The 112,366-nt window shown below is 74.1% G+C and carries 112 protein-coding genes and 1 pseudogene (2 of these 113 running past the window's edge); 26 read left to right on the top strand and 87 right to left on the bottom strand.

The genetic code is table 11. The features are described 5' to 3' along the window. From WIS52_RS09270 to WIS52_RS09255, 4 genes are all read right to left on the bottom strand, one after another. Nucleotides 1-2,508, bottom strand: partial view of a bifunctional FO biosynthesis protein CofGH gene (locus WIS52_RS09270; protein ID WP_349297719.1) — the 5' portion only. 93 nt of this gene lie to the left of the window's left edge; the window shows 2,508 of its 2,601 coding nt (coding positions 1-2,508); the start codon lies at nucleotides 2,506-2,508; its stop codon lies beyond the left edge, outside the window. Nucleotides 2,509-2,647: 139 nt separating this feature from the next. Further along, the gene (locus tag WIS52_RS09265; protein ID WP_349297718.1) at nucleotides 2,648-3,496 is read right to left on the bottom strand and encodes a protein kinase domain-containing protein; all 849 of its coding nucleotides are present in this window, start codon (nucleotides 3,494-3,496) and stop codon (nucleotides 2,648-2,650) included. Then, nucleotides 3,493-4,308, bottom strand: coding sequence for an exodeoxyribonuclease III (locus tag WIS52_RS09260; RefSeq protein ID WP_349297717.1), 816 nt, complete (start codon nucleotides 4,306-4,308; stop codon nucleotides 3,493-3,495). Before WIS52_RS09260 ends, WIS52_RS09265 begins: the two co-directional genes overlap by 4 nt. Nucleotides 4,309-4,366: 58 nt before the next feature. Next, entirely contained in the window at nucleotides 4,367-4,702 is a 336-nt protein-coding gene (locus tag WIS52_RS09255) for a hypothetical protein (protein WP_349297716.1), read from the bottom strand. A 259-nt stretch (nucleotides 4,703-4,961) separates the two neighbouring features. Here WIS52_RS09255 and WIS52_RS09250 point away from each other — a divergent pair, with 259 nt between their 5' ends. Further along, complete coding sequence (locus tag WIS52_RS09250) at nucleotides 4,962-7,193, top strand: NADP-dependent isocitrate dehydrogenase (protein ID WP_349297715.1); 2,232 nt, start codon at nucleotides 4,962-4,964, stop codon at nucleotides 7,191-7,193. Nucleotides 7,194-7,613: 420 nt separating this feature from the next. On the opposite strand, the gene WIS52_RS09245 is transcribed toward WIS52_RS09250, so the two are convergent. Then, nucleotides 7,614-7,913, bottom strand: a complete 300-nt coding sequence (locus WIS52_RS09245) for a DUF3017 domain-containing protein (protein WP_349297714.1) — start codon at nucleotides 7,911-7,913, stop codon at nucleotides 7,614-7,616. Between the two features lie 28 nt (nucleotides 7,914-7,941). Continuing rightward, a complete protein-coding gene (locus WIS52_RS09240; protein WP_349297713.1) occupies nucleotides 7,942-8,796 on the bottom strand; it encodes a bifunctional methylenetetrahydrofolate dehydrogenase/methenyltetrahydrofolate cyclohydrolase in 855 nt (284 codons plus the stop codon). A 133-nt stretch (nucleotides 8,797-8,929) separates the two neighbouring features. On the opposite strand from WIS52_RS09240, the gene WIS52_RS09235 reads away from it, so the two are divergent. Together WIS52_RS09235 and WIS52_RS09230 are read left to right on the top strand one after the other, a co-directional pair. Further along, nucleotides 8,930-9,928 carry a PdxA family dehydrogenase gene (locus WIS52_RS09235; protein ID WP_349297712.1) on the top strand — a complete coding sequence of 333 codons (999 nt, stop codon included), beginning with the start codon at nucleotides 8,930-8,932 and terminating at the stop codon, nucleotides 9,926-9,928. A 268-nt stretch (nucleotides 9,929-10,196) separates the two neighbouring features. Then, the gene (locus WIS52_RS09230) at nucleotides 10,197-10,859 is read left to right on the top strand and encodes a GPR1/FUN34/YaaH family transporter (protein ID WP_349297711.1); all 663 of its coding nucleotides are present in this window, start codon (nucleotides 10,197-10,199) and stop codon (nucleotides 10,857-10,859) included. Nucleotides 10,860-11,016: 157 nt separating this feature from the next. On the opposite strand, the gene WIS52_RS09225 is transcribed toward WIS52_RS09230, so the two are convergent. After that, the gene (locus WIS52_RS09225) at nucleotides 11,017-14,355 is read right to left on the bottom strand and encodes an error-prone DNA polymerase (RefSeq protein WP_349297710.1); all 3,339 of its coding nucleotides are present in this window, start codon (nucleotides 14,353-14,355) and stop codon (nucleotides 11,017-11,019) included. A 525-nt stretch (nucleotides 14,356-14,880) separates the two neighbouring features. On the opposite strand from WIS52_RS09225, the gene WIS52_RS09220 reads away from it, so the two are divergent. Next, nucleotides 14,881-16,398 (top strand): M28 family peptidase, encoded by a 1,518-nt coding sequence (locus WIS52_RS09220; RefSeq protein ID WP_349297709.1) that lies wholly within the window; start codon nucleotides 14,881-14,883, stop codon nucleotides 16,396-16,398. 79 nt (nucleotides 16,399-16,477) lie between these two features. Here WIS52_RS09220 and WIS52_RS09215 read toward each other — a convergent pair whose 3' ends face one another. The 8 genes from WIS52_RS09215 to sucC form a co-directional block, all read right to left on the bottom strand. Further along, nucleotides 16,478-18,109, bottom strand: a complete 1,632-nt coding sequence (locus WIS52_RS09215; protein ID WP_459077133.1) for a DNA polymerase Y family protein — start codon at nucleotides 18,107-18,109, stop codon at nucleotides 16,478-16,480. A 35-nt stretch (nucleotides 18,110-18,144) separates the two neighbouring features. Further along, nucleotides 18,145-19,302: a hypothetical protein gene (locus tag WIS52_RS09210; RefSeq protein ID WP_349297708.1), complete on the bottom strand. Its 1,158-nt coding sequence runs from the start codon at nucleotides 19,300-19,302 to the stop codon at nucleotides 18,145-18,147. 338 nt (nucleotides 19,303-19,640) lie between these two features. Further along, nucleotides 19,641-21,200, bottom strand: a complete 1,560-nt coding sequence (purH, locus tag WIS52_RS09205) for a bifunctional phosphoribosylaminoimidazolecarboxamide formyltransferase/IMP cyclohydrolase (protein ID WP_349297707.1) — start codon at nucleotides 21,198-21,200, stop codon at nucleotides 19,641-19,643. 3 nt (nucleotides 21,201-21,203) lie between these two features. Then, on the bottom strand, nucleotides 21,204-21,818 hold the full coding sequence (gene purN / locus WIS52_RS09200; RefSeq protein ID WP_349297706.1) for a phosphoribosylglycinamide formyltransferase: 615 nt from the start codon (nucleotides 21,816-21,818) through the stop codon (nucleotides 21,204-21,206). A 230-nt stretch (nucleotides 21,819-22,048) separates the two neighbouring features. Then, nucleotides 22,049-23,767, bottom strand: a complete 1,719-nt coding sequence (locus tag WIS52_RS09195; RefSeq protein WP_349297705.1) for a cell division protein PerM — start codon at nucleotides 23,765-23,767, stop codon at nucleotides 22,049-22,051. Between the two features lie 82 nt (nucleotides 23,768-23,849). Continuing rightward, nucleotides 23,850-25,244, bottom strand: a complete 1,395-nt coding sequence (locus WIS52_RS09190; RefSeq protein WP_349297704.1) for a DUF5336 domain-containing protein — start codon at nucleotides 25,242-25,244, stop codon at nucleotides 23,850-23,852. A gap of 164 nt (nucleotides 25,245-25,408) precedes the next feature. After that, nucleotides 25,409-26,293 (bottom strand): succinate--CoA ligase subunit alpha, encoded by an 885-nt coding sequence (gene sucD, locus WIS52_RS09185; RefSeq protein ID WP_349297703.1) that lies wholly within the window; start codon nucleotides 26,291-26,293, stop codon nucleotides 25,409-25,411. A gap of 5 nt (nucleotides 26,294-26,298) precedes the next feature. Continuing rightward, nucleotides 26,299-27,492 (bottom strand): ADP-forming succinate--CoA ligase subunit beta, encoded by a 1,194-nt coding sequence (gene sucC, locus WIS52_RS09180; protein ID WP_349297702.1) that lies wholly within the window; start codon nucleotides 27,490-27,492, stop codon nucleotides 26,299-26,301. A gap of 255 nt (nucleotides 27,493-27,747) precedes the next feature. On the opposite strand from sucC, the gene WIS52_RS09175 reads away from it, so the two are divergent. The 3 genes from WIS52_RS09175 to WIS52_RS09165 all read left to right on the top strand — a co-directional run bounded on the left by WIS52_RS09175 (nucleotide 27,748) and on the right by WIS52_RS09165 (nucleotide 30,646). Continuing rightward, nucleotides 27,748-28,755, top strand: a complete 1,008-nt coding sequence (locus WIS52_RS09175) for an esterase/lipase family protein (protein WP_349297701.1) — start codon at nucleotides 27,748-27,750, stop codon at nucleotides 28,753-28,755. 421 nt (nucleotides 28,756-29,176) lie between these two features. Beyond that, nucleotides 29,177-29,962, top strand: a complete 786-nt coding sequence (locus WIS52_RS09170; RefSeq protein ID WP_349297700.1) for a M23 family metallopeptidase — start codon at nucleotides 29,177-29,179, stop codon at nucleotides 29,960-29,962. Nucleotides 29,963-30,004: 42 nt separating this feature from the next. After that, nucleotides 30,005-30,646: a DUF1707 SHOCT-like domain-containing protein gene (locus WIS52_RS09165; protein WP_349297699.1), complete on the top strand. Its 642-nt coding sequence runs from the start codon at nucleotides 30,005-30,007 to the stop codon at nucleotides 30,644-30,646. A gap of 3 nt (nucleotides 30,647-30,649) precedes the next feature. Here WIS52_RS09165 and WIS52_RS09160 read toward each other — a convergent pair whose 3' ends face one another. After that, entirely contained in the window at nucleotides 30,650-33,082 is a 2,433-nt protein-coding gene (locus tag WIS52_RS09160) for a UvrD-helicase domain-containing protein (protein WP_349297698.1), read from the bottom strand. 310 nt (nucleotides 33,083-33,392) lie between these two features. On the opposite strand from WIS52_RS09160, the gene WIS52_RS09155 reads away from it, so the two are divergent. Then, nucleotides 33,393-33,740, top strand: coding sequence for a chorismate mutase (locus tag WIS52_RS09155; protein WP_349297697.1), 348 nt, complete (start codon nucleotides 33,393-33,395; stop codon nucleotides 33,738-33,740). 380 nt (nucleotides 33,741-34,120) lie between these two features. Continuing rightward, nucleotides 34,121-35,704, top strand: a complete 1,584-nt coding sequence (locus tag WIS52_RS09150; protein ID WP_349297696.1) for a hypothetical protein — start codon at nucleotides 34,121-34,123, stop codon at nucleotides 35,702-35,704. A 162-nt stretch (nucleotides 35,705-35,866) separates the two neighbouring features. Here the strand turns inward: WIS52_RS09150 and WIS52_RS09145 are convergent, their stop codons facing one another. Further along, nucleotides 35,867-36,556, bottom strand: a complete 690-nt coding sequence (locus WIS52_RS09145; protein ID WP_349297695.1) for a response regulator transcription factor — start codon at nucleotides 36,554-36,556, stop codon at nucleotides 35,867-35,869. After that, nucleotides 36,553-38,067 carry an ATP-binding protein gene (locus WIS52_RS09140; protein ID WP_379611046.1) on the bottom strand — a complete coding sequence of 505 codons (1,515 nt, stop codon included), beginning with the start codon at nucleotides 38,065-38,067 and terminating at the stop codon, nucleotides 36,553-36,555. The genes WIS52_RS09145 and WIS52_RS09140 overlap by 4 nt, the downstream gene beginning before the upstream one ends. 110 nt (nucleotides 38,068-38,177) lie before the next feature. On the opposite strand from WIS52_RS09140, the gene WIS52_RS09135 reads away from it, so the two are divergent. Together WIS52_RS09135 and WIS52_RS09130 are read left to right on the top strand one after the other, a co-directional pair. Further along, nucleotides 38,178-39,422, top strand: coding sequence for a PspC domain-containing protein (locus tag WIS52_RS09135; protein ID WP_349297694.1), 1,245 nt, complete (start codon nucleotides 38,178-38,180; stop codon nucleotides 39,420-39,422). Continuing rightward, the gene (locus WIS52_RS09130; RefSeq protein WP_349297693.1) at nucleotides 39,415-39,612 is read left to right on the top strand and encodes a hypothetical protein; all 198 of its coding nucleotides are present in this window, start codon (nucleotides 39,415-39,417) and stop codon (nucleotides 39,610-39,612) included. The genes WIS52_RS09135 and WIS52_RS09130 overlap by 8 nt, the downstream gene beginning before the upstream one ends. Nucleotides 39,613-39,730: 118 nt before the next feature. Here the strand turns inward: WIS52_RS09130 and guaA are convergent, their stop codons facing one another. Together guaA and WIS52_RS09120 are read right to left on the bottom strand one after the other, a co-directional pair. Next, entirely contained in the window at nucleotides 39,731-41,281 is a 1,551-nt protein-coding gene (gene guaA, locus WIS52_RS09125) for a glutamine-hydrolyzing GMP synthase (protein WP_349297692.1), read from the bottom strand. Nucleotides 41,282-41,353: 72 nt separating this feature from the next. Continuing rightward, nucleotides 41,354-42,103: a TetR/AcrR family transcriptional regulator gene (locus WIS52_RS09120; protein WP_349297691.1), complete on the bottom strand. Its 750-nt coding sequence runs from the start codon at nucleotides 42,101-42,103 to the stop codon at nucleotides 41,354-41,356. Between the two features lie 81 nt (nucleotides 42,104-42,184). Between WIS52_RS09120 and WIS52_RS09115 the strand changes: the two genes are divergently transcribed. Both WIS52_RS09115 and WIS52_RS09110 read left to right on the top strand, forming a co-directional pair. Further along, nucleotides 42,185-43,225, top strand: a complete 1,041-nt coding sequence (locus WIS52_RS09115; RefSeq protein ID WP_349297690.1) for an ABC transporter ATP-binding protein — start codon at nucleotides 42,185-42,187, stop codon at nucleotides 43,223-43,225. Continuing rightward, the gene (locus tag WIS52_RS09110; protein ID WP_349297689.1) at nucleotides 43,225-44,034 is read left to right on the top strand and encodes an ABC transporter permease; all 810 of its coding nucleotides are present in this window, start codon (nucleotides 43,225-43,227) and stop codon (nucleotides 44,032-44,034) included. Before WIS52_RS09115 ends, WIS52_RS09110 begins: the two co-directional genes overlap by 1 nt. Nucleotides 44,035-44,107: 73 nt before the next feature. On the opposite strand, the gene WIS52_RS09105 is transcribed toward WIS52_RS09110, so the two are convergent. Then, nucleotides 44,108-44,542 carry a TroA family protein gene (locus WIS52_RS09105; RefSeq protein WP_349297688.1) on the bottom strand — a complete coding sequence of 145 codons (435 nt, stop codon included), beginning with the start codon at nucleotides 44,540-44,542 and terminating at the stop codon, nucleotides 44,108-44,110. A 91-nt stretch (nucleotides 44,543-44,633) separates the two neighbouring features. On the opposite strand from WIS52_RS09105, the gene WIS52_RS09100 reads away from it, so the two are divergent. Beyond that, nucleotides 44,634-45,137 carry an FBP domain-containing protein gene (locus WIS52_RS09100; RefSeq protein ID WP_349297687.1) on the top strand — a complete coding sequence of 168 codons (504 nt, stop codon included), beginning with the start codon at nucleotides 44,634-44,636 and terminating at the stop codon, nucleotides 45,135-45,137. Nucleotides 45,138-45,170: 33 nt separating this feature from the next. Here WIS52_RS09100 and WIS52_RS09095 read toward each other — a convergent pair whose 3' ends face one another. The 5 genes from WIS52_RS09095 to guaB form a co-directional block, all read right to left on the bottom strand. After that, entirely contained in the window at nucleotides 45,171-46,490 is a 1,320-nt protein-coding gene (locus tag WIS52_RS09095; protein ID WP_349297686.1) for an ATP-binding protein, read from the bottom strand. 134 nt (nucleotides 46,491-46,624) lie between these two features. Then, nucleotides 46,625-47,749, bottom strand: coding sequence for a GuaB3 family IMP dehydrogenase-related protein (locus WIS52_RS09090; protein WP_349297685.1), 1,125 nt, complete (start codon nucleotides 47,747-47,749; stop codon nucleotides 46,625-46,627). Between the two features lie 97 nt (nucleotides 47,750-47,846). Continuing rightward, on the bottom strand, nucleotides 47,847-48,236 hold the full coding sequence (locus tag WIS52_RS09085; protein ID WP_349297684.1) for a type II toxin-antitoxin system death-on-curing family toxin: 390 nt from the start codon (nucleotides 48,234-48,236) through the stop codon (nucleotides 47,847-47,849). Then, the gene (locus tag WIS52_RS09080; protein ID WP_349297683.1) at nucleotides 48,233-48,439 is read right to left on the bottom strand and encodes a ribbon-helix-helix protein, CopG family; all 207 of its coding nucleotides are present in this window, start codon (nucleotides 48,437-48,439) and stop codon (nucleotides 48,233-48,235) included. The genes WIS52_RS09085 and WIS52_RS09080 overlap by 4 nt, the downstream gene beginning before the upstream one ends. Before the next feature lie 27 nt (nucleotides 48,440-48,466). Beyond that, the gene (guaB, locus tag WIS52_RS09075; RefSeq protein WP_349297682.1) at nucleotides 48,467-49,981 is read right to left on the bottom strand and encodes an IMP dehydrogenase; all 1,515 of its coding nucleotides are present in this window, start codon (nucleotides 49,979-49,981) and stop codon (nucleotides 48,467-48,469) included. A 126-nt stretch (nucleotides 49,982-50,107) separates the two neighbouring features. Here guaB and WIS52_RS09070 point away from each other — a divergent pair, with 126 nt between their 5' ends. After that, nucleotides 50,108-50,518, top strand: coding sequence for a DUF5319 domain-containing protein (locus WIS52_RS09070; RefSeq protein WP_349297681.1), 411 nt, complete (start codon nucleotides 50,108-50,110; stop codon nucleotides 50,516-50,518). Between the two features lie 67 nt (nucleotides 50,519-50,585). On the opposite strand, the gene WIS52_RS09065 is transcribed toward WIS52_RS09070, so the two are convergent. The 3 genes from WIS52_RS09065 to WIS52_RS09055 all read right to left on the bottom strand — a co-directional run bounded on the left by WIS52_RS09065 (nucleotide 50,586) and on the right by WIS52_RS09055 (nucleotide 53,584). Continuing rightward, complete coding sequence (locus WIS52_RS09065) at nucleotides 50,586-51,797, bottom strand: anti-sigma-D factor RsdA (RefSeq protein ID WP_349297680.1); 1,212 nt, start codon at nucleotides 51,795-51,797, stop codon at nucleotides 50,586-50,588. Next, on the bottom strand, nucleotides 51,790-52,365 hold the full coding sequence (locus WIS52_RS09060; protein WP_349297679.1) for a sigma-70 family RNA polymerase sigma factor: 576 nt from the start codon (nucleotides 52,363-52,365) through the stop codon (nucleotides 51,790-51,792). The genes WIS52_RS09065 and WIS52_RS09060 overlap by 8 nt, the downstream gene beginning before the upstream one ends. Before the next feature lie 622 nt (nucleotides 52,366-52,987). Continuing rightward, nucleotides 52,988-53,584 carry a response regulator transcription factor gene (locus tag WIS52_RS09055; protein ID WP_010225624.1) on the bottom strand — a complete coding sequence of 199 codons (597 nt, stop codon included), beginning with the start codon at nucleotides 53,582-53,584 and terminating at the stop codon, nucleotides 52,988-52,990. Nucleotides 53,585-54,177: 593 nt separating this feature from the next. Here WIS52_RS09055 and WIS52_RS09050 point away from each other — a divergent pair. After that, on the top strand, nucleotides 54,178-54,516 hold the full coding sequence (locus tag WIS52_RS09050) for a WhiB family transcriptional regulator (RefSeq protein WP_349297678.1): 339 nt from the start codon (nucleotides 54,178-54,180) through the stop codon (nucleotides 54,514-54,516). A 122-nt stretch (nucleotides 54,517-54,638) separates the two neighbouring features. Here WIS52_RS09050 and groL read toward each other — a convergent pair whose 3' ends face one another. The 3 genes from groL to WIS52_RS09035 form a co-directional block, all read right to left on the bottom strand. Next, nucleotides 54,639-56,255: a chaperonin GroEL gene (gene groL / locus WIS52_RS09045; protein ID WP_349297677.1), complete on the bottom strand. Its 1,617-nt coding sequence runs from the start codon at nucleotides 56,253-56,255 to the stop codon at nucleotides 54,639-54,641. Between the two features lie 104 nt (nucleotides 56,256-56,359). Next, on the bottom strand, nucleotides 56,360-56,650 hold the full coding sequence (gene groES / locus WIS52_RS09040; protein WP_010225616.1) for a co-chaperone GroES: 291 nt from the start codon (nucleotides 56,648-56,650) through the stop codon (nucleotides 56,360-56,362). Between the two features lie 135 nt (nucleotides 56,651-56,785). Beyond that, entirely contained in the window at nucleotides 56,786-57,238 is a 453-nt protein-coding gene (locus WIS52_RS09035; RefSeq protein ID WP_349297676.1) for a hypothetical protein, read from the bottom strand. Between WIS52_RS09035 and WIS52_RS09030 the strand changes: the two genes are divergently transcribed. Beyond that, a complete protein-coding gene (locus WIS52_RS09030; RefSeq protein WP_349297675.1) occupies nucleotides 57,237-58,148 on the top strand; it encodes an aldo/keto reductase in 912 nt (303 codons plus the stop codon). The genes WIS52_RS09035 and WIS52_RS09030 overlap by 2 nt on opposite strands. A gap of 4 nt (nucleotides 58,149-58,152) precedes the next feature. Here WIS52_RS09030 and rimI read toward each other — a convergent pair whose 3' ends face one another. The 7 genes from rimI to glmS form a co-directional block, all read right to left on the bottom strand. Beyond that, nucleotides 58,153-58,617 (bottom strand): ribosomal protein S18-alanine N-acetyltransferase, encoded by a 465-nt coding sequence (gene rimI / locus WIS52_RS09025; protein WP_349297674.1) that lies wholly within the window; start codon nucleotides 58,615-58,617, stop codon nucleotides 58,153-58,155. Nucleotides 58,618-58,619: 2 nt separating this feature from the next. After that, nucleotides 58,620-59,366, bottom strand: a complete 747-nt coding sequence (gene tsaB / locus WIS52_RS09020; protein WP_349297673.1) for a tRNA (adenosine(37)-N6)-threonylcarbamoyltransferase complex dimerization subunit type 1 TsaB — start codon at nucleotides 59,364-59,366, stop codon at nucleotides 58,620-58,622. A gap of 11 nt (nucleotides 59,367-59,377) precedes the next feature. Next, on the bottom strand, nucleotides 59,378-59,869 hold the full coding sequence (tsaE, locus tag WIS52_RS09015; RefSeq protein WP_349297672.1) for a tRNA (adenosine(37)-N6)-threonylcarbamoyltransferase complex ATPase subunit type 1 TsaE: 492 nt from the start codon (nucleotides 59,867-59,869) through the stop codon (nucleotides 59,378-59,380). Next, nucleotides 59,866-61,284, bottom strand: a complete 1,419-nt coding sequence (locus tag WIS52_RS09010) for an alpha/beta fold hydrolase (protein WP_349297671.1) — start codon at nucleotides 61,282-61,284, stop codon at nucleotides 59,866-59,868. The genes tsaE and WIS52_RS09010 overlap by 4 nt, the downstream gene beginning before the upstream one ends. Next, nucleotides 61,281-62,411, bottom strand: coding sequence for an alanine racemase (gene alr, locus WIS52_RS09005; RefSeq protein ID WP_349297947.1), 1,131 nt, complete (start codon nucleotides 62,409-62,411; stop codon nucleotides 61,281-61,283). The genes WIS52_RS09010 and alr overlap by 4 nt, the downstream gene beginning before the upstream one ends. A gap of 405 nt (nucleotides 62,412-62,816) precedes the next feature. Beyond that, entirely contained in the window at nucleotides 62,817-64,469 is a 1,653-nt protein-coding gene (locus WIS52_RS09000; protein ID WP_432422471.1) for an NAD(P)H-hydrate dehydratase, read from the bottom strand. Nucleotides 64,470-64,679: 210 nt separating this feature from the next. Beyond that, the gene (gene glmS, locus WIS52_RS08995) at nucleotides 64,680-66,554 is read right to left on the bottom strand and encodes a glutamine--fructose-6-phosphate transaminase (isomerizing) (protein ID WP_349297669.1); all 1,875 of its coding nucleotides are present in this window, start codon (nucleotides 66,552-66,554) and stop codon (nucleotides 64,680-64,682) included. Nucleotides 66,555-66,671: 117 nt separating this feature from the next. On the opposite strand from glmS, the gene WIS52_RS08990 reads away from it, so the two are divergent. Next, the gene (locus WIS52_RS08990) at nucleotides 66,672-67,568 is read left to right on the top strand and encodes a dienelactone hydrolase family protein (protein ID WP_349297668.1); all 897 of its coding nucleotides are present in this window, start codon (nucleotides 66,672-66,674) and stop codon (nucleotides 67,566-67,568) included. Nucleotides 67,569-67,686: 118 nt separating this feature from the next. Here WIS52_RS08990 and WIS52_RS08985 read toward each other — a convergent pair whose 3' ends face one another. From WIS52_RS08985 to eccCa, 9 genes are all read right to left on the bottom strand, one after another. After that, the gene (locus WIS52_RS08985) at nucleotides 67,687-68,127 is read right to left on the bottom strand and encodes a hypothetical protein (protein WP_349297667.1); all 441 of its coding nucleotides are present in this window, start codon (nucleotides 68,125-68,127) and stop codon (nucleotides 67,687-67,689) included. Beyond that, the gene (locus WIS52_RS08980) at nucleotides 68,124-68,363 is read right to left on the bottom strand and encodes a hypothetical protein (RefSeq protein WP_349297666.1); all 240 of its coding nucleotides are present in this window, start codon (nucleotides 68,361-68,363) and stop codon (nucleotides 68,124-68,126) included. The genes WIS52_RS08985 and WIS52_RS08980 overlap by 4 nt, the downstream gene beginning before the upstream one ends. 114 nt (nucleotides 68,364-68,477) lie before the next feature. Further along, nucleotides 68,478-69,815, bottom strand: a complete 1,338-nt coding sequence (gene glmM, locus WIS52_RS08975) for a phosphoglucosamine mutase (RefSeq protein ID WP_349297665.1) — start codon at nucleotides 69,813-69,815, stop codon at nucleotides 68,478-68,480. A 12-nt stretch (nucleotides 69,816-69,827) separates the two neighbouring features. Then, the gene (rpsI, locus tag WIS52_RS08970; RefSeq protein WP_349297664.1) at nucleotides 69,828-70,403 is read right to left on the bottom strand and encodes a 30S ribosomal protein S9; all 576 of its coding nucleotides are present in this window, start codon (nucleotides 70,401-70,403) and stop codon (nucleotides 69,828-69,830) included. A 29-nt stretch (nucleotides 70,404-70,432) separates the two neighbouring features. Further along, the gene (gene rplM / locus WIS52_RS08965; RefSeq protein ID WP_349297663.1) at nucleotides 70,433-70,876 is read right to left on the bottom strand and encodes a 50S ribosomal protein L13; all 444 of its coding nucleotides are present in this window, start codon (nucleotides 70,874-70,876) and stop codon (nucleotides 70,433-70,435) included. Between the two features lie 222 nt (nucleotides 70,877-71,098). After that, a complete protein-coding gene (locus WIS52_RS08960) occupies nucleotides 71,099-71,395 on the bottom strand; it encodes a WXG100 family type VII secretion target (RefSeq protein ID WP_349297662.1) in 297 nt (98 codons plus the stop codon). 17 nt (nucleotides 71,396-71,412) lie between these two features. Continuing rightward, nucleotides 71,413-71,724 (bottom strand): WXG100 family type VII secretion target, encoded by a 312-nt coding sequence (locus WIS52_RS08955; RefSeq protein WP_349297661.1) that lies wholly within the window; start codon nucleotides 71,722-71,724, stop codon nucleotides 71,413-71,415. 422 nt (nucleotides 71,725-72,146) lie between these two features. Continuing rightward, nucleotides 72,147-73,469 carry a type VII secretion-associated protein gene (locus WIS52_RS08950; RefSeq protein WP_349297660.1) on the bottom strand — a complete coding sequence of 441 codons (1,323 nt, stop codon included), beginning with the start codon at nucleotides 73,467-73,469 and terminating at the stop codon, nucleotides 72,147-72,149. Next, nucleotides 73,466-77,461 (bottom strand): type VII secretion protein EccCa, encoded by a 3,996-nt coding sequence (eccCa, locus tag WIS52_RS08945; RefSeq protein WP_349297659.1) that lies wholly within the window; start codon nucleotides 77,459-77,461, stop codon nucleotides 73,466-73,468. Before eccCa ends, WIS52_RS08950 begins: the two co-directional genes overlap by 4 nt. Before the next feature lie 182 nt (nucleotides 77,462-77,643). On the opposite strand from eccCa, the gene eccD reads away from it, so the two are divergent. Both eccD and mycP read left to right on the top strand, forming a co-directional pair. Then, nucleotides 77,644-78,996 (top strand): type VII secretion integral membrane protein EccD, encoded by a 1,353-nt coding sequence (gene eccD / locus WIS52_RS08940; RefSeq protein WP_349297658.1) that lies wholly within the window; start codon nucleotides 77,644-77,646, stop codon nucleotides 78,994-78,996. Continuing rightward, on the top strand, nucleotides 78,993-80,381 hold the full coding sequence (gene mycP / locus WIS52_RS08935) for a type VII secretion-associated serine protease mycosin (protein ID WP_349297657.1): 1,389 nt from the start codon (nucleotides 78,993-78,995) through the stop codon (nucleotides 80,379-80,381). The genes eccD and mycP overlap by 4 nt, the downstream gene beginning before the upstream one ends. An 89-nt stretch (nucleotides 80,382-80,470) precedes the next feature. Here the strand turns inward: mycP and eccB are convergent, their stop codons facing one another. Then, nucleotides 80,471-81,898, bottom strand: a complete 1,428-nt coding sequence (gene eccB / locus WIS52_RS08930; RefSeq protein ID WP_349297656.1) for a type VII secretion protein EccB — start codon at nucleotides 81,896-81,898, stop codon at nucleotides 80,471-80,473. Nucleotides 81,899-82,025: 127 nt separating this feature from the next. On the opposite strand from eccB, the gene WIS52_RS08925 reads away from it, so the two are divergent. Genes WIS52_RS08925 through WIS52_RS08905 form a run of 5 tightly spaced genes read left to right on the top strand, consistent with a single transcriptional unit; the run spans nucleotide 82,026 to nucleotide 87,297 of the window. Next, complete coding sequence (locus WIS52_RS08925) at nucleotides 82,026-83,621, top strand: ABC transporter substrate-binding protein (protein WP_349297655.1); 1,596 nt, start codon at nucleotides 82,026-82,028, stop codon at nucleotides 83,619-83,621. After that, nucleotides 83,618-84,622, top strand: a complete 1,005-nt coding sequence (locus WIS52_RS08920; protein WP_349297654.1) for an ABC transporter permease — start codon at nucleotides 83,618-83,620, stop codon at nucleotides 84,620-84,622. Before WIS52_RS08925 ends, WIS52_RS08920 begins: the two co-directional genes overlap by 4 nt. Beyond that, a complete protein-coding gene (locus tag WIS52_RS08915) occupies nucleotides 84,615-85,538 on the top strand; it encodes an ABC transporter permease (RefSeq protein ID WP_349297653.1) in 924 nt (307 codons plus the stop codon). Before WIS52_RS08920 ends, WIS52_RS08915 begins: the two co-directional genes overlap by 8 nt. Beyond that, nucleotides 85,535-86,647, top strand: coding sequence for an ABC transporter ATP-binding protein (locus tag WIS52_RS08910; RefSeq protein WP_349297652.1), 1,113 nt, complete (start codon nucleotides 85,535-85,537; stop codon nucleotides 86,645-86,647). The genes WIS52_RS08915 and WIS52_RS08910 overlap by 4 nt, the downstream gene beginning before the upstream one ends. Further along, nucleotides 86,644-87,297 carry an ABC transporter ATP-binding protein gene (locus tag WIS52_RS08905; RefSeq protein ID WP_349297651.1) on the top strand — a complete coding sequence of 218 codons (654 nt, stop codon included), beginning with the start codon at nucleotides 86,644-86,646 and terminating at the stop codon, nucleotides 87,295-87,297. The genes WIS52_RS08910 and WIS52_RS08905 overlap by 4 nt, the downstream gene beginning before the upstream one ends. Before the next feature lie 30 nt (nucleotides 87,298-87,327). Here WIS52_RS08905 and WIS52_RS08900 read toward each other — a convergent pair whose 3' ends face one another. Continuing rightward, the gene (locus WIS52_RS08900; RefSeq protein ID WP_349297650.1) at nucleotides 87,328-87,771 is read right to left on the bottom strand and encodes a nucleoside deaminase; all 444 of its coding nucleotides are present in this window, start codon (nucleotides 87,769-87,771) and stop codon (nucleotides 87,328-87,330) included. Nucleotides 87,772-87,911: 140 nt separating this feature from the next. Between WIS52_RS08900 and WIS52_RS08895 the strand changes: the two genes are divergently transcribed. Next, on the top strand, nucleotides 87,912-88,382 hold the full coding sequence (locus tag WIS52_RS08895) for a hypothetical protein (protein WP_349297649.1): 471 nt from the start codon (nucleotides 87,912-87,914) through the stop codon (nucleotides 88,380-88,382). A 94-nt stretch (nucleotides 88,383-88,476) separates the two neighbouring features. On the opposite strand, the gene truA is transcribed toward WIS52_RS08895, so the two are convergent. From truA to fusA, 37 genes and pseudogenes are all read right to left on the bottom strand, one after another. Next, a complete protein-coding gene (gene truA, locus WIS52_RS08890; RefSeq protein ID WP_349297946.1) occupies nucleotides 88,477-89,358 on the bottom strand; it encodes a tRNA pseudouridine(38-40) synthase TruA in 882 nt (293 codons plus the stop codon). Nucleotides 89,359-89,519: 161 nt separating this feature from the next. Then, nucleotides 89,520-90,077 (bottom strand): annotated as a pseudogene (gene rplQ, locus WIS52_RS08885) (50S ribosomal protein L17); the annotation flags it as partial. 2 nt (nucleotides 90,078-90,079) lie between these two features. Then, nucleotides 90,080-91,132 (bottom strand): DNA-directed RNA polymerase subunit alpha, encoded by a 1,053-nt coding sequence (locus WIS52_RS08880; RefSeq protein ID WP_349297648.1) that lies wholly within the window; start codon nucleotides 91,130-91,132, stop codon nucleotides 90,080-90,082. 93 nt (nucleotides 91,133-91,225) lie between these two features. Beyond that, on the bottom strand, nucleotides 91,226-91,831 hold the full coding sequence (gene rpsD / locus WIS52_RS08875) for a 30S ribosomal protein S4 (RefSeq protein ID WP_349297647.1): 606 nt from the start codon (nucleotides 91,829-91,831) through the stop codon (nucleotides 91,226-91,228). An 18-nt stretch (nucleotides 91,832-91,849) separates the two neighbouring features. Continuing rightward, the gene (gene rpsK, locus WIS52_RS08870; protein ID WP_020622915.1) at nucleotides 91,850-92,257 is read right to left on the bottom strand and encodes a 30S ribosomal protein S11; all 408 of its coding nucleotides are present in this window, start codon (nucleotides 92,255-92,257) and stop codon (nucleotides 91,850-91,852) included. Then, nucleotides 92,257-92,637: a 30S ribosomal protein S13 gene (gene rpsM / locus WIS52_RS08865; protein ID WP_349297646.1), complete on the bottom strand. Its 381-nt coding sequence runs from the start codon at nucleotides 92,635-92,637 to the stop codon at nucleotides 92,257-92,259. Before rpsM ends, rpsK begins: the two co-directional genes overlap by 1 nt. 174 nt (nucleotides 92,638-92,811) lie before the next feature. Next, nucleotides 92,812-92,925: a 50S ribosomal protein L36 gene (gene rpmJ, locus WIS52_RS08860; RefSeq protein WP_130292373.1), complete on the bottom strand. Its 114-nt coding sequence runs from the start codon at nucleotides 92,923-92,925 to the stop codon at nucleotides 92,812-92,814. Between the two features lie 46 nt (nucleotides 92,926-92,971). Next, nucleotides 92,972-93,193: a translation initiation factor IF-1 gene (gene infA / locus WIS52_RS08855; RefSeq protein ID WP_010228514.1), complete on the bottom strand. Its 222-nt coding sequence runs from the start codon at nucleotides 93,191-93,193 to the stop codon at nucleotides 92,972-92,974. 213 nt (nucleotides 93,194-93,406) lie between these two features. Continuing rightward, the gene (locus tag WIS52_RS08850; protein WP_349297945.1) at nucleotides 93,407-94,804 is read right to left on the bottom strand and encodes an NAD(P)(+) transhydrogenase (Re/Si-specific) subunit beta; all 1,398 of its coding nucleotides are present in this window, start codon (nucleotides 94,802-94,804) and stop codon (nucleotides 93,407-93,409) included. 20 nt (nucleotides 94,805-94,824) lie between these two features. After that, on the bottom strand, nucleotides 94,825-95,160 hold the full coding sequence (locus tag WIS52_RS08845) for an NAD(P) transhydrogenase subunit alpha part 2 (protein WP_349297645.1): 336 nt from the start codon (nucleotides 95,158-95,160) through the stop codon (nucleotides 94,825-94,827). Then, entirely contained in the window at nucleotides 95,157-96,311 is a 1,155-nt protein-coding gene (locus WIS52_RS08840; RefSeq protein ID WP_349297644.1) for a Re/Si-specific NAD(P)(+) transhydrogenase subunit alpha, read from the bottom strand. Before WIS52_RS08840 ends, WIS52_RS08845 begins: the two co-directional genes overlap by 4 nt. A 77-nt stretch (nucleotides 96,312-96,388) precedes the next feature. Further along, on the bottom strand, nucleotides 96,389-97,234 hold the full coding sequence (gene map / locus WIS52_RS08835; RefSeq protein ID WP_349297643.1) for a type I methionyl aminopeptidase: 846 nt from the start codon (nucleotides 97,232-97,234) through the stop codon (nucleotides 96,389-96,391). A 37-nt stretch (nucleotides 97,235-97,271) separates the two neighbouring features. Then, complete coding sequence (locus WIS52_RS08830; RefSeq protein ID WP_349297642.1) at nucleotides 97,272-97,826, bottom strand: adenylate kinase; 555 nt, start codon at nucleotides 97,824-97,826, stop codon at nucleotides 97,272-97,274. A 126-nt stretch (nucleotides 97,827-97,952) separates the two neighbouring features. After that, on the bottom strand, nucleotides 97,953-99,263 hold the full coding sequence (gene secY / locus WIS52_RS08825; protein WP_349297641.1) for a preprotein translocase subunit SecY: 1,311 nt from the start codon (nucleotides 99,261-99,263) through the stop codon (nucleotides 97,953-97,955). A gap of 272 nt (nucleotides 99,264-99,535) precedes the next feature. After that, entirely contained in the window at nucleotides 99,536-99,976 is a 441-nt protein-coding gene (gene rplO, locus WIS52_RS08820) for a 50S ribosomal protein L15 (RefSeq protein WP_349297944.1), read from the bottom strand. Between the two features lie 23 nt (nucleotides 99,977-99,999). After that, nucleotides 100,000-100,185, bottom strand: a complete 186-nt coding sequence (gene rpmD / locus WIS52_RS08815; protein ID WP_349297640.1) for a 50S ribosomal protein L30 — start codon at nucleotides 100,183-100,185, stop codon at nucleotides 100,000-100,002. A 5-nt stretch (nucleotides 100,186-100,190) separates the two neighbouring features. Further along, entirely contained in the window at nucleotides 100,191-100,820 is a 630-nt protein-coding gene (gene rpsE, locus WIS52_RS08810) for a 30S ribosomal protein S5 (protein ID WP_349297639.1), read from the bottom strand. Between the two features lie 31 nt (nucleotides 100,821-100,851). Continuing rightward, nucleotides 100,852-101,220 carry a 50S ribosomal protein L18 gene (gene rplR, locus WIS52_RS08805; RefSeq protein WP_379611076.1) on the bottom strand — a complete coding sequence of 123 codons (369 nt, stop codon included), beginning with the start codon at nucleotides 101,218-101,220 and terminating at the stop codon, nucleotides 100,852-100,854. Between the two features lie 44 nt (nucleotides 101,221-101,264). Beyond that, nucleotides 101,265-101,804 carry a 50S ribosomal protein L6 gene (gene rplF / locus WIS52_RS08800; protein WP_349297637.1) on the bottom strand — a complete coding sequence of 180 codons (540 nt, stop codon included), beginning with the start codon at nucleotides 101,802-101,804 and terminating at the stop codon, nucleotides 101,265-101,267. Between the two features lie 17 nt (nucleotides 101,805-101,821). Next, nucleotides 101,822-102,220 carry a 30S ribosomal protein S8 gene (gene rpsH, locus WIS52_RS08795; protein WP_349297636.1) on the bottom strand — a complete coding sequence of 133 codons (399 nt, stop codon included), beginning with the start codon at nucleotides 102,218-102,220 and terminating at the stop codon, nucleotides 101,822-101,824. A 108-nt stretch (nucleotides 102,221-102,328) separates the two neighbouring features. After that, nucleotides 102,329-102,514: a type Z 30S ribosomal protein S14 gene (locus tag WIS52_RS08790; RefSeq protein WP_068797778.1), complete on the bottom strand. Its 186-nt coding sequence runs from the start codon at nucleotides 102,512-102,514 to the stop codon at nucleotides 102,329-102,331. 4 nt (nucleotides 102,515-102,518) lie between these two features. Next, on the bottom strand, nucleotides 102,519-103,082 hold the full coding sequence (gene rplE / locus WIS52_RS08785) for a 50S ribosomal protein L5 (RefSeq protein WP_349297635.1): 564 nt from the start codon (nucleotides 103,080-103,082) through the stop codon (nucleotides 102,519-102,521). Between the two features lies 1 nt (nucleotide 103,083). Next, nucleotides 103,084-103,410, bottom strand: coding sequence for a 50S ribosomal protein L24 (rplX, locus tag WIS52_RS08780; RefSeq protein WP_349297943.1), 327 nt, complete (start codon nucleotides 103,408-103,410; stop codon nucleotides 103,084-103,086). Between the two features lie 15 nt (nucleotides 103,411-103,425). Continuing rightward, nucleotides 103,426-103,794, bottom strand: a complete 369-nt coding sequence (gene rplN, locus WIS52_RS08775; protein ID WP_068797776.1) for a 50S ribosomal protein L14 — start codon at nucleotides 103,792-103,794, stop codon at nucleotides 103,426-103,428. Between the two features lie 8 nt (nucleotides 103,795-103,802). Further along, nucleotides 103,803-104,087 carry a 30S ribosomal protein S17 gene (gene rpsQ / locus WIS52_RS08770; RefSeq protein ID WP_349297634.1) on the bottom strand — a complete coding sequence of 95 codons (285 nt, stop codon included), beginning with the start codon at nucleotides 104,085-104,087 and terminating at the stop codon, nucleotides 103,803-103,805. Continuing rightward, nucleotides 104,084-104,329, bottom strand: coding sequence for a 50S ribosomal protein L29 (rpmC, locus tag WIS52_RS08765; protein ID WP_020622931.1), 246 nt, complete (start codon nucleotides 104,327-104,329; stop codon nucleotides 104,084-104,086). The genes rpsQ and rpmC overlap by 4 nt, the downstream gene beginning before the upstream one ends. Continuing rightward, entirely contained in the window at nucleotides 104,329-104,748 is a 420-nt protein-coding gene (gene rplP, locus WIS52_RS08760) for a 50S ribosomal protein L16 (protein ID WP_349297633.1), read from the bottom strand. Before rplP ends, rpmC begins: the two co-directional genes overlap by 1 nt. Before the next feature lie 3 nt (nucleotides 104,749-104,751). Further along, nucleotides 104,752-105,576 carry a 30S ribosomal protein S3 gene (gene rpsC / locus WIS52_RS08755; RefSeq protein WP_349297632.1) on the bottom strand — a complete coding sequence of 275 codons (825 nt, stop codon included), beginning with the start codon at nucleotides 105,574-105,576 and terminating at the stop codon, nucleotides 104,752-104,754. After that, entirely contained in the window at nucleotides 105,576-106,001 is a 426-nt protein-coding gene (gene rplV / locus WIS52_RS08750; protein WP_349297631.1) for a 50S ribosomal protein L22, read from the bottom strand. Before rplV ends, rpsC begins: the two co-directional genes overlap by 1 nt. A 37-nt stretch (nucleotides 106,002-106,038) precedes the next feature. Next, a complete protein-coding gene (gene rpsS, locus WIS52_RS08745) occupies nucleotides 106,039-106,320 on the bottom strand; it encodes a 30S ribosomal protein S19 (protein WP_010232348.1) in 282 nt (93 codons plus the stop codon). A gap of 15 nt (nucleotides 106,321-106,335) precedes the next feature. After that, complete coding sequence (gene rplB / locus WIS52_RS08740) at nucleotides 106,336-107,169, bottom strand: 50S ribosomal protein L2 (RefSeq protein WP_349297630.1); 834 nt, start codon at nucleotides 107,167-107,169, stop codon at nucleotides 106,336-106,338. 16 nt (nucleotides 107,170-107,185) lie between these two features. After that, a complete protein-coding gene (rplW, locus tag WIS52_RS08735; RefSeq protein ID WP_349297629.1) occupies nucleotides 107,186-107,485 on the bottom strand; it encodes a 50S ribosomal protein L23 in 300 nt (99 codons plus the stop codon). Beyond that, complete coding sequence (gene rplD, locus WIS52_RS08730) at nucleotides 107,482-108,156, bottom strand: 50S ribosomal protein L4 (protein ID WP_349297628.1); 675 nt, start codon at nucleotides 108,154-108,156, stop codon at nucleotides 107,482-107,484. The genes rplW and rplD overlap by 4 nt, the downstream gene beginning before the upstream one ends. Next, nucleotides 108,153-108,839, bottom strand: a complete 687-nt coding sequence (gene rplC / locus WIS52_RS08725; protein ID WP_349297627.1) for a 50S ribosomal protein L3 — start codon at nucleotides 108,837-108,839, stop codon at nucleotides 108,153-108,155. The genes rplD and rplC overlap by 4 nt, the downstream gene beginning before the upstream one ends. Before the next feature lie 12 nt (nucleotides 108,840-108,851). Further along, entirely contained in the window at nucleotides 108,852-109,157 is a 306-nt protein-coding gene (gene rpsJ, locus WIS52_RS08720; protein WP_003938093.1) for a 30S ribosomal protein S10, read from the bottom strand. Nucleotides 109,158-109,658: 501 nt separating this feature from the next. Beyond that, a complete protein-coding gene (gene tuf / locus WIS52_RS08715; protein ID WP_349297626.1) occupies nucleotides 109,659-110,852 on the bottom strand; it encodes an elongation factor Tu in 1,194 nt (397 codons plus the stop codon). Between the two features lie 147 nt (nucleotides 110,853-110,999). Continuing rightward, nucleotides 111,000-112,366 carry the 3' portion of an elongation factor G gene (fusA, locus tag WIS52_RS08710; RefSeq protein ID WP_349297625.1) on the bottom strand. The gene runs 736 nt beyond the window's last position, so the window shows 1,367 of its 2,103 coding nt (coding positions 737-2,103); its start codon lies beyond the right edge, outside the window; it ends in the stop codon at nucleotides 111,000-111,002.

The following is a 112,366-nucleotide window of genomic DNA, read 5'->3' as shown; positions in this document are numbered from 1 at the left end:
GCGCTGGCGCACCGGGCGCCCGGCCGCCTGCGCGATCGCGGTGAGCTCGGTGACCGAGCGCTCCGAGCCGTTCTCCGACCCGGCCATCCGGCTGATCGTCTCCTCCATCAGCGTGCCGCCCATGTCGTCGGCACCCCCGCGCAGGATGTCGGCGGACAGGTCGTCGCCGAGCTTCACCCAGGAGCACTGGATGTGGTCGATCCGGCCGTGCAGCGCGAGCCGGGCGAACGCGTGCACCGCCCGGTTGTCCCGCTCGGTCGGGCCGGGCCGGGCGATCCCGGCCAGGTAGATCGGCGCGTTGTGGTGCACGAACGGCAGCGGCACGAACTCGGTGAAGCCCCCGGTCCGGTCCTGGATCGAGCCGAGCGTGCGCAGGTGCCCGAGCCAGTGCCGGGGCTCGTCGACGTGGCCGTACATCATCGTCGACGACGACGGGATCCCCAGCTCGTGCGCGGTCGAGACCACCTCGATCCACTGCGACGCCGGCAGCTTGCCCTTGGTCAGCACCCACCGGACCTCGTCGTCGAGGATCTCCGCGGCGGTCCCCGGGATCGACCCGAGCCCGGCGGCCTTCAGCTCGGTGAGCCACTCCCGGATCGACACCCCGGCCTTCGCCGACGCCGACACCACCTCCATCGGGGAGAAGGCGTGCACGTGCATCCCCGGCACCGCCTCGTTCACCCCGCGGACCAGGTCGGCGTAGAACGAGACCGGCAGCTGCGGGTCGATCCCGCCCTGCACGCAGACCTCGGTCGCACCGGCCCGGGCGGCCTCGGCGGCCCGCTGCGCGACCTCGTCGAGCGAGAGCCGGAACGCGTCGGCGTCGCGCTCGCGCTGCGCGAACGCGCAGAACCGGCACCCGACGTAGCAGACGTTCGAGAAGTTGATGTTCCGGTTGACGACGTAGGTGACGTCGTCGCCGTTGACGTCGCGGCGGACGTCGTCGGCCAGGCGGGTCAGCTCGGCCAGCGCCGGGCCGTCCGCGGTGAGCACGGCCATCGCCGCGGCCTCGTGCGCCGGGTCCAGCAGCGCCGCCGGGTCCGACGCCGCGAGGTCGAGGCCCGCCTTCACGTCCCCCACCAGTCGCTCGGGGGCCCGCGCACGCTGCGCAGCCAGCTCGGCGCCGACCTCCTCCCAGTCGCCGTAGACCGACGCGAAGTCGCCGCGCCGGTCGGAGGTCCGGCCCTCGGTGTCGACGGCGGTGTGCAGATCGGTCCGCCCGCTCGACTCGAACCCGCCGTCCGGCTCCTGCCAGGACCGCCCCTGCACGACGGCGTCCGGGTCGGCCAGCCCGTCCGGCGTCGCGAGCGCGGCGACGTGGCCGTGCAGCCGGGTGTCGATCCACGGCGACCCGGCGCGTACGTACTTCGGGTAGGCGGTGAGCCGTTCACGCAGCGCGAAGCCCTCGGCCTCGGTGATCCGGGCCAGCTCGTCGACCGCCGGCCAGGGCATCTCCGGGCTGACGTGGTCGACGGTCACCGGGGACACCCCGCCCCAGTCGTCGATGCCGGCGCGCAGCATCAGCGCCTGCTCGTCGCCGACCAGGTTCGGCGGGGCCTGCAGCCGGATCTTCGGGCCGAGCACCAGCCGGGCGACGGCGATGGTGGCGGCCAGGTCGTGCAGGTCGGCGTCCGGGTCGTGGGCCATCGCGGTGTCCGGCTTGGCCCGGAAGTTCTGGACGATCACCTCCTGCACGTGCCCGTGCGCGCGCGCCGCGGAGCGGATCGCGAACAGCGACTCGGCGCGCTCGGTGCGGTTCTCGCCGATGCCGATCAGGATGCCGGTGGTGAAGGGAACCCCGACCCGGCCGGCGTCGGTCAGCGCGCGGAGCCGGACCGCGGGCTCCTTGTCCGGGCTGCCGTAGTGCGGGCCGCCCTTGGACGACCAGAGCCGCTCCGAGGTCGTCTCCAGCATCATCCCCATGCTGGCCGCGACCGGCTTGAGCCGGGTGAGCTCGGCCCAGCTCATGACGCCGGGGTTCAGGTGCGGCAGCAGCCCGGTCTCCTCGAGCACCGCGATCGCGCACGCCCGGACGTAGTCCAGTGTGGAGCCGTAGCCGCGCGCATCCAGCCACTCGCGAGCCTGCGGCCAGCGGTCCTCGGGCCGGTCGCCGAGGGTGAACAGGGCCTCCTTGCAGCCCTGCGCCGCGCCCTGCCGGGCGATCTCGACGACCTCGTCGCGCTCCAGGTACATCGACTCCACCCGGTGCGGCACGGTGACGAACGTGCAGTAGTGGCACCGGTCCCGGCACAGCCGGGTGAGCGGGATGAACACGTTGCGCGAGTAGGTGACGACGCCCGGCCGGCCCTCCTCGACGAGCCCGGCGTCGCGGACCCGGCCGGCGTGGCCGAGCAGCTCCTCGAGATCGTCGCCGCGGGCGGCGAGCAGCACGGCCGCCTCGGTCACGTCCAGTGTGGACCCGTCCCGGACCCGGCGCAGCGCCCGCCGCAGTGACGCGGCGGTCGGCGCGGTCTCGGCCGGGGTCGGGGCGGCGGGAGTGTCGGCCATGGACCCCACAGTAGGTATCGCGGCCCCGGCGGGCGACCGACCGGACACGGGTCACGTCCCGGCCGCGACCTCCGCGGGGTCCCGCCGGTGACGGCGACGAGCTCGCCGAACGTCGTCGGGAACACCGAGCGGACGGGCGTCACAGCACCGTCAGGATCACCAGCGCGACGACGGCGACGGCCAGCAACGCCGCGACGGCCAGCAGGATCCACCGGTTCCGGCCCAGGTCACCCCCGGCCGGCCGCGGCCCCGCGGCTCGCGCGAGCAGGTTCTCGGCCTCGTCCGGGCCGATCCGCCCGGCGGGGTCGGCGGCGGTGAGCCCGGTGATCGCGGCGTCCAGCGGACCGCCCTCCGGCGCGGCGCGTCCCACCGCGTGGTGCAGCAGCGCGCCCAGCGACCAGAGGTCCGCGGCCGGGGTGTCCCCGGCGGGACCGCGCCGCTCGGGAGCGGTGAACGCGTCCGGGCCACCACCGGTCCCGGCCGGACGGGCGCCCACGGCACGGGCCAGCCCGAGGTCGGTGAGCAGCGCGCGGCCGTCCGGGGCCAGCAGCACGCAGTCCGGGTCGAGACCGCCGTGCGTACCGCCGTCGGCGTGCACGGCGCGCAGCGCGACCAGCACGTCCCGGCCGATCGCGGCGACCCGGCGACCCGGCAGCGGGCCGTCGTCGAGGGCGCGGGCCAGGGTGCCCGCCTCGGGCAGCTCGGTCACCAGGTGCTCGCGCAACCGGCCGTCCGGGCCCCGGTCGGTGATCAGGTCCTGCACCCCGACCAGTCCGGGGTGGCGCAGCCGGCCGGCGGCGCGGACCTCGGCCAGCAGTCGCTCGCGCAGGCCGTCCCCGGTGCCCCCGCCGGCGGGCAGCCGGATCTCGGTGACGACGACGGTCCGGCCGGTGATCCGGTCCTCCGCGCGGTGCGCGGGCCCGAACCCGCGCCGGTCCAGCTCGTCGAGCAGCAGGTAGCGGCCGCCGACGACCCGGCTGCCGATCACCCCCGGCCCCCGAACCGCACCGTCACCGGGGCGTGGTCGGAGAAGCGGCGGTCGTGCGCCGGCGCCCGGTCCACCCAGGCGCCGGTCGCGGACGCCGCGAGTCCCGGAGTGGCGAGCAGGTGGTCGATCCGCCACCCGACGTCGTTGTCGAAGGCCCGGCCCCGGTAGCTCCACCAGGAGTAGGGCCCGTCGACGCCGGGGTGCAGGTCGCGCACGACGTCGGACCAGCCGGCGTCCAGCAGCCCGGCGAACCACTCCCGCTCGTGCGGCAGGAACCCGGAGTTGCGGGTGTTGTTGCGCCAGTTCCGCAGGTCGAGTTCGGTCGGGGCGATGTTCCAGTCACCCGCGACGACGATCTCCCGCCCGCGGCCGCGCGCAATGTGCAGGTACTCGGCGAAGGACTTGCAGAACAGGTCCTTGGCGTCCTGCTTCGGGGTGCCCGCGGCCCCCTTGGGCAGGTAGAGCGACCCGACGGTGAGCCCGCCGGGCAGGTCCACCTCGAGGTAGCGGCCGTCGGCGTCGGAGGCGGGGTCGCCGAACCCGACCCGGACCGCCTCCGGTTCCGTGCGGCTGAGCACCGCGACGCCGTTGCGGCCCTTCGCCGTCTCCGAGGGCGCCATCCGCAGGTGCCAGCCGTGCTCGTCGAGCGCGTCGCGGAACGCCGCCGGCAGCTCGTCGGGACGGGCCCGGACCTCCTGCAGGCAGACCGCGTCGGCGCCGGTGCCGGCCAGCCAGTCGAGCAGTCCCTTGCCGGTGGCCGCGCGGACACCGTTCACGTTCGCGGTCGCGACGGCGCGGAGGGAAGGAGCCACGACCGTCACTGTCCCGTATCGCTGATCACGGTGTGCAACCGCCCGGGTGTCCCGAGTGTCAGCACACGCTCCCGGCCGTCGCCGCGACGCTGTCCGCGGGCACCCAGCGCTCGCCGCCGGTGAGCTTGCGGTAGCCGGCGTCGACGATCGCCTCCGCGGCGACGTTCTCGCCCTGCGCGAGGGTCTCCAGCGGCTGCGCGGTCCCGCTCGGCGCGGCGCGCACGACGACGTCGGCGGCCTGCACGGTCATGGTGCACGCGCCCGACTCGCCCAGCCCGCCGGTCACGCCACCGTGCAGCAGGGCGATCGCGGTCAGCCCGACCGCGATCAGACCGACCAGCGGCCAGCCGTGCAGCCAGGACTTGCTCAGGCCCGGAATGGACGTCCTCGGCACGCGGGTCGCTCCTCGGGTCGGGACGGGCGGTCGTCGCACCCACGGTAGCCGCTGGAGACACCGCTTCCCCGGATCCTCCGCGCGGGTGTCGGACCGGTTACTCCTGCGGGCGGTACGCCGTGGCCTCGGGATAGCGTGTCCGGCGGAAGCGGGTCGCCGCGCCGGGGGCCCGCCCGGTCATCCCGGGCACGCACCGGCGTCGCGCAGGGCCGCACAGATTCGCCAGCACCCGACGACCCCGAGGCAGGCCAGACACCCGATGAAGCTGATCTACACCTACACCGACGAGGCGCCGGCGCTGGCGACCCACTCGTTCCTGCCGGTCATCGAGGCCTTCGCCGGCCAGGCCGGGGTCGACGTGGAGACCCGCGACATCTCGCTGGCCGCTCGCATCCTGGCGCAGTTCCCGGACCGGCTGACCGACGCGCAGCGCGTCCCGGACGCCCTCGCCGAGCTGGGCGAGCTGGCGAAGACCCCGGACGCCAACATCATCAAGCTGCCGAACATCAGCGCGTCGATCCCGCAGCTCAAGGCCGCGATCGCCGAGCTGCAGGGCGCGGGCTACGCCATCCCGGACTACCCGGAGAGCCCGCAGAGCGACGACGAGAAGGCCGCCCGCGCCGCCTACGACGCCGTCAAGGGCTCCGCGGTCAACCCGGTCCTGCGCGAGGGCAACTCCGACCGCCGCGCCCCCGCCTCGGTCAAGAACTTCGCCCGGAAGCACCCGCACTCGATGGGCGCCTGGAGCTCCGAGTCGAAGTCCCACGTCGCGACGATGTCCGACGGCGACTTCCGGCACTCGGAGACCTCGTTCACCGCCCCGGCCGACGGCGCCCTGCGGATCGAGCACGTGGCCGCCGACGGCACCGTGACCGTCCTCAAGGAGTCGGTGAAGGTCCTCGCCGGCGAGATCGTCGACGCCGCCGTCATGCGCCGTGAGGCGCTGCAGGCCTTCCTCGCCGAGCAGGTCGCCGACGCCAAGACCCAGGGCGTGCTGTTCTCGGTGCACCTCAAGGCCACGATGATGAAGGTCTCCGACCCGATCATCTTCGGGCACGCGGTGCGCGCCTACTTCGCCGACGTGTTCAGCACCTACGGCGACGACCTCACCTCGGTCGGCGCGGACCCGGACGACGGCCTGGCCTCGGTGCTGTCCGCGCTGGAGAAGCTGCCCGCCGACAAGCGGGACGCGATCGAGAAGGCGATCACCGCCTCCTACGAGTCCGGCCCGGCGCTGGCCCAGGTCGACTCGTCGCGCGGGATCACCAACCTGCACGTGCCCAGCGACGTCATCATCGACGCCTCGATGCCGGCCGCGATCCGGTCGTCCGGGCAGATGTGGAACGCCGACGACGCCACCCAGGACGCCAAGTTCGTCATCCCGGACTCGTCCTACGCCGCGCTCTACGACGAGACCGTCCGGCACTGCCGCGAGCACGGCGCCTTCGACCCGACGACGATGGGCACCGTCCCCAACGTCGGGCTCATGGCGCAGAAGGCCGAGGAGTACGGCTCGCACGACAAGACCTTCGAGATCGCGGCCGCCGGCACGGTCCGGGTCGTCGACGCGGCCACCGGCGAGACGCAGCTCTCCCACGACGTCGCCGAGGGGGACATCTTCCGCGCCTGCCAGACCAAGGACGCCCCGATCCGCAACTGGGTCGGGCTGGCCGTCGACCGGGCCCGCGCCACCGGTTCCCCGGCGGTGTTCTGGCTGGACGCCACCCGCGCGCACGACGCGCAGGTGATCGCCAAGGTCGAGCAGTACCTCGGTGAGCACGACACCGACGGCCTGACCATCGAGATCCTCCCGGTCGCCGAGGCCACCCGCTACACCCTGGAGCGGGCCCGCAAGGGCTCCGACACGATCTCGGTCACCGGCAACGTGCTGCGCGACTACCTGACCGACCTGTTCCCGATCCTCGAGCTGGGCACCTCGGCGAAGATGCTCTCGATCGTCCCGCTGATGAACGGCGGCGGGCTGTTCGAGACCGGCGCCGGCGGCTCGGCACCCAAGCACGTCCAGCAGCTGCAGAAGGAGAACCACCTGCGCTGGGACTCGCTCGGCGAGTTCCTGGCCCTGGCGGTCTCGCTGGAGAACCTGGCGTCGAAGTCGCCCGACCCGCTGCGTGCGACGCTGCTGGGCACCGCGCTCGACGCCGCCACCGGGCAGCTGCTCGAGAACGGGAAGTCGCCGTCGCGCAAGGTGGGCGAGCTCGACAACCGGGGCAGCCACTTCTACGTCGCGCTGTACTGGGCGCAGGAGCTCGCCGCGCAGACCGAGGACACCGAGCTCGCGGCCGTCTTCGCCCCGCTCGCCGAGTCCCTGGCCGCGGCCGAGGAGACCATCGTCGGTGAGCTGAACGCCGCACAGGGCGGCCCGGTCGAGCTGGGCGGCTACTACTACGTCGACCGCGCCAAGGCCGACGACGTGATGCGCCCCAGCGCGACGTTCAACGCCGCGATCGACGGGTTCGCCGGCAAGGCCTGACCCACCGCCGCACGACGACGGGGGCCCACCTCCTGCGGTGGGCCCCCGTCCGCGTTCCCGGGCCACCCCGCCGGCTCCCTCGGATGCCTGAAGATCGCCACTTTGCGAGACACGATCTTTTAGTCCGTTCGTGCAGGTAAGCCCTTTACAGCGCCCGAAATCCCGGATGATCTCGTGCCCCTGTCACCGAATGTGTCCGACGGGCGGGTAGAATCTTCATACTGATGATCATTATCACAGCGATGCCCCGCTCCCCGCTCGGGCCTCCCGCTCCCGACCCGGCACGCCGTGTGCCGCGCGTCGAGGCCACGAGCACCGGCCCCGGACGCCCCGGCAGCAAGCGCCCCGCCGGCCCGCGTCGACCGCCGACCCGCCGACCCGCACACCCGGTGTACCCGGGAGACACCCGCCGCTGAGGACTCAGCCCACCGACAGGGAGCCTCGCGTGATCGTCATCGCGAGGGCCAGGACCACCACACCGAACCCGCCGTAGATCAGGGCGTCGGCGTGCCGGCCACGGATGGCCAGCAGCCCGACCCGGTCCGGCGGCAGCGCGAGCCGCATCCCGGCCGCGGCCAGCATCGCGATCCCGAACAGCGCGGAGCCCTCCCGCCAGTGCTCGGTGACCACCCGCTGCAGACCGAGCAGCACGGTCGCCAGGACGACGAGCAGCGGCCAGTGGGTGCGCAGCCGCGCCCGCAGACGCTGCGCCGCACTCACTCCGACAAGCTCCGTTCGGTGCCGATGCTCACTCCGACAAGCTCCGTTCAGCTGCCTCGACGACGTTCGTCAGCAGCATCCCCCGCGTCATCGGGCCGACACCGCCGGGCATCGGCGCCAGGAGGCCGGCGACCTCGGTGACCTCCGGCGCCACGTCGCCGACCAGACCCAGATCGGTCCGGGTGACCCCGACGTCCAGCACCGCCGCACCGGGCTTGATCTGGTCCGCGGTGATCAGCCCCGCCTTCCCCGCGGCCGCGACGACGACGTCGGCCTCCCGCAGGTGCGCGGTAAGGTCCCGGGTGCCGGTGTGGCACAGGGTCACGGTCGCGTTCTCGGAACGCCGGGTCAGCAGCAGCCCCAATGGCCGCCCGACCGTCACACCCCGGCCGACGACGACCACCCGCGCCCCGTCCAGCTCGACGCCGAACCGCCGGCACAGCTCCACGATCCCGCGCGGGGTGCAGGGCAGCGGGCCGGGCTCACCCAGCACCAGCCGCCCGAGGTTGACCGGGTGCAGTCCGTCGGCGTCCTTGGCCGGGTCGACCCGCTCCAGCGCCGCGCCGGAGTCGAGCCCGGCGGGCAGCGGCAGCTGGACGATGAAGCCGGTGCAGGTCGGGTCGGCGTTCAGCTCGTCGATGACCTCGGAGACCTGTGCCTGGCTCGCGTCCGCGGGCAGCTCGCGTTGCAGCGAGGTGATGCCGACCTTGGCGCAGTCCCGGTGCTTGCCGCGGACGTAGGCGTGCGACCCGGGGTCGTCGCCGACCAGCACCGTGCCGAGCCCGGGCGTCGTCCCCGCCGCGGTCAGCTTCTCGACCCGGGCCCGCAGGTCCTCCAGCATCTCCGCCAGCGTCGCCTTGCCGTCCATCACCCGTGCGCTCACATCGCCATCCTCGCAGGAGCCCGCCGCGGACGACCAACTCGACCGGGACCGCCCCGCGAACGGTGACGCGAACCGGAGAATCCTATAGCATCCACGATCACTCGCCCGGCCAGACGATCGAAGGAGATCGCCGATGACCGACCGCGCTGCCCACCCCCGGATCGCCGTCACCCTGGGTGACCCGGCCGGCGTCGGCCCCGAACTGGCCGCCCGGCTGCTCGCGGACCCGGCCAACCGGGAGGCGGCCGAGATCACCGTCCTCGCCTCCCGCGCCGAGCTCGACGCCGCCGCGGCGGTCGCCGGTGTCGAGGTCCCGATCGCCGGGACCCCCGGCCCCGGACACGTCGTCCTGCTCGACGACGGCACGGAGGCCGGGCCGATCCCGCCGAAGCAGATCTCGGAGGAGGCCGGCCGTCGCGCGATGCACCAGCTCCTGCGCGCCCTGGCGATGGCCCGCGCCGGGGAGATCGACGGGATCGTGTTCACCCCGCTGAACAAGACCAGCCTGAGCATGGCCGGGATGCACGAGGAGGACGAGCTGCGCTGGTTCGCCCGCGAGCTCGGCCACGAGGGCGTCACCTCGGAGATCAACATCATCGACGGGTTGTGGACGGCCCGGGTGACCAGCCACGTCAGCATCGCCGACGTCGGCGAGCGGGTGACCGCGCCGAACGTGACCGCGGCGATCGGGTTGCTGCACACCCTGCTGCGCGACTCCGGGCTCGACGCTCCCCGCCTCGGGGTGTGCGCGCTCAACCCGCACAACGGCGAGAACGGGCTGTTCGGCCGGCACGAGATCGACCACATCCGGCCGGCGGTGGAGGCCGCGCGGGCCGGCGGGATCGACGTCGCGGGCCCGTTCCCGTCGGACACGATCTTTCTGGCCAGGGAGCGCTACGACGGCATCGTCACCATGTACCACGACCAGGGCCAGATCGCGATCAAGCTGCTCGGCTTCGACGGCGGGGTGACGGTGCAGGGCGGCCTGCCGGTGGTGATCGCGACACCGGCGCACGGGACCGCGTTCGACATCGCCGGGCAGGGGATCGCCCGGATCGCCTCCACCCAGAACGCCTTCGACGTCGCGGTGTCGATCGCCCGCCGCGCCGTCCGCCGGGCCGCCGCGGCCTGACCCGCAGCCGACGCGCCACCGCCGCCGGGCATCGACCCGGAGGCGGTGCCGCCGGCGTCCCGCGGGGTCGCCCCCGACCTGACCGAACGGCGCGTACGTGCCGTCGAAGGAGGGGACGATCGCTATCTGAACTGCGGAAACGCCCGCACCGCGTGCCTCCGGCGGAGGGGATGCGGTCTGACCTTCCGGAGGGGCCGGAGACGATCTCGTCGAGAGCAGAATCACACAGCCGGTGCGCCGACCGGCCCAACTCGACGAGGAGTCCGCCATGAGTGTGGAGAGCGAGACCGCCGGTGCACACGCCGCCGCACCGCCCGTTGCCGCCGCGCCGCCGACCGCCAACCCGGCCCTGATGGGCCTGATCTGCTTCCTGCCGTCGGGCATCACGCTGGGCCTGTGGTTCGTCGGCTACCTCGACACGACCGCACTGCCCGGCGGGATGATCCCGATCGTCACCTTCTCGGCGGGCCTGTTCCTGCTGCTCTCGGCGATGGTCGCGCTGCGGGTCGGGGACAGCGTCACCGCCGCGATCTTCGGCATCTTCTCGGCGTTCTGGACGAGCTTCGGCGTGCTGCTGATGGCGCTGAACAACGGCTGGATCATCGACGCCGGCACCGGCGACCCGCTGGGCGCCGACCAGGTCGCGTCGATCCAGTCGGCCTACCTGCTGTCGTTCACGCTGGTGTTCATCCTGCTCACGCTGGCCACGCTACGGCTGCCGCTGATGTTCACCATCGGTTTCGTGCTGGTCGACATCACCTTCGTGCTCGCCTACGTCGGCGTGACCGCCGGGCTCGCCGGGCTGTTCCCGATCGCCGGGATCACCACCTTCGGCTTCTGCCTGGTGTTCGCCTACATCCTCTACGACGCGTTCGGCCAGACCATGGGCGCCCGCCCGATGGCGATGGGGAACCCGCTGGTCAGGTCCTGACCACCGCCGCCCGGTCCCCCCGGCCGCCCCGCCTCACCCCCCACCCCCCACCCGACTCATGGAGCTTTGGTTCGGTCGCACCGAACCAAAGCTCCATGAGTCGTGGATGGGGATTGGGGCTGGACTGGGCTGGGCTGGGCTGGGCGGGGCGGGTCGATCAGCAGAAGTCGCGGGACCTCACGGTGACGGCCAGCGGCATCCGCTGCAGGCGGTCGGCGAGCAGGTTCAGGACGCCCTCGGGGCTGCGCTCCAGGCGTCCGCGCACCAGCAGCGCCGCGCTGCCCAGCGCGACCGACCGGTAGCGCGCCCAGAGCCCCTCCGAGCAGGTCACGTTGAGCATCCCGGACTCGTCCTCCAGGTTCACGAACGTCACGCCGCCCGCCGTCGCCGGTCGCTGCCGGTGCGTCACCAGCCCGCCGACCAGCACCCGGGGCGGCGCGTCCGGACCGGCGAGGCGGCCCACGGCGTCGAGCCGGTCGATCCGGATCGCGCCGAGCGCGTCGAGCTTGTCCCGCAGGTGCTGGATCGGGTGGCTGTCGGGCGAGACGCCGGTGGCCCACACGTCGGAGACGGTCAGCTCCGCCTCCGTCATGCCGGGCAGCGCGGGAGCGGTCAGCCCGACGGCGGTGCCCGGCAGGTGCTCGGGCCGCACCCCGGCGACGACGCCGGCCGCCCACAACGCCTCCCGGCGGTCCACCCCGAAGCAGCCGAACGCGCCGGCGGTGGCCAGCGCCTCGGCCTGCGGCCCGGTCAGCCGGACCCGCCGGGCCAGGTCGGCGAGATCGGCGAACGGCCCCCCGGACACCCGCTCGGTGTCGAGGGTCTCGGCGAGCTCGGTGCCGATCGTGCGGATCCCGGCCAGGCCGAGCCGGATCGCCCAGCCGCCGGTCGAGGTCGGGTCGGGCTGCAGGATCGCGTCCGCCCGGCCCTCGTTCACGTCCGGGCGCCGGACCCGCACGCCGTGCCGGCGGGCGTCGGCGACGAGTGACTGCGGCGAGTAGAAGCCCATCGGCTGCGCGTTGAGCAGCCCCGCGCAGAACGCCGCCGGGTGGTAGAGCTTGAACCAGGCCGAGTAGTAGACCAGCGCGGCGAAGCTGATCGAGTGGCTCTCCGGGAAGCCGAAGTTCGCGAACGCCAGCATCTTGGTGAAGATCGTCTCCGCCAGCTCGCCGGTGATCCCGTTCGCCGCCATCCCGTCGAAGAACCGGCCGCGCAGCCGTTCCATCTTCTCGGTGGAGCGCTTGGCCCCCATCGCCCGGCGCAGCTCGTCGGCCTCGGCGGCGGAGAACCCGGCGACGTCGACGGCGATCTGCATCATCTGCTCCTGGAACAGCGGGATGCCCAGGGTCTTGTCCAGCGCCGGTCTCAGCAGCTCGTGGTCGTGCTCCCAGCGGTCGATCCCGTTGCGGCGCCGGATGTAGGGGTGCACCGAGCCGCCCTGGATCGGGCCCGGCCGGATCAGCGCGACCTCGACGACCAGGTCGTAGAACTCGCGCGGGCGCAGCCGCGGCAGCGTCGCCATCTGGGCGCGGGACTCCACCTGGAACACCCCGACCGAGTCGGCCCGGGAGAGCATCGCGTAGACCTCCGGGTCGGACTCGCCGATCTCGTGCAGCGCGATCCGGGTGCCGTCGCTCCCGGCGACCAGGTCCACCATCAGGTGCAACGCGGTGAGCATGCCCAGGCCGAGCAGGTCGAACTTCACCAGCCCGGCCGCGGCGCAGTCCTCCTTGTCCCACTGGACGACGGTCCGGTCGGCCATCCGCGCCCACTCCACCGGGACGACCTCGGACACCGGCCGGTCGCAGATGACCATGCCGCCGGAGTGGATGCCGAGGTGGCGGGGCGCGCCCAGCAGCTGACCGGCGAGGTCGACGAGCCGCTCGGGCATCGAGTCCGGCAACTCCGAGGCCTCCAGCGCGTGCCAGCGCTCCACCCGCTTGCTCCAGGCGTCCTGCTGGCCGGGGGAGAACCCGAGCGCGCGGGCGGTGTCCCGGATCGCCGACCGCGGCCGGTAGGTGATCACGTTCGCGACCTGGGCGGCGTAGAGGCGGCCGTAGCGGCGGTAGACGTACTGGATGGCCTCCTCCCTGCGCCCGGACTCGATGTCCAGGTCGATGTCGGGGTAGCCGTCCCGGTCCGGGGACAGGAACCGTTCGAACAACAGGCCGTGCCGGACGGCGTCGACGTTGGTGATACCCAGCGCGTAGCAGACCGCGGAGTTCGCGGCGGACCCCCGGCCCTGGCAGAAGATGTCCTCGCGACGGCAGAAGTCCACGATGTCTCCCACGATCAGGAAGTAGCCGGGGAAGTTCTTCTCCTCGATGATCGTCAGCTCGCGCTCGACCGTGCGGGCGGCGAACGGGTTCTCGTCGTGGCTGCCGTAGCGCTCCATCCGGCCGCGCTCGGTCAGCTCCCGCAGCCAGGAGGCCTCGGTCTCCCCCTCCGGTACGTCGAACGGCGGAAGGTCCGGCGCCACCAGGTGCAGCTCGAACGCGAGCTCCCGGCCCAGCTCCGCGGCCCGGGCCACCGCCCCCGGGTGCCGGTCCTCGAACCGCATCGCCATCTCCTCGCCCGACCGCAGGTGGGCGGTGCCCGCCGCGGGCAGCCAGGGGTCGATCTCGTCCAGGCTGCGCCGGGCCCGCACCGCGGCGACGGTGGCGGCCAGCGGCGCGCGGTCCGGTGCGGCGTAGTGGGCGGCGGTGGTGGCGACGGTCGCGACGCCGGCCGCCGCGGCGAGTGCGGCCAGCGCGTCGTTCCGCTCGGTGTCGAGCGGGTCGCCGTGCACGGTCAGCTCGACGCGGACGTGCTCCCGGCCGAACCGCGCCGCCAGCCGTTCCAGCTCGGCGGCGGCCGCCTCCGGACCGCCACGGTCCAGGGCCCGGCGCACCGCACCCTTGCGGCAGCCGGTGAGCACGACCACCCGGCCCGCGGTGTCGGCGACCACCTCGTCGAGGTCGTAGACCGGGCGGCCCTTCTCCCCGCCGCGCATCTGCGCGGTGGAGAGCGTGCGGCACAGCGCGCGGTAGCCGTCCGGACCGCGGGCGAGCAGCAGCAGGTGCTCGCCCTCCGGATCGGCGACGCCGTTCTGCGGGCCGGACAGGCCCAGGCTCAGCTCGGCCCCGAAGACGGTGCGCATCCCGAGCGTGCGGGCGGCCTCGGCGAACCGGACCACGCCGTACATGCCGTCGTGGTCGGTGAGCGCGATCGCCTCGAGCCCCAGCTCGGCCGCCCGTTCGACGAGCTCCTCGGGGGCGCTCGCGCCGTCCAGGAAGCTGAAGTGCGAGTGGCAGTGCAGCTCCGCGTACGGGACGGTCGCCGCGCCCGGGCGCAGCCCCTCCGGCGGTGCGTAGGGCCCGCGGTGCGCGGACCAGGCCGGGGCGTCGCCCCCGTCGGCCTCCGGTCCACCGCGCAGGCTCGACCCGTCACGCGCCGGCCGGCCGGAGAGCGCACTCTCCAGCTCGGACCACGGGACGTCGGGATTCTGCCAGCCCACCGCTGCAGCCTACTCGAACACACGTTCGACGACGTCGACCGAGTGGGTGCCGTTCCACCGGATCGGACGTGGGGTCGGGCGGGGTCCGGGCTGCCGTGCGGGGACCGGTCGGGGGCTCCCCAGCTCCGGCCGGCCCCGCACGGCGGTTCCGAGCTCCTCCGGGAACACCGGCCGCTCCCCAGCGCCGGGCCCCGGGGCCACTCGGACGGACCCGTCAGGGAGTCGGAGGGTCCGTCTCCGGATGCCCCACCGACGGATCCGAGTCCACCAGCCGAAGCTGTGGAACCGCTGAGACCACACCGTGGATCGGCCGTGGAAAGCCCCGCTGCGGCGGGCGATCTCCCGCGCCGAGCCGGGCACGTCCGGTTCGGGAGGCCGTGTCGTGATCGAGGATTTACTGCACGTCCACGCCCGATGACGGATGCTGGTCCCGGTGCGCGGGGCCCGGGGCAGGGCCGCGGCGCCGGGACGCGCCCCGGAAGCGGCGCGCGGGATGCCCGGGACGGGGCGGACGGGGGTGGGTCCATGCGGCCGGGGACGACCGGGACGACGGGACGGGACCGGGGCAGGCGACGACCGGCATGGCGCCGGCCGGCGACGGCGCTGATCGCCGGACTGGCCGCGATGGCGCTGGTCGCGTGTGCGAACGCGCCGGCTCCGCCGGACTCGAACGTCGCGCTCGGCGACGGCGCCGGGGCCGCCGACGGGGCCGACCCGGGGCTGCCCGACCGCCTGGCCGGCGCGGTCTCCGAGGAGGCCGCGTACGCCCACCTGGAGGCCTTCGAGCGGATCGCCGACCAGCACGACGGCAACCGGGCCGTCGGCACCTCCGGCTACGACGCGAGCGTCGACTACGTCGCGGGCGTGCTCCGTGAGGCCGGGTACGAGGTGCAGACCCCGTCGTTCGACGTGCGGACCTTCACCGCGGGCGACGCCCGGCTGACGGTCGCGGACGCGCCGGTGACCACCGAGGTGCTCAGCTTCTCGCCGGCGACCCCGCCCGGCGGCCTGACCGCACCGCTGTCGGTGCGGCCGAGCGCCCCGGAGGACCCGACCCCGGGCTGCGACGCCGCCGACTACCAGGGGATGCCCGAGGGGGCGATCGCCGTCGTCGAGCGGGGGTCGTGCGAGTTCGGGCAGAAGTCCCAGGTCGCCGGCGCCGCCGGGGCGGTCGCGGTGATCATCGTGAACACCGAGGACGCGGCGCTGCCGGCCACCCTCGGCGACACCGAGAACGTGGTGCCGACCGCGGCGGTCACCCGGACCGCCGGGCAGACCCTGCAGGACGGGCAGCAGGCCACCCTGGTCCTGGACACCACCATCGAGCAGCAGAGCTCCCGCAACGTGCTCGCCGAGACGAAGACCGGCGACCCGGATCGGGTGCTGATGGCCGGAGCGCACCTCGACTCGACCCCCGAGGGGGCCGGGATCAACGACAACGGCAGCGGCAGCGCCGCGCTGCTCGAGGTCGCCGAGAAGCTCGGTGCCGAGCCGCCGGCCGGTCAGCGGGTGCGGTTCGCCTGGTGGGGCGCCGAGGAGATCGGCCTCGTCGGGGCGACGAAGTACGTCGAGGGCCTTTCCGAGCAGGACGCCGCGCGGGTCGCGCTCTACCTGAACTTCGACATGGTCGGCTCGCCGAACGCCGGCTACCTCGTCTACGACGGCGACAACTCCGACAACCTGGGCGGGGAGGCCGGACCGCCGGGGTCGGAGACCGCGGAGCAGGTGCTGACCGACGCGCTCGTCGCGGCGGGCGCGCCGGAGCCGGAGGGGACGGCGTTCGACGGCCGCTCCGACTACGGCCCCTTCATCGAGGCCGGGATCCCGGCGGGTGGCCTGTTCACCGGCGCCGAGGAGCAGAAGACCCCGGAGCAGGCCCAGAAGTGGGGCGGCACGGCCGACCAGCCCTACGACCCCTGCTACCACACCGCGTGCGACCGGCTGACCAACATCGACCGGACCGCGTTCGAGCGGAACATCACGGCGATGGGGTCCGCGATCGGCCGCTTCGCGGTGGACATGTCGGGCGTGCCCGCGCGCTGAGCATCCGGGCCGGCGCGGTTGCCGCGCCGGCCCGGGAACGGAGCCGGTCGTGGTGTCTCGGCCGGTCGTGGACACCGGGTCAGTCGTAGACACCGGCGACCTCCCAGCGGTCGTCGCGATGCACGAGCAACAGGGCCGTCCCGTCGTCGAGCACGACCTGCAGGCGTACCGCAGGACCGGGTCCGCCGGCCGCCCACCAGCGGGTGTGCACCGGCCAGGGTCCGGCCCAGCCGGTGATCCCCCGGTCCGGTCCGTGGCCGGCGATCCGGGCCGGCGCTCCGTCCAGCAGGTCCGGTGCCGCGGGGGCCAGCTCCGTGCCGGTGGCGTCGAGCAGCCGTACCGGCACCGGTGCGGGCGGCACGGTCGCCGGGGACGGCGCGGGCAGCCGGCCCGGCCAGGACGCCGGCGGGTCCTTCGGCGGACGGGCGGACGGGGCCGCGGCGTCGTCGGCCGCCGTCCGGTCCTCACCCCACGGGACCATCCGGATCCGCTCCCCCGGATCCCGCCCGCCGGTCGGCACCGCGGTGAGCACCGCCTCCGGCCCGAGCAGGGCCTGCACCCGGACCAGCGCCCGCCCGGCCCGCTCGTCGCCCTCCCCGACGTCGCCCCACAGCCCGCGTTGCAGCGCACCGGCCGCCACCGTGTCCTCGGGGGTGAGGCGCAGGGCGACCAGCGTCCCGGACCCACCGCGGCCCAGCCAGGCGTCCAGCTGCCAGCGCACCCGGTCGACCGTGCCGGACGGGGTGAGCGGCTCGGCGCACCTCCAGACCCGCAGGAGCTCCTCGGAGTCCGCGGTGCGCGCGTGCACGCCGAGCCGGGTGCAGGCCAGCCCGTGCCCGGCGAGCGCCTCGTGCAGCCGGGTCGCCAGCCCACGGGCGGCGAACGCGGCCGCGTCGACCCGGTCCACCGGCGGATCCAGCTCGATCGCCGCGGACAGCTCCTCCGGTGGCACGCGACGCGCCGGGGGACGCGGGTCGAGCCCGCGGGCGAGCCGGTGCGCGGCCACCGCGTCGGCTCCGAACCGGGACGCGACGTCGGCCTCGGCGAGCGCCGCGAACGCACCCAGCGAGCGCAGCCCGAGCCGGCGCAGCAGGTCGACCAGGTCCGAGCGGTCCACCTCCGGGTCGCGGTCCAGCTCGGCCACCTCCATCGGCGCGAGGAATTCCGCCGAGCCGCCGACCGGCACCCCACGCCCCCGGCGGGCGGCGAGCTCGGCGGCGAACATGCCGTCCGCGACGCCGACCTGGCACTCGGTGGCGGCGTGCAGCGCGACCTGGTCGATCAGCCGTTCCACCGCGGCCCGTTCACCGCCGAACCAGCCGACCGGCCCGCGGGCGGGCAGCACCAGCAGCCCGGGGCGGACCACCTCGACCCCGGGTGCGAGCGCCTCGACCGCGGCCGCGACGGGTTCGAACAGCCGGGCGTCCCGGCCCGGGTCGGTGGCGAGGACGGCCAGGTCGGGGCAGCGCGCCTCCGCCTCCCGCCGGCGCAGCCCACGGCGCACCCCGTGCCGGCGGGCGACGGCCGAGCAGGCCAGCACCCGATTGGCGTGGAACACCGCCGCGGGGCGGTGCGCCGGGACGTGCGCGGCCCGGGCGGCGGCGGTGACCGGCCAGTCCGGGGACCAGACGGCCAGGACCCGCGACGCGGGGACGCTCCGGGCGGTGACCGGGCGGTCGGCGGCGGCTCCGGCCATCGGTGCTCCGGCCATCGGTGCTCCGGCCGGAGAACCGGAGATCGCGGCGCTCATCCGGCCGCCCGCACCGCGGCGATCCGGGCCGGTGGACCGGTACGCGTGCCGGGCGCCGGGACCTCCACCGGCCCACCCGGGACCACGGCACCGTCCGGAACCACGGCACCGTCCGGAACCGTGACCGTCCCGGCCGGGCCCGGCAGCAGCACCTCGGTACCGACGCCCGCCGGCCCGCACCCACGCCCGTCCACACGCACCTCGATCCGGCGTGCCCGCAACCGCCCGGCCCCGCGACCCGTGCCCTCCCAACGCGGCCGCTCACACCGCAACCGCAGGTCCGCGCCCGGCCAGGCACCCAGTGCGAGCAACACCGCCCCGCGCTGGCGGGCGCGGGCCATCAGCCGTTGCCGGTCCGCGGCTCGGAGCCCGGCACGCTCCGGACCGGCCACCGCGACCAGGTCGAGCCCGTCGAGCAGGGCCGCGGTGACCGGCACCAGGTCTGCCCCCGGGTCCGGGACGAGCGCCAGCCGCTCCAGCCGTACACCCGCCTCCGCCGCGGCCGCCGCACCCAGTCCCGGACGCCCGACGACCCCGGCCCAGGCCCCCTCCCCCGAGGCGGCGGCGAGCAGCGCGAACAGCAACGATCCCGCGCCCGGCCCGGCGCCGACCGCGACCGTGGATCCGCGACGCAACCCGCCCCCGGGCAGCATCCCGGCCAGTGGCCCGGGCACCGGGAGCACCCCCGCGTCCACCACCTCCGCCGTACCCAGGACGCGTGCGGCACCGCCGGTCCCGGGCGCCGCCGATCCCGGATCGGGCACGGCGGGCACCCGCGCGGTCCGGACCCGCTCGGGGTCGGACCGGCGCTCCACCCGGTGCAGCACCTGCCGGGCCCGGGCCAGCCGCTCCGCCGCCGACCCCGCCCGTTCGGGCCCCCCGACCGGGCCCCGCGCCTCCGGGAACGGCTCCCGCCCGCTCCCCTGCTCACCGGGCGGGCGGAGGGCGAGCGGGTGCCCGGCCCGCGTGCCGGTCCGGCCCGCGAGGACGGGTTCCCCGTCCGCCCCCGCGCGCCGCGTCCCGGCCCCGATCACCGGACCGGACACCGTGGCCGGGTCGAACACCGGCTCGGGCTCCCCGTCCGTGCCGCCGTCGACCGCGCTCCCCGGAGCGGCCGCCGCCACCGTCGACGCTCCGCCCACAGCCCTGCCCACACGGACCTCCCCCGTCGCACCGCGACCGGCCGGGTGGCCGGTCGTTCCCTGCCCGGCGCGCCGCGGGGAAGGCGGCGCGTGCTCGAACCGATGTTCGAATCATAGGGCCTGGGCCGACCCTCCCGCAGCCCCCGGTCGGGGGACCCGGAGCGGGCCGACGCGGAGCACCGTCGCACGGACCCCTGACAGTTTCCGCGGACGCGGGCGATCCGCCGGTCTCCCCGCGCACCTCGCAGAGGTCTCACCGACCTCGCAGCCGCCACGGCACCTGCGAGGTGGCCAAGGACCCTGCGAGGCCGGGGAAGCTCTGCGAGGACCGGGGCCCAGGGGACGCCAGGTCAGTGGGCGAAGTGGCGGGTTCCGGTCAGGTACATGGGGACGCCGGCCTTGGCGCAGGCGGCGACCACCTGCTCGTCACGGACCGATCCGCCGGGCTGCACCACGGCCGCCACACCGGCGTCGAGGAGCACCTCGAGGCCGTCGGGGAACGGGAAGAACGCGTCCGAGGCGGCGACCGCGCCGCGCGCCCGCTCGCCGGCGCGCTCCACGGCCAGCTTGGCGGCGTCGACCCGGTTGACCTGTCCCATCCCGACGCCGACGGCCGCGCCGTCGTGCGCGAGCAGGATCGCGTTCGACTTCACCGCGCGGCAGGCCCGCCAGGCGAAGGCGAGGTCCGCGAGCGTCGCGGCCGGCACCGGGTCCCCGGTGACGAGCTTCCAGGCGGCGGGGTCGTCGCCGTCGGCGTCCACCAGGTCACGCTGCTGGGCGAGCATCCCGCCGGAGATCGGCCGCAGCTCGGTGCCGCCCCGCACGACCTCGCCCGGAATCCGCAGCAGCCGGACGTTCTTCTTGCGCGCCAAAACCTCCAGCGCGTCGTCGGCGTAGGACGGGGCGACCACGACCTCGGTGAAGACCTCCGCGACCTGCTCGGCCATCGCCACGTCGACCTCGGCGTTGCACGCGATCACGCCGCCGAACGCCGACACCGGGTCGGTCGCGTGCGCCTTGCGGTGCGCCTCCGCGACGTCGGCGCCGACCGCGATCCCGCACGGGTTGGCGTGCTTGATCACCGCGACGGTCGGGGTGTCGCCGTGGTCGTGCGCGGCGCGCCAGGCGGCGTCGGCGTCGACGTAGTTGTTGTAGGACATCTCCTTGCCGTGCAGCTGCTCGGCGCCGGCCAGTCCGGCGGCCCGGCCGTCGGTGTAGAGCGCGGCGGCCTGGTGCGGGTTCTCGCCGTAGCGCAGCGGGCGCGCGCGGGTCCAGGCGGCACCGATCCACTCCGGTGTGGAGTCCCCCGACGTCGACGGGAACTGCTCGCCCATCCAGGTCGCGACGGCGGCGTCGTAGCCCGCGGTGTGCCGGAACGCCTCGGCCGCCAGGCGGCGCCGGTCGTCGACGACGAACCCGCCCGCGGCGACCTGCTCGAGCACCCACGCGTAGCGGCCCGGGTCGACGACGACCGCGAGGCTCTCGTGGTTCTTCGCCGACGCGCGCACCATCGCCGGGCCGCCGATGTCGATCTGCTCGACGACCTCGTCGCGGCCCGCGCCGGACGCGACGGTCTCGGCGAACGGGTACAGGTTGGACACCAGCAGGTCGAACGGCGCGATGTTCAGCTGCTCGAGCTGGGCGACGTGCTCGGGCTTGCGGGTGTCGGCGAGCAGCCCGGCGTGCACCCGCGGGTGCAGGGTCTTGACCCGGCCGTCGAAGCACTCGGGGAACCCGGTGACCTCCTCGACCGGGGTGACCGGGACGCCGGCGTCGGCGATCCGCTGCGCGGTCGAGCCGGTGGAGACGATCTCCACGCCTGCCGCGTGCAGCCCGGTGGCCAGATCGAGCAGCCCGGTCTTGTCGTAGACGCTGATCAGGACCCGGCGGACCGGCCTGCGCTCACTCATCACTCACCTCGTGCTTCTCCCGGCCGCCGTGGCGGTGGCGGCGAGCCGCCGCACCGTCCCGACCAGCAGCCGTCGTTCCTCGGTCTTGATCCGCTCGTGCAGGGCCGCCTCGTCGTCCCCGGGCCGGACGGGCACCTCCGCCTGCGCGAGGACCGGCCCGGTGTCCAGACCGGCGTCGACCTCGTGCACGGTCGCGCCGGTGACGTCGACCCCGGCGGCCAGCGCGTCGCGGACGGCGTGTGCGCCGGGGAACGCGGGCAGCAGGGCGGGGTGGGTGTTCAGCATCGGGCATCCGATGCCGTCCAGGAAGGCCGGTGCGACCAGCTTCATGAACCCCGCGCCGACGACGAGGTCGGGCCGGTGGGCGAGCACCCGTCCGGTCAGGGCACGGTTCCAGGCGTCCCGGTCGGGGTGGTCGGCGAGCCGTTCGACGAAGGTCGGGACGTCCGCGGCACGGGCCCGGTCCAGGCCCGTCGCCCTCGGCCGGTCCGCACCGACGGCGACGACCCGGTAACCCGACCCGGCGTCGTCGAGCAGCGCCTGCAGCAGGGTGCCGCCGCCGGAGACGAGGACGACCACCCGGAACGTCCCCGGGGTCGCCTGCCCGTCCGTGCGCACGCCCACTCCCTCGTCACCTCGAACCGGCCGCCGGTCGCGGCCTGTCACGCCGCCGACCAGCGTAGGCGCCGGGACGGGAGGGGGTGCGGGACGGTCCGGTGGCACCGGTCACCGCCGATGATCACCCGTTGTGGAACGCGGCGAGCGCCTGCCGCACGCTCCGCTCCACAACCGTCGATCACCACGGTCGCGTGTGGCCCGACCAGGCCGCGGACGTCACCCCCGGCCGGTCACCGCTCGTCCGGCGCGGCCGGGGCATCCCGATCGTCGGTACCGGACGCCGGCTCGCCGGCGGACCCGGGATCGGTGTCCGTCCCGGCCGCGGGCTCGGTCTCGGCGTCGGGACCGGCCGGCTCCGGACCGTCGTCACCGGAGGGGTCGGGCCGCTCGTCCCCCGACACCCCCGGCCGCGCGTCCCCGGACACGTCGAGCCGCTCGTCCCCGGACACGTCGAGCCGCTCGTCCCCGGACACGTCGGGCCGCTCGTCCCCGGACACCGCCGCGCCCGAGGTGCGGCGCCGCTCGACCAGGTCCCCGACCGTCGCCGGCCGCGGCCGGCGGGTCCGCGCGGCCCGGGCGGCCCGCGCGCGCTCCGCGGCCGACCGGCCCGGGCGGGCCGACCGGCCCCGCCCGCCGCGGCCCGCCGGTGCGCGCCCGGCGAGCTCGGGACCGGCGCAGGTCAGCACCGCAGGCACCCCGACGAGGAGCAGGACCGAGAGTCCGGCCGCGCTGCCGTGGAACGACACCGGGTCGTACGGGCCACCGGCCAGCTGCCCGCCGGCCACCGTCGCCAGCAGGAACACGCCGACCGCCACGAGCGCCACGGCGGTCGCCGGGGCGGCGATCCGGTCCCCGGGCGCCCCGGCGTCGGGCAACCGGCGGCGGCAGGCCATCCCGGTCAGCACGCCGACCGCGACCGGCAGCAGGAACACCAGCGGCGCCGCGGGCGGCACGGTCGTCACCGGCAGCACCGCGGTGAGCGGGAAGGGCGGCAGCGGGCCCGGCGCCGCGGCCAGCGGCGAGGACGTCGCGATCCCGACCGACACGCCAGCGCCCAGCGCCCACGACAGCGCGCCGACCAGCGCGTTCGGCAGATACCCCACGGCCAGCACGAGCACCCCCGCGGCGGCGAGGACGCCGGGGCCGAGGCGGGCGGCGGCGTCGGTGGCGTCGACGGCGTTCACCGCGAGCACCGTGCACAGCACCAGCGCCCCGACCATCAGCAGCCCGGTGACGGCGACCCGCACCCCGGCCAGCACCGACTCCGCGCCGGGCCAGAGGCCCACGACCCGTCGCCAGGCCACCGGCGGGCCGCACGCGATCAGCACCCCGGCGCCGGCGGCCGCCCCACCGATCAGGCCGGCGCCGACCATGGACGCCCACGGTGCCGTCACCGCCATCTCCCGCGGCAGCAGCGCCCCGGCGAGTACCGCCACCGCGGCGGCGGCGCCGGCCTGGGACGCGACCACCGCGCCGGCGTCGTGCCGGACCCGGCCGCCCAGGCGTCGCACCGCCCACCGGGAGAAGAACGCGACCATCCCGACGGCCACCGCGGTCGGCATCAGCGGCAGCACGCCGAGGGGACGGCCGTCGAGCGCGACCGGGATCTGGTGCGCGGCCAGCCACATCGGGACGGCGGCGGCGAGCGCGCCGTCCGCGGTCACCGGGGCGCCCCCGGTCGCGGTGAGCAGCGCGGCGACCGGGACGAGCAGGGTGTAGCCGGCGAGGACCGCGCCCATGGTCGCGGCCAGCAGCACCCGCAGCCGGTCGAGCCCGTCGGCCCGGCCGCGGGGCCGGGACGGGCGACCGGCGGAGGTCGCGCCGCGCCGGGTACCACCCGGACGCTCGGCGACGGCCGTCGCCCGCGCGCCCCGGGCCCGACCCGCCGCCCCGGACGACCGGGATCCGGCTGCAGTACGTCCGCGTTCGGCCCGGGATGGCGTGCTCACCCGGTCAGGGTCGCAGCGCGGGACCCGCTACCCGGTCAGGCACGCCGGAGGTGTGACCGCCGGGGCACGAGCGGTGCGGCGATCAGGACGACGGCGTGGACCCCGGATCGGTGCGGAACCGCCGCGTGGTCTCGTCGCCGTCGGACGGCTCGCCGTCCGTCCCGGCCGCGGCCGCACCGTTCGCCGCCGGGTGCTGCTCCGCGGAGGCGGTGACGTCGCCGGTGTAGGACCGGGTGGCGGGCGGCTGCGCCGGCCCGTCCACCGGCTGCGGCGTGGAGAGGCCCTGTCCGGCCTGGCCGCCGGACGGCTGCGACCCGGACGGCTGGGACCCGGAAGGCTCCTGCGAGCCCGGCTGGTCCGCCCCGGAGGCGCCCACCTCGGTCACCGGGGGTGCGATGCGGTCCCCGTAGGACACCCCGGACAGTGCCCCACCGGCCGAGGGCGACCCGTGGACCGGCTGCCCGTACTGCGGAGCCGGCGAGCCGGCGCCCTGGTCGCCGTAGCCGGGCGCCCCGGGGTACGGGGCGGCGGGTCGTCCGTACGGGTGCTGCCCGTACTGGCCCTGCGGGACGGGCGGAGCCCCGGCCTGCTGCACCTGCTCGGCGGGCTGCCCCGGCTGGTCGTGCACTCCCGGGACCTGCTGCCCCGGCACCTGCTGGCCGTACCGGACGTACTCACCCTGCTGTCCCGGCTGCTGCCCCGGCCCGGGCTGCCCCGGCTGCGCGTACTCACCCGGCCTGCCGTACTGGCCCGGCTGCCCGTACTGACCGGGCTGCGCCCCGTACTCACCCGGCTGGCCGTAGGGGACGTGCGACGGCTGGTCGGCCTGCGGCACGTACTGGCCCGGCTGCGCGTACTGCCCCTGCTGGCCGTACTGCCCGTACGCCGGGTACTGGCCGAACGAGGCGGCCTGGCCGACCTGCTCGTAGTGGCCGGGCACGGCCTGACCGGGCTGACCGGCGGGCGGACCGGCGGCCCAGGCGGGCTGCCCGCCCTGCACCGGCTGGCCGGGGTACCCGCCGGGCCGGGCCGGCAGCCCGGGGGTGCCCCACTGCGGCTCGGACACGTGCGCCGGACGCGGCGCGGGCGGGCTCAGGACGCCGCTGAGCAGCAGCTGGCCGTAGAGCAGCGCCCCGGCCGACAGCAGCGCGAACACCAGCGCCGACCAGCTCGCCGCACCCGCGACCAGCGGCGTCCCGGCACCGGTGAACAGCAGCAGCATCACCAGGAAGCCGGTCGTGGTCAGCGTGACGCCCGCGACCAGGGTCCGCCCGGTACCGGGCAGCAACGACAGCGAGCCGGCGACCCCGCCCCCGATGACCAGCGCCAGCGGGTACCAGAGCCCGGCGCCGACGTCGAAGAAGCTCGCGACCAGGGACAGCAGTGCCAGACCACCACCGGCCAGGACGGCGAGGCGGGCCGGTCCGGCGGGCGCCGCCGCGCCGTCGCCCGGTGAGGAGGGCTGGTTGCTGCTCATGACGGTCTTCCCCCGCAGGCCGCGGCGTCCGCGGCGTCGACTCCGTGCTGTCCGGACCGACGCTAGACCATCCCGTGGCACGCCCGGGTGACGACGCCGGGCGCGCGGACACGCGCGGGCCCCGGGACGCATCCCGGGGCCCGCGCGTCACAGCCGGACGGGGCTCAGCCCGCGAGGATCTCCTTCATCAGCGCGGCGGTCTCGGACGGCGTCTTGCCGACCTTGACGCCCGCGGCCTCGAGGGCCTCCTTCTTCGCCTGCGCGGTGCCGGCCGAGCCGGACACGATGGCGCCGGCGTGGCCCATCGTCTTGCCCTCCGGCGCGGTGAAGCCCGCGACGTAGCCGGCGACCGGCTTGGTGACGTTGGCCTTGATGAAGTCGGCGGCCCGCTCCTCGGCGTCGCCACCGATCTCGCCGATCATCACGATGGCCTCGGTCTCCGGGTCCGCCTCGAACGCCTCGAGGGCGTCGATGTGCGTGGTGCCGATGACCGGGTCTCCGCCGATGCCGATGGCGGTGGAGAAGCCGAACTCGCGCAGCTCGAACATCATCTGGTAGGTCAGCGTGCCGGACTTCGACACCAGACCGATCTTGCCGGGGCCGGCGATGTTCGCCGGGATGATGCCGGCGTTGGACTTGCCGGGCGAGATGATGCCCGGGCAGTTCGGCCCGATGATGCGGGTCTTGTTGCCCTTGGCGCAGGCGTGCGCCCAGAAGTAGGCGGAGTCGTGCACCGGGACGCCCTCGGTGATCACCACGGCGAGGCCGATCTCGGCGTCGATCGCCTCGATGACCGCGTCCTTGGTGAACTTCGGCGGGACGAACAGCACCGACACGTCGGCGCCGGTCTCCTTCATGGCCTCCTCGACCGTGCCGAAGACCGTGACGTCCTTCTCGCCGATGGTGTGCGTGGTGCCGGCCTTGCGGGCGTTCACACCACCGACGATGTTCGTGCCCGAGGCGAGCATCTTGGTGGCGTGCTTGGTGCCCTCGCCACCGGTGATGCCCTGGACGATGACCTTGCTGTTCTCGTTGAGGAAGATCGACATTTCTCTCAGGCTCCCGCGGCGTTCGCCAGCTCGGCGGCCTTCGCGGCCGCGTCGTCCATCGTTGCCACCACCGTGACGAGCGGGTGGTTCGCCTCGGCCAGGATCGCGCGACCCTCGTCGACGTTGTTGCCGTCCAGGCGGACGACCAGCGGCTTGGTGGCGTCGTCACCCAGGATCTTCAGGGCCTCGACGATGCCGTTCGCGACGGCGTCGCAGGCGGTGATGCCGCCGAAGACGTTGACGAAGACGCTGCGCACCTCGTCGTCGCCCAGGATGACGTCCAGGCCGTCGGCCATGACCTGCGCCGACGCGCCGCCGCCGATGTCGAGGAAGTTCGCCGGCTTCACGCCGCCGTGCGCCTCACCGGCGTACGCGACGACGTCCAGCGTGCTCATGACCAGGCCCGCGCCGTTGCCGATGATGCCGACCTGGCCACCCTCGAGCTTGACGTAGTTGAGGCCCTTGGCCTTGGCCTTCGCCTCGAGCGGGTTCTCGGTGCGCTCGTCGACCAGCGACTTGTGCGCCTCGTGCCGGAACTCGGCGTTCTCGTCCAGGGTGACCTTGCCGTCGAGGGCGATCACCTTGTCCTGCGGGTCACGGACGAGCGGGTTGACCTCGACGAGGGTGGCGTCCTCGGCGACGAAGGTCTCCCACAGCTTCACGATGACGTCGGAGGCCTGCTCGGCGACGGCGGCCGGGATCTTGCCCGCGGCGACGATCTCGTCGGCCTTGGCCTTGTCGACACCGGCGATCGGGTCGATCGCGATCCGGGCCAGCGCGTCCGGACGCTCGACGGCCAGCTGCTCGATCTCCATGCCGCCCTCGGCCGAGCACATGGCCAGGAACGTGCGGTTGGAGCGGTCCAGCAGGAACGAGAAGTAGTACTCCTCGGCGATGTCGCTGGCCTCGGTGACCAGCACCTGGTGGACGGTGTGACCCTTGATGTCCAGCCCGAGGATGGCCTCGGCCTTCTCCTTGGCCTCGTCGGCCGTCTCGGCCAGCTTCACGCCGCCGGCCTTGCCCCGGCCACCGGTCTTGACCTGGGCCTTGACCACGACGGCGGTGCCCAGCTCGGCTGCCGCGGCCGCCGCGTCGGCGGCGTTGTCCACGGTGCGGCCCGGCAGCACCGGGACTCCGTGCGCGGCGAAGAGGTCCTTCGCCTGGTACTCGTACAGGTCCACTCGGCTCTCCCGCTCCACTTCGCTCTCGCCGCGACCGGCGCGTTCCCGGGGTCCCCGGGCGCGCTCCGCACCGTGAGGCGGCAGCGGTCGCGGGTCTCGGTCGTGCTGCGTCCGGGAGCCTAGCCACGCGGCCCGCACCGTCACTGACCTGGGCCGGTGACAGCTGTCACCCCGTACGGCCGGGACACGATTCAGATCCTCGGACAAGCGCTTGCGGCACCGAATGGTCGGTCGACGGGTCCGCGGGACGTGATCGGGGTTACTCTGGATGGCATGGCGACGAGGCCGTCCGGAGGGTGTCGCCTGCGTGCGATCGCCACCGGGGCAGCCACCCTGGCGACGGATCTCGGGCAGGCGGCCGGCTACGCCGCGCGCACCTTCACCTCGCCGGCCGGACTGCGTGGGCTGGCCGTCGAGGGAGCGTGGCTGACCGCACACCTGGCGCTCTACCCGATCGGGCTGATCTCCGAGACCGCCCGGCCGCAGGGGCACTGGCGCACCGACACCCTCCCTCCGTCGAAGCGGAGCCTGGTGGTCACCGACCCGGCCGCCGCGGGCACGCCGATCCTGCTCATCCACGGGATCATGGACAACCGCTCGGCGTTCACCGTGTTCGCGCACGCGCTGCGGCGGCGCGGGTTCGGCGCGGTGCACGCGATCAACTACAGCGTGCTGACCGGCGACGTCCGGTCGGCGGCCGAGGAGCTGCACGCGCACGTCGAGCGGCTGCGCGAGACCAGCGGCGCGGACCGGGTGCACCTGGTCGGGCACTCGCTCGGCGGCGTGATCGCCCGCTACTACGTGCAGCGGATGGGCGGCGACGCGGTCGTCGACACCCTGGTCACGCTCGGGGCTCCGCACTCGGGCAGCAATCTCGCCCTGCTCGCGCCGACCGCGCTGGCCCGTCAGCTGCGGCCCGGCTCGCCGCTGCTGCGCGAGCTCGACGAGCCCGCGCCCGGCTGCCGCACCCGGTTCCTGGTCGTCTGGTCCCGGATGGACGAGGTCATCGTCCCGCAGCGCAACGCGCGGATCCGGCATCCGGACCTGGACGTGCGCGAGCTCGCGTTCGACGACGTCGGGCACCTCGCGCTCCCGATCGACCCGCGCGCGGTGCACTGGGTGGCAAGCGCGCTCGCGACGCGCGACGAACGGCAGGACGACGGCGCGGCGACCGGCGGGCGGAGCCGCGCCCGAGGGACGCGGACACCACCCACACGCCGCACCGCCGCCCACTCCCGGCCCCGTGCCGGTTCCGCCGAACGGGGCGCCCCGGCCTCCTGATCAGGCCCGGACGGCGGCGTGTCGACGACATTCGGTGACCGTGCGCCGTCGTCGCCCCACCCTTGGTCGTGATTTTCCTACCGGTCGCCGACGAACGTGCGCCGACGGCGCCCGTACGGCGGTGGGGACGTTGTGGCGCTGCGCCGCCCGGGTTACCGTCCCGTAGTCCGACGTCACGGACCGGTCACGGTGATCGGCGCCTCCCCCGAAGGCGCCATCCCCCGGCGGAGCCCCCACTCCGACGATCACCGCCGAGCGGCCCGCGACGCCACGAACACCAGAAGGGCAGGTCTTGGCCCGCCACCGCTCCCCCAGCGGCGCCATCCGACCGGAGCTCCGGCCCGTCACGTCCCCCGGCGTGATGGCTCCCGCGAGCCCGCACCGGCTCCCGGCGCCTCCGCCGTCGGCGCGGCGTGTCCGCATGACGGTCGCCGCGGCGGCCGGCGGCGCGCTCGTCGCCGCCGGCCAGACGGTCGCCGGCGCGCTCGGCGTCCCCGGTCTCGGCGGAGCCCTGCCGACCGTGGAGGACGACTACGCCGCCCTCGCCGCCTCGGCGATGCTCCCGGTGGCTACCGAGACGCGCGCGGATACCACGGCCCCCGCCGTGACCTCCGCGATCGGCGGCGAGCAGCTCGCGCAACCGGCGTCGCTGCCCGACCTGGACCAGACCGCCGAGGTCGACGTCGCCAGCATCACCAAGGCGGCCCGGCTCGGCGAGGAGGCTGCCAAGGTCGAGCGCGCGATCTCCACCGCGATGTCGCACGGCGCCCCGCAGGCCGTCCTGTACAACGACGAGGCACTCGTGATGCCGACCGAGGGCCGGTTCACCTCCGGCTTCGGCGCCCGCTGGGGTGTGCAGCACCAGGGCATCGACCTGGCCGCCCCGATCGGCACCCCGATCTTCGCCCTCACCGACGGCAAGGTCGTGAAGTCCGGTGCGGCCAGCGGCTTCGGGATGTGGGTGGTCCTGGAGCACCCGGACGGCACCAGCACCGTCTACGGGCACATCAACCGGTCGTTCGTCGAGGTGGGTCAGCAGGTGAAGGCCGGCGACGAGATCGCCGAGGTCGGCAACCGCGGCCAGTCCACCGGCCCGCACCTGCACTTCGAGGTCTGGACCGCCGACGGCACCAAGACCAACCCGCTGCCGTACCTGGCCGAGCGCGGCCTGGACCTCACCGACGCCACCCGCGGCCGCAACGCCTGACCCGTCCTTCGCGCGGCGGCACGAACCCGACACACTGTCCGGGTGAGCGCCGAGGGGGACTACCGGATCTCCGACGACGAGCGTCGGGCGGTCGACGCCCGGCTGCAACGGGCACACGGCGACGGCCGGCTGTCCCTCGAGGAGTACGAGGAGCGCTCGGCGAGTGCCTGGGAGGCCCGGACCCGCACCGACCTGGAACCGCTGACCCGGGACCTGCCACCCGACCCGGCCGACGAGCGCACGGCCGCGCCGGCGCTGTCCACCGAGCGAGCGCCGTCGCGGGCCGGGGATTTCGCCGCGGCCGCCGGCCGGCGTGTCGGCGGTGCGATCGGCGCGGTGGTGCTGGTCGCCGCGGCGGTCTGGGGCGCCCCGCAGCTGTTCTCCGACGGCGTCACCGTGTTCGGGTCGCGCACCGTCGGCGTCGCGCCGGGCGCGGACCAGGTCCGGTCGGGCGTGCTGTTCGGGTCGGTCCGGGTCGTCGTGCCCGACGGCGAGCGGGCCCAGCTCGGCGGGTTCACCCTGTTCAGCTCCACCGAGTGCCCGACGGCCTGCACCGGCGCCGCGGCCCGCACCATCGATGTCGGGGTCTCGAGCGTGTTCGGCTCGGTCGAGGTGCTCACCCCCGCCGAGGCCGCGAACCCGGACCGGGACGACGACCCCGGAGACGAGCTCGACGACGACTGAGAGCTACAGCTTCTGCATCGGCACGCCGCCGATCAGCATCAGCCGCACCGTCCCACCGCTGCCGAAGTCGATCGTGACCGTGGCCCGCGGCCCGACGCCGTCCGAGGCGATCACCGTGCCCAGGCCGTACTTGTCGTGGTTGACCCGGTCGCCGACGTCGAGCTGCAGCGACTGGTTGTTCAGCGACCGCTCCGGCACCTTCCAGTCGCCCCGGTCGGTGGCGGTGCTGCGCCGGCCGAAGCCGAACCGGCCCACCGGGGCCGACGGCCGCTCGGCCGCGAGCTGGGCCTCGGTACGGCGCCACTCGACGAGGTCGGGCGGCACCTCGTCCAGGAACCGGGACGCCGGGTTGGTGCTCGGCTGGCCGAACGCCGACCGGACGATCGCCCGGGACACGTAGAGGCGCTGCTCGGCACGGGTGATCCCGACGTAGGCGAGCCGGCGCTCCTCGGCCAGCTCCTTCGGGTCCCCGAGCGTGCGCAGGTGCGGGAAGATCCCGTCTTCCCAGCCGGTCAGGAACACGACCGGGAACTCCAGGCCCTTCGCGGTGTGCAGGGTCATCAGGGTGACCACGCCGGAGTCGTCGTCCGGGATCGAGTCGGCGTCGGCGACGAGCGCGACGCGCTCGAGGAACGCCGCCAGCGAGCCCGGCGCCGGGGAGCCGTCGTCGGCATCCTGGGCGGCGTAGTCCGGGACGTCTACAGCGGGCGCCTCACCGGACCCGATCGCCCCGCCGTCGGTGCCGCCGTCCGGCGACGCCAGGTCGGCGACGGCCGCGTCCCCGGCGAACTCGCGGGCCACGGTGACCAGCTCGGCGAGGTTGTCCATCCGGGTGCCGTCCTGCGGGTCCTCGGAGGCCTGCAGCTCGTCGGTGTACCCGCTGCGCGCGTAGACCGCCTCCAGGATCTCGGCGGTGTCGTCGCCGCGCTCCACCAGCTCGCCGAGCTCGTCGAGCATCCGCACGAAGCCGGCGATGTTGCGCTGCGAGCGGGTGGCCAGTGCGGGCAGCTTCGCGGGCTCCTCGGCGGCGGTGCGCAACGCCCGGGCGAACGAGGTCCGCTCCCGCTCGGCGTACTCGGCGACGACCGCCTCGGCCCGGTCCCCGATGCCGCGCTTGGGCACGTTGAGGATGCGGCGCAGGCTGACCGTGTCCTCCGGGTTGGACAGCACCCGCAGGTAGGCCAGCGCGTCCCGGATCTCGCGGCGCTCGTAGAACCGGACGCCGCCGACCACCTTGTACGGCATCCCGACGCGGAGGAACACGTCCTCGAACACCCGGGACTGGTTGTTGGTGCGGTAGAAGACCGCGATGTCGGAGTTCCGGTACTCGCCGGAGTCGACCAGCCGGTCGATCTCGCGGGCGACGAACGACGCCTCGTCGTGCTCGTTGTCGGCGACGTAGCCGACCAGTTTCTCGCCGTCACCGGAGTCCGACCACAGCCGCTTGTCCCGCCGCTCGGGGTTGCGGGCGATCACCGCGTTCGCCGCGGACAGCACGGTCTGGGTGGAGCGGTAGTTCTGCTCGAGCAGGATCGTGCGCGCGTCCGGGAAGTCCTGCTCGAACTCGACGATGTTGCGGATGTTCGCGCCGCGGAAGGCGTAGATCGACTGGTCGGAGTCCCCGACCACGCACAGCTCGGCCGGCGAGGCCTTCTCCGTGGCCGGCAGCACCAGCTGCCGGACCAGCTCGTACTGCGCGTGGTTGGTGTCCTGGTACTCGTCGACCAGGACGTGCCGGAACCGGCGGCGGTAGTACTCGGCGACCGCGGGCATCCGGTCGAGCAGCGAGACCGTCTCCATGATCAGGTCGTCGAAGTCGAACGCGTTCGCCTGCCGCAGCCGGGCCTGGTAGACGCCGTAGACCTCGGCGATCCGGCGCTCGTGGTCGGTGCCGGCGCGGGCCGCCGCGTCGTCCGGGCCGAGGAGCTCGTTCTTCAGGTTCGAGATCTGCGCGGCCAGCGCGCGCGGCGCGAACTTCTTCGGGTCCAGCTCCAGGTCCCGTCCGACGATCCCGACCAGCCGGCGGGTGTCGTCGGCGTCATAGACCGAGAACGCGCTGCGCACCCCGAGGTGCTTGGCCTCGCGGCGCAGGATCCGCACGCACATGGAGTGGAACGTCGACACCCACATCGGCCCGGACCGCCGGCCGACCAGTGCGTCGACCCGCTCCTTCATCTCGGCCGCGGCCTTGTTGGTGAAGGTGATCGACATGATCTCGCCGGGGTGCACGTCGCGTTCGGCGAGCAGCCAGCCGATCCGGTGGGTGAGGACGCGGGTCTTGCCCGACCCGGCGCCCGCCACGATGAGCAGTGGGGTCCCGGCGTGGGTCACCGCCTCGCGCTGACGGTCGTTGAGGCCCTCGAGCAGCGCACGGCCGCGCGAGGTCCGCGGCTCGGGCAGCGAGCCGGTCCCGGGGAGTTCGAACAGCGCACTCATCGTGTCGAACACGGTACCGCCGGGGTCCGACAGTCCCGAGGCCCGGCGGTCGAGGGCCGAGGCAGCAGCACCCGGCCCGGGATCGAGGGCCCGCCACCGGCCCGCTGGGCGACGACGACATGGCGCCGGATGTGGCACACTCCACCGCATGCGCAGCACCAGGCGATTTCGCTACGGGTACCGGACTCCGGCACCCGTGCAGCGCCCAGCCTGAGCGCAGCCCGACCGACACGCCCCGGAGTCCACGGACCCGGGGCGTTCGCATGTCCTCGGTCCGCGGCCCCGACCGCCCGATCGAGACGAGGAGACCATGACCGTGACCCACGCCGGCCCCGCACCCGCGGATCCCCCGGAGAACCCCGCACCGGAGACCCCCGGCCCGGCCCACACCGACACCGTGCGGACCGACGCGGACGCCGACATCGACGTCTTGCGCGGGGAGATCGACCGGCTCGACGCCGAGATCCTCGACGCGATCCTGCGCCGGACCGAGGTGTCCAAGCGGATCGGCGCCGCACGGATGGCCGCCGGGGGGCCGCGGATCGTCTACAGCCGCGAGATGGCCGTGCTGGACCGGTTCCACGCGCTGGGCCCCGAGGGACGCGAGCTCGCGATGATGCTGCTCCGCCTCGGCCGCGGGCGGCTGGGCGGGCGATGACACCGCGGTGGCGTGACGGTGACGGACGGGCGCTGATCACTGCGGGTGGCGGCCGACCCCCCGGACGCCGGTTCGGCGTCACGCGTGGTGAGCGCGACACGCCCGCGATCGCCCGGTGACCGTTCGCCGATTCGCCTCCGGCGCCCGCCCGGTGACCGGGCGTGGGCGCGCTCGGAGCCCGACCTGCGACTTCCGGCCGCACGGCATCACGGACAGGTTGCCTGAACCGCGAACGAATGGGGCGAACGGTCGGTTACGGCCGATGAGCGGAAATCACTCGTTCGGATGATGCGCGACGAGCGGACAGTGACCACTTGGTGATCTTTGCGCCATCCGGTACACCTTCTCGGGTAACGATCCCCGAAGGAGGACGTGCGGTCGTGACCGACACCCCCGCCGGCGCCCCGCTCCCCGGCGCCCCCGGCGCCGCAGGGCACCGAGAGGCAGTGAGCGTCGCCGAACTGCTGGCCCGTCACTCGTCGTCCGCGCAGCAGGCCCGTGAGGCCGCCGGCCCGGCGACCGGCCAGGTCCTGTCCGTCGGCGACCTGCTGCGTCGCGAGGGCCGCGCACCCGCCGTGCCCACCGGCCCCACCGTGGCCGTGCCGACCGCCGCCGTCTCCGCGGGCACCCCGGGCGGCTGGCCGGACATCGACCTCCCGCAGCCGCGCGCCACCGGCGCCGGTGCCGCCCAGGAGTGGCCGGTCCGGCCCGCCTCCGGCCGCCGCCGGGCAGGCGCCGTCGCGGGCGCCCTCGTCGCCGCCGGGTCGGTCTTCGGCGCGGCCCTCTACAACGGCGCGGCCTCGCACGACTCCGAGGCCCAGGCCGCCGCGGACGGGCTCTTCCCCGGTGTCGGCCTGCCCGCCGCCGACCCGGCCGGCGCGCTGCCGGCGCAGTACCTGCCCGCGAACGTCGCCCTGTCGACGCCGCTGCCCGAGCTGCCCGAGACCGCCCCCGGGGCCGGCGACTGGATGGGCGTCGCGTTCGGCCAGCAGCAGGGCTCCGGCTCCGCGGCCGGCACGCTCCGCGAGGTCTCCACCGGAGCCGGACCCATCTCGGACACCGGCACCGGGACCACCGCGCCCGCTCCGGCGCCCGCCCAGAGCGTCCAGAACGCCCTGGCCGCGGTCGCCACCGCGCCGGCCGGCGGCTCCACCGGCACGGGCTCGCCGCTCGGTGAGCTGCCCGTCGTCGCGGCGATCAACAACCCGGACCGCGCTCCGGCCGGCAACCTGCTCGACCCGGTCACCGCGCCCGGCCCGTCCGCGGGCGGGACCAGCACCGGCCCGGTGCAGGACGTCACCGAGTCCGTCCGCCCGGTCGGCGACGGCGTCGGCGGGGTCGTGGCCCCGGTCGCGGTCGCCACCGCCCCGGTGGGCGACCTCGTCGGCGGGACCGTGAGCCCGGTGACCGGCGCACTCTCGCCCGTGACCGCCGCCGCGCAGCCGCTCACCCAGCCGGTGGCCGACACCCTGGAGCCGGTCACCACACCGGTCCTGGGTGCGCTGTCCCCGGTCACCGAGCCGGTCCTGAGCGCCACGGAGCCGCTCACCGGCCCGGTGCTGCGGGCCGCCGAGCCCGTCACCTCGCTGCTGGACACCTCCTCGGCGCAGGGCGCCTCGGACGACGACGAGGACTCGACCGGCGACGACGAGACCCGGGCCCTGCCGCTCGTCGGCCAGACCGTCACCGACGTCGCAGCCCCGGTCACCGAGGCCACGGAGGGCGTCACTGCCCCCGTCACCGACGTGGTCGCCGACGTCACCGAGCCGGTCGGCGAGACCGTCGGCGACGTCACCGCGCCGGTGGAGTCCGTGACGTCGTCGGTCACCGAGCCGGTCGGCGAGACGCTCTCCGACACCACCGAGCCCGTCGCGGACCTCGCCTCCGGCGTGACCGAGCCGGTCGGTGGCCTGGTCGGCGGGGTCGTCGACGCCCCCGGCTCGCTGTTCCAGTCCAACAACTGATCCGGCTCCGGCCCCGAGGTGCGTCTGCAGGGGCGGCGCGACCTACACGAGCCTCCTGTCGGTGCCGATACTCCTTCCGGCCCGCTCCGGTCGCTGCGCGACCTACACGAGCCTCCTGTCGGTACCGATGCTCCTTCCGGCCCGCTCCGGTCGCTGCGCGACCTACACGAGCCTCCTGTCGGTAGCCCAGCGGGACAGCTCGTGCCGGTTCGACGTCTGCGTCTTGCGCAGCACGCTCGACACGTGGGTCTCCACCGTCTTCACCGAGATGAACAGCTCCCCCGCGATCTCCTTGTAGGCGTACCCGCGGGCCAGCAGGCGCAGCACGTCGCGCTCCCGCTTGGTGAGCTGGTCCACCTCCGGGTCCACCGGCGGCGCCGCCCCCGGCCGGTCGGAGAACGCGTCCAGCACGAACCCGGCCAGCCGGGGCGAGAACACCGCGTCGCCGGCGCGGACCCGGCGGACGGCGTCCGCGAGCTCCCGGCCCGAGATCGTCTTCGTGACGTAGCCGCGGGCCCCGGACCGGATCACGCTGATCACGTCCTCGGCGGCGTCGGACACCGACAGCGCCAGGAACACCGACTCGGTCCCGGCTGCCCGGGCCCGGCGCAGCACCTCCGCTCCACCGCCACCGGGCATGTGCACGTCCAGCAGCACGACGTCGGGCGCCAGGTGCCCGACACCGGCCACGGCCTCGTCCACCGACCCCGCCTCGCCGACGACCTCGAGCACCGGCGAGCGCCCGTCGCCCCGGTCCAGCTCGGCCCGCACGCCGGACCGGAACAGCGCGTGGTCGTCGACCAGGTAGACCCGGATATCGGTCCGCCCCTCGGTGTCGGCGGTCTCGGTCATGACGTCCCCTCCTGTGCCAGCGGCATCGACAGCCGCACCTCGGTCCCCTCGCCGGCACCGGTGCGCAGCCGGACCGTACCGCCGTGCCGTTCCATCCGGGCGTGGACGGAGTCCGCCAGGCCGTGCCGGTCGCCGTCGACGGCGTCCGGGTCGAATCCGCGTCCCCGGTCCCGGACGAACACCTCGGCGGTCCCCGGCTCACCCTCGGCGGCCGGCTCGACCTCGACGTAGACGTCCACCTCGGACGCCCCCGAGTGCTTCGCCGCGTTCACCATCGCCTCGCGCGCCGCCAGCACCAGGGCACGCAGGTCGGCGTCGAGCTCGGCGTCGCCGACCAGGACCGGTCCGACGGCGACGGCGTAGGTGTCCTCGACCTCGGCCGCGACCCGGGTGATCGCGGCGGCCAGCGTCGTGTCGGTGCCGGTGGCGACGCCGTCGCCACCGCGGGCCCGCCCACCCGGGCCGTAGAGCCAGGACCGCAGCTCGCGTTCCTGCCCGCGGGCCAGCCGCTGCACCTCGCGCTGGTCCCCCGCCTGGCGCTGGATCAGCGCGAGGGTCTGCAGCACCGAGTCGTGCAGGTGGGCGGCGATCTCCATCCGCTCCGCCTCGACCGCGCGGGCCCGTCGTTCCTCGCCGAGGTCGCGCACCAGCCGCACCCACCACGGGACGGTCAGCACCGCCACCCCCAGCAGGGTCGCCAGCGCGGCGAGCAACCCGAACCGGACCTGGCCCAGGTCGAGGTTGCCGACCAGGAACACGGCCAGCCCGGTCGCGACCAACCCGGCGCCGAGCAGGCTGCGCAGCAGCGCGGCACGCCCGCCGACGACGCGGGTCCGCGCGTCCCGCGCCCACCGGCGGCGTTGCGCCTCGTCGGCCTCCCGCCAGACGACGGCGGCACCGACCGTGGCCAGGCCCAGCGGGCCCGCGATCCAGCCGAGCACCACCGAACCCGAGGTCGCCGCGACCAGCGAGAGCCCGATCCCGAGGGTGAGCAGGCCGAGCGCCTGCAGCTGCTCCGCCCGGCTCACCGTCCGGTCGACCGGGGCACTCTCCTGCCGGACGAACACCCACAGCAGCGCGTAGGCCAGGATGCCGGCCCATCCGACGAAGGTCAGGGCCACGAACGCGGCCCGGACCCAGCGGACGTCCACACCCAGGTGGTCGGCCACCCCGCCCGCGACGCCGCCGAGCATCCGTCCCGACCGGCGCCGGGTGAGCGTGGGACGGGCCGGCAGGCGGGTGGTCGCGGACTGCCCGGCGGCGGCGTCCGCGGCGGGCGGCCCGTGCGGGTGCGGCGACCCCGGGTCCGCGGGTGCACCCGCCCCCGGCTCCGCACCGGCGGCCGGAGCCGAGCCGCCACCCGCACGACCACCACCACCGGCACCGTCGGCCGGCGCCTCGGCGCGCGACACCGGAACGGTCGCGCCGGGATCCCCGTCCGTGCGCGGGCGCACCCACCACGGCTCGGCGGGTGCCGCCGGGCCACGGGCGGGCGGATCGGTCCTGTTCACGCCCTCCATCGTCACACGCTCCGGCGCTCTCCCCCTCCGGTCCGGTTCGGGGGTCGCCTCCGGGTTCACCCTGACCCCCCCGGTCACCCCGAGCGGGCAGGCTGATCGGCATGAACGGAACGCGGAGCCCCGACACCGGGGTGCAGGGCATGGACACCCTGCGCGACATGTGGGAGTCCCGGCCCCTGCGGCCGCGTGACGACCGGAAGCTGGCCGGGGTCGCCGCCGCGATCGCGCGACGCTACGAGATCGACCCGACCCTGGTGCGGATCGCGTTCGTCGTCGCCACGATCGCCGGCCCCGGGCTGCCGCTCTACCTCGCCGGGTGCGCGGTGCTGCCGGACGCCGGCCCGCCCGGCGCGGCCGCACCGTGCCGCCGGGGGACCGCGTCCTCGGCACTGTCGATCGTGCTGCTCTCGCTGGCCGTCCTGCTGGCGATCCCGCTGGTGTTCGCCGCCGAGCGCCTCATCGCCACGGTCGTGACCGTCGGACTGCTGGTCGCGCTGCACATCACCCGCGGCTCCCGGCCCGGGGCCCGGGAGGCGGCCGTCGCACCGACCCCGGCGCCGCCGTGGGTCGCGCCGGACGGGACGACGCAGCAGGCCGCGGTCCCGCCCGTCCCCGAGCGCACCCCGCCGGCCTGGGACCCGCTGGGCGCCGCCCCGTTCGCCTGGGACCTTCCCGAGCCGGGGCCCGAACCCGCCCCGCCACCCGTGCCACGGTCGAAGCTGACACCGGTCACGCTGGCCGCCGCGCTCGTCGTGGCGGGCATGGTCGGGGTGGTCGTACTGGCCGCGCCGGGCGCGGTGCCGCCGTCCGCGGTGCCGGGCGCCGCGCTGGCCGTCGTCGGGATCGGGTTGCTGGTCGGCGCGTTCCGCAGGGCCGGCCGCTGGCTGATCCCGTTCGCCCTGGTGCTCGCCCTGGCCACGGGGCTCACGTCGCTGGCGAACGGCGCGCTCGGGCCCGACGGCTGGGCGACCCGGGGCGGCGTCGGCGCGGTCGTCGAGGCCCCGGCGAACGCGGCCGCCGTCGCGCCGCAGTACCAGCGCGGAACGGGCTGGGTGGACCTGGACCTGCGTCAGGTCGACCTCACGCCCACCCCGGGTGCGGACGGGCCGGTCCGCAGCCGGATCGAGGTGGGGATCGGCGGCGCGAGCGTGACGGTGCCGCGCGACGCCGACGTCGTCGTCCGCGGGGAGGCCGGCTACGGGAACGTGACCGTCGACGGGCAGTCGCAGTCCGGGCGCGACGTGCGGCTCGACGTCACCGACCCCGGCCCGGACGGGCCCGGCGGCCGGGTGCTGGAGCTCGACCTGCGGACGGAGATGGGCAGCGTGGAGGTGCACCGTGGATAGGACCACGAGGCGGCCGGATGCGGTCGCGCTGATCGCGGGGCTGCTGTCCCTGCTGGTCGCCGTCCTCGGGATCACCGGCAGCGACCTGCTCACGGTCGTCGACCTGCGCTGGGTGCTCGCCGGGGCCGCGGTCCTGGCCGGCATCGCGTTCCTGGTGGCGAGCCTGCGGCACGCCCGCAGACAGGACTAGGACCACGGACGTCGCGGGCTGGGGAGCACCGCGGGCGTCCGCAGGAGCCCGCGCGGCAGCGGGCCCGATGGGGCGGGGCCGGTCATCGGCCCCGCCCTCTCCTGGGTGCGGGGTGGGATCACTCCCACTCGATGGTGCCCGGCGGCTTGCTGGTCACGTCCAGCACCACCCGGTTGACCTCGGAGACCTCGTTGGTGATCCGGGTCGAGATCCGCTCCAGCACGTCGTACGGTAGCCGGGTCCAGTCCGCGGTCATCGCGTCCTCGGAGCTGACCGGACGCAGGACGACCGGGTGGCCGTAGGTACGGCCGTCGCCCTGCACTCCGACCGAGCGCACGTCGGCGAGCAGCACCACCGGGCACTGCCAGATGTCGTGGTCCAGGCCCGCCGCGGTGAGCTCCTCGCGGGCGATCGCGTCCGCGGCGCGCAGCGTCTCCAGCCGGTCGTGCGTGACCTCGCCGATGATCCGGATGCCCAGGCCGGGACCGGGGAACGGCTGCCGGCGCACGATCACCTCGGGCAGGCCCAGCTCGGCGCCGACCGTGCGGACCTCGTCCTTGAACAGCGCGCGCAGCGGCTCGACCAGGGCGAACTCGATGTCGTCGGGCAGGCCGCCGACGTTGTGGTGGCTCTTGATCACCGCTGTGCCGTCGCCGCCGCCGGACTCCACGACGTCCGGGTAGAGCGTGCCCTGCACCAGGAAACCGACGTGATGGTCGGCGACGACCTCGGCGGTCGCGGCCTCGAAGACCCGGATGAACTCCCGGCCGATGACCTTGCGCTTCTCCTCGGGGTCGGTCACCCCGGCGAGCGCGTCGAGGAACCGGCCGGCGACGTCGACGGTGTGCAGGTTCGCCCCGGTCGCGGCGACGAAGTCCTTCTCGACCTGCTCGCGCTCACCGGCCCGCAGCAGCCCGTGGTCGACGAACACGCAGGTCAGCCGTTCCCCGATGGCCCGCTGGACGAGCGCGGCGGCGACCGCGGAGTCCACCCCGCCGGAGAGCCCGCAGATCGCGTGGCCGTCGCCGACCTGGGCCCGGATCGCCGCGACGGTCTCGTCGATGATCGACGCCGTCGTCCAGCTCGGGGTGATGCCCGCGACGTCGTGCAGGAACCGGCGCAGCACCTCCTGGCCGTGCGGCGAGTGGCCGACCTCCGGGTGGTACTGCACGCCGGCCAGCCGCCGGTCGGTGTCCTCGAACGCGGCGACCGCGACCCGGTCCGACGACGCCGTCACCGTGAAGCCCGCGGGCGCGGCGGTGACCGAGTCGCCGTGGCTCATCCACACCGCGTGCCGGGTGGGCAGCCCGTCGTGCAGCGCGCCGGGGGTGCCGGTGAGGGTGACCTCGGTGCGGCCGTACTCCCGGGTCCCGTCGTGCGCGACCTCGCCGCCGAGCGCGCGGGCCATCGCCTGGAAGCCGTAGCACATGCCGAAGACCGGGATGCCGGCCTCGAACAGGGCCGGGTCGACGGCCGGGGCGCCGTCGGCGTACACGCTGGCCGGGCCGCCGGAGAGGATCACCGCGGCGGGCTCGCGCGCGACGATGTCGGACACCGGCGTGGACGCGGGGACGATCTCGGAGTAGACGTCGGCCTCGCGCACGCGGCGGGCGATGAGCTGCGCGTACTGGGCGCCGTAGTCGACGACGAGGACGGTCGGGGTCTGCACGACGACCAGCGTAACCACGAGACACAGGCCACCCGGCCCCCGCTCCGCTGTGCCGCCTCGCGAACGGGCGGGTCAGGCCGGCGGTGCCGCCAGGCGCTCGATGCCGTCGAGGATCAGGCCGAGGCCGAACTCCCAGTCGTCGGCCGGGTCGTCGTCGTCGAACCCGCCGGCGTTCCAGAGCCGCAGCATCGTCGGGAACCGCTCCTCGGAGTAGTAGCTGCCCCAGAAACCCGCACGCGCCGAGTAGTAGTCGTCCCGGGACGCGCCGGTCCGGGACGCGACGCTGGTGTCGGTGATCTGCGCGCGGGCCGCACCGAAGACGTGCGACTCGATCAGCCCGGCCGACCGCACGACGGTCGCCGGGTCCAGCCCGGTCAGCGCGACGACCCGGTAGAGGTCCTCCTGGACGTCGAGCACGTGCGGCCCCAGCGGCATCCGCCACAGGTTGGAGCTGATCAGCCACGGGTGCTCGCGGTACATCCGCCAGGCCTCGTGCGCGTGGAACCCGGCCTGCGCCCGCCACGGCAGGTCCCGGTCGGGCAGCGCCCGGTCCGCCCATGCCCGGTCGATCATCAGCTCGAACAGCTCGTCACGGCCCGGCACGTAGGTGTAGAGGCTCATCGCCCCGACCCCGAGATGCTGGGCGACCTTGCGCATCGACAGCTCGTCGACCGACCGGGCGGCGACGGCCATCCCGGCCTCGACCACCTCGTCGAGGCTGAGCTTCTGGCGTGGCCCGCGGCGGGCCGGCGCGGGCGGGTCCCAGAGGAGCTCGATCATCGCCTGCCCCTCGGGCGTCCCCCACTGCTCCTGCTCGGTCACGGATCTCCTTCGCGTTCCTTCTCCGTACGGCGTACCCTATCGCTTCCGTACTCGGTACAGCGTACGAGAAGAGGAGCTTCGTTGATCCACACCGAATCCCTGACCCGGCACTTCCGGGTCGGGCGCGAGACCGTCGAGGCGGTAAGGGGCATCGACCTCGACGTCGGCGAGGGCGAGCTGGTCGCGTTCCTCGGCCCCAACGGCGCGGGGAAGTCGACGACGCTGCGGATGCTCACCAGCCTGCTGCCGCCCAGCTCCGGGCGCGCCGAGGTCGCCGGCCTCGACGTCGCCGCACATCCGGCGGAGGTACGCCGCCGGATCGGCTACATCGGACAGAAGGACGGTGCCGGGCACAACTACCGGGTCCGCGACGAGCTGGTGCTGCAGGGCCGCTTCTACGGCCTGGCGAAGACCGCGTCGATCGAGGCCGCGGACCGTCTCCTGCGGACACTGGACCTGGAACGGCTGGCACTGCGGAAGGTCAGCACGCTCTCCGGCGGGCAGAAGCGCCGCCTCGACATCGCGCTCGGACTGATCCACTCCCCGCGGCTGCTGTTCCTGGACGAGCCCTCGACCGGGATGGACCCGCAGAACCGCGCCAACCTGTGGGAGCACATCCTGCGGGTCCGCGCCGAGCACGGCACGACGATCGTCCTCACCACGCACTACCTCGACGAGGCCGACGCGATGGCCGAGCGCGTGGTGATCATCGACCACGGCCGGGTGATCGCCGACGACACCGCGGAGCGGCTCAAGGCCGAGCAGGCCGGTGACCGGCTGACCGTCACCGTCCGGCCGGACGACGTCGCGGCGGCCCGCCGGGTGCTCGCCGCCGCGGCGGTCCCGGTGCTCGCCGGTGCGGGCACGCCGCCGTCACCGGGAGGCGGTGGCGGGGCGGTCCCGACCTCCGATCCGGACGCCGCCGCCGTCGAGGAGCGGGCCACACCGGACGGCCGCGCACTGACCGTCGGCGTCCCGGCGGCCGCGCACGCGCTGCCCGGCCTGCTCGCCCGGCTGCGCGACGCCGGCGTCGACGCGCTGGCCGCCGAGTCCCGCCGCCCCACCCTCGACGACGTCTTCCTGCACCTCACCGGCCGCAGCCTGCGCGAAGGAGAAGCCTGATGACCGCCGTGGCAGCCGCCGGGACGACGACCGGCACCCGGGCGACCGGCGTGCTCACCGACATCCGCAACGTCTGGTGGCGGGAGACGCTGACGATCGTCCGGGACCCGTTCTCGCTGATCTTCTCGCTGCTCCAGCCGCTGGTCTTCCTGGGTCTGTTCGGACCGCTGCTGTCCGGGATCGCGGGCGACGCCGGGGCGTTCGGCGGGTCGTCACTGCAGTGGTTCCTGCCCGGCGTCGTCGTGATGATCACGATGTTCGGGACGTCGATGACCGGCGCGAACCTGCAGTTCGAGATCATGACCGGGGCCTTCGAGCGGATGCTCGCGACACCGCTGTCCCGGCCCTCGCTGATGGTCGGCCGGGCGCTGAAGGAGCTGACCCCGCTGGTCGTGCAGGCCGCGATCGTCACGCTCGTCGCGGTGCCGTTCGGGTTCGCGCTGTACCCGCTGCACGTGCTCGTCGGGCTCGTCCTGCTGGGGATCTTCGGGGTCGGGGTGGGCGCGCTGTCCTATGCGCTCGCGATCGCGGCCCGGAAGACCGAGTGGATCTTCTGGGCGGTGCAGCAGTCGCTGCTGTTCCCGCTGCTGATCCTCTCCGGGATGATGCTGCCGCTGGAGACCGGTCCGGAGTGGATGCGGATCGCGTCGATGGTGAACCCGCTGACCTACATCGTCGACGCCGAACGGGTGCTGTTCGCCGGGACCCTGGCCGACCCGGCCGTCGGGTGGGGCTTCGCCGCCGCGGTGGCGACGGCCGCCGTCGGGCTGACCGTCGGCGTCCGCGCGATCCGCGGCGCCACGATCTGACCAGGCGCCGTCCGCGATCCGGTTCGGAGAACGCGGTTCCGATCGGGAGCGCGTTCTCCGAACCGGATCGCGTTCAGTCCTCGTGGCGGCCGCGGGAGCGGTGCGGGGGTGGCTGCACCGGGCCGAGCAGCGCGCGCAGGTCCGCCGCGGCGGCGGCCCGCCGGCCCAGGTCGACCGCGATCACCGCGGCGACCTGTTGCAACCGCCCGAGCAGGGCGGCCTCCGCGAGATCGTGCCGTCCGCCGGAGATCCCGGTGATGATCGCGTCCGGCCGGAGCGCGGACACCGCGGCCAGGTCCGGTGCACGGTCCGGGCCGACCGGGTCGACGCCGTCGAGCACGCCGGCGCAGCCGACGACCCGGGCGCCGAGCTCGAGCAACAAGGCGCCGACATCGGGATCGGTCGCGACGACCTGCCGGATCGGCCCACGCAGCGGTACCGGCGTTCCCGTGGCGTCGACGAAGGCACGGCCGCCGCCCATCGCGGCCCCGGCGGTCGGACTGCTCACGGCTGCACTCCCCTCGCTCCTCCGACGGCGACCGTACCCCCCGGTGGAATCCGTTCGACCGGGCTCGACGGCGCCGCTACCGTGGGCGCACGTGACCAGCACGAACGAGACCCGGATCCGCCGCGCCATGACCAACGTGTCCAAAGGCGAGGCGAACCGGATGACCCTGCCCGCCTGGGTCCGCGACCTCGATCCCGACCAGCTCGACGACGTCCACGGGTGGCTCGACCCGAAGGCACCGGAACGCGGCGCGCTGCTCGTGCCGACCGACGACGGCCCGGTCGGGATCGGGCTGCGCTCCTCGGCCGGCGGCGCCCGGGCGGCCGCGATGTGCGCGCTCTGCCGGACCACGCACACGGTGGGCGGGGTGGCGCTGTTCGCCGCGCCACGCAAGGGCGCCGCCGGACGTCAGGGCGACACCGTCGGCACCTACATCTGTGCCGACCTCGCGTGCGCGCAGCACGTGCGGGTGGAGACGGCCACCGCTGCGCTCAAGCCGACCCCGGGCACGACCGTCGACGAGCGACGGGCCGGGCTGCGGGAGCGGGCGGTGGAGTTCGTCGGGGCGGTCACGGGCGCGATACAGACGGCCTGAGCCAGAGACGCGGTGTCGCACACCGGCCACAGCTCACGACCGTTGAGGCGGGGCCGGGAGGTACCGTCGGGCACGCCGATTTCCCTCGGCCACCAGCAGACCTGCCGCGACGGCTCGATCGAGCAGGCCCAACGCCTCGACCCGCGAGATGCCCAGCAGTCCGCGCACGTCCCGATTCGCAACGGCGCCGACCCGCCGGGCGTGAGACACGACAGCCGTCATCCGATCGGTCGGGGATGTGGAGCTGTCCTCGTCGGCAGCGCGGCCGTCGAGTACGTAGTAGGTGCCCCGCCCGGTCCCGCGCGCTGCCAGGTGTCCACGGACGACAAGGGTGTGCAGCGTCTCGCGCGCCTCCGCCGAGGTCATCGCCCGTGCCGCGCGCAACGCCTCGTTCGAGACGGAACCCCGATTCCGAGCCTGGACGAGAGCCACTCGTCCGTGAGGTCCAGGAGGAAGGTCGTGCAGGCTCTGCAGCCACAACCGGTCCTCGGCCCGGAGGGCTCCACCTCCGCCCAACTGCACGACGAAACCACCGGCCGTCTCCACGAAGACCGGCGCCTCGAGGAGCGCCTCGTCCATCGCATCGAAGATGCGACCAATCCCCTCACCCGCCTCCTCGACGAGATCGAGTTCGTGGAAGGTGTCCATCAACCGAGCGTTCCGGCTGTACTGGGCCTCCTTGAGATTGTCGATCGTCACCGGCCCTGGCAGCGCGCCGGGTGACTCGATCTCGACGCGGTCGTCGAAGATCCGGATCTGGATCGCGGAACCCGCTTCCGAGTAGTCCCGGTGCCCGACCGCATTGAGCAACGCCTCCCGGATCGCCACCGGCGGATACTCCGGGACCTCCTCCCGGATCATGCCGCGAACGACGGCGTCCCGGCGCATCGTCTCGTACACCGCCCGATCCGCGATGTCGACGAGGTCGGGCAGACGGCCGTCCATCTGACGGCGGTCCCGGAGGACATGTTTGTCAGCCGCCCGGCCCTCGAACCGCAGCAGATCGATCCCGTACCGGCGACGGTTCGACCGGGGCTCCTTGCCGAACAACAGAACGCAGGCGAGTGTCGGCCGCCCTTCGTTCAGGAAGCCGAGATCCCTCAGGCCGGTGCGGAGGTCGACCCTGTTCCGGGAGAGACGGGAACGGAGGAATACCCGGACGACCTCCTCGTCCAGATCGTCGAATGTCGCGTCGGCAACCACCCGGTCCTCCGTCGGCACGGTGGAACGTTCGGTCACGAAAGCAACGAGATCCTCGCCGATGACAGCGCGGTTCGTCGGACCAGCGCGCACGAGCACCCGACCGGAACTCGTCTGGACGAATCCGCTGCGGATGGGAGGAACGTCGACCACGCACACCGACTCGACACCGACCGTCAGCCATGAGGTGCGCTACCGCTTCGGCAGAGACTCCATGAACCCAATCTTGGCGGCTCAATCGGGACCTCGACGCTATTGAACCTCTAAGATTGTCGACTTCGTCGAAGTCAGGTTCGCAGGTTCAACCCCACCCGCTGGAACTCCTTGAGATCCGAGTACCCCGTCTTCGCCATCGCCCGCCGCAGCGCCCCGAACAGGTTCGTGGTGCCGTACGGGCTGTCGGTCGGTCCGAACAGGACCTGCTCCAGCGACCGCCCGGACCGGGCCAGCCCGGTGATCTCCGACCGCGGCAGCGACGGGTGCGCGGCCGACGACGTCCAGTACAGCCCACCGGCCGGCGCCTCGGTCGCCTCGGCGAGCTGCTCGCCGAGCATGACGGCGTCCGCGCCGCAGGCCATGGCGCGGGCGATGTCGCCGGAGGTGCCGATCCCGCCGTCGGCGATCACGTGCACGTACCGGCCGCCGGTCTCGTCGAGGTAGTCCCGCCGCGCCGCGGCGGCGTCGACGATCGCGGTCGCCATCGGCACGCCGACGCCGAGCACGTCGTCGGTGGTGGTGGCGGTGGACTGGCCGTAGCCGACGATCACACCGGCGGCACCGGTGCGCATCAGGTGCAGCGCGGTGCGGTAGTCACCGACCCCGCCGGCGACCACCGGGACGTCGAGGTCGTTGATGAAGTCCTTGAGGTTGAGAGGCTCGTCGTTCGAGACGTGCTCGGCGGAGATGATCGTCCCCTGGACGATCAGCACCTCGACGCCGGCGGCGAGCAGCGCGGGGGTGAGCTCACGGGCCCGTTGCGGGCTCACCCGGGCGGCGACCGTGTGCGAGCCGTCGCGCAGCGGGCGCAGCGCCTCGACGATCAGGTCGTTCTGGATCGGTGCCTGCTGGAGCTCCTGCAGCACCGCGAGCGCGGAGTCGGGCTCGTCGCCGGTCGCGGCCTCGATCACCTTCGCCATGGCGCCCTCGGCGTCCGCGTGCCGGGCCCAGATGCCCTCGGCGTTCAGCACGCCCAGCCCACCGAGCTCGCTGATCCGCACCGCCGACGACGGCGACACCACGGCGTCGGTCGGGTGGGTCATCAGCGGGATGTCGAACCGGTAGGCGTCCAGCTGCCACGCGGTCGACACCGCCTTCGAGCTGCGGGTCCGCCGCGACGGGACGATCTCGATCTGGTCGAGGTCGTACGCACGACGGGCCTCCCGGCCCATCCCGATCTCCACGAGGTCACGCACACCGCACACCCTAAGCGGTGCGCCCGGCAGCGCTCCTCAGGCCCGCTGTGTGCCTGGACGCCCGCGATGGAGCAGGCCGATGGTGGCGGGAGATCCGCTACCGGCTCGCGCCGGGTTCCGTGAGATCGGCGAGGGCCTCGGCCAGAGCGGGAACTCCGGAGAACCGCCCCTCGGCCACTCCGATGACGAGTTCGAAGATCGGATCGTCGTCGGCTCCCACCCGCACGCCGTTGAGCGCGAGGAAGGTCTCCGTCGCGAGCCAGCCGAGCCGCTTGTTCCCGTCCACGAGCGCGTGGTTGCGCACCAGCGACTCCAGCAGCGCAGCCGCCTTCTCCGCGAGGGTCGGGTACGCGTCGGCGCCGAAGACCGTGGCCCGTGGCCGGGCGACGGCGGATTCGAGCAGCCCGTGGTCGCGGACCTGGACCTGACCGTCGATGGCGGCCTCGGCGACCTGCAGGAGGGAGTCGAGCGTGAGGTACTCGGTCACGCCTCGCCCAGCCGGCGCAGCAGCTCACTCCGGCGCGGGGCCAGATCGGCCAGGACCTCGGCGACCCGGTCCTGGTGGCCGTGCCGCTGCAGGTACTCCCGCACCGCAGCCCGCGTGACCTCGCCCATCGAGCGTCCCTCGGCCCGGGCACGGTCACGGAGCTGCTCGGTTTCCTCGTCGGAGAAGCGGACGTTCATGGCCATGCGGCGATGGTACCGATCCGGTACCACTCACCGCGCGGCGTAGTTCGGCGCTTCCACCGTCATCGTGATGTCGTGCGGGTGGCTCTCCTTCAGCCCGGCCGCGGTGATCCGCACCAGCCGCGCCTGCTGCAGGTGCTCGATCGTCTGCGCGCCGACGTAGCCCATGCCGGAGCGCAGCCCGCCGGAGAGCTGGTGCACCACCGACGACAGCGGCCCGCGGAACGGGATCCGCCCCTCGATGCCCTCCGGGACGAGCTTGTCCTCGGAGAGCACGTCGTCCTGGGCGTAGCGGTCCTTGGAGTAGGACCGGCCCGCCGAGGCGCCGGCCCTGCCCTGCATGGCGCCCAGCGAGCCCATGCCGCGGTAGGTCTTGAACTGCTTGCCACCGACGAGCACGACCTCACCGGGCGACTCCGCGGTCCCGGCGAGCAACGAGCCCAGCATCACCGTGGACGCGCCGGCCGCGATCGCCTTGGCGACGTCGCCGGAGTACTGGATGCCGCCGTCGCCGATCACCGGGACGCCGGCCGGGGCACACGCCCGGGTCGCCTCGTAGATCGCGGTGATCTGCGGGGCGCCGACGCCGGCGACCACCCGGGTGGTGCAGATCGACCCCGGCCCGACGCCGACCTTCACCGCGTCCGCGCCGGCCTCGACCAGCGCGCGGGCGCCCTCGTAGGTGGCGACGTTCCCGCCGACGACGTCGACCTGCTCGCCGACCTCGGCGCGCAGCTTGGCCACGGTCTCGAGCACCCGCCGGGAGTGACCGTGCGCGGTGTCGACCATGAGCACGTCCACGCCGGCCTCGACGAGCTGCATGGAGCGCGCGTAGGCGTCGTCACCGACCCCGACCGCCGCCGCGACGACCAGGCGGCCGTCCGGGTCCTTGGTGGCGTGCGGGTACTGCTCGGTCTTGTTGAAGTCCTTGATCGTGATGAGCCCGCGCAGCCCGTCGTCGCCGTCGACGATCGGCAGCTTCTCCAGCTTGTGCCGGCGCAGCAGGCCCAGCGCGGCCTCCGCGGTGACGCCGACCTTCGCGGTCACCAGCGGTGCCCGGGTCATGACCTCCGAGACCGGCCGGTCGTAGTCGACCTCGTAGCGCATGTCCCGGTTGGTGATGATCCCGACCAGCCGCCCGTCCCCGTCGGTCACCGGGACGCCGGAGATCCGGAACTTGGCGCACAGCGCGTCGACGTCGGCCAGGGTGGCGTCCGGCGCGCAGGTCACCGGGTCGGTGACCATCCCGGCCTCGGACCGCTTGACGACCTCCGCCTGGGCCGCCTGGGCCTCGGGCGAGAGGTTGCGGTGCAGCACGCCCAGGCCGCCGGCCCGGGCCATCGCGATGGCCATCCGCGACTCGGTCACAGTGTCCATCGGCGACGAGACCAGCGGGACCTGGACGCGGACGCGCCGGGTCACCTGACTGGAGGTATCGGCGGAGCTGGGGATCACGTCCGACTCCGCGGGGAGGAGCAGGACGTCGTCGAAGGTGAGTCCGAGCGTGGCGAACTTGTCCGGCAGACCGCCGATCTCGCTGGTCATCTCTACCGAGGCTCCCCTTGCAGTCGCGGTCGTCGCGGCGGGCGCCCGCCGCGCGGAACGCCATCGTACGTCCACGGTTGCGGGGTGGGCCGGGGCCCGACCCCCGCCCCCGGTACCGTGTACGCCGTGTCACCAGAGGCGCTCCCACCGGACCCGTTCGCCGGAGACCCGGATGATCCCGCGCTCTCGCTGGAGGCGTTCGGCGATCGCGCCGACGGTGGCACGGCGGGCCCCGGCGCCGACGACGTCCCCCCGCTGACCGAGTCCGACCGCGGCGAGATCCTGGCCGACCTGGCCGACCTGGCCGTCTACCAGGCCCTGCTGTCCGGGCGCGGTGTCCGCGGGATCGTCGTGGACTGCGCCGACTGCGGCGAGCAGCACTTCCACGAGTGGAACCTGCTGCGGGCGAGCCTCCAGCAGCTCCTCGACGAGGGCCGGATGCGCCCGCACGAGCCGGCGTTCGACCCGGACCCCGCGCACTACGTGACGTGGGAGTACTGCCGCGGCTACGCCGACGCCACGCTCGCCGACGACTGACGGCGCCACACACACGAGAAGGGGCCCGGAGGACGTCCTCCGGGCCCCTTTCTCGCGCTCGCGCCGCTCAGTTCGGGGAGCTGCTCACCGCGCCACTCGTGGTGGACGAGGACGGCGAGGTCGACGTCGAGGGCGACGCGGACTGCCGGGTCGCATCCGCTCCACCCTCGCCGGCCGCGGTGGGCCGGGTCGAGGTGGAGCTCGGCGTCGTCGGGTCCACCGACCCCTCGGTGGTCGGCGTCTGCGACGTCGACGGCGAGGTGCTGCTGTCCGAGGGGTCGGGCGTCCCGGGGTCCTCCAGCACCCGCGGGTCGTTCGGCCCGCTCGTGCCGGTGTTGCCGATACCGCCCTCGGGCCGGGGGTTGCCGGGGCCGCTGGTGCCGGGGTCGGTGCTGCCGGACGGTGTCTCCGACGTCGAGGACGGAGCCGGCACCGGCGGCGGTACCTGGTCCTGCTGGTCCCCGCCGCCCTCGGTGGCCGGCGGGCGCGGGGCCGGTGTGCCGTCGCGCAGCGGGGCCGACGGATCGGTGGGGGTGCCCGGCGGGGTCTCGGCGACCTTCGCGGAGAGGAACCGGTTCTGCTCCTCGAAGTAGGACTGCTGGTCCGGGCCGACCTTGCCGACGAGCGCGCCGAGCGCGGCGAGATCCTGCTCCGCGCCGCCGGTGTCGCCGGCGGCGAGCTTGGCGTTGACCCGCTCGATGCCCGTCCGCAGGTCCGCAGCGGCCTGCACCTGCTCGGCGCGCTCGCTGTAGAGCACCCGCGAGATGCCCCAGAGGGCGTCGCCCGGCTCGGCGTCCTGCGCCCCGACCGAGACGACGGCCACCGCGCAGGCGGCCACCGCCGCGGCCGCGACCAGCGGCCGCAGGAAGCCGACCCTGCGGCTCGGTCGCGCCGGCTGCAGCATCTGCACGGCCTCGTCCGGGTCGACCAGGTCCGGCACGGGGTCGCGATCGACCTCGCCCTTCCAGGACGACAGCATCGCGACCAGCCGGTCGTCGACGTCGTAACCCAGACGTCCGGGACCGGTGACGCCGAGCCCGCCGGACGAGAGCGCGTTGATCAGCTCGTCGTCGGCCTGCAGCTCGACCAGGTCCACCGGCCCGTCGTCGTCGGCCTCGGCGAACGGCCGGCCGACGGGCTGGGAGGTGGGGTGGCCGTTGTGCCCCGGCGCGTGCCGGTAGCCGTGGCCGTTGGTGTCGCCGGTACGCCCGGGCCGCGGCTCGCCGAAACGGCCGCGGGTGACGGGGGCGGAGGGGCGCTCCGGATCCTGGTCACGCATCCCGGACCACCTCCTCACTCATGATCTTCCGCAGCCGGGACAGGGCCCGATGCTGTGCCACCCGGACGGCGCCCGGTGTGGAGCCGACGGCCTCGGCGGTCTCGTCCGCCGAGAGACCCACGACCACCCGCAACACGATGATCTCCCGATGCTTCTCCGGGAGGACCTCCAGCAACCTGGACATCTCCTCGGACAGTTCGACCTGTAGGGCCCGTGTCTCCGGCCCGTCCGACGTCTCGATCCGATCCGGAACATCGGCGACGGGTTCGGACTTGTTACGGGACGCCGCCCGGTGCGCGTCGATCACCTTGTGCGACGCGATGCCGTAGACGAAGGCGAGGAACGGGCGGCCCTGCACTCGGTATCCCGGGAGCGCTGTCAGCACGGCCACACACACCTCCTGGGCGACGTCGTCCGCCGAGACGGAGCCTCGGTCGGTACCCAGTCGCGCGCGGCAGTAGCGCACGACGAGGGGCCGAATCACGGTGAGAACGCGCTCGACCGCGGATCGGTCGCCGGCCATCGCGGCTTCGATCCACTCGTCGGGTACGTCTCTTGATTCACTCATCGTGGGGAACCGCCCAGGCGTTACGAGACTCCGTCAGTGTCATCCGTTCGTGGAGGCAACCCGCGTGGAGGCAGGCGGGGCCACGGCGGCTCCACCGTATCCGAGGGCCGGACGGCCGCGGGAGTTGCTCCATACCGAGTCCGACGATCAGACGGAGTGTCGGGTTGCGTGGCGTGTCGGGCGCACGCGGTCACCAGACGACCACGGTCGGCGAACGGTCCGCGAGGGGCCGATCGACCGCCGTCGGTGGCCGGTCGGTGACTGTGGACGGTCGCGGACCGCCCGGCGCGAGCGGCATCCGGTTCAGCGCTACCGGGCGGAACGACATCCGGAGGCGGGCGGTACGGCCGGGGCACGCGGGGCGGTGGTGACGTGGGTGCACCGGGGAGGCGCCTCGGGGGGCGCGGGCGAGCGGGCGGCTCACCGGGACGTGCGGTCCGGTCGCGTGGGGCACGACCACACCGGACGGCACGGGCGCACGGGCGGGACCGCGGGGGTTCGGTCCGGCCCGTCGGGATGCGTGGGCGGGGTCGGGTCCGCCGGCACGCGCAGCGCTGCTGATCGGGTGCAGCGCTGCCCATCGGGTGCAGCGCCGGTCATCGAGCGCTGCGCCGGTGTCGCGTCAGGACACGAGGCCGCGGCGGAACCCGTGGGCGACCGCCTGGGCACGGTCCCGCACGCCCAGCTTCCGGAACAGCCGGCGGGCGTGGGTCTTGACCGTGTCCTCGGACAGGTAGAGCTCGCGGCCGATCTGGCCGTTGCTCTTGCCCTGGCTCATCCCGCGCAGCACCTGCAGCTCGCGCTCGGTGAGCTGGACGCCCGGGTCGGTCGGCACCCGTGGCGTGGGCACCGAGGTGCTGGCCAGGGTGTGCGCCAGCGCGGCGACGAGCTCGGGACGCGAGGCGTCCCAGCGCAGGTAGCCGCGGGCACCGCCGGCGATCGCGGCAGCGATGCTGCCGGCGTCGTCCGGGGCGCCGAAGACGATGACGTTGGCCTGGGGGTGTGCGGCGACCAGGCGTCGAGTGGCCTCGACCCCGGTGGGCACCGCACGCTGTGTCCCGACCAGCACCACGTCGACGGACTGTCGGGCGTAGCGGGCGAGGAGTTCGTCCCCGTGGGCCACGCAGTCGATGCGCTGGACCCCGGGGACCGCGGACATGACGCGAGTCAGACCCTCGCGGACGCTGCGACGATCGTCGCAGATGAGTACCGTCGTCACGACGATTCCTTCCTGCAGCTTCCTGCAGCCGGGTGATATTCACCCTCCGAATCGGCGGGTGACCCTCTCACCTTGACACGGTCGGGGCGAATTTGTGCCCTCCGTTCGGAAGCCTGTCCCACCTGACTCGGGGTCATGTGGGTGAAGGATCGCCGAATGGAGTAGTCCATACGGTACATCCTCCGAACCCGCTTCCGGCCACGACTCCCGTCGCAGGTCCCGGCGGGGGTCGTCACGGCGTGTGGAGAAGACGCTCACCGTGTGCAACTCTGCATGTCGGCGCCCTACCCGCTCCGTTCGGCGACTGCGCGTATCGGATCGTGACTCTCCGGCGTGTCGGGCTCCGGGAACCCGGTTGCCTCGCCACCCCCAGGATCGCCCGATCGGCCGCGTGGAACGGCCGGGCCGCGTATCGGACCATCCGGCATCCGGGGTACCCACCGGGCGGCGATCCGATTCCGGCCGGTCCGCGAGGACCGGGTCCGGCCCTCCGCTCGGACGTGCACGATCGTTCTCCCCACATCAGGTTTGCACCCCCCGACCTCCGGGAACGTCGACAGCGTCAGCTCAGCGGTCGAAGGCAGGTGACGAACATGGCGGACATCCGGAGGCTTCCCGGGCCGGTCGCCGATATCTACGACTGGCAGATGGAGGGAGCCTGCCGGGGGATGGACAGTGCGTTCTTCTTCCATCCCGAGGGTGAGCGGGGGCCCGCACGGGCTCGCCGCGAAGCTCGCGCCAAGCAGGTCTGTCAGGGGTGCCCCGTGGTGCAGCAGTGCCGCGAACACGCCCTGAAGGTCCAGGAGCCGTACGGCATCTGGGGAGGCCTGTCCGAATCAGAGCGGGACGCGATCGTCCGTGGCCCGCGCCGCACGCTCAAGGTCGCCGCCGAGGCGACCGGTCAGCCGGTGGAGAAGCTCGACGCCATCTGACGAGCCCCGGAGGCCGCGGTTCTCCCAGCCCGCGTCCGCCGGTACGTCCTTTCCTGCCCCGCAACGCACAACGGCGGGCGACCCTCAGGGTCGCCCGCCGTCGTCGTGCGTGGAGCGTGTCCTCAGTGCCCGTGGCCGTGGCCACCGGCGGCCGGAGCGGGCTCCTCCTCCGGCTTGTCCACCACGGCGCTCTCGGTGGTCAGCACCATGCGCGCGATGGAGGCCGCGTTCTCGACGGCCGACCGGGTCACCTTGACCGGGTCGATGACGCCGTCCGCGGCGAGGTCGCCGTAGGACCGGGTGGCCGAGTTGTACCCGGTGCCCCAGCCCTTCTCGGCGACCCGGGACACCACGATGGCGCCCTCGTCTCCGCCGTTCTCGGCGATCCAGAACAGCGGGGCCGACAGCGCCTTGCGGACGATCGCGACGCCGGTCGCGGCGTCACCGGTCAGGCCCAGGCCGCCGTCCAGCTCGGACGCGGCGTGCACCAGCGCGGAGCCACCACCCGGGACCATGCCCTCCTCGAGACCGGCGCGGGTGGCCGCGACGGCGTCCTCGATGCGGTGCTTGCGCTCCTTGAGCGCGATCTCGGTGGCCGCGCCGGCCTTGATGACCGCGACACCGCCGGAGAGCTTGGCGAGGCGCTCCTGCAGCTTCTCGCGGTCCCAGTCCGAGTCGGACTCCTCGATCTCCCGCTTGATCTGCGCCACCCGGCCGTCCACGTCGGCCTTCGAGCCGCCGCCCTCGACGATCGTGGTGTCGTCCTTGGTGACGACGACGCGGCGGGCCTTGCCCAGCAGCTCCAGCCCGGCCTCGTTGAGCTTGAGGCCGACCTCCGGGTTGATGACCTGACCGCCGGTGGCGACCGCCAGGTCGTCCATGAAGGCCTTGCGCCGGTCACCGAAGAACGGCGACTTCACCGCGGCGACCTTGACGGTCTTGCGGATCGAGTTGACGACCAGGGTGGACAGCGCCTCGCCCTCGACGTCCTCCGCGATGATCAGCAGCGGCTTGCCCTCGCCGAGCACCTTCTCCAGCAGCGGGAGCAGGTCCTGGATGGAGGAGATCTTGTCCCGGTGCAGCAGGATGTAGGCGTCCTCGAGCACGGCCTCCATCGACTCGGAGTCGGTCACGAAGTACGGCGACAGGTAGCCCTTGTCGAACTGCAGGCCCTCGGTGATCTCCAGCTCGGTCGAGAGGGTGGACCCCTCCTCGATCGTGATCACGCCGTCCTTGCCGACGGTGTCGATCGCCTCGGCGATCAGGTCGCCGATCTCCTGCTCACGGGAGGCGATCGCGCCGATCTGGGCGATGTGCGCCTTGCCGTCGACCGGGGTGGCCTTGGCCAGCAGGTACTCGGAGACCTTCTCCGCCGCGGCGGCGATGCCCTGCCCGAGCGCGGCCGGGGCGGCGCCGGCGGCCACGTTGCGCAGGCCCTCCTTGACCAGGGCCTGCGCCAGCACGGTGGCGGTGGTGGTGCCGTCGCCCGCGACGTCGTTGGTCTTGGTCGCGACGGTCTTCGCCAGCTGCGCGCCGAGGTTCTCGAAGGGGTCCTCGAGGTCGATCTCGCGGGCGATCGTGACACCGTCGTTGGTGACCGTCGGGCCACCGAACTTCTTGTCGATGACGACGTGCCGGCCGCGCGGGCCGAGCGTCACCTTCACCGCGTCGGCGAGCTGGTTCACGCCACGCTCGAGCGCGCGACGCGTGTTCTCGTCGAAGCTGATCTGCTTCGCCATCTGTTCTCTCTCAACCTCTCGTCATGGGGAGAAATGCGACCGCCCCGGTGAGGACCACCGTCGGGTGGACCCCGCCCGGGGCGGTATTCATGCGAAAGAGCTCGTCAGTTGACGACGGCCAGCACGTCGCGGGCGGAGAGGATCAGGTACTCCTCGCCGTTGTACTTGACCTCGGTGCCGCCGTACTTGGAGTAGATGACGACGTCGCCGACGGCCACGTCGAGCGGGACGCGGTTCCCGTTGTCGTCCACCCGGCCCGGGCCCACGGCCAGGACCTTGCCCTCCTGGGGCTTCTCCTTGGCGGTGTCCGGGATGACGATGCCCGAAGCGGTGGTGGTCTCCGCCTCGCTGGCCTGGACGACGATCTTGTCCTCGAGCGGCTTGATGTTCGCCACGACGATGACCTCCCCTTCCTGGGGTGAATCCGGTGTCACGGGTTCTGTCCGGTGTCAGCAGCGCCGGCGTGCGACCTCCCGTCCCGCCGTCGCGGGTGCCGGAACGAGGGGTCTGCCGTCGCGCGCTTTGGCACTCTACTCACGAGAGTGCCAGAAGCGCAGCACGGGCTCAACCGTGTCCGGCCGAGCCAGCTCCGCCAGCCGGGCGGCGGCCCCGGCCGGGAGCCTGCGGCGGCCACGCAGGTGCCGGAAGACCGGCGCCAGCTCCTCGTCGGCCAGCAGCTCGGCGCGCGACAACGGCGACGCCAGCCGGTGGACCGCGACCGGGGCCCACCAGCCGCCGTCGGGGCGCGGCCGGGCGTCGGCGAGCGCGTCCGCCACCGCCACCACCCCGCCGCCCGGCCCGGTCCGGTAGACCACGGCGCGATCACCCCGCACCGTGGTCCGCAGGCAGCACGGCGCGGCCGGCGGCGCGGCCACCTCGGCCGCGTCCCAGAGCAGGATCGAGCTCGGCAACTCCGACACGGCGGGACGTACCCCGTCCGCGCGGGGTGCGAACCCCACCCGGGCGGTAGCGTCGCCGGACATGGCAGAACTGGTCCTCGGTGCGAACGTGTTCGGGTGGACGGCGGACCGGGAGGCGTCGTTCGCGATCCTCGACGCGTTCGCCGACGCCGGCGGGACGATGATCGACACCTCGGACTCCTACATGTGGCGCGCGCCCGGGAACTCCGGCGGCGAGTCGGAGACGATCCTCGGCGAGTGGATGGCGGCGCGCGGCAACCGCGACCGGCTGCACCTGGCGACGAAGGTGGGCTCGCTGCCCGGGCACACCGGGCTGGGCGGGGAGAACATCGCCGCCGCGTCGCGGGACTCGCTGCGCCGGCTGCGCACCGACCGGATCGACCTGTACTACGCGCACCGCGACGACCCGGACACCGCGCAGGAGGAGACGCTCGACGCGTTCGACACCCTGGTCCGCGAGGGCCTGGTCCGCGAGATCGGCGCGTCGAACTTCTCGGCCGAGCGGCTGCGCTCGGCGCTGGAGATCTCCGCCCGCGACGGCCTGATCGCCTTCACCGCCATCCAGCCGCACTACAACCTGGTGGAGCGCGACGACTTCGAGGCCGCGCTGGCCCCGCTGGCCGAGTCGGAGAAGCTGGCCGTGTACCCGTACTTCGGCCTGGCCAAGGGCTTCCTCACCGGCAAGTACCGGCCGGACTCCCCCGCGCCGGAGGGGCCGCGCGCCGAGGGCGCGGCGGCCTACCTGGACTCGCGCGGGCGGGCGGTGCTGGCGGGGCTGGACGAGATCGCGGCCGGGCACGAGGTGCCGGTGCCGGCCGTCGCGCTGGCGTGGCTGGCCGCGCAGCCCGCCGTGACCGCCCCGATCGCGAGCGCGCGCACGGTCGACCAGCTCGCGGGGCTGCTGCCGATGCGGGAGCTGGCGCTGACCTCGGACGAGCTGCGGCTGCTGTCCTACCTGTCCGCCACGACCTGACAGATCAGGCGACGGGGTCGCGGCGCATGGTGTGCGCGTCCGCGCCGGAGGGCCGGTAGTAGCGCTTCCGCAGCCCGACGACGGTGAACCCGCTGGACTCGTAGAGCGCGCGGGCCGGCTCGTTGTCCGTCCGGACCTCCAGGAACACCGTGGCACCGAGCTGGTCGGCGGCGTCGAGCAGCCTCGCGAGCAGCGCCCGCCCGATCCCGTGGCCCTGCCACGCCGGGTCGACGCCGATGGTGTGCACCTCGGCCTCGGCCTGCGGAGGGCCCGCGACCACGGCCAGCCCGGCGTAGCCGACGAGCTCCCCGCCGGTCCGCGCGGCGAGGTAGAGCTGCCCGGAGGTGACGGCGTCGCGGAACGCCTGCGCGCTCCACGGGTCGTCGCCGGGGAACAGCAGGCGTTCCAGCTCGGCGCAGCGCTCGGCGTCGGCCCGGTAGAGCGGGCCGATCGCGACGGTCGCGGACACCGTCACGCGGTGACGCGCTTGCGGCCGGTCGGCTCGACGGCGTCCGGGCGGCGCAGGTAGAGCGGCTCGACCGGGGCGGGCTCGCGCCCGGCCCGCAGCGCCGCGGCCGCGACACCGACGAGCCCCTCCGGCGCCGGCGCGGACGGTCCGGCGATCGCGACACCGAGACGTCCGGCGAACGCCGGATCCCCGACGACGGTCCCGATCGCCAGCTGCGGCAGCCGCGCGGCCAGCGCGTCCGGCGCCTCGACGGCCGGTCCGCTGAGCCGCCGGCCGGCCGGGTCGTAGGCCGCCCAGTACACCTCCCGGCGACGCGCGTCGGTCACCACGAGCAGGTTGCCCGTTCCCGCGCGGGGGATCTCCGCCCCGGGCTCGGTGGCCCCCACGGCGGTATCGATGCGCGTTCCGCCTGCGCTACACGCTGTCAGCGCGATCGCGTCGTGCGTGCACACCCCGTGCACTCCGACGTCGAGCGCGTGCCCGAACGCGGCGGCCGAGGCGATCCCGACCCGCAGCCCGGTGAAGGGCCCCGGCCCCGCCCCGACGACGACGGCCTCCACCTCGGACAGCGTCCGCCCGGTCTCCGCGCAGAGCGCGCGGACCGCGGGGGTGAGCAGCTCGCCGTGCTTGCTCGGGCGGGTGGGGGGACCGCTGTGGGCGCGGGCGGCGAGCGTGACCGGGTCCCCGCTCAGCTCGACCAGTCCCGCGGTGACGACCGAGGTCGCGGTGTCCAGGGCCAGTACCAGCACGGTCGTCCAGCCTACGGCGCTCCGGTCCGGCGCAGCGTGGCGACCCGGGTCTCGTCGTCCCGGCGTTCCAGCACGACCTCGACCGCGCCGGTCCCGGCGCCGAGCCGCGCGGCCACCCCGGTCCCCCACTCGACGGCGACGACGGCCCGGTCCAGCTCGGTGTCCAGGTCCAGGTCGTCGAGCTCGGCGGCGACGTCGGCGGCCCCGGCGTCCGGGTCGGCGGCGCCGAGCCGGTAGGCGTCGACGTGCACCAGCGCCGGGCCGTGCCCGGACGGCGGGTGCTCCCGGGCGATCACGAAGGTCGGCGAGGCGACCGCGCCGGTCACCCCGAGCCCGCGGGCCAGGCCGCGGACGAGCGCGGTCTTGCCGGCCCCCAGCGGACCGGCGAGCAGCAGGAGGTCCCCCGCGGCCAGCTCGTGGCCCAGCTCCTCGCCGAAGGCCTCGGTGTCGTCCACGGTGGGCAGCTCGCGGCGGACCGGTGCCGCGCCGGCCGGTGGGATCACGACGGGCCCTTCCGGCCGCGGCCCCGCGTGGTGCGGCCGTTCCCGGCCGGGCCGCCGTCGTCGCGTGCCGGTCCGTCGCCGGCGTCCGGGCCGGGCCCGTCCGGCGCGGCGGGGGCGGCCTTCCCGGCCCGGGCGGACCGCCTCCGGCCGAGCAGCGCCGACCGGCTGGAGCGGCGGCCGGCCCCGGCCCCGTCGGTGGCGACGACCGGGTCGTCCCCGGGGCCCGCGACGCCGTCGGTGCCGGTGGCCTCGGCGGCGTCGCCGGCCGGCCCGCCGCCGTCGCGCCTGCGGGGCCGCGGACGGGTGAGCCGGAACCGCCCACCGCGCTCGCGCTCCATGCTCCGCTCGATCAGGTCGCCCAGCTCCCGGTCGACCTCGTCCGGCTGCTCCAGCATCGGCATGTGCCCCACCCCGGACAGCCGCACCAGCCGGGCCGTCGGCAGCGCGTCCGCGATCGCCTCGCTGTGCTTGAACGGGATGATCCGGTCGGCGTCGCCGGCCAGCACCAGCACCTCGGCGCAGCAGAGCCCGGGCAGCGCCGCGAGCCGGTCGTGCGTGCCGAGCGTGTCGACGAAGTCGGTGAGCGCCCCGACCGCGTTCGAGCCGATCATCGTGTCGACCAGGTCCACCATCCGCGGGTCGACCTGCATGTCGCCGTAGGCGAACCGCTTGGTGATCGCCCAGATGAGGTCGCCCATCGCGCGGCGGCCCGTCTCGACGAGGCCGGGCTGCCACGTGGCGAGCCCGCCGAGGGTCCGGATCACCGGGTTGCGCCGGGACAGGAACGTCAGCCCCAGCCCGGACGACGCCATCTCACCGGCCGAGGTCGAGACCAGCGCGACGCCGGCGACCCGCTCGTGGAACAGCTCCGGGTGCTGCTCGGCGAGCGCCATCACCGTCATGCCGCCCATCGAGTGCGACACCAGCAGCAGCTCGCCCTCCGGGGCCAGCGTGCGGATCACCGCGTCCAGGTCCCGGCCGAGCTGGTCGATGGTGCAGGTGTCGGCGGGTGCCCGCTCGGAGCGGCCGTGGCTGCGCTGGTCGTAGAGCACCATCCGCACCGACGGCCCGGTCAGCCCGGCCAGGAACGGGCGCTGCTCCTGCCACGTCCGCCGGTCCAGCGCGAAGCCGTGCACCAGGACGACGGTCGCCACCGGGTCCGAGCCGTCCGCCGGCTCCACCGTCTCGCAGGCCAGCCGGATGCCGTCGTCGGCGGTGACCGAGACCTCCTCGCCCACCATCCCGGGCGGCACGGCCCCGCCGTGCTCGGCCATCTCGGTGGCCAGGCTCCTTCGTTGGGCCGCGATCCGGCGGCGCTGCGACGCGACGCCGGCGCCCGCCGCCGCCCCGGCGGCCCCGACCAGCCCACCGGCTATCCCGGCGACGGTCCATCCCCTGCGGGTCCTGCGGCTCATGCGACTCCCCCGGCAGCGCCGAGCACGGTCCGCCGTACCCGTCCGCGGATCCCGGTGACGATCTCGTAGTGGATGGTGCCGATCTCGTCGGCCCACTCGCGGGCCGTGGGTCCGCCGCCGGCGCCGGTGCCGAACAGCTCGACCGGGTCCCCGACCGCCACCGCGAGCGCGCCGGGCGGCCCGCAGTCGACGACGAACTGGTCCATGCAGACCCGGCCCGCCACCGGCCGGATCTCCGCCCCGATCCGCACCCGCATCCGGCCGCCGTCGTTCATCCGGCGCGGGACGCCGTCGGCATAGCCGAGCGGGACCAGCGCCAGCGTCCGCGGTCCGGCCGAGACCCACTCGTGGCCGTAGGAGACGCCCTCGCCGGCGGGAACCGTCTTGACCAGCGCGACCCGGCCGCGCAGCGTCATCGCCGGACGCAGCGGGCTGTCGGCGGGCTGCGCGATCGGATCGAGCCCGTAGACGGCGATGCCCGGCCGGACCAGGTCGAGGTGCAGGTCGGGGCGGGTCATCGTGGCGGCCGAGTTGGCCAGGTGCACCAGCGGGTCGACCCCGCGGTCCCGGACGAGCGCGACGGCCGCCCGCAGGTTCGCGGCCTGGACGTCCTGGGTGGGGTGGCCCGGCTCGTCGGCCTGCGCCAGGTGCGACCAGACCGCGACGACCTCCGCGGTCCCGCCGGCGACGGCCGCAGCCGCGTCGTCCACCAGGCCGGGCCACTCCTCGGGCCGGCAGCCGTTGCGGCCCAGACCGGTGTCGGCCTTGAGGTGCAGCCGCACCGGACGCCCCGCGGCCCGGGCCCCGGCCAGCACCGCCGCCAGGTGCTCGCGCGAGGACACCGACAGCTCCACCCCCGCGGCGACGGCGGCCGCGAAGTCCTCGTCGGGCAGGTGCAGCCAGCTCAGCAGCGGGGCGTCCACCCCGGCGGCGCGCAGCGCGACGGCCTCGTCGAGTGTGGCGACGCCGATGCTGCCCGCCCCGGCCGACAGCGCCGCCCGGGCGACGCCGGGCGCACCGTGGCCGTAGCCGTCGGCCTTGACCACGACCATGGTGGCCGCGTTCGACGCCGAGGCCCGGGCGACGAGCAGCGCGACGTTGTGCCGGACGGCGTCCAGGTCGACCACGGACTCCGCGCGCGGCGCCGGGCCTGGCTGCGCACTCGGCGCGGGATCGACGTGCGCGCTCGGCGCCGGGTCGGCCTGCGCGCTCGGCGCGGCGGCCCCGGTGGGCTGGACGCCGCACCCGGGCGCGCGTTCGGTCGCAGGCAGCACGCCTCCGATCATCGCATCCCGGAACGGCTCGGCCCCAGGCCCGCGCTCACACCCGGCCGCGACGCGGCGATGATCACCGCCCCTGGTCACGTCACGGACCGGCCCGCCGGGGCAGGTCCGATCGCCCGCCGGGTCGACCGCCGGCGAGATACGCCTCAGCGGGAATTGTCGATCTCTACGGCCCGCTGAGCCGTATCTCGACGGTTCTCGTCCGGCACGGACGGCCCGAGGGCGGTCGGGCGGGTGCGTCGGGCGGGGTCATACCGCTGCGGCGGCGCGGACGCCCCGGATCGCGGACGGGATCGCCGCCTGCATCGCCGAGGCGGGCGCGGGCACCGGCGGCAGACCGTGCTCGCGGGCGGCGGCCGTCGCGGCCCGGCCGTGCACCAGCGTCGCGCACCCGGCCGCCCACCAGGGGTCCAGCCCGGCCGCGAGCAGCGCACCGATCATCCCGGTCAGCACGTCCCCGGAGCCCGCCGTCGCGGCCCAGGAGTCGGCGGCCGGGTCGACCAGGGCGCGGCCGTCCGGCGCGGCGACGACGGTCGCGTTCCCCTTGAGCAGCACGGTCACCCCGAGCTCGGCGGCGGCCCGGCGGGCGGCCGCGATCCGGTCGGTGCCGACGTCGCCGGCCAGCCGGGCGAACTCCCCGGCGTGCGGGGTCAGCACCACCGGCCCGCCCGCGATCCGCTCCCGCAGGTCCCGGTGCCTCGCGAGCAGGGTGATCGCGTCGGCGTCGACGCACAGCGGCACCTCCCGGTCGAGCACCGCCTCCAGCACGCCGCGACCGTGGTCGCCGGTCCCGATGCCCGGCCCGACCGCCCAGGCCTGGGTACGGCCGGCGTCGGTGATGTCCCCGGTGGCGACGATCTCCGGCCAGTGCCGGCGGACCTCGTCGGCGGCCGACCCGGCGAACCGGACCATCCCGGAGGTGGCGAGCGCGGCGGCGCCGGCGGCGAGCACCGCGGCACCCGGGTAGGTGGCCGAGCCGGCGGCGATCCCGACGACGCCCTGGGTGTACTTGTCGTCGTCCGGGCCGGGGACCGGCCAGCGGGCTCCGGCGTCGGCCTCGGTCAGCAGGTACGCGTGCGGTTCGCCCAGGTACGGATCGAGTCCGATGTCGACCAGCCGGACCGGCCCGCACAGCGGGGCGGCGAGCGCGTGCGCCGGCTTGCGGGCGCCGAAGGTGACGGTGAACGCGGCCCGGACGTGCGGCCCGTCGGTCGCGCCGGTGTCGGTGTCCACCCCGGACGGCAGGTCGCAGGCGACGATCGGGACGCCCGCGGCGTCCGCGGCCGCCACCAGCGCCGGCGCCGGGTCGCGCAGCGCGCCGCGGCCGGAGATCCCGACGATCCCGTCCACGACGACGTCCGCCGCCACGACGAGCGCGCATGCCCGGTCGAGCCCGCCAGGGCCGCCGTCGCGGCCGGTTGCGTCGCCCGGCCCCGGCCGGCCCCCAACGGGCGCACCGTCGCCGACCGAGCCGCCCTCGACCGAACCACCGCGGTCCGGACCGCTGCGGTCCAGGCCGCTGCGGTCCAGGCCGCCGCGGTCCGGGTCCCCGCCGGACGGACCTCCACCGTCGCGTCCGCCACCGGCAGCATCGCCGCCGGCGGCGTTGCCGGCCGAGCCGCCTGCCGGGCCACCCCCGAACCGCAGGACCCGCCCGCGGACGCGCCGCAGCGCCGCCAGCCCCGCCGGGTGTGCGCGATCCGGAGCCAGCAGCACCGCGGTGACCTGCGCCCCGCGCCGGCGCAGCTCGGCCCCGGCGAACAGGGCGTCCCCGCCGTTGTCCCCGGCCCCGACGAGCAGCACGACCCGGCGTCCGTAGGTCTCGCCGAGGAACTCGCGCACGTGCAGCGCGAGCCCGGCCGCGGCCCGGCGCATCAGCACGCCGTCCGCGACGGTCCGCATCAGCGCGGCCTCGGCCGCCCGCACCTGCTCCGCCGTCCAGACCCCACGCATGGCCGCCGAGGCTAGCGCCGCCGCCCGGTTCCCGCGCCGAGATGCAGCCCAGGGCTCGGTGTCGATCTCCACGCGACCGAGGACTGCATCTCGGCGGCGGGGCGAGATCTCGGCGGGCGCGGCGGGCGCGGCGGGCGCGGCGGGCGCGGCCGGGTCCGGCTATTCGACGGTGACGGACTTCGCCAGGTTGCGGGGCTTGTCGACGTCATAGCCCCGGGCCCTCGCGATCTCGGCCGCGATGACCTGCAGCGGGATCGTCGCCACCAGCGGCTGCAGCAGCGTCGGCACCGCGGGCAGCTCGAAGAGATGGTCGGCGAACGGCCGGACGGTCTCGTCGCCGGTCTCGGCGATCACCACGGTCCGGGCACCACGGGCCTTGATCTCCTGGATGTTGGACAGCAGCTTCGAGTGCAGCACCGCGCGGCCCTTCGGCGAGGGCATCACGACGACCACCGGCAGCCCGTCCTCGATCAGCGCGATCGGGCCGTGCTTGAGCTCGCCGGCGGCGAACGCCTCGGCGTGCATGTAGGCGAGCTCCTTGAGCTTGAGCGCGCCTTCGAGGGCCACCGGGTACCCGACGTGCCGGCCGAGGAACAGCACCGCCTTCGACGGCGCCAGCTCCTGGCCCAGCGCGCGGGCCTCGCCCAGCGACTCCAGCACCTCGGCGACGGCCTTCGGGGTGGCCTCCAGCTGCTCGAACTCGCGGACGACCTCGTCCGGGTACTTGGTGCCGCGGGCCTGCGCCAGAGCCAGGCCGACCAGGTAGTTGGCCGCGATCTGGGCGGTGAAGGTCTTGGTCGCCGCGACGCCGATCTCCGGCCCGGCGTGGGTGTAGATCACCGCGTCGGACTCGCGCGGGATCTGCGCCCCGTTGGTGTTGCAGATCGCGAGCACGCGCGCCTTCTGGTCCTTCGCGTGCCGCAGCGCCTCCAGGGTGTCCGCGGTCTCGCCGGACTGGGAGATCGCGACGACCAGCGTGGAGCGGTCCAGCACCGGGTCGCGGTAGCGGAACTCGGAGGCGAGCTCGATCTCCACCGGCAGCCGGGTCCAGTGCTCGATCGCGTACTTGGCGAGCATCCCGGAGTGGTAGGCGGTGCCGCAGGCGATGACGAAGACCTTGTCGACGTCGCGCAGGTCCTGGTCGGTCAGCCGCTGCTCGTCGAGGACGATCCGGCCGTCGACCAGGTGCCCGCGCAGCGTGTCGGCGATCGCGGAGGGCTGCTCCTCGATCTCCTTGAGCATGAAGTAGTCGTGGCCGCCCTTCTCGGCGGCGGCCAGGTCCCAGGTGACCCGGAACGGGCTGACCCCGACCGGGTCGCCGGCGAAGTCGGTGACCTCGTAGCCCTCCCTGGTGATCGTGACGACCTGGTCCTGGCCCAGCTCGACGGCCGAGCGGGTGAACTCGATGAAGGCCGCGACGTCGGAGGCGAGGAACGTCTCGCCCTCGCCGAGGCCGAGCACCAGCGGGGAGTTCCGGCGGGCGGCGACGATCCGGTCCGGGTCGTCGGCGTGCGTCACGACGAGGGTGAAGGCGCCCTCCAGCCGGCGCGCGACGGCCCGGACGGCGGCGGTCAGGTCACCGGCCGCGTCCTCGGCCCCGGCCAGCTCCCCGGCGTGTGCCAGCGCCACCAGGTGCGCGGCGGTCTCGGTGTCGGTGTCGGACTCGGCCCAGATCCCGCGGGCCTCCAGCTCGGCGCGCAACTCCAGGAAGTTCTCGATGATCCCGTTGTGCACGACCGCGACCCGGCCGTCGCTGCTGCGGTGCGGGTGGGCGTTGCGGTCGGTCGGCGGGCCGTGCGTGGCCCAGCGCGTGTGCCCGATGCCGGACGTCCCGGTGAAGCCGTCCCGGCCGACCTCGTCGAGCCGCGCCTCGAGGTTCGCCAGCGCCCCGGCGCGGCGCTCGATCAGCAGCTCGCCGTCGATCGGCAGGGCGACACCGGCGGAGTCGTAGCCGCGGTACTCCAGGCGGCGCAGACCACCGAGAACGACCTCGAGCGCGCCCCGATGACCGACGTAACCGACGATGCCACACATGCCGCCGAGGGTATCGGCGCGCCGATCGGGGCCCTCCGCCACCGGGTGCGACGGGCGCCACGCCGGGCGTACGCGCGCGGCGGGCACCGGCTGACCAGCACCGGTACGGTGCCGTCCGTGGCCAAGACCGGCGTGACCCGTCCCCCGTCGATGAAGGGGGCCAAGGACGCCCTCGGTGTGCTGTCCCGCTCCGGCCCGCATCCGGTCCGGTACGGCGACCTCGGCCTGATCGGGCTGCCCGGCATCGTCTACACCCCGGCCGAGGGCCACCAGGTGCCCGCGGTCGTGCTCGGGCACGCGTGGCTGCAGCCGGCGCGGCGCTACCACGAGCTGCTGCGCCACCTCGCGACCTGGGGCATCGTGGCCGCCGCGCCGGACACCCAGCGCGGGCCGGTCCCGAGCATGTCCCGGTTCGCCTCCGACCTGAACACCGCGCTGGACGTCTGCGTCGGCGTCCGGCTCGGCGACGGGCGGATCAGTGTGGACGCCCGGCGGACCGCGCTGATCGGGCACGGCACCGGCGGCGGTGCGGCGATCCTGGCCGCGGCGTCCCGCGAACGGCTCGGCGCGCTGGTCACGCTGGCACCGGCCGAGATCAAGCCGTCGGCGATCGAGGCCGCCGGCCGGGTCTCCGCGCCCGCCCTGCACCTCGCCGCGGCGATCGACGCGATGGCGCCGGCCGCCGGGAACGCCGAGCCGATCACCGCCGCCGGGCGGGCGGCCGGCGCCGAGGTCACCCTGCGCAGTATCGAGAAGGCCGGCCACCTGGGCTTCTGCGAGGGCCGGCACTGGTCGAGCTACCTGTTCCAGACCCTGCCGCAGCACCGCACCCGCAAGATCGCACGGGCGCTGGTCACCGCGTTCCTGATGGAGCAGCTGACCGGCGAGAAGCGGGTGTCCGCACTCACCTCGGGCGACGTGCCCGGTGCGCCCCTGGTCGAGCTCCCCGACCCGGACGACGACGCGGCGGAGCAGACCCCGGCCCGCGCCGGTCTGCTCGGCGCCGGGAGCTGACGCCACGAACGGTGCGCGTCCCGACCACCCGCCGACCTGGCTGCCCCCTGGTCGGTCGGTGTCCGGGAATTCGGCGCGGGAGCGGCCACCGGTAGCCGGAACCGCGCCGGATCCTCGATCAGTGCGGAGGGACCGCGTCGGGGTCCTGGGAGAGCAGGGGCGCGACCATCCCCCGCCGGTCCGTCGTCCGGGCACCGTGGGTCCCCGGTAACCGCAGGCCTGGCCAACTGCTCGACCCGGGGCTGTTCCGGTCCTCCGGCGCCGCGGTGCCCCCGGCTCCGGGCCCGGTCAGGTCGCCGGTGCCGTGCCGCACCCGCACGGCGGACGAGGCGTCCCGCGCGTGCCGTTCTTCCCATCCGGCGGCGGCGCCGGCGGCGTCGTCGGCCAGCCGGTGCGCCTCCCGTCGGACCAGGTCGAGCCGGCCGAGCCACTCGCGACCCGCGGCGTCGTCCCAGGTCCCGGAGAGCGCATGCCGGAGCCCGGCCAGTAGCGCGGCGGTGTCGTCGAGGCGGGCCACCAGCCGGCGCAGCGCCGCGGCCTGATCCTCGGCACCGGTCACGGCAGCAACCCGCGGAAGCCGTCGGCGGCGGAGCGGTCCGCCCGGCGGGCGACAGCGGCGGACCGGGTCGCGGTGTCGGCCAGCGCGGCGAGCTCGTGGACGATCCGGCCGGCGAGCGTGCCGTGGTGCCCGGTCGATGAGGGCACCGCCGCCTCGTGCAGGTCCGCGGCGAGGGCCCGGAGCCGGGCGGCAGCGCGGTCGAGCTCGTCGGGATCCCGCCGCACGTCCGGTCGCATCCGGGCAGCCTGCGCCGGACGGAGCGGGCCCGCCGCCGTTCCCGCGGCGCCGTGCGCGATCGCGAACGACGACGGGGCCGCCACCGGCTGGTGACGGCCCCGCGACGGGAGGATTCAGCTCGCCGAGGCGACGACCTCGGCCAGCCGGCGCGCGACGGCGTCGGCCTCGTCCTCGGTGGGGGCCTCGACCATCACCCGCACGAGCTGCTCGGTGCCCGACGGGCGCAGCAGCACCCGCCCGGTCTCGCCCAGCTCGGCCTCGGCCTTGCCCACGGCCTCGGCGACCTCGGCGGAGGAGGCGACGGTGTCCTTGTCGGCGACCCGCACGTTGTGCAGCACCTGCGGCAGCGTGGTCACGATCCCGGCCAGCTCCGCCAGCGGGGAGCCGGTCTCGGCCATCCGGGACATCAGCCGCAGCGCGGTGAGCAGGCCGTCGCCGGTGGTGGCGTGCCCGGGCAGCACCACGTGCCCGGACTGCTCGCCGCCGAGGGAGAACCCGCCCTCGCGCAGCCGCTCGAGCACGTACCGGTCACCGACCTTCGTGCAGTCCAGCGTGATGCCGGCCTCGCGCATGGCCAGGTGCAGCCCGAGGTTGCTCATGACCGTGGCGACCAGGGTGTCGTGGGCGAGCTCGCCGGCGTCGCGCATCGCGAGCGCGAGCACGGCCATGATCCGGTCGCCGTCCACGACGTTCCCGGCGGCGTCCACGGCCAGGCAGCGGTCGGCGTCGCCGTCGTGGGCGATGCCGAGGTCCGCGCCCTGCTCGACGACGGCGGAGCGCAGCGGCCCGAGGTGGGTGGAGCCGACGCCGTCGTTGATGTTGAGCCCGTCGGGCTCGGCGTGCAGCGGGATCACCTCCGCGCCGGCCTGCCGGAAGGCCTCCGGCGCGGCGAGCGACGCGGCGCCGTGCGCGCAGTCGACGACCACGCGCAGCCCGTTCAGCGCGCCGGGCGCGGCGGACAGCAGGTGCGCGACGTAGACGCCGGTGGCGTCCGGGGCGTCCCACACGCGTCCGATCGCGTCCCCGACCGGGCGGTCGGTCACCGGCGAGGCGAGCGCGCGCTCGATCTCGTCCTCGACGTCGTCGGGCAGCTTGTGACCGCCGGCGGCGAACAGCTTGATCCCGTTGTCCGGCATCGGGTTGTGCGAGGCGGAGATCATCACGCCGAGGTCGGCGCCGGTCTCGGCGACCAGGTGTGCGACGCCCGGGGTGGGCAGCACGCCGACCCGGATGGCGTCCGCGCCGGCGGACGTCAGTCCGGCGACGACGGCCGCCTCGAGCATCTCACCGCTGGCCCGGGGGTCCCGGCCGACGACCGCGAGCGGCCGGCTGCCGGACCCGTTCGACAGGGTGCGGGCGGCCGCGGCACAGACACCAACGGCGAACTCCGGTGTGAGGAGTTCGCCGTTGGCCAAGCCGCGGACGCCGTCCGTCCCGAAAAGACGAGGCATCCGTCTGCGCGATCAGCGCTTGGAGTACTGGGGCGCCTTGCGGGCCTTCTTGAGGCCGTACTTCTTGCGCTCGACGGCGCGGGCGTCCCGGGTGAGCCAGCCGGCCTTCTTCAGCGGCGGGCGGTCCTCGGAGTCCAGCTCGACCAGCGCGCGGGCGATGGCCAGGCGCAGCGCGCCGGCCTGACCGGCGGTGCCGCCGCCCTTGAGGTTGGCGAAGACGTCGAAGCGCTCGGTCTTCTCGACGAGGACGAGCGGCTCCTTCACGATCTGCTGGTGCAGCTTGTTCGGGAAGTAGGTCTCGAGCGGCTTGCCGTTCAGCGTGAACTGGCCGGTGCCGGGCAGCAGGCGCACCCGGACGACGGCCTCCTTGCGGCGGCCGACGGTCTGCACCGGACGGTCGCCCAGCACGGGTGCCTCGGCGGCGAAGGTGTCGGCGTCGAACTCGGTCGACTCGCCGATGGAGTAGTCGACGTCGGCGACGGCCTCACCGACGGTCTCGGTCAGCTCGGTCTCGGTCGCCTCGGCGGCCGCACCGTCGGTCTCGACCGCGTCGACGACCTCGTCGGGTCCGTTCTCGGGGCTGGTCACGGGCTGTCCCTCTTCGTTGCTCGGGGTGGTCACTGGCTGACCTGGGTGATCTCGAACGGCTGCGGCTGCTGCGCACCGTGCGGGTGCGACGGGCCGGCGTAGACCTTCAGCTTCTTGGCCATCGCGCGGCCGAGCTTGTTCTTCGGCAGCATGCCCTTGATCGCCTTCTCGACGAGGCGGTCCGGCTGGCTGTCGATCATCTCGCCGACCGAACGCTGGCGGAGACCGCCCGGGAAGCCGGAGTGCCGGTAGACGAACTTGTCGGTCCGCTTGTTGCCGGACAGCGAGATCTTCTCGGCGTTCACGATCACCACGAAGTCGCCGTTGTCGACGTGCGGCGCGTAGGTCGGCTTGTGCTTGCCGCGCAGCAGGGTGGCGGCGTGCGTGGCGAGCCGACCGAGGCGCACGTCGTCGGCGTCGATCACGTGCCAGGCGCGGGTGATGTCGCCGGGCTTCGGGCTGTACGTGGGCACGGATCTACCTCGTCGTCGTTCTCGGCTGCGGTGGACGGTCCCTGCGGCGATCCCGCGTGTTTCCCGGTCCACTCTGGTGTCACTGGTTCCTCAGCGTGCCGCAGGTGGACGCCGGAGGGACGCTCGACCGCCGGTCTCGCCGACGTCACGGCGCCCGCGGGTCTCCACCGCTGCACAACGAGAGTCAAGAATACTCGCCGCCACGGCGCCGTCGGGACCCTGTCAGGCCTGCCAGCGGCGGGCGTTCGCCTGCTCGGTCCGAAGGTACCCGTCGTGCGCCTGCCCGAGCGCCGCGCCGATCCGGGTCAGCACCTCGTGCAGGTTCGCGGCGGAGGTGTCCCACCGCTGCTGGACGGCCTGGTAGTCCGCGGCCGCCTGCCCGCTCCAGGTCGAGACCATCGGGGCGAGGTAGCGCCGCAGGTCGTCGAGCTCGGTGCGGATCCGTCCGGCAGTGGCCACGACGTCGCTCCGGGCCGCGGTCAGCGCGCCGAACGTGACCTTGATCTCGGAACTGCTCACGGTGGTCCCTCCCCCGCTCAGCCGAGCGCCGACGTGATCGCCGACATGGCACCGGCCTGGTCCTGCTCGCGCTGGGCGTAGCCGGTGCCGGAGCCCTCGAGTGCGTGGCCGATCGTGGCCAGCGACTCGTTGAGCGTGCGGGCCTCGGCGTCCCAGCGCTCCATCAGCCGGGTGAACTGCACGGATGCCTGGCCGGTCCAGGCGCCCGCCAGCGGCGCCAGCTTGCCGCGGAGGTTCGCCAGCTCGGCGGTCACCGAGCTGTTCACCGTCGCCACGTGCCCCGCGGCCCGGGCCATCTCCTCGGTCGTCGTACCGAACCCGTCGGTCATGTGCCGCTCCTCCTCCGATGTCCGCCCGGGGCGGTCGCGCCGCCCGGGCCCCCGGCGGACCCGTCGTCCCCGGCGCGGGCACCGTGGCAGCCGCACCGCCCCCGCCACGGCCGATCGGCCCCCACCGTTCGCACCCGGGAACCCCCGGGGCCCCGACCGGCCCCGGGCACGACCTCGCAGACCATCTGCCGGCCTCGCAGGGTCCGCAGCACCTGCGAGGCCCGGGAGCCTCCTGCGAGGTGCGACGCCCAGGCCCCGCACCCGCACCCTCTCGGTGCGGCCGCAGCGACGCCGCCGAGGGGTACCTCGGCGTCGTCGGCGGAGCCGCGGGCAGCCCCGGTGTGCTCCTCGGCGCCGGGTTCCGGGGCCCAGCGGCCCGCACGGTGAACGGACAGCGCCGAGGCGCCCGCCGGTGGCGGGGCTCAGGGGGCCCGGCGCAACGAGCCGACGACCCGGGCGCACGCGGCGTCGCCCGTGTGGTCGCCGCCGGGGTGCCGGCAGCCGGCGACGAGCTGGTCGGTCCCCTCGAACAGGACGTGCCAGTCGACGACGGTCCCGTCGGCCCCGTGCTCGGTGTACCCGAGCACGGGGCGACCGGCGACGGTGCGCGGCCCGGGACCCGTCACTCCCGCCCGCCCCGCGAGCAGTCCGGCCAGCTCACGACGGGCCCGCTCGGGCTCGCGGCCCGCGTCGTAGCCGAGCGGACTGCGTTCGACGACGATCAGCTCGACGCCGTCGGGCCGCCCGGCCGGGGTGAGCAGGGTCCGGCGCCGGGCCGGGTCGCCGCCGGTGTGCTCCCAGCCGCCGGGCAGCTCGGCCGCGTACCCGTACTGGACGATCGATCCCGTGGCGGGCGGCGGCCCGGGCGCCGCACCGGTGCGGCCGATCAGCAGACCGGTGACGAGCAGGACGACCCCGAGCACCGCGACGGCGGGGAGCACGACCCGGGCCGTCCCCGCGGGCTCGTCGGGGTCCGGCGCCGCATCCGTCCCGGCCCCCGGCACGGGTGCGCGGGAACCGCCGGGGTCGTGCGGACCGTGCGCCGTGTCCGGACCGCGGGCCTCGCGGACGCGCGACACCCCCGCATCCGGCCACCGGTCCGCCGCCGGGCCCGGCCCCGTCCCCAGCAGCCCCACCCCCAGCAACGCCGCACCCAGCACCGCGGCCGAGGCGGGACCCGCGCCCTCGACGGCGGCCGGGTCGCCGGTTCCGGCCGGCCCCGCGAGCCGCACCGGACACGACGCCGCCGCGGCCACGCCCGCGAGCAGGGCGGGGTCGTCCTCCGCGCGCTCCCCCGCCAGGACGATCTCGGCCGCTCCGGCCCGGACGGCCGCCGCGACGAGCACGCCGATCTCCGGCCCGTTCCCGGCGTGCACCGCCGGACGGACGGCGCCTGCACCTCCGACGACCGCTGCGCCGTGGACGACCGCTGCGCCGTGGAGGACCACGACGCCGTCGTCGTCCACCAGCAGCACCGGCCCGGCCGCGGGCGCCGGTCCGGTGGCGAGCACCGCGACGGCGACCGGGACGCTCTCGACCCGCGGACCACCCGGGAAGCTCCCGCCGGCCGTCCCACCCACCCGGACGACGACGTCCGGCGGCGAGTCCCCGAAGAACGCGGCCACGGCCTCCCCGGGCGGGGTGCCGGGCGGCGCGGCGGCGAGCAGCCGCACCCCGCCGCCGTCGGCCGCGGCGAGCAGCACCCGCGACGGCGTGGCGTGCACCGCGACCGCGAACCCGGTCACTCGGGTTCGGTCCAGGCGATCTGCACCCGCCGCGCACCGGAACCCCGGTCGACCAGCACGGCCCGGCCGGGTGGCATCGGCCCGGGGCGCACCTTCTCCAGCAGCGGTCCCTCGTCGGGGCTGCCGGATCCGACCAGGCCGGGCGCCCCGAGCTCGCGCAGCCGCCCCAGCACCGGGTCGAACAGCGCCCGGCCCGCCCCGCCGGAGCGCCGGGCCAGCACGACGTGCAGCCCGACGTCGCGGGCCTGTGGCAGGAACTCGGCCAGCGGCAGGAGCGGGTGCGGCGAGGCCGCCCCCGCGGCGGGGACGACGAGGTCGTAGTCGTCGACGAGCAGCCAGACGTCCGGTCCGCTCCACCAGGACCGCTCGCGCAGCTGCCGCGGGGTGACGTCCGGCCCCGGCAGCCGCCGGCCCAGCGAGTCGGCGATGTCGGCGCACGCCCCGGCCGTCGCGGACGGGGTGGAGGTGTGGGCGAGCAGGTGCTCGGCCGGGACGGAGCCCAGCAGCGTGCGCCGGTGGTCGACCACCACGATCCGGGCCTGCTCCGGTGACCAGCGGGCCGCGATGCCCCGCGCGATCAGCCGGAGCAGCGCGGTCTTCCCGCCGCCGGCGTCGGCGAAGCAGAGCAGGTGCGGCTCGGCCGGATCGAGCTCCACCGTGCCGAGCCGGTGGTCGTCGAGCCCGAGCGGCAGGCCCCGGCCGGGCCCCGCGGGCAGCTCGGTGAGGGGGACCAGCTCCGGGAGCAGCCGCACCTGGGGCAGGCCGGGTCCCGGCGCGGCGGCGGCGACGGCCGCGACCGGATCGGGCCCGCCGGGCGGTGCCGGGTCGGCGAGCACCGCCGCCGCGCCGTCCGGGGCGAGCCCGTGCCCGGGCCGGGCCGGTACGGCCGCGGCGCGCCGCCGGTCCACCTCGGAGTCCGACGGGTCACCGAGCCGCAGCTCGATCCGGCTGCCGAGCTGGTCCTTGAGCGCGGGCCGGATCTCCGACCAGCGGGCCGCGGACACCGCCAGGTGCACGCCGTAGGCGAGCCCGTGCGCGGCGAGGTCGGTCAGCGCGGGCTCGAGGTCGTCGAACACGGTGCGCAGCGCGCCGTACCCGTCGACGACCAGGAACAGGTCGGTGCACGGCTCGCCGGGGAGACCACCCGCCGCGCGCCGGGCCCGGAACTCCTCGACCCCGGCGATCCCGTGCTCGGCGAAGAGCCGTTCGCGGCGCTCCACCGTCCCGGTCACCTCGGCGACCACCCGCCGGACGAGGTCGGTGCGACGCCGGTCGGCGACAGTGCCGACGTGCGGCAGCCCGGCCAGCGGCGCGAGCGTCCCGCCGCCCAGGTCGAGCACGTGCACGCCCAGCTCGTCCGGGGTGTGGGTGAGCGCGCACGCGGTGACGACGGTCCGCAGCGCGGTCGACTTGCCCGACCTCGGCCCGCCGACGACGGCGAGGTGCCCGGCCGCGCCGGACAGGTCCAGCACCAGCGGATCGCGTCGCTGCAGGTATGGGCGGTCGATCAGGCCGATCGGGGCGGCCAGCCGGCCGACCGGGCCGGGCACGGACAGCCCCCGCCCGGGACGGTGCCCGGGCTCGCCGAGCACGGCCCGCAGCGGCGGCGGGGTGGTGAGCGGGGGCAGCCACACCCGGTGCGCCCGCGGGCCCGGCCCGGACAGCGCCGCCACGACGCGGTCCAGGACGGCGGCGCCCGGACCACCGGCCGCCGGCCCCGCGCCGGCGCCGGCGCCGACGGGTGCGCCGCGCGACAGGGCACGATCCGCGGTCGCCCGCCCCCGAGGCGACCCGGTCGTCGCGGTGCCGGACGGCAGGGCGGGACGCGACCGCGCGGCGAGCAGGGTGGACGGCGCAGGCACAGTGGACGGCGCAGGCACGGTGGACGGTGCGGGCGCAGCGACCGGTCCGGCGGTGAAGGGCAACGCGACCCGCGGGCCACCGGCCCGGGATCTCCCCCGCGTGGCCGGGCGCTCCTCGGGCCCGGACACGTACGCCGCCCGGAACCGCACGAGCTCGTCGGTCCCCGCCGCGAGGAACGCCGAGCCGGGCGCCGGCGGGAGCAGGTGGGCGTCGGGCACACCGAGCACGGCCCGTGACTCCGCGGCCGAGAACGTCCGCAGCGCGATCCGGTACGACAGGTGCGACTCCAGCCCGCGCAGCCGTCCCTCCTCCAGCCGCTGGGACGCGAGCAGCAGGTGGATGCCCAGCGACCGGCCGAGCCGGCCGACCGTGACCATCAGGTCGATCATCTCCGGCCGCTGGGCGAGCAGCTCGGAGAACTCGTCCACCACGACCAGCAGCGATGGCAGCGGGTCCAGCGGCGCCCCGCCCCGCCGGGCGGCGTCGTGGTCGGCGAGGCTCGCGAGGTTCCCGGCCGCCCGCAGCACCTCCTGCCGGCGGGTGATCTCACCGGCCAGCGCGTCGGCCATCCGGTCGACCAGGGTCAGCTCCTCGGCCAGGTTGGTGATCACCGCCGAGACGTGCGGCAGCCCGGCCAGCCCGAGGAACGTGGCGCCGCCCTTGAAGTCGACGAGGACCAGGTTGAGCTCGTCGGCCGGGTGCGTGGCGACGAGGCCGAGCACCAGCGTCCTCAGCAGCTCCGACTTCCCGGACCCCGTCGCGCCGATGCACAGCCCGTGCGGCCCGGCCCCGCCCTGCGCGGACTCCTTGAGGTCCAGCAGGACCGGACGCCCGGCGGCGTCGGTCCCGAGCGGCACCCGCAACCGGGCCGTCGTCCCGCGCCGCTCGCGCAGCGCGGTGAGGGCGGCCGGCGAGATCGCGTCCAGGCCGAGCAGCGACGGCAGACCCACCGGTCCGGAGTCCGGGGCGGCGGCGGGTTCCGGCGCCTCCGCGGCGCCCTCGGGGCGGTACCGCGCCAGTCTCCGGGCGAGCGCGCGGGCCTCGGTGACGGTGACGGCGTCCGGCACGCCGACGCCCGCCCCGCCCGGCCCGCCGCGACGCAGGGTGCGGACGCCGTCGGGGCCCGTCCCTGCGGCCAGCCGCAGCACCGTCGCCGCGGGCCGCCGCCCGCCGGCCGGCCCGAGCCGCAGCACCGTCACACCCGGCAGCCCGGCCCAGGCGCCGGGGGTGTCGGCCGCCCCGTCGAGCACCACCAGCAGGTGCCGGTACGACGACGACGGCTCGTCCACCCACCAGCGGCGCACCGTGTCCGGGTCGCCGGTCAGCATCCGGACCGGCCCGACGGCGTCGTGCAGCCGCGGGTGCGCGGCGTGCGGCAGCCACTTCGCCCAGTCCCAGCGCGCGGCGGCCGGACCGGGCGCGACGACGGCGAGCCGCGCGTCGTCCGACCCGTGCAGGAGCACGTACTGCGCGACGAGCGCGCGGGCGAGGTCGAGCACCGGCGCGGGATCCGGGTCCGAGTCGGGATCGGGTTCGAGCCAGACGGTCGCCGCGGCGCGGACGTCCACCGCCACCGGGAGGTCGTCGACCACGGCGTGCCGGCGCAGGAAGCGGCGCAGCGCGAGCGCGCCCAGCGGCTCGAGGCTCTCGACCGGGCCGGTCTGCGGCGCGGTCAACCGGGTGGCGAGCCGCTGGGTGCCGAGCCCGGCCCGGAGCCGGCCGAAGTCGTCGTCGCCGGCGCGGCGTTCCCAGAGCCGGCCGGCCGCGAGGACGTCCGGCCAGGCGCCCGGGTCCGGATGGACCTCCTCCAGCGCCCGGCGCTGTGCGATCGCGATCTCCCGGACCCGGCCGCCGAGCACGTCGAGGTAGCGCAGGTAGTCCCGGCGGTCCTCGTCCATCGTCGCGGTGCGCGCACCCGGCCCGCGCCCGCCGCCGGCGACGAGCATCCCGAGTGCGGAGAGCGCGAACATGCCGCCGAACAGCCAGCTGCTCGCGTCCTCCCGCCGGAGCAGCACGAACAGCAACGCCCCGCCCACCATGCCGAGCGGCAGCAGCCGCGCGGCGAGCTGCCCGGGCACCGCGCGTTCCGGCTCCGGCGGCGGGTCGGGGACGAGCTCGCCGCCGGGCATCTCGGGTACCGACCTCCGCGGCCGTCGCACCCCGACCGTTCCCGCCACCGGCCGCCTCCCGCGTGTCCACGAGTTCCGTCGAACGCCCGCGGCGGGCGCCGGGACCGGCCGATACTCCCAGCCGCCCCCGGCCGGCCGGGGCCGTTTCGCGACACCGACCCGTGAACGACGAAGGAGCCGCCGTGACCTCCCTGCCGCCCTCCACGACGTCGCCCTCCGGGCGGTGGGTCCGGGTCACCGTGCTGACCCCGCGCGGGCGGGCGGACGTGGCGCTGCCCGCCGACGTCGGACTCGGTGAGCTGGTCCCGATGGTGCGCGAGCTCGTGGGCGGGGCACCGCCGGGCGGGCTCCCGGAGGCCTGGCGGTTCACCGGGCCGGGCGGCGGTCCGCTGTCCCCGGACGGGACCCTCGACGAGCTGCGGGTGCTCGACGGCGAGCTGCTCCGGCTCGGCCCGTCCCGCCCGGCACCCGCCCCGCCGGTCTGCGACGACGTCGCCGAGTCGCTCGCGCACGCCGTCCGCGAGGCCGGGGAGCGCACGGCGGGCACCGGCGGCGCGGGCACGGTCGCGGCGGTGCTGACGCTGCTCGCCGCCTGCGCGTTGCTGTCCACCGTGGACGACCCGCTGCGGTGGGTGGCGGCCGCGGTGGCGGGTCTCGGCGCGGTGGCCGCGCTGTGGCTCGCCCGCCGGGCCGGGCCGGACGTCGGCCCCGGTGCCGCGCTCTGCGCGGTGCCGGCCGCCGCCACCGCGGGGGCCCTGGCGCTGCCCGCTCCCGCCGGGACCGGAACGGTGCTGCTGGCCGCCGCGGGCGCCGGGCTGGCCGCGGCCGCCGGGCAGGCCCTCACCCGCCGGGTGTCCCCGATGCTGCTCGCGACGGCGGTGGCCGCCGCCGGGATCGCGGCCGCGGCGCTGGCGCGGCTGCTGCTCGACGCCCCGCCCGGTGCCGTCGCCGCGGGTCTCGCCGCGCCGGCACTGGCCGCCGGTCCGCTGCTGCCGCGGGTGGCGCTGCGGCTGGCCGGACTGCCCGCACCGGTCGTACCGGCCGACGCCGACGGCGTCGCCGCCGCGGAGCGCACGCTGCCGGCCCGGGAGACGACCGGACGGGCCGACCTGGCCCGGGCGCTGCACACCGGGGTCCTGGGCGGGACGGCGGTGCTCGCGGCCGGCGCGGCGGCCGTCGCCGCGGCGGGTGGCGGCCCGTCCGGTGCGCTGCTCCTGCTCGTGACGGCGGCGGTACTGCTCCTGCGGGCCCGCGCCCTGGTCGAGCCGGCGCCGGCCCGGGTCCTCGCCGGCGCCGCCGTGCTGGCGGTCGCGATCGCCGCGGTGCCGGCCGGGTGGGCGTTCGGGCCGGAGCTGCGGATCGCGCTGGCCGCCGGACTGGCGCTGGCGGTGCCGGTGGGTGCGGCGGTCACCCGGACGACGCCGTCGCCGCCCGCCCGGCGGGCCCTCGACGTCCTCGAGCTGGTCCTGACCGCGGCCGCGATCCCGGCGGCGCTGGCCGCGATGGGACTGTTCGGTCTGGTCCGCGGGCTGTGACCTGCTCGCGGGGTACAGCGGGGACGCGGGCCGGGATCGCGGTCGTCGCCGGGCTGACCACGGTCGCGCTGTCCGCGGTGGCCGCGCCCGCGGCAGCGCTCGCCGGGCCGGCCGGAACCCCACGCAGCCCGGTCCCGATGGCGGCACCTCCGGCCGCGGCGATGAGCCCGGCGATGCCCGGACCGGCGGCCGCGGCGGCGGCCGATCCGGGCCCGCCGGGCCCCGCCGAGGGCCTGCGCCGCACCGGCGGCTGCAGCCCGCCCGGCCCGGACGGGCCCGGCGCCGCCGGGCCCGCGGCGCTCCCCCGGTCGGACCTCGCGACCGGCGGCGGCCAGCTCGTCGCGGTCGTCGACACCGGCGTGGCCCCGGTCCCCCGGCTCGCGGACCGGCTACGCGGCGGCGGCGACTACCTGACCGGCGGCGACGGCCTGGACGACTGCGACGGGCACGGCAGCGCCGTCGCGCTGCTGCTCGCCGGTGCGGCGGACCCGGCGACCGGTACCGGTGCGGGCGTGGCTCCCGACGCCGAGGTCGTCGCGCTGCGCCAGTCGTCGGCCCGGTTCGCGGTCCGTGGCCCGGACGGTGCGGAGCGTCCCGCCGGGGAGATCCGCACGCTGGCCGCGGCGATCTCGCGCGCGGTCACCCTCGGGGCGGGAGTGATCAACGTGTCCGAGGTGGTCTGCGTCCCCGCCGACCGCGTCGAGGAGCTGGGCCGCCCGGTCGCCGACGCCGTCGCGGCCGCGGAGGCGGCGGGCGTGCTCGTGGTGGCCGCCGCCGGGAACGTCGATCCGGCGGGCACCTGCACCGGGGAGCCGGAGCTGCGGCCGCTGCCGGCGTCCTACGACGGCGTCGTCGCGGTGGGTGCCACCGACGCGGCCGGCCGGCCGGCGCCGTTCTCGGTGCCCGGCCCGTGGGTGGACCTGGCCGCACCGGGGGTCGATCTCCCGGCTCCGGCCGGGCCGGAGGGTGCGGTCGTCAGCGGCACGTCCTATGCGGCCCCGCTGGTGGCCGGGACCGCGGCGTTGCTGCGAGAGCGGTTCCCGATGCTGACCCCCGGCCAGGTCGCCGACCGGCTGCGCGCGACCGCCCGGCACCCGGCGTCCGGACGCGACGACCGGGTGGGGGCCGGTGTCCTCGACCCGGTCGCGGCGCTGACCGCGGAGCCGCTGCTGCTGACCCCGGTGCCGGATGCCCGCCCGGCCGCCGGGATCGCGGCGGGACCGCGCACCGGTTCCGGGGACGCGGCCCCGGCCCGGCACCCGCTGCCCGCACCCGGCACCGAGCCCCGGGACCTGCCCGTCGTCGCGGGCGCCGGCGCGGTCGCCGCGGTGTCCGGCGCGACCGCCGCCCTGCTCGCCGGGCTCCGGCGCCGCCCCGCGCGCTGAGCTCCCCGTCGACCGACGGCCACCGAGCGCCGGGCTGCGGCCGCCCTCCGCCCGAACGCGTGGGGCGCCGGTCGGGCCGGTGGGGGACGTCAGCCGGGGATGTCGGCGACCTCACCGGCCGCCGCGACGTCGAGTGCCCCGGCCCGGGGCAGCAGCCGCACCATCGCCTCCGGCGCGGCCCCGGACTCGACGATCCCCAGCGCCGCGGCCGTCGGATCGTCGGCGACGCCGTACACGGCGCCGGACGCGGCGAGCAGCCACCGGGTGCCGGACCCGTCCGCACCCGGGGTGGCCGACTCCGCACCGACGGCGCGCAGCGGCCCGGGACCGGACGACGGCAGCACCACCTCGTCCAGCCGCGGTCCGCCGCCGTCGGCACCGGCCAGCGCGACGGGCACGGACCCGGGCGCGACCGGCAACCGGTCGGCGGCCAGGACCCCGCCCTGTCCCTCCCGCCAGGTCCGGCACAGCACCGGGCCCGCCCCGGCGCCCGGCGTCGCGGGTCGCTCGGGCCAGGCGTCCGCCCCGGGCACCGACGTCACCGTGGCGTCCCGGACCCGGCGCGGCGTGAGCACGGTGGGCTGCCCCTGCCCGGTGCGGGACACGGCCGCGTCGGCGAGGGTCACCGGTACCTGGGCGAGACCGCCGTCGACGACCAGGTAGTACGCGGCGGGGGCGCCCAGCGGCTGGGACTCCACGACGTCCCCCGCGCGCCCGAGACCCGGCACGTCGACCGGATCCGGCGCGGGCATCCGCAGCGGAGCCCCCTCGGGGATCGCCGACAGCAGCCCCTCGCCGACCCGGCGGACCGGGGCGTCGAGCAGGCCGAGCCCGGCCAGGACGTCGCGGTCCGCCGGGTCGAGCCGGTGCCGGCCGCCGTCGTGAACCAGGTAGGTGGCCCCGCCCTCGCCGGTCAGCAGCAGCATCGGCGCCGGCTCGTGCGGGCCGGGCGCCAGTGAGCCGGCGAGCACGGTCGCCACGCCGGGCGCACGACCCTCGTCGTCCGCGGTGTCGCACACCGCCCAGGCCGCCGGGACCGGGGCGCCGTCCAGCGCCACCCCGACCGCGCCCGGCACCGCCGCCGGCGGGGTACGGGGCGCGGCGGCCAGCTCGGCGTCGGGCACCCGGGCGGGCACCGCCCCCGCGCCGTCGGACCGGCCCAGCGCGGCCAGCACCAGCCGGCCCGCCACCGGATCCGGCACCGGGACGAGCCGCGGCGGGTCGGTCGCGACGGCGTAGAGCACCCCGCTGGTCTCGCCCTGCACCAGCGCGTGGGTGCGCCAGTCCGCGGCCGGGGACACCCGGGCCAGCAGGGCGGCGACCCCGAGCGCGAGCAGGCCGGCGAGCACGCCCGCGAACACCGCGCGCCGCTGGGAGCGGATCTGCTCGTGCCGCAGCACCGGGTCGGCCCGTACCAGAGCCGCCTCCATCCGGCGCAGCCCGAACCGGTAGGCGTCGGCCTGGTCGCGGGTGGCGGGCGCACGCTGCACGCGCGTGGGGGCGGGTTCCGGGGGCATCGCCCGGACGGTAGGCACGCGCCGCTCCGGCCGGACCCGCTTCGCACACCCTGCGTAGTTCCACCCACCTGACCGGTTGGCCGGTTACGTTGCCAATAAGCAGTTGTTGCCCATAATGTGCCGCTGCGTGACCATCTCGCGGAACGTCGCCGTCCCGCTGCTGGCGGCGCTGCTCGTCGCCGGCTGTGCGGCCCCCACCCCCGGCCCCGGGGAGGCCGGCCCGGCCGGGGACGGCGACGCGATGACGCTCGCCGACGGCTACGAGCCCGACGACCTCAACCCCCTGCTCGGCTACGGCTCGGAGGGGGCGAGCAAGTTCTACGACGGCCTCTTCGCCTACGACGCCGACCGGACCCTGCAGCCCGCGCTGGCCGCCGGCGAGGCGACGCCGTCGGACGACCAGCGCACGTGGACCGTCCCGATCCGCGACGGCGTCACCTTCCACGACGGGTCCGCGTTCGGCCCGGAGGACGTCGTCGCCACCTATTCGGCGATCCTCGACCCGGACCGGGCGGCGACGATCCGGTCCTCGGTCCCGATGCTGCGCGCGGTCGAGGCCGAGGGCCCGGACGCGGTCCGCTTCGAGCTGGAGTACCCCTACGGCGCGTTCCCGGAGCGCCTGACCTCGGGGATCCTGCCGTCGGAGATCCTCGACGACGGCGGGCCGGTCGCCGACCTGCCGGTGAACACCGAGGCGGTCGGGACCGGCCCGTACCGGCTCACCGAGTGGCGCCGCGGCGACACGATGATCATGGAGGCGAACGCCGGCTACTGGGGCGGCGCGCCCGCCGTGAGCCGGGTGACCGTCGTGTTCGCCGCCGACGACAACACCCGCGCCCAGCGGACCGCGGCCGGCGAGTTCGACGGCACCGTGCTCCCGCCGGCGCTGGCCCGCCCGGTCGCCGAGCAGAGCGGGCTCGCGCTGCGCGAGCACGCCTCGGCCGACTACCGCACGATCGCGCTGCCGTTCGCGAACCCGGTGACCGCCGACCCCGCGATCCGCGCCGCGCTCAACCGCGCCGTCAACCGCGAAGGCATGATCGACGCGCTGCTGGCCGGCCAGGGCGAGCCGGCTCACCACCCCATCCCGGGCGTGCTGCCCGAGCAGGTCGAGCCGGCGGCGACGTTCGCGTTCGACCCCGCGGAGGCCGGCCGGATCCTCGACGACGCCGGCTGGGCCCCGGGGCCGGACGGCGTCCGGTCCCGCGACGGCCGGCCCGCGAGCTTCACCCTGATGTACTCCGCACAGGACACCGTCCGTCGCGACCTCGCGCAGGCGTTCGCCTCGGACGCCCGCGCCGCCGGGATCGACGTCCGGCTCGAGGGGCTCGGCTGGGAGGCGATCGAGCCCCGGATGGGGACCGACGCGGTCGTCCTGGGCGGCGGGGACCCGTTCGACCCCGGCTTCAAGGCGTGGCAGCTGCTGCACTCGGCGAACGCCGCGGACGGCTTCAACAACCCGGGCTCGTACGCGAACCCCGAGGTCGACGCGGCCCTGGACGCCGCGCTGCGGGCACCGGACGAGGCCGGCCGGACCGAGCAGATCAAGGCGTTCCAGCGGGCCTACGTCGACGACCCCGGCATGGTGTTCCTGGCCTTCCTCGGGCACAGCTACGTCTCGCGTGACGACTGGGACGGCTACGTCGAGGTCGTCGAGCCGCACACGCACGGCGTCACCTGGGGTCCGTGGTGGAACCTCGAGGACTGGACCCCGAAGCAGTGACCGTCGCTGCACCCGGCGACCGCCGCCGCGGCCGGGCCGTCGCCCGGCTGGTGGGCCTGCGGGTGCTGCTGGGCGTGCCGACGGTGCTGGCCGTCGCGGTCGGGGTGTTCCTGCTGGCCGCGGCGTCGCCGTTCCGGCCGGTGTACCAGTACTTCGGCGTCGGGATCTTCTCCGCGAGCGACGACGACATCGCCGCCGCCGAGCGCGCGCTCGGCCTGGACGGCGGGGTGTGGGTCCAGCTCGGCCGCTGGCTCGGCGGGCTGGTGACCGGCGACCTCGGGCAGAGCCTGTCGATGCGCCAGCCGGTGGCGACGGTGATCGCCGAACGGCTGCCGTGGACGCTGCTGCTGGTCACCTGCGCGTTGCTGGTCTCGCTGGTGCTGGCCCTGCTGGCCGGGACGGTCGCGGCCTGGCGGCAGGGCGGCTGGTTCGACCGGACCGTCACCGCGGTCGGGCACACCCTGGAGGGCCTGCCGCCGTTCGTGCTGGCGCTCGGTGCGATCGCGGTGTTCGCCGTGGCCTGGCCGGTGCTGCCGGTCGCCGGGCTCACCGACGCGGGCGCCGCGCCGACGTTCGATCAGGTCAGCAGGCATCTCGTGCTCCCGGCGGTCGTCCTGGGGATCTCCCAGACACCGTGGCTGGTGCTGCACGTGCGCGCCTCGCTGATCGCCGCGCTGGACGACGACCACGTCGCCGGGGCGCGGGCGCGCGGGCTGCCCGAGACGGTCGTCGTGCTGCGGCACGCGCTGCCGACGGCGCTGCTGCCGTTCGTCACCGTGCTGGGCAACCGGCTGCCCGAGCTGGTGACCGGGGCGGTGCTGGTGGAGACGGTGTTCTCCTGGCCGGGGATCGCCGCGGCGGTGGTGACGGCCGCGCTCGCGGTGGACTTCCCGCTGCTCGCGGCGCTGACCCTGCTCTCGGCCGTCGCGGTGCTGGCCGGCTCGCTGGTCGCGGACCTGACCGTGCTGCTGCTGGACCCGCGGGTGGACGCCGATGTCTGAGGATCTCGCCGTCCGCCCCCGCCGGCGGCAGGACCCCGGCCCGTGGCGCCCGGCCGGCCGGCCGCGGCCCGGCTCGCCCCGCGGGCGTCGGTCGTCGGGGCGGGCCCGGCTGGTCGCCGGAGCGTCCGGGCTGGCGCTGCTGGTGGTGGCGGCGCTGCTCGTCCCGTGGCTCGGCGGCCTCGACCAGGGCGCCGTCGACTACACCGCGATCCGGCTGCCGCCCTCGGCCGAGCACCCGTTCGGCACCGACTCGGTGGGCCGCGACGTGCTGCTGCGCTCGTTCGCCGGCCTGTGGGTCTCGCTGCAGGTCGCGGCGGCGTGCGCGGTGCTCTCGACGGTGATCGGCACCCTGTTCGGGTCGCTGTCCGGGCTGCTCGGGGGCTGGTACGACCGGCTGCTGATGCGGGTGGTGGACGCGGTCAACGCGGTCCCGCACCTGCTGCTCGGGATCGTGATCGTGGCGCTGTACCGGGGCAGCGTGCTCGCGGTGATCGCGTCGATCGGGCTGACCCACTGGACGACCGTGGCGCGGGTGGTGCGTGCGGAGATCCTCTCGCTGCGGCATCGGCCGTTCATCGACGCGGCGATCTCCGGCGGGGCCACGCGGTGGCGGGTGCTGCGCCGGCACCTGCTGCCGGCGGTGCTGCCACAGGCGGTGCTGTCGGCGGTGCTGATCCTCCCGCACGCGGTGTGGCACGAGACGGCGCTGAGCTTCCTCGGTCTCGGGCTGCCGCCGCACCTGGCGAGCCTGGGCACGATCCTCGGCGAGGGGAGACAGGCGGTGCTGCTGGGGGCCTGGTGGATCGTGGTGTTCCCGAGCGTGCTGCTCGCGGCGACGACGTTGTGCGTGGCCGGGATCGCGGCCTGGTGGCGGGACCGCACGCTGCCGCGACGGCGGTCGGAGCAGGCGCTGTGACCGCGGAGCGGAGCTCGGTGCGCGCGGAGCGGAGCTGGGTGCGCGCGGCGGGCGACGGCGTCGCGACCGACCGGTCGCCCGGGCCGGGCGGAGGCGCGCCGGGAACGCCGCCCGTGCTCGCGGTCCGGGGCCTCGACGTCGCGTTCCGGGTCGGACGCGGCCCGCGCGCCCGGACCGTACGCGCCGTCACCGGAGCCGACCTGGACCTGCGCCCCGGACGGCTGACCGCGCTGGTCGGCGAGTCGGGCTGCGGCAAGTCGGTGCTCACCGAGGCGTTGACCGGACTGCTCCCCGGCAACGCGTCGGTCCGCGGCGCGGCGCTGCTGACCCCACGTTCCGCGGAACGCGATCCGGTCGGCCCTGCCGGGACCTCGCCGCGTTCCGCGGAACGCGAGCCGTGGAGCGTCGAGCTGCTCGCCGCCCCGGAACCGGTCCTGCGCGACCGGGTCCGCGGACGGCTGATCGGCCTCGTCCCGCAGTCCGCGGCGACCCACCTGACCCCGACCCGCACGGTCGGCGCGCAGCTGCGCGAGACCGCGGCCCGGCTCGGCGCCGGTGCCACCGCGGCGGAGCTGGTGGACCGGGTCGCGCTGCCCGCGCACGTCCTCGACCTGTACCCGCACGAGCTGTCCGGCGGGACCGCGCAGCGGGTGGGTCTGGCCGCCGCACTCGCCGGGGACCCGCCCGTCCTGCTCGCGGACGAGCCGACCGCGGGCCTGGACCGGCCGCTGGTCGATCACGTCACCGGCCTGCTCGCCGGGTTGGCCGCCGACGGCCGGGCCGTCCTGTTGATCACCCACGACCTGTGGGCCGCCCGGGAGGTCGCCGACGACGTCGCCGTCATGTACGCCTCCCGGTTCGTCGAGACGGGCCCGGCCGCCGAGGTGTTCCGCGACCCCTGGCACCCGTACACCGTGGGTCTGCTCGGCGCCCTGCCCGACGCCGGGTTCACCCCGGTGCCCGGGCACCCGCCGGAGCTCTCCGCGCTGCCCGACGGCTGCCCGTTCGCGCCGCGCTGCGCGGTCCGCGACGCCTGCACCGGCGACCCCGAGCCGGTGCCGTACGGAGCCCGCACGGTCTCCTGCCACGTCCCGGAGGTGCGGCGATGACCCTGCAGGCCAGGGAGGTGACGGCCGGCTGGCGGCGCGGACACCCGGTCGTCGACGGCGTCGACCTCGCCGTCGAGCCGGGATCGGTGCTCGGGCTGGCCGGGCCGTCGGGGTGCGGGAAGTCGACGCTGACCCGGGTGCTGGCGCTGCTGCACGCCCCGTGGTCCGGCACGGTCACCGTGTCCGGGCAACAGGTGCGCCGCTTCCGCTTCGGCGCCCCGCCGGCGCTGCGCCGCCGGATCGGGGTGGTGTTCCAGTCCCCGCGCGCCTCGGCGGACCCGCGACTGAGCCTGGACGGGATCGTCGCCGAACCGCTGCGGGCCGCCGGCCTCCCGGAAGCCGAGGCGGGGCGCCGGGTCGACGAGGTGGCCGAGCGGGTCGGGCTGACCGCCGAGCTGCGGTTCCGGCGCCCGCACGAGGTGTCCGACGGCCAGCTGCAGCGGGCCTGCCTGGCCCGCGCGCTCGCCCCGCGGCCGGACTTCCTGCTGTGCGACGAGATGACCGCGATGCTCGACGCCTCGACGACCGCGGCGCTGGTGTCGGTGGTGTCCGACGAGGTCGCCGGCCGCGGGCTGGGCGTGCTGGCGGTCAGCCACGACGAGCCACTGCTGCGGGCCTGGGCCGGCGAGGTCGTCCGCCCCTGGACCTGACGGCCCCGGGGCGGGCGCGTGCGGCGGCGGTCAGTCCGCGACGCCGATGTCCTCGTTCCACAGCTCGGGGCGCTCGGCCGTGAACGCGGTCATCAGCGCCACACACCGCTCGTCGTCGAGCACGGTCACCCGCACCCCGTGCTCGGCCAGCCAGTCGTGCCCGCCGTGGAACGTCCGGGCCTCGCCGACGAGCACCGCGCCGATGCCGAACTGCCGGACCAGCCCGGAGCAGTACCAGCACGGGGACAGCGTGGTGACCATCGTCGTCGCCCGGTAGTCGCGCTGCCGGCCGGCGTCACGGAACGCCGCGGTCTCCGCGTGCACCGACGGGTCGCCGTCCTGGACCCGGCGGTTGTGCCCGCGGCCGAGCACCTCGCCGTCCGGACCGAGCAGGGCCGCGCCGATCGGGATCCCGCCCTCGGCGAGCCCGGCCCGGGCCTCGGCGACCGCCACGTCCAGCCAGCTCTCGTCCACGCCGTCAGCGTAGGCGCCGCGATGATCGCCGGGATCGTGCCACCGGCGACGCGGCACGGCGCTCCCGTCACGATCGTGGCGATCGTGTCCGGGTAGTCGTACCGATTCCCTCGTGCGGGGCCACCCGGCAGGATCTGCCCATGCGGACGGGCTGGAACGTGCTCCTTCAGATCGGCGCCCTGGTGGCCTTCCTGGGGCTGCGCGTGCTGGCGCCCGGCTGGTTCCTGGTCATCGTGGTCATCACCATCGTGCCGGCGGTGCTCCTGCTGGTCCCCACCGTGCTGTCGCTGGTGGTGATCCGCCGCCGGGTGCTGACGCGCGCGGTGAGCGCACCGTTCGTCGCCTGCGCCGCGACGCTGGTCCTGACCGGCCTGGTCATGCCGGACTTCGGTGACACCGCCGACTCGGTGCGGGCACCGGTGCAGGTGCTGCTGGGGATCTCCGCCCCGGACGTCGCCACCCTGCTGCAGGTGCCGGGGATGCTGTTCGTGTTGGGCTGGATCGCCTCGCTGCTGTGGCTGTGCGTGGCGCTGATCGCGACCTCGCGGATGGCCCGGCGCCGGCGCGCCCCCGCCCCGCCGCACCCGACCTGGCAGCAGCCCACCGGCTGACCATCCGCTCGCGGGATCGGAGAACGCGCGCCCGACCGGGCGCGCGTTCCCGGAACCGGCGCGCGTCCGGGGCGGGCTCGGCCCGATGGCGCGCTCAGCCGGTGCCGGGGACCCGGATCCGGCGGGTCTGCTCGGCCCGCGCGGCCAGCTCGTCGTCACCGGGGTAGTCGACGCCGGCCAGCGAGAGCCCGTGCGGCGGCGCGACCGTCACCTCGGACGCCCGCACGGTCCGTCCGAGCAGCCCCGCCGGCCACTCGGGAGGCCGGTGCCCGCGCCCGACCTCGAACAGCGCACCGACCAGGCTGCGGACCATCGAGTGGCAGAACGCGTCCGCCGAGACCGAGGCGACCAGCACGTCCGGCTCGCCCGGCGCGGGTGACCAGTCGAACCGCTGCAGCGCGCGCACGGTCGTCGCCCCCTCGCGGCGCTTGCAGAACGCGGCGAAGTCGTGCTCGCCGAGCATCCGCTCGGACGCGGCGTTGAGCAGCGCGGGGTCCAGCGGGTGGGGCCAGGCGACGGTGTCCCGGGCGCGCAGCGGCTCGGCACCGAACGGCGCTGTGCTCACCCGGTAGCGGTAGTGCCGGCGCAGCGCGGAGAACCGGGCGTCGAACTCGTCCGGGACCCGGCTCAGCGCGTGCACCCGGACGTCGACCGGGAGGAAGCGGTTGAGGCGCCGGAGGAGTCCCTCCACCTGCGGCTCCGACGGGGCCGGGAGGTCCACGTGACAGACCTGCCCGGACGCGTGCACCCCGGCGTCGGTGCGGCCGGCGACGGTGATCCGCACCGGGATCCGCAGGACCGTCGAGATCGCCTCGGTCAGGACGCCCTGCACGGTGCGCCGGGTCGGTTGCTGGGCCCAGCCGGAGAAGTCGGTCCCGTCGTAGGCGACGTCGAGCCGGAGCCGGAAGGAGTCGGAAACGCCGACGAGCCCGCCGTCGGTGACGGCGGGCTCGTCGGGGTGGTGCGGTCGGCTCAGGAGCCGGACTCCTTCTTCCCGGAGTCGGCGCCGGAGTCGGACACGGCCTCGGTCGCCTCGGCGGCGGCCTCCTCCGCAGCCGCGGCGGCGTCGACGGCCTTGTCGGCGGCCTCGGAACCCGGGGCCACCTCCTCGGCCTCGACCGCGGCGTCGACCGCCTTGTCGGCGGCCTCCTGCGCCTCGTCGGCCGCGGTGACCTCGGCCTCGGCGGAGGTGGTCTCCTCGGACGCCTTCAGCTCCTCGGCGGCCGCGGTCGAGTCGGCCTGGGCCTGCTCGATCTTCTCCTCGGAGACCTCGGCGGCAGCCGGGGCGGCCTGCGAGGCGGCCGCGCGGCGGGCGCGGTTCGCCTCGTCGGTGACCGTCTTCTGCTGGACCAGCTCGATGACCGCCATCGGGGCGTTGTCGCCCTTGCGCGGCATCGTCTTGGTGATCCGGGTGTAGCCACCGTTGCGGTCCGCGAAGAACGGACCGATCTCGGTCACGAGCCGGTGCACGACCGACTTGTCCCGGATCACCTTCATGATCTGGCGACGGTTGTGCAGGTCACCGGCCTTGGCCTTGGTGATCAGCCGCTCGGCGTACGGACGAAGCCGCCGGGCCTTGGCCTCGGTGGTCTCGATCCGGCCGTGCTCGAACAGCGAGGTCGCCAGGTTGGCCAGGATCAGCCGCTGGTGCGCGGGCGACCCGCCGAGGCGGGTGCCCTTCGTGGGCTGGGGCATGGCTACAACTGCTCCGTTTCTGCGTAGTCCTGACCGTCGTCACCGAAGGTGCCGGGGTCGAACCCGCCGTCACCGTCGGCGCCGTACTCGGCCGCGGCCGCGGCGGGGTCGAACCCGGGCGGGCTGTCCTTGAGGGCCAGGCCGAGGCCGACGAGCTTCATCTTGACCTCGTCGATCGACTTGGCGCCGAAGTTACGGATGTCGAGCAGGTCCGCCTCGCTCCGGCCGACGAGCTCGCCGACCGTGTGGATGCCCTCACGCTTGAGGCAGTTGTAGGACCGGACGGTGAGGTCCAGCTCCTCGATCGGCATCGCGAACGCCGCGATGGTGTCCGCCTCCTGCGGGGAGGGGCCGATCTCGATGCCCTCGGCGTCCACGTTCAGCTCGCGGGCCAGGCCGAACAGCTCGACCAGGGTCTTGCCGGCCGAGGCCAGCGCGTCCCGCGGGGTGATGGACGGCTTCGACTCGACGTCGAGGATGAGCTTGTCGAAGTCGGTGCGCTGCTCGACTCGCGTGGCCTCGACCTTGTAGGTCACCTTCAGCACCGGCGAGTAGATCGAGTCGACCGGGATCCGGCCGATCTCGGCACCGGTGGCCTTGTTCTGCATCGCCGGGACGTACCCGCGACCCCGCTCGACGACGAGCTCGACCTCGAGCCGGCCCTTGTCGTTCAGCGAGGCGATGTGCAGGTCCGGGTTGTGCACGGTGACCCCGGCCGGCGGCACGATGTCGCCGGCGGTGACCGCACCCGGGCCCTGCTTGCGCAGGTACATCGTCACCGGCTCGTCCTCCTCGGAGCTCACGACGAGCTCCTTGAGGTTGAGGATGATGTCGGTGACGTCCTCCTTGACCCCCGGCACGGTGGTGAACTCGTGCAGGACGCCGTCGATCCGGATGGAGGTGACGGCGGCGCCGGGGATGGACGACAGCAGCGTCCGGCGCAGGGAGTTGCCGAGGGTGTAGCCGAAGCCCGGCTCCAGCGGCTCGATGACGAACCGGGAGCGGGTCTCGGTGACCACGTCCTCGGAGAGACTGGGGCGCTGAGAGATCAGCATGGGTGTGTGCCTCCTTAGCACCTGCGACAACCGCTATTTGATGTCGCAGACGAGAACCCGCCGCCCCTCCCTGCGGGGCGACGGGGTGTCGAGCTACTTCGAGTAGTACTCGACGATGAGCTGCTCGGTGACCTGGGTGTCGATCTGAGCGCGCACGGGCAGCTGGTGGACCAGGATGCGCAGGGTCGACGGGACGACCTGCAGCCACGCCGGGACCGGACGGTCGCCCTGGGTCTCCCTGGCGATGACGAACGGGTCGGTGTTCCGCGACTTCTCCCGCACGTCGATGATGTCGTACTGCGACACCTTGAAGCTCGGGATGTCGACCTTCTTGCCGTTGACCGTGAAGTGGCCGTGGTTGACCAGCTGACGGGCCATCCGACGGGTCCGGGCCAGGCCGGCGCGGTAGACGACGTTGTCGAGGCGCGACTCGAGGATCTGCAGCAGCTCGTCGCCGGTCTTGCCCTCCCGGCGGTGCGCCTCCTCGTAGTAGGCGCGCAGCTGCTTCTCCTGCAGGCCGTACCCGAAGCGGGCCTTCTGCTTCTCCTGCAGCTGCAGGAGGTACTCGGTCTCCTTGATCCGGATCCGGCCGTGCTGGCCGGGCGGGTAGGGACGACGCTCGAACGCCTGGTCGCCGCCGACGAGGTCGGTCTTCAGTCGGCGCGACTTGCGGGTCATGGGGCCGGTGTAGCGAGCCATGGTGGTTCTTCCTTCCCCTTAGACCCGACGCCGCTTGGGCGGACGGCATCCGTTGTGCGGCTGCGGCGTGACGTCGGAAATGGTGCCGACCTCGAGACCGGCGGCCTGCAGCGAGCGGATCGCGGTCTCGCGACCCGAGCCCGGGCCCTTCACGAAGACGTCGCACTTCTTCATGCCGTGGTCCATCGCCTTGCGGGCCGCGTTCTCGGCGGCGAGCTGGGCGGCGAACGGCGTCGACTTGCGCGAGCCCTTCAGGCCGACGTGCCCGGACGAGGCCCAGGCGATGACGGCACCGGTCGGGTCGGTGATCGACACGATCGTGTTGTTGAACGTGCTCTTGATGTGGGCGTGCCCGTGAGCGACGTTCTTCTTCTCGCGGCGGCGGACCTTCTTGGGTCCGGCGCCCTGGCGTGCGCGGGGCGGCATTACTTCTTACCTGCCTTCTTCTTACCGGCGACGGTCTTCTTCGGGCCCTTGCGGCCGCGCGCGTTGGTCTTCGTGCGCTGGCCGCGGACCGGAAGGCCGCGACGGTGACGGATGCCCTGGTACGAGCCGATCTCGATCTTGCGGCGGATGTCCGCCTGGATCTCCCGGCGCAGGTCACCCTCGACCTGCAGGTTCGCCTCGATGTACTCGCGGAGCTTGCTGACGTCCTCGTCGGTCAGGTCCTTCGACCGGAGGTCAGCGCTGAGCGCGGTCGCCTCGAGGATCTCCTTCGACCGGGCCCGTCCGACCCCGAAGATGTAGGTGAGCGCGATCTCCAGCCGCTTCTCGCGGGGGAGGTCGACGCCGGCAACACGTGCCATGCGGCGTGTTCTCCTTGTTCTCGTTCCAGGTCTTCCCGACACCCGTCCCGATCCGCCGCTAAGTGAATCGGGCCCCGGCCTGGTTCCGGGGGTGCCACCGGGCCCTCATGGCCCGGCAGGTGTGTCGGGGGCTTCGCGTGCGCGATCAGACGATCGCGACGAGCACCGCTCTGCTCAGCCCTGGCGCTGCTTGTGGCGCAGGTTCGAGCAGATCACGATGACCCGGCCGTTGCGGCGGATCACCTGGCACTTGTCGCAGATCTTCTTGACGCTCGGCTTGACCTTCACGTCGTCTGCCTCTGTTCGTGGTTCTTCTCGGTGACGCGACCGACGGTCACTTGTAGCGGTAGACGATCCGGCCGCGGCTGAGGTCGTAGGGCGACAGCTCGACGACCACCCGGTCCTCGGGGAGGATCCGGATGTAGTGCTGGCGCATCTTCCCGCTGATGTGCGCGAGGACCCGGTGGCCGTTCTCCAGCTCCACCCGGAACATCGCGTTCGGCAGGGGCTCGACGACCCGGCCCTCGACCTCGATCGCTCCGTCCTTCTTGGCCATGTCCTCCGCTATCCGTGACAGGTGTCGGTTGCTCCCGGCCGTCCCGGCCCGGGGGCCGGCGGTCGGGGGGCGCGCGCACGACCCGGAACCGGGGTGCGTGGGAGCACGACGGGACCGGCGCCGCAGAGCGCACCGATGACCCAGTGTACGGAGGTCGCGCGAGGTGGGCGCAGGCGGGGGTGACGGGCGTGCTAACGGTGCCCGCCGCCTGAGCTACAACGCCTTGAGCTCCTCGGTCACCTCCATGACCGACGACTTCGCGTCACCGAACAGCATCGAGGTGTTGTCGAGGAAGAACAAGGGGTTCTCGACGCCGGCGAAGCCGGATCCCATCGACCGCTTCAGCACGATGACGTTGTGCGACTCGTCGACGTTGAGGATCGGCATCCCGTGGATCGGGCTCGACGGGTCGGTGCGCGCGGACGGGTTGGTGACGTCGTTCGCCCCGATCACCAGCGTCACGTCGGTGCGGGAGAACTCGTCGTTGATGTCGTCCATCTCCTTGAGCGCGTCGTAGGAGACGTCGGCCTCGGCGAGCAGGACGTTCATGTGCCCCGGCATCCGGCCCGCCACCGGGTGGATGGCGTACTTGACCTCGACGCCCTTGGACTCGAGCAGCTTGGCCATGTCCTTGACCGCGTGCTGGGCCTGCGCCACGGCCATGCCGTAACCGGGCACCACGATGACCTGCGAGGCGTAGGCCATCTGGATCGCGGCGTCCGCGGCCGAGGTCGACTTCACGGTGCGCTCGACGCCGTCGCCGGAGACCGCGGCCTGGGTCCCGCCGAACCCGCCGGCGACGATCGCCGGGATGGTCCGGTTCATGGCGACGGCCATCTGGTTGGTCAGGATCGAGCCGGACGCGCCGACGATCATGCCGGCGACGATCATCGCGGTGTTGCTCAGCGCCAGCCCGGCCGCCGCGGCCGACAGCCCGGTCATCGCGTTGAGCAGCGAGATGACCACCGGCATGTCGGCGCCGCCGATCGGCAGCACGACCAGCACGCCGACGAGCGCGGCCAGCACGAGCACCGCGATGATCCACCACTCGGAGGCCCCGCCCAGGCCGGAGACGACCGCGGCGACGACGGCGAGCACGAGCAGCCCGATGTTGATCGGCTGCTGCACCCGCCCGAGCCCGATCGGGCGGCCGGGCAGGAGCTCCTGCAGCTTGCCGTAGGCGATCAGCGAGCCCCAGAACGAGACGGAGCCGACGATCGCGGCGAACATCGTCGCGATGACGACGTAGAGGGGCTCGTCGAGGAAGCCCGTCGACGAGCGGAACTCGGCCCACGCGATCAGCGCGACCGCGCCACCGCCGACCCCGTTGAACAGCGCCACCATCTGCGGCATCTGGGTCATCCGCACATTGCGCGCGGACGGGACGCCGATCAGCGTGCCGATCACCAGACCGGCCACGACCCAGATCCAGTTCGCCCGCACCAGCAGCAGCGTCGCGACCACCGCGATGCCCATGCCGACGGCGGCGATCCAGTTGCCGCGGACCGCCGTCCGCGGGCCGGTCAGCCCGGACAGGCCGTAGATGAACAGCGCGAACGCGATGATGTAGAGGATCGGGACGACCACCCCGAGCGGCCCGTCGGGCAACATGTCCGTCGCCGCCAGCGCGCTCACGAGCCGCTCCCGTCCTTCTCGGTCCTCGCGGCGGCGGCACCGGGTTGCTTGCCCTTGAACATGCCGAGCATCCGGTCTGTGACCAGGAACCCGCCGACGACGTTGATGGTGCCGAACGCGATCGCGACGACCAGGATGATCGTGTCGACGACGCCGGGCGTCTCCTCGCGGCCCAGCACCACGATCGCGCCGAGCAGCACGATGCCGTGGATCGCGTTGGTGCCCGACATCAGCGGGGTGTGCAGGGTGTTCGGGACCTTGGAGATGACGGCGAAGCCGACGAAGCCGGCCAGCACCAGGATCGCGATGTTCGAGAGCAGTTCGGAGCTCATTCCTGCGCCTCCTCGTCGTCCTCGCGGGTCACGCAGGCCTTGGCCAGGACCTCGTCGGAGAAGTCCGGGGACAGCTCGCCGTCGTCGATCATCAGCTCGAGCAGCGCGGTGACGTTGCGGGCGTAGAGCTCCGAGGCGTGCTCGGGCATCGACGCCGGCAGGTTCAGCGGGGACACGATCGTCACGTCGTGCCGCACGACCGTCTCCCCCGGCTCGGTGAGCTCGCAGTTGCCACCGGCCTCACCGGCCATGTCGACGACCACGCTGCCCGGCCGCATCCCCTCCACGGCGGCGGCGCTGACCAGCCGCGGCGCGGTCCGGCCCGGCACCAGCGCGGTGGTGACGACGACGTCGAAGCCGGTGATGGCCTTCTCCAGCTCCTCCTGCTGCCGGGCCCGCTCGTCGTCGGTGAGCTCGCGGGCGTAGCCGCCCTCACCGGCGGCGTCGATGCCGAGGTCGAGCCACTGCGCGCCGAGCGAGCGGACCTGGTCGGCGACCTCGGGCCGCACGTCGTAGCCGGTGGTGCGGGCCCCGAGCCGTTTCGCGGTGGCCAGTGCCTGCAGCCCGGCGACGCCGACGCCAAGCACCAGCGCCTGCGCGGGCTTCACCGTGCCGGCCGCCGTCGTCAGCATCGGGAAGAAGCGGGTGGAGCGCTCGGCGGCGGCGAGCACGGCCTTGTAGCCGGCGACGTTCGCCTGCGAGGACAGCGCATCCATCCCCTGCGCCCGGGAGATCCGCGGGATCGACTCCATCGCGAACCCGACGACGCCGGCGTCGCGCAGCTTCTGCACCGTCTCCGGGGAGGTCAGCGGGGCCAGGAACCCGATGAGGACCTGGTCGCGGTGCAGGCCGCCGATCTGCTCGGGGGTCGGCGGGTTCACCACGGCGACGACGTCGCACGCCCACGGATCGCCGATCTCGGCACCGGCCTCGGTGTAGGCGGAGTCCGGGAGCAGCGCGCCCTCGCCCGCCCCGGCCTCGACGACCACCCGGGCACCGCGGTCGGAGAGCTTGCCGACGACCTTCGGTACGAGCGCCACCCGGCGCTCACCCTCGCGGATCTCCCTGGGGACACCGACGGTGACCGACCTCGGCGTCCCACCGCCGTCTCCGGTGGATGCGGCGGCACCGCCGCTGGCCTCATCGCCCATGTCGGGAACCTAGACCACGCCCGGCGATTCCCGCTCGCGCAAGCTGATCCGGACTGTCCCCGCGATCAGGCCGGGCCTCACGCCCCGGGTCGGTCCGGCGCGCCGGCCGGTGCGGTGAGCAACCAGGGCCCGTCCTCGGTGACGGCGACGGTGTGCTCCCAGTGCACGGCCCGACCACCGGAGGCGGTGACGACGGTCCAGCCGTCGGCGAGCTCCTCGGTCTCCGGGTCGCCCGCCACCAGCATCGGCTCGACGGCCAGCGCCATGCCGGGCCGCAGTCGCGGGCCCTTGCCGGGCTCGCCGTGGTTGGGCAGGAACGGGTCCATGTGCATCGAGGTACCGATCCCGTGACCGCCGTACTCGGCGACGATCCCGTAGTCGGCACGGTCGGCGTGCGCGGCCTCCTCGCACGCCTTCTCGATCGCGTGCGACACGTCGGTCAGCCGGGCGCCGGCCCGGACGGCGAGGATGCCCGCGTCGAGGGCCGCCTTGCAGGCGGCCGACAGCGCGAGGTCCGCGTCCGACACCGCGCCGACCGCGATGGTCACCGCCGAGTCGCCGTGCCAGCCGTCGAGGATCGCGCCGCAGTCGACCGACAGCAGGTCGCCCTCGGCCAGCACCTGCGACGGCGACGGGATGCCGTGCACGATCTGCTCGTTCACCGACGCACAGATACTGGCCGGGAACCCGTGGTAACCGAGGAACGACGGCACGGCGCCGGCGTCCCGGATGGTCTGCTCGGCCACCGCGTCCAGCTCACCGGTGCTCACGCCCGGCTTGGCGTGCTCGGTGACCGCGGCGAGCGCGGCGGCCACCAGGGCCCCCGCCTCCCGCATCGCCTCCAGCTGACGTCCGGTCTTGAGCTCGATGTCCCGACCCCGGTACCGGGCGATGGCGCCACGCAGGCCGCCCCGACCGTTCATGCGTTCCCTCGGTTCCTCGCGTACCCGGTGCGGGTGCTCAGGCGCTACGGTCCCGCAGCGCCGAGAACACCCGCTCGGTGATCTCGCCGACCTCGCCGACGGCGTCGATCGTCACCAGCTGGTCGCGGTAGTACTCCAGCAGCGGCGCGGTCTCCTCGCGGTACACGCGCTGCCGGTTGCGGATGGTGTCCTCGTTGTCGTCGCTGCGGCCCCGGCCGAGCAGCCGCTGCACGACGACCTCGTCCTCGACGTCGAACTGCACGACCGCGTCGAGCGCGAGGTCCTTCTCGTCGAGGATCTCACCGAGCGACTTCGCCTGCGCGGTGTTGCGCGGGAAGCCGTCGAGGATGAACCCCGAGGCGGTGTCGGCGTCGCCGAGCCGGTCCCGGACCATCCCGACGGTCACCTCGTCGGGCACCAGGTCGCCGGCGTCCATGTAGCGCTTGGCCTCGCGGCCGAGCTCGGTCTCGTCGCGCAGGTTCGCCCGGAACAGGTCGCCCGTCGAGATGTGCGGGACGTCCAGCCGCTCGGCCATCTTCTCGGCCTGGGTCCCCTTGCCCGCGCCGGGCGGCCCCACCAGAACCAGTCGCACGCGACACCGACCTCCTGAAGTCTCGTCTGCTCCACACCGGCGACGCCGCCGGTGCGCGGTGCCATCGCACCGGGTATCGGCGCCGGGTGCCTCGATCGGGTCCCGCTCCGCCATGCTCGGGCGAGCCTAACGCAGGAAACCCTCGTAGTTCCGCTGCATGAGCTGACTCTCGATCTGCTTCAGGGTGTCGAGACCCACGGTGACCATGATCAGCACCGCGGTGCCGCCGAACGGGAAGTTCTGGTTCTGGCCGTCGCCGGTGATGCCCAGGAAGAAGTTCGGGAGCACCGCGACGATGCCCAGGTACAGCGAGCCGGGCAGCGTGATGCGGCTGAGCACGAAGTTCAGGTACTCGGCGGTCGGCCGGCCGGGCCGGATCCCCGGGATGAAGCCGCCGTACTTCTTCATGTCCTCGGCACGGTCGTCCGGGTTGAACGTGATGCCGACGTAGAAGTAGGTGAAGAAGATGATCAGCCCCATGTACATGACGATGTGCACGGGATTGGACTGATCGACCAGATAGGTCTGCACGAACTGGGCGAACCAACCGGTCTCGTCACCGGCCAGCTGCGCGATCAGGTTCGGCAGGTACAGCAGCGAGCTACCGAAGATCACCGGCACGACGCCGGCCTGGTTCACCTTCAGCGGCAGGTACGTCGAGGTGCCGCCGTACATCCGGCGGCCGACCATCCGCTTGGCGTACTGGACCGGGATCCGGCGCTGGCCGTTCTCGACGAACACCACGCTGGCGATGATCGCCAGGCCGAACGCGCAGACACCGGCGAAGACGAGCGGGCCGGAGTTGTCAAGGATCTGCTTGCCCTCGGCGGGGATCCGGTGCGCGATCGAGGCGAAGATCAGCAGCGACATGCCGTTGCCGATGCCGCGCTCGGTGACCTGCTCGCCCAGCCACATCACCATGGTGCAGCCGGCCACCATCACGAGGACGATGACCGACAGCGTGAACACCGAGGCGTCCGGGATGACCGGCAGCGCACAGCCCTGGAACAGCTGGCCGCGTTCGGCCAGCGCGACGAAGCCGGTGGCCTGCAGCGTCGCGATACCGATCGTCAGGTAGCGCGTGTACTGGGTCAGCTTGGCCTGGCCGGACTGGCCTTCCTTCTTCAGCTGCTCGAACCGCGGGATCACGACCTGCAGCAGCTGCACGATGATGCTCGCGGTGATGTAGGGCATGATGCCCAGCGCGAAGATCGACAGCTGGAGCAGCGCTCCGCCGGAGAACAGGTTGATGAGGGAGTAGACGCTGGCGTTGTCGCCGCCCTCGACCTGACGGACGCACTCCTGGATGTTCGGGTACGACACACCCGGGGACGGGATGTTGGCCCCGAGCCGGTACACCGCCACGATCGCCAGCGTGAAGAGGATCTTCTTGCGGAGATCCGGCGTGGTCAGGGCCGCCCGGACTGCGCTGAGCACTCGGTGATCCTCCTACGACGTCGGCGGCCCGACACCGCCTGTGCCGGCCCCGGGACGGGGTCGGCCGGATGAGAGACACGGTCCGGGCCTCCCGGGCCGGATGGGACCGACCGGTTCGTTCCCGGCGGGGGAGGCCGCGCGTGCGCCTGTCGGAGTTGTGTGGGCGCAATGCCCGGGCCTGACTCTAACAGCGGCCCGGACACGCCTCGGCGCCGCCCACCGGAGGTGGACGGCGCCGAGGTACCGCCGTGGTACTGCTGTGGAGCCCTGGCTTACAGCTCGGAGACCGAGCCGCCGGCCGCGGAGATCTTCTCCCGCGCGGACGCGGAGAACTTGTGCGCCTTCACGGTCAGGGCGACGCCCGAGAGCTCGCCCTCCCCCAGCACCTTGACCAGCTGGTTCTTCCGGACCGCGCCGGCCTCGACCAGCTCCGCCGGCCCGACCTCGCCGCCCTGCGGGAACAGGGTGGCCAGGTCACCGACGTTCACGACCTGGTACTCGACCTTGAAGCGGTTCTTGAAGCCCTTGAGCTTCGGCAGCCGCATGTGCAGCGGCATCTGCCCGCCCTCGAAGCGGGGCGACACCGTCTTGCGGGCCTTGGTGCCCTTGGTGCCGCGACCGGCCGTCTTGCCCTTCGAGCCCTCACCGCGACCCACACGGGTCTTCGCGGTCTTCGAGCCCGGGGCCGGACGCAGGTCGTGCAGCTTCAGCACGGACTGCTCGGAGCTGTTCTCGCTCACGACTGCACCTCCTCCACCGTCACGAGGTGGCGCACCGTGTGGATGTACCCGCGGGTCTGCGGGTCGTCCGGACGCTCCACCGACTGCCGGATCTTGCGCAGGCCGAGCGAGCGCAGCGTGTCGCGCTGGTTCTGCTTGCAGCCGATCCGGCTCTTCACCTGGGTGATCTTCAACGTGGCCATGCCGCTCACACCTTCGCCGCGTCGGCCTCGGCGCGCTGGCGCATCATCCGAGCGGGCGCCACGTCCTCGAGCGGCAGGCCGCGGCGGGCCGCGACCTCCTCCGGACGCTGGATCGCCTTCAGCGCAGCCACCGTGGCGTGCACGATGTTGATCGCGTTGTCGGAGCCGAGGGACTTGGACAGGATGTCCGAGATCCCGGCGCACTCCAGCACCGCGCGGACCGGGCCACCGGCGATGACACCGGTACCCGGGGAGGCCGGGCGCAGCATGACGACGCCGGCGGCGTCCTCACCCTGCACGCGGTGCACGATCGTGCCGCCGATGCGCGGGACGCGGAAGAAGTTCTTCTTCGCCTCCTCGACGCCCTTGGCGATCGCGGCCGGCACCTCCTTGGCCTTGCCGTAGCCGACGCCCACCAGGCCGTCACCGTCGCCGACGATCATCAGCGCGGTGAAGCTGAACCGGCGGCCGCCCTTGACGACCTTGGCCACGCGGTTGATCGTGACCAGCCGCTCGATGTACGGGGTCTTGTCCTGGGCCGCCCCACGGCCACCGTCCCGGCGGTCCCGGCTGTTGCGGTTGTCGTTGCTACCGCCACCGGGCCCTCCGCCGTCACGCCGCGTACGTCCCGGCATCAGACGATCCCTTCGATCTTGGTCTGGTTCATCAGAACTCCAGGCCCCCCTCGCGGGCGGCGTCGGCGAGCGCCGCGATCCGCCCGTGGTAGGCGAGACCACCCCGGTCGAACACGACCGACGAGATTCCGGCCTCCTTGGCGCGGGCGGCGACGAGCTCGCCGACCTTGGCCGCCTTGGCCTTCTTGTCGCCCTCCAGGCCGCGGACCTCGACGTCCAGGCTCGACGCGTGCACCAGGGTGTTCCCGGCCAGGTCGTCGATCACCTGCACGATGATGTGCCGCGAGCTGCGGTGCACCGCGAGGCGCGGGCGCTGCGGGGTCCCGGAGATCTTCTTGCGCAGCCGGGCGTGCCGGCGGATGCGGGAGTCGCGACGCTTGCGCGCGACCTGCGACGCCATCCGACGGCGAGCGGCCCCGGAAACGGTCTCGTTCGTCTCGGCCATCACTTACCCGTCTTCCCGACCTTGCGGCGGACCTGCTCGCCGGCGTAGCGGACGCCCTTGCCCTTGTACGGGTCGGGGCGGCGCAGCTTCCGGATGTTGGCGGCGGTCTCGCCCACCAGCTGCTTGTCGATGCCGGAGACCGAGAACCGGGTCGGCGACTCGACGGCGAAGGTGATGCCCTCCGCCGGCTCGATGACGACCGGGTGCGAGAAGCCCAGGGCGAACTCCAGGTTCGAGCCCTTGAGCTGCACCCGGTAGCCGACGCCGTGGATCTCCAGCTTCTTCTCGTAGCCGGCGCTCACGCCGACCACGATGTTGTTCACGAGGGAGCGGGTCAGGCCGTGGTAGGCCCGGGTCTCGCGCTCCTCGTCCGGGCGCTTCACCAGCACCGTGCCGTCGTCGTCGCGCTCGATCGTGATCGGCTCGACGACGGTGTGCGACAGGGTGCCCTTCGGGCCCTTCGCGGTGACCGTGCGGCCGTCGATCGTGATCTCCACGCCGGACGGGACGGTGATGGGCAGCTTTCCGATGCGGGACATCGTCCGTTACCCCTCTCTCACCAGACGTAGGCGAGGACTTCCCCGCCCACGCCGCTCCGGTAGGCCTGCTGGTCGGTCATCAGACCCCGCGAGGTCGAGATGATCGCCACGCCGAGGCCACCCAGGACCCGCGGCAGGTTCGTCGACTTCGCGTAGACGCGCAGACCGGGCTTGGAGACCCGGCGCAGGCCGGCGATGCTCCGCTCACGGTTGCGGCCGTACTTCAGCTCGACGACCAGGGACTTGCCGACCTCGGCGTCCTCGGTGTGGTGCGCGTAGATGTAGCCCTCCTTCTGAAGGATCTCCGCAATGGCGACCTTCAGCTTGGAGTGCGGCATCACGATGCGGTCGTGGTAGGCCGAGTTCGCGTTCCGCAGACGGGTCAGCATGTCTGCGATCGGATCGGTCATCGTCATGGTGTCTGTCTCTTTCCCACCGTGGTTCCTCGTACCGGCGCGGTGCCCCCGGTCAGGGGCACCGCACCGGGGCGGGCCTGCGGTGATAGGCGTAGGCGGCGGAGCCGTCTACCAGCTGGACTTGCTCACACCCGGCAGCTCGCCGGCGTGCGCCATGTCGCGCAGGCACACGCGGCAGAGGCCGAACTTGCGGAAGACCGCACGCGGCCGGCCGCACTTCTGGCACCGGGTGTAGCCCCGGACCGCGAACTTCGGCGTCGCGTTCGCCTTGTTGATGAGCGCCTTCTTCGCCATTCGCTCAGCTCTCCTTGAACGGGAAGCCCAGGTGGCGCAGCAGCGCCCGGCCCTCGGCGTTCGTGGTCGCGGTGGTCACGACGGTGATGTCCATGCCACGCGGCCGGTCGATGGTGTCCGGGTCGATCTCGTGGAACATCGACTGCTCGTTCAGGCCGAACGTGTAGTTCCCGCGGCCGTCGAACTGGTTGCCCTCGAGTCCGCGGAAGTCGCGGATACGGGGCAGCGCGATCGTCAGCAGCCGGTCCAGGAACTCCCACATGCGGTCGTTCCGCAGGGTCACCTTGGCGCCGATCGGCATGCCCTCACGCAGCTTGAACTGCGCGATGGACTTGGTCGCCCGCCGCAGCTGCGGCTTCTGGCCGGTGATGGTGGCCAGGTCCCGCAGCGCGCCGTCGATCAGCTTCGAGTCCCGTGCGGCGTCGCCGACACCCATGTTCACCACGACCTTGGTCAGGCCGGGGATCTGCATGACGTTCTTGTAGCCGAACTCCTCCTGCAGCGAGCCGAGGATCTCGGCGCGGTAGCGCTCCTTGAGACGAGGCAGCGTCTTCTCGGCGGTGGTCATCTCAGATCTCCTTCCCGTTGCGCTTGGAGATCCGGACGCGACGGGTCACGCCGTCCTCACCCTCGACGGTCTTCTTGCCGATGCGGGTCGGCTTGCCGTCGGAGTCGACGACCATCACGTTCGAGACGTGGATGGCGGCCTCCTGGGTGACGATCCCGCCGCTCTCGGCCCCGCGCTGGTTCTGGCTGACCCGGGTGTGCTTCTTGATCCGGTTCACGCCCTCGACCAGCACGCGCTGACGCTCCGGGTAGGCCTCGATGACCTTGCCCTTGGCGCCCTTGTCCTTACCGGCGATCACCAGGACGGTGTCGCCCTTCTTCACCTTCATCTTCGCCTTCATGAGTCAGAGCACCTCCGGGGCGAGGGAGATGATCCTCATGAACTTGCGGTCGCGCAGCTCGCGCCCGACCGGGCCGAAGATGCGGGTCCCTCGCGGTCCGTTGTCCGGCTTGATGAGGACAGCGGCGTTCTCGTCGAAACGGATGTAGCTGCCGTCGGGACGGCGCTTCTCCTTCTTCGTGCGCACGATGACCGCCTTGACGACGTCACCACGCTTCACGCCGGCACCGGGGATGGCCTCCTTGACCGTGGCGACGATGACGTCGCCGATCCCGGCGTAGCGCCGCGCGGAGCCGCCCAGCACCCGGATGCACAGGATCTCCTTGGCACCGGTGTTGTCGGCGACGCGCAGCCGCGACTCCTGCTGGATCACTTCGACTCCTACTTGGCCTTCTCGAGGATCTCCACCAGCCGCCAGCGCTTGGTCGCCGACAGCGGACGGGTCTCCATGAGGCGGACACGGTCGCCGATGCCGGCGGTGTTCCCCTCGTCGTGCGCCTTGACCTTGCTGGTCCGGCGGATGACCTTGCCGTAGAGGGGGTGCTTCACCCGGTCCTCGAGGGAGACGACGATCGTCTTCTCCATCTTGTCGGACACGACCAGGCCCTCACGGACCTTGCGCTCCCCGCGCTGCTCGTTCTGCTCGGTACCGGCCTGCTCACTCACGCCGCGCCCTCGCTCTCGGTCGGGGCGGCGGAAAGGCCGAGCTCACGCTCGCGCATCACGGTGTAGCACCGCGCGATGTCGTGACGGACGGCCCGCAGCCGCCGGTTGTTGTCCAGCTGCCCGGTGGCCATCTGGAAGCGGAGGTTGAACAGCTCCTCCTTGGCCTCCCGGACACGCACGACCAGCTCCTCGTCGGAGAGCTCGCGCAGCTCGGCGGCCTTGGTGTTGCCACTGCTCGCCATCAGATGTCACCACCCTCACGGGACACGATCCGGCACTTCATGGGCAGCTTGTGGATGGCCCGGGTGAGCGCCTCGTGGGCGGTCTCCTTGTTCGGGAAGGTCATCTCGAACAGCACCCGGCCCGGCTTGACGTTCGTGACCCACTTCTCCGGCGAACCCTTACCGGAACCCATGCGGACCTCGGCGGGCTTCTTCGTCATCGGGATGTCCGGGAAGACGTTGATCCAGATCTTCCCGCCACGACGGATGTGCCGGTTGATCGCGATACGCGCCGACTCGATCTGCCGGTTGGTCACGTAGGCCGGCTCCAGCGCCTGGATGCCCCAGTCACCGAAGGTGACCGCGGTGCCGCCGCTGGCCATGCCCTTGCGCTTGGGCCGGTGCTGCTTGCGGTGCTTGACCTTGCGTGGGATCAGCACGGTTCAGCTCTCCCCACCGTTGCTCTGGTTCTCGGCCGGCGCCTCGGCGGTCGCCGTGGCGGTGCCGGCACCCTGGGCGGCGCGGCCGGCCTCGGTGCTGGTCGCCGTGGTGCCCGAGGCACCCGAGCGACGACGGGCCGGACGCTCGCGGCGCGGGCCGCGGCCGGGGGCCTCGGCGGCCGGGGTGTTCTCCCGGCGTCCGCCGACGACGTCACCCTTGTAGATCCAGACCTTCACGCCGATCCGGCCGAAGGAGGTCCGGGCCTCGAACAGGCCGTAGTCGATGTCCGCGCGCAGCGTGTGCAGCGGGACGCGACCCTCGCGGTAGAACTCCGACCGCGACATCTCGGCGCCGCCGAGCCGGCCGGAGCACTGCACCCGGATGCCCTTGACAGCGGGGGAGCGCATGGCCGACTGGATGGCCTTGCGCATGGCCCGCCGGAAGGCGACCCGGTTCGACAGCTGCTCGGCCACGCCCTGCGCGACGAGCTGCGCGTCCGACTCCGAGGCCTTGACCTCGAGGATGTTCAGCTGGACCTGCTTCTTGGTCAGCTTCTCGAGGTTGCCGCGGATGCGGTCGGCCTCGGCGCCGCGGCGGCCGATCACGATGCCCGGACGGGCGGTGTGGATGTCCACCCGCACCCGGTCCCGGGTCCGCTCGATCTCGACCTTGGAGATGCCGGCCCGCTCCATGCCCTTGGAGAGCATCTTGCGGATCTCGACGTCCTCCTTCACGTACTCCGAGTACTGCTTGTCGGCGTACCAGCGCGACTTCCAGTCCGTGGTGATGCCCAGGCGGAAGCCGTGCGGGTTGATCTTCTGCCCCATCAGCGGGCCCTCCCCTTCGCACCACGACGGCCGGCCTTCGCGGGAACCGACTCGACCTCGATGGTGATGTGGCTCGTCCGCTTGCGGATCCGGTACGCGCGCCCCTGGGCACGCGGTCGGATCCGCTTGAGCGTCGGGCCCTCGTCGACCATCGCCACGTCCACCACGAGGGTGTCCGGGTTCAGGCCCAGGTTGTTCTCCGCGTTGGCCGCGGCGCTGGCCACGACCTTCGCCACCGGCTCGGCCGCGGCGTGCGGCGAGAACCGCAGGATCGCCAGCGCCTCGCTGACCGGCAGGCCGCGGACCAGGTCCACGACGCGCCGGGTCTTCATCGGCGAGCTGCGGACGAACCGCGCCACGGCGCGCGCACGAGTCGGCTCGAGCACGGCGCCGGTGGTCTCGTCAGACGTAGTTGCGTCTGCCATTGTCTCCACCTCTCCTTGTCGCTACTCGGGCCGGCTTCTAGCGCCGACGGGCCTTGCGGTCGTCCTTGATGTGCCCCCGGAAGGTCCGGGTCGGGGCGAACTCGCCCAGCTTGTGCCCGACCATCGAGTCGGACACGAACACCGGCACGTGCTTGCGGCCGTCGTGCACCGCAATGGTGTGACCGATCATGTCCGGGATCACGGTGGACCGGCGGGACCACGTGCGGATGACGGTCTTCTTGCCGGACTCGTTGAGGGCGTCCACCTTCTTGAGCAGGTGGTCGTCGACGAACGGGCCCTTCTTCAGGCTGCGCGGCATGTCTTACCTCCTGCTCTAGCGCTTCTTGCCGGTACGGCGCCGGCGGACGATCAACTTGTCGGACGGCTTGTTCCGGCGGGTGCGCCCCTCGGGGGTACCGGCCGGGTTCACCGGGTGGCGGCCACCGGAGGTCTTGCCCTCACCACCACCGTGCGGGTGGTCGACCGGGTTCATGACCACACCACGGACGGTCGGGCGCTTGCCCTTCCACCGCATCCGGCCGGCCTTGCCCCAGTTGATGTTGGCGTGCTCCGAGTTGCCCACCTCGCCGATCGTGGCGCGGCAGCGCACGTCGACGTTGCGGATCTCGCCGGAGGGCATCCGCAGCTGCGCGTAGGGCCCGTCCTTGGCGACCAGCTGGACGCCGGCACCGGCCGAGCGCGCGATCTTGGCGCCGCCACCGGGGCGGAGCTCGATCGCGTGCACCACGGTGCCCGTCGGGATGTTGCGCAGCGGCAGGTTGTTGCCCACCTTGATGTCGGCCCGGGGGCCGTTCTCGATCGGGTCGCCCTGCTTGAGCTTCGCCGGCGCGATGATGTAGCGCTTCTCGCCGTCGGCGTAGTGCAGCAGCGCGATCCGCGAGGTGCGGTTCGGGTCGTACTCGATGTGCGCGACCTTCGCCGGGACGCCGTCCTTGTCGTTGCGACGGAAGTCGATCAGGCGGTAGGCCCGCTTGTGGCCACCACCCTGGTGCCGGGTGGTGATCCGCCCGTGCACGTTCCGGCCGCCCTTGTTGTGCAGCGGACGGATCAGCGACTTCTCCGGGTGGTCCCGGGTGATCTCGGCGAAGTCCGACACGCTCGAGCCGCGGCGGCCCGGGGTCGTCGGCTTGTACTTACGAATGGCCATGGGTCAGCTCGCTCCCTCAGCTCGCCGGGCCACCGAAGACGTCGATCGCCTTGCTCTCCGGGGAGAGCGTGACGATCGCGCGCTTGGTGTCCTTGCGCTTGCCGTAGCCGGTGCGGGAGCGCTTGCGCTTGCCCGGGCGGTTCAGCGTGTTCACGCTGGTCACCTTGACCCCGAACACCTTCTCCACGGCGATCTTGATCTGGGTCTTGTTCGCGTCCGGCGCGACGACGAACGTGTACTGGCGGTCGTCGAGCAGGCCGTAGCTCTTCTCGGACACGACCGGCTTCAGCAACACGTCCCGCGGGTCCGTGATCACTTCTCGGCCTCCTCAGCGGCAGCCCGGCGGGCCTTCGGCGTCGCGATGGGGCCGGACAGGAACTCGTCCAGCGCCGCCTGCGTGAACAGCACGACGTCGTTGACGAGCACGTCGTGGGTGTTCAGCTGGTCCGGCGCGATCAGGTGGACCTGCGTCAGGTTGCGCAGGCTCAGCAGCGAGGTCTCGGCGTCGCGCTCGACGACGGCCAGGACCCGGCCGGCGTCGGGGACCACGGTCTCGAGGACCTTGCGGGCCGCCTTCGTCGACGGGGCGTCCCCACCGACGAACGAGGACACGACGTGCACGCGGCCGGCGCGAGCCCGGTCGGAGAGGGCACCGCGCAGGGCGGCGGCCTTCATCTTCTTCGGGGTCTTCTGCGAGTAGTCCCGCGGCGTCGGGCCGTGCACGATGCCACCACCGGCGAACTGCGGCGCGCGGACCGAGCCCTGACGGGCGCGACCGGTGCCCTTCTGCCGGTACGGCTTCTTGCCACCACCGCGGACCTCGCCGCGGGTCTTGGTGTCGTGCGTGCCCTGGCGCGCCGCGTTCAGCTGCGCGGTCACCACCTGGTGCATGAGGGCGACGTTGGCGGTCACGTCGAAGACGTGGTCGGGCAGCTCGACGCTGCCGTTGTCCGCGCCGTCGGACGTCTTGATCTGCACGGTGCTCACTTGCCATCACCCTTCGCGGGGGTCTTCACCACGACGAGCCCACCACGGGGACCGGGGACCGCACCCTTGACGAGCAGCAGCCCGCGCTCGGCGTCCACCCGGTGGACCTTGAGGTTCTGCGTGGTCTGGCGGTCGGAACCCATCCGGCCGGCCATCCGCACACCCTTGAACACGCGACCGGGGGTGGCGCACCCGCCGATCGAGCCCGGCGAACGGTGCTTGCGCTGGGTGCCGTGCGAGGCGCCCAGACCGGCGAAGCCGTGGCGCTTCATGACACCGGCGAAGCCCTTGCCCTTGGTCACGCCCACCACGTCCACCTCGGCCACCTCGGCGAACGCCTCGACGGTGACCTCCTGGCCGGGGGTGTAGTCGGCGGCGTCGGAGGTGCGCAGCTCCAGCAGGTGCCGGCGCGGGGTCACGCCCGCCTTGGCGAAGTGGCCGGTCTCCGGCTTGTTCACCTTGCGCGGGTCGATCGCGCCGTAGGCCAGCTGGACGGCGGTGTAGCCGTCGGCGTCCTCGGAGCGGACCTGGGTCACGACGTTGGGTCCGAGCTGGACCACGGTGACCGGCACGACCCGGTTGTTCTCGTCGAACAGCTGGGTCATCCCGAGCTTGGTGCCCATCAGGCCGGTGATCTTCCGGACCTGCTTGGTCGCAGTCGTCTTCTTGATCGAAGCAGTCATCGTCCCCAGGCCTTACTGGATGTTGACGTCGACACTCGCCGGAAGGTCGATGCGCATGAGCGCGTCCACCGTCTTCGGCGTCGGGTCGAGAATGTCGATCAGCCGCTTGTGCGTGCGCATCTCGAAGTGCTCGCGCGAGTCCTTGTACTTGTGCGGCGAGCGGATGACGCAGTACACGTTCTTCTCGGTCGGCAGCGGCACAGGGCCGACGACCCGGGCACCGGTACGCGTCACCGTCTCCACGATCTTGCGAGCAGACGCGTCGATTGCCTCGTGGTCATAGGCCTTGAGCCTGATGCGGATCTTCTGTCCCGCCATGGTCGTCGGTCGTCCTCTTCTTCCTGCCGCGGGGGTTGTCGCGGTGTCGGCCCCGTAAGAACTCGCGCCGTGCTGCCACCGGGGGACCGGTGCGGCCGGCTGCGGCCCGTGCCCTGTTCAGGTCTGTCGGCCGGAGACCCGTGCGTCCAGTTCCCTGGAGCACTCGTCCCGCCGGGGCTCTCCGGTCCACGAGGTCGGGCGTGTCGCGCTCGATCCCCATGGCTGTGCCCGGGTCACCGCGTCCCTCCCCCTCTGGGGCGGGCATGTCGCTGGGTCCACCTCGGCTCCGTCGCCCTGCGGACAGGACGAGCGGGACGAGGCTCACAACAAGCATGGCGCGTAGAGCGCGACACCTGAACTACCGGAGGTCCGGGAACAGGAGCGGCGCTTCCACGCGCCATGCTCATCGTGCAACCAGTCAAGGATGCCACACCGGAGTGCGGCTCCCTCGACCGGGGGGGTGGGGTGCGGGGCCGGCCGGATCGGCGCGGCCCCGCGACCTCACGCGTTGATCTTGGTGACCTGGCCGGCGCCCACGGTGCGGCCACCCTCGCGGATGGCGAACTGCAGGCCCTCCTCCATGGCGATCGGCTGGATCAGCTGAACGCTCATGGTGGTGTTGTCACCCGGCATGACCATCTCGGTGCCGGACGGCAGGGTCACGACACCGGTCACGTCGGTCGTCCGGAAGTAGAACTGCGGACGGTAGTTGTTGAAGAACGGGGTGTGACGGCCGCCCTCGTCCTTGCCCAGGATGTACACCTGGCCCTCGAACTCGGTGTGCGGCGTGATCGAACCCGGCTTCACGACGACCTGGCCGCGCTCCACGTCCTCACGCTTGATACCGCGCAGGAGCAGACCGACGTTCTCGCCCGCGCGACCCTCGTCGAGGATCTTGCGGAACATCTCGACACCGGTGACGGTGGTCGAGGTCTTGTTCGGCCGGATGCCGACGATGTCGACGGTCTCGTTGACCTTGACGATGCCGCGCTCGATACGGCCGGTGACGACCGTGCCGCGACCGGTGATCGTGAAGACGTCCTCGACCGGCATGAGGAACGGCTTCTCGACGTCGCGCTCCGGCTCCGGGATCGCCTCGTCGACGGCGTCCATCAGCTGGACGATGGCCTCGCCCCACTGGGCGTCGCCCTCGAGGGCCTTGAGCGCCGAGACGCGGACGATCGGGAGGTCGTCTCCCGGGTAGTCCTGGTCCGAGAGGAGCTCACGGACCTCCATCTCGACGAGCTCCATGATCTCCTCGTCGTCGACCATGTCCGCCTTGTTCAGGGCGACGACGATGTACGGCACGCCCACCTGACGCGCGAGCAGCACGTGCTCACGGGTCTGCGGCATCGGGCCGTCGGTCGCGGCGACCACCAGGATCGCGCCGTCCATCTGGGCGGCACCGGTGATCATGTTCTTCACGTAGTCGGCGTGCCCGGGGCAGTCGACGTGCGCGTAGTGCCGCTTCTCGGTCTGGTACTCGACGTGCGCGATGGAGATCGTGATACCGCGCTGGCGCTCTTCCGGCGCCTTGTCGATCATGTCGAACGCCGAAGCCTCGTTGAGGTTCGGGAACTTGTCGTGCAGAACCTTGGTGATGGCCGCCGTCAGCGTGGTCTTGCCGTGGTCGATGTGACCGATGGTGCCGATGTTGACGTGCGGCTTGGTCCGCTCGAACTTCGCCTTCGCCACTGCTGGGTCCTCCTGGACTGGTGTTGTCTCCGCCGTGCTGACGGCAGGTCTGTGGGTGTGCGGTGCGGGCCGCGGACCTTACCGATCCGCGGACCGCACCAGACGAGCAGGTCCGACGTGGTGCCGAGCCGACCCGCGTTGCGAGTTCTACTCGCCCGTCGCCTTCGCGATGATCTCCTTCGCCACGTTCGCCGGAACCTCGGCGTACGAGTCGAAGACCATCGTGTAGTTCGCCCGGCCCTGGGTCCGCGACCGGAGGTCGCCGACGTAGCCGAACATCTCGGACAGCGGCACGAGCGCCTTGACGACGCGGGCGCCGGCCCGCTCCTCCATGGCCTGGACCTGGCCGCGGCGGGAGTTCAGGTCACCGATGACGTCGCCCATGTAGTCCTCGGGCGTCGTCACCTCGACGGCCATCATCGGCTCGAGGATGGCCGGGCTCGCCTTGCGGGCCGCCTCCTTGAACACCATCGAACCGGCGACCTTGAAGGCCATCTCCGAGGAGTCGACCTCGTGGTACTGCCCGTCCAGCAGTGTGCACTTCACACCGACCACGGGGTAGCCGGCCTGGATGCCGTACTGCATGGCGTCCTGGACACCCTGGTCGACCGACGGGATGTACTCCCGCGGGATGCGACCACCGGTGACCTTGTTCTCGAACTCGTACAGCGCACCGTCGCCGCCCACGAGCGGCTCCAGGTTGATGATGACGCGGGCGAACTGCCCCGAGCCACCGGTCTGCTTCTTGTGCGTGTACTCGTGCTTCATCACCGGCTGCCGGATGGTCTCCCGGTAGGCGACCTGCGGCTTGCCGATGTTGGCCTCGACCTTGAAGTCGGACTTCATCCGGTTGACGAGCACCTCGAGGTGGAGCTCGCCCATGCCGGCGATGATGGTCTGGCCGGTCTCGTCGTCCAGGGAGACCTGGAACGTCGGGTCCTCCTCGGCAAGCTTCTGGATCGCCAGGGAGAGCTTCTCCTGGTCGGCCTTCGACTTCGGCTCGACGGCCACCTGGATAACCGGGTCCGGGAAGGTCATCGACTCGAGGACGATCGGGTTCTGCGGGTCGCAGAGCGTGTCGCCCGTGGTCGTGTCCTTCAGGCCGATCACCGCGTAGATGTGGCCCGCGATGGCCTCGTCGACCGGGTTCTCCTTGTTGGAGTGCATCTGGAACAGCTTCCCGATGCGCTCCTTCCGGTCCTTGGTCGAGTTGATGATCTGCGCGCCCGACGCGACCCGGCCCGAGTACACCCGGACGTAGGTCAGCTTGCCGAAGAACGGGTGCGCGGCGATCTTGAAGGCCAGCGCCGAGAAGGGCTCCTCCTTGGAGGGCTTCCGGCTCGCCGGGGTCTCGCCGTCGGTGAGGAAGCCCTCGACCGCCGGCACGTCGTACGGCGACGGCAGGTAGTCGATGACCGCGTCGAGCATGGGCTGGACGCCCTTGTTCTTGAACGCGGAGCCGCACAGCACCGGGTACGCAGCCCGGTCGGTGACGAGCTTGCGGATGCCGGCCT

This window comes from Pseudonocardia nematodicida, assembly GCF_040105385.1.
Classification (GTDB): Bacteria; Actinomycetota; Actinomycetes; order Mycobacteriales; family Pseudonocardiaceae; genus Pseudonocardia; species Pseudonocardia nematodicida.
This window is presented reverse-complemented; position numbering and strand designations above follow the sequence as displayed.

What these genes read in the sequence shown, in the direction of transcription:
- WIS52_RS09250 (WP_349297715.1), top strand. Translation starts at nt 4,962, where the DNA reads ATGAAGCTGATCTACACCTACACCGACGAGGCGCCGGCGCTGGCGACC.
- WIS52_RS09235 (WP_349297712.1), top strand. Translation starts at nt 8,930, where the DNA reads ATGACCGACCGCGCTGCCCACCCCCGGATCGCCGTCACCCTGGGTGAC.
- WIS52_RS09230 (WP_349297711.1), top strand. Translation starts at nt 10,197, where the DNA reads ATGAGTGTGGAGAGCGAGACCGCCGGTGCACACGCCGCCGCACCGCCC.
- WIS52_RS09220 (WP_349297709.1), top strand. Translation starts at nt 14,881, where the DNA reads ATGCGGCCGGGGACGACCGGGACGACGGGACGGGACCGGGGCAGGCGA.
- WIS52_RS09215 (WP_459077133.1), bottom strand. Translation starts at nt 18,109, where the DNA reads ATGGCCGGAGCACCGATGGCCGGAGCCGCCGCCGACCGCCCGGTCACC.
- purH (WP_349297707.1), bottom strand. Translation starts at nt 21,200, where the DNA reads ATGAGTGAGCGCAGGCCGGTCCGCCGGGTCCTGATCAGCGTCTACGAC.
- WIS52_RS09190 (WP_349297704.1), bottom strand. Translation starts at nt 25,244, where the DNA reads ATGAGCAGCAACCAGCCCTCCTCACCGGGCGACGGCGCGGCGGCGCCC.
- sucD (WP_349297703.1), bottom strand. Translation starts at nt 26,293, where the DNA reads ATGTCGATCTTCCTCAACGAGAACAGCAAGGTCATCGTCCAGGGCATC.
- WIS52_RS09175 (WP_349297701.1), top strand. Translation starts at nt 27,748, where the DNA reads ATGGCGACGAGGCCGTCCGGAGGGTGTCGCCTGCGTGCGATCGCCACC.
- WIS52_RS09170 (WP_349297700.1), top strand. Translation starts at nt 29,177, where the DNA reads ATGACGGTCGCCGCGGCGGCCGGCGGCGCGCTCGTCGCCGCCGGCCAG.
- WIS52_RS09160 (WP_349297698.1), bottom strand. Translation starts at nt 33,082, where the DNA reads ATGAGTGCGCTGTTCGAACTCCCCGGGACCGGCTCGCTGCCCGAGCCG.
- WIS52_RS09155 (WP_349297697.1), top strand. Translation starts at nt 33,393, where the DNA reads ATGACCGTGACCCACGCCGGCCCCGCACCCGCGGATCCCCCGGAGAAC.
- WIS52_RS09145 (WP_349297695.1), bottom strand. Translation starts at nt 36,556, where the DNA reads ATGACCGAGACCGCCGACACCGAGGGGCGGACCGATATCCGGGTCTAC.
- WIS52_RS09135 (WP_349297694.1), top strand. Translation starts at nt 38,178, where the DNA reads ATGAACGGAACGCGGAGCCCCGACACCGGGGTGCAGGGCATGGACACC.
- WIS52_RS09110 (WP_349297689.1), top strand. Translation starts at nt 43,225, where the DNA reads ATGACCGCCGTGGCAGCCGCCGGGACGACGACCGGCACCCGGGCGACC.
- WIS52_RS09080 (WP_349297683.1), bottom strand. Translation starts at nt 48,439, where the DNA reads ATGGCCATGAACGTCCGCTTCTCCGACGAGGAAACCGAGCAGCTCCGT.
- guaB (WP_349297682.1), bottom strand. Translation starts at nt 49,981, where the DNA reads ATGACCAGCGAGATCGGCGGTCTGCCGGACAAGTTCGCCACGCTCGGA.
- WIS52_RS09065 (WP_349297680.1), bottom strand. Translation starts at nt 51,797, where the DNA reads ATGCGTGACCAGGATCCGGAGCGCCCCTCCGCCCCCGTCACCCGCGGC.
- WIS52_RS09060 (WP_349297679.1), bottom strand. Translation starts at nt 52,365, where the DNA reads ATGAGTGAATCAAGAGACGTACCCGACGAGTGGATCGAAGCCGCGATG.
- WIS52_RS09050 (WP_349297678.1), top strand. Translation starts at nt 54,178, where the DNA reads ATGGCGGACATCCGGAGGCTTCCCGGGCCGGTCGCCGATATCTACGAC.
- groL (WP_349297677.1), bottom strand. Translation starts at nt 56,255, where the DNA reads ATGGCGAAGCAGATCAGCTTCGACGAGAACACGCGTCGCGCGCTCGAG.
- WIS52_RS09030 (WP_349297675.1), top strand. Translation starts at nt 57,237, where the DNA reads ATGGCAGAACTGGTCCTCGGTGCGAACGTGTTCGGGTGGACGGCGGAC.
- WIS52_RS09035 (WP_349297676.1), bottom strand. Translation starts at nt 57,238, where the DNA reads ATGTCCGGCGACGCTACCGCCCGGGTGGGGTTCGCACCCCGCGCGGAC.
- WIS52_RS09010 (WP_349297671.1), bottom strand. Translation starts at nt 61,284, where the DNA reads ATGAGCCGCAGGACCCGCAGGGGATGGACCGTCGCCGGGATAGCCGGT.
- WIS52_RS09000 (WP_432422471.1), bottom strand. Translation starts at nt 64,469, where the DNA reads ATGCGGACCGTCGCGGACGGCGTGCTGATGCGCCGGGCCGCGGCCGGG.
- glmS (WP_349297669.1), bottom strand. Translation starts at nt 66,554, where the DNA reads ATGTGTGGCATCGTCGGTTACGTCGGTCATCGGGGCGCGCTCGAGGTC.
- WIS52_RS08980 (WP_349297666.1), bottom strand. Translation starts at nt 68,363, where the DNA reads ATGCGACCGGACGTGCGGCGGGATCCCGACGAGCTCGACCGCGCTGCC.
- glmM (WP_349297665.1), bottom strand. Translation starts at nt 69,815, where the DNA reads ATGCCTCGTCTTTTCGGGACGGACGGCGTCCGCGGCTTGGCCAACGGC.
- WIS52_RS08955 (WP_349297661.1), bottom strand. Translation starts at nt 71,724, where the DNA reads ATGACCGACGGGTTCGGTACGACGACCGAGGAGATGGCCCGGGCCGCG.
- eccCa (WP_349297659.1), bottom strand. Translation starts at nt 77,461, where the DNA reads ATGCCCGGCGGCGAGCTCGTCCCCGACCCGCCGCCGGAGCCGGAACGC.
- eccB (WP_349297656.1), bottom strand. Translation starts at nt 81,898, where the DNA reads ATGCCCCCGGAACCCGCCCCCACGCGCGTGCAGCGTGCGCCCGCCACC.
- WIS52_RS08915 (WP_349297653.1), top strand. Translation starts at nt 84,615, where the DNA reads ATGTCTGAGGATCTCGCCGTCCGCCCCCGCCGGCGGCAGGACCCCGGC.
- WIS52_RS08905 (WP_349297651.1), top strand. Translation starts at nt 86,644, where the DNA reads ATGACCCTGCAGGCCAGGGAGGTGACGGCCGGCTGGCGGCGCGGACAC.
- WIS52_RS08895 (WP_349297649.1), top strand. Translation starts at nt 87,912, where the DNA reads ATGCGGACGGGCTGGAACGTGCTCCTTCAGATCGGCGCCCTGGTGGCC.
- WIS52_RS08880 (WP_349297648.1), bottom strand. Translation starts at nt 91,132, where the DNA reads ATGCTGATCTCTCAGCGCCCCAGTCTCTCCGAGGACGTGGTCACCGAG.
- rpsD (WP_349297647.1), bottom strand. Translation starts at nt 91,831, where the DNA reads ATGGCTCGCTACACCGGCCCCATGACCCGCAAGTCGCGCCGACTGAAG.
- rpsK (WP_020622915.1), bottom strand. Translation starts at nt 92,257, where the DNA reads ATGCCGCCCCGCGCACGCCAGGGCGCCGGACCCAAGAAGGTCCGCCGC.
- rpsM (WP_349297646.1), bottom strand. Translation starts at nt 92,637, where the DNA reads ATGGCACGTGTTGCCGGCGTCGACCTCCCCCGCGAGAAGCGGCTGGAG.
- infA (WP_010228514.1), bottom strand. Translation starts at nt 93,193, where the DNA reads ATGGCCAAGAAGGACGGAGCGATCGAGGTCGAGGGCCGGGTCGTCGAG.
- WIS52_RS08850 (WP_349297945.1), bottom strand. Translation starts at nt 94,804, where the DNA reads ATGTTGCCCGACGGGCCGCTCGGGGTGGTCGTCCCGATCCTCTACATC.
- WIS52_RS08845 (WP_349297645.1), bottom strand. Translation starts at nt 95,160, where the DNA reads ATGAGCTCCGAACTGCTCTCGAACATCGCGATCCTGGTGCTGGCCGGC.
- WIS52_RS08840 (WP_349297644.1), bottom strand. Translation starts at nt 96,311, where the DNA reads ATGGGCGATGAGGCCAGCGGCGGTGCCGCCGCATCCACCGGAGACGGC.
- map (WP_349297643.1), bottom strand. Translation starts at nt 97,234, where the DNA reads ATGAACGGTCGGGGCGGCCTGCGTGGCGCCATCGCCCGGTACCGGGGT.
- rpmD (WP_349297640.1), bottom strand. Translation starts at nt 100,185, where the DNA reads ATGGCCACGTTGAAGATCACCCAGGTGAAGAGCCGGATCGGCTGCAAG.
- rpsE (WP_349297639.1), bottom strand. Translation starts at nt 100,820, where the DNA reads ATGCCGGGACGTACGCGGCGTGACGGCGGAGGGCCCGGTGGCGGTAGC.
- rplR (WP_379611076.1), bottom strand. Translation starts at nt 101,220, where the DNA reads ATGGCGTCGCAGGTCGCGCGCAAGCGTCGCGACTCCCGCATCCGCCGG.
- rplF (WP_349297637.1), bottom strand. Translation starts at nt 101,804, where the DNA reads ATGTCCCGCATCGGAAAGCTGCCCATCACCGTCCCGTCCGGCGTGGAG.
- rpsH (WP_349297636.1), bottom strand. Translation starts at nt 102,220, where the DNA reads ATGACGATGACCGATCCGATCGCAGACATGCTGACCCGTCTGCGGAAC.
- WIS52_RS08790 (WP_068797778.1), bottom strand. Translation starts at nt 102,514, where the DNA reads ATGGCGAAGAAGGCGCTCATCAACAAGGCGAACGCGACGCCGAAGTTC.
- rplE (WP_349297635.1), bottom strand. Translation starts at nt 103,082, where the DNA reads ATGACCACCGCCGAGAAGACGCTGCCTCGTCTCAAGGAGCGCTACCGC.
- rplX (WP_349297943.1), bottom strand. Translation starts at nt 103,410, where the DNA reads ATGAAGGTGAAGAAGGGCGACACCGTCCTGGTGATCGCCGGTAAGGAC.
- rpmC (WP_020622931.1), bottom strand. Translation starts at nt 104,329, where the DNA reads ATGGCGAGCAGTGGCAACACCAAGGCCGCCGAGCTGCGCGAGCTCTCC.
- rpsC (WP_349297632.1), bottom strand. Translation starts at nt 105,576, where the DNA reads ATGGGGCAGAAGATCAACCCGCACGGCTTCCGCCTGGGCATCACCACG.
- rplV (WP_349297631.1), bottom strand. Translation starts at nt 106,001, where the DNA reads ATGGCAGACGCAACTACGTCTGACGAGACCACCGGCGCCGTGCTCGAG.
- rpsS (WP_010232348.1), bottom strand. Translation starts at nt 106,320, where the DNA reads ATGCCGCGCAGCCTGAAGAAGGGCCCGTTCGTCGACGACCACCTGCTC.
- rplB (WP_349297630.1), bottom strand. Translation starts at nt 107,169, where the DNA reads ATGGCCATTCGTAAGTACAAGCCGACGACCCCGGGCCGCCGCGGCTCG.
- rplC (WP_349297627.1), bottom strand. Translation starts at nt 108,839, where the DNA reads ATGACTGCTTCGATCAAGAAGACGACTGCGACCAAGCAGGTCCGGAAG.
- rpsJ (WP_003938093.1), bottom strand. Translation starts at nt 109,157, where the DNA reads ATGGCGGGACAGAAGATCCGCATCAGGCTCAAGGCCTATGACCACGAG.